The sequence below is a fragment of the Candidatus Competibacteraceae bacterium genome, from assembly GCA_016699715.1.
Classification (GTDB): domain Bacteria; phylum Pseudomonadota; class Gammaproteobacteria; order Competibacterales; family Competibacteraceae; genus Competibacter.
This window is the reverse complement of sequence record CP065007.1, coordinates 2,648,991-2,763,387: the sequence shown is the minus strand read 5'-3', so window position 1 is coordinate 2,763,387 and position 114,397 is coordinate 2,648,991. Positions and strand designations below refer to the sequence as shown.

At 62.4% G+C, this 114,397-nt stretch carries 108 protein-coding genes and 1 pseudogene (2 of these 109 only partly in view); 53 read left to right on the top strand and 56 right to left on the bottom strand.

The annotated features are described in order from the left end of the window. From eno to truD, 4 genes are all read left to right on the top strand, one after another. On the top strand, positions 1-507 hold the end of the coding sequence (eno, locus tag IPM89_12420) for a phosphopyruvate hydratase (GenBank protein QQS53663.1). It extends 783 nt beyond the left edge of the window; 507 of the gene's 1,290 nt are visible here — the last part of the coding sequence; the start codon falls outside the window, past its left edge; it ends in the stop codon at positions 505-507. 154 nt (positions 508-661) lie between these two features. Then, positions 662-1,000, top strand: a complete 339-nt coding sequence (ftsB, locus tag IPM89_12415) for a cell division protein FtsB (protein QQS53662.1) — start codon at positions 662-664, stop codon at positions 998-1,000. Positions 1,001-1,080: 80 nt separating this feature from the next. Further along, positions 1,081-2,280: a 2-C-methyl-D-erythritol 4-phosphate cytidylyltransferase gene (ispD, locus tag IPM89_12410; protein ID QQS55908.1), complete on the top strand. Its 1,200-nt coding sequence runs from the start codon at positions 1,081-1,083 to the stop codon at positions 2,278-2,280. Between the two features lie 135 nt (positions 2,281-2,415). Further along, complete coding sequence (truD, locus tag IPM89_12405; GenBank protein ID QQS53661.1) at positions 2,416-3,465, top strand: tRNA pseudouridine(13) synthase TruD; 1,050 nt, start codon at positions 2,416-2,418, stop codon at positions 3,463-3,465. A gap of 13 nt (positions 3,466-3,478) precedes the next feature. On the opposite strand, the gene IPM89_12400 is transcribed toward truD, so the two are convergent. The 3 genes from IPM89_12400 to prmB all read right to left on the bottom strand — a co-directional run bounded on the left by IPM89_12400 (position 3,479) and on the right by prmB (position 9,188). Then, entirely contained in the window at positions 3,479-6,610 is a 3,132-nt protein-coding gene (locus IPM89_12400; GenBank protein QQS53660.1) for an EAL domain-containing protein, read from the bottom strand. A gap of 280 nt (positions 6,611-6,890) precedes the next feature. Next, on the bottom strand, positions 6,891-8,273 hold the full coding sequence (gene hemN / locus IPM89_12395) for an oxygen-independent coproporphyrinogen III oxidase (protein QQS53659.1): 1,383 nt from the start codon (positions 8,271-8,273) through the stop codon (positions 6,891-6,893). Positions 8,274-8,282: 9 nt separating this feature from the next. Next, complete coding sequence (gene prmB / locus IPM89_12390) at positions 8,283-9,188, bottom strand: 50S ribosomal protein L3 N(5)-glutamine methyltransferase (protein QQS53658.1); 906 nt, start codon at positions 9,186-9,188, stop codon at positions 8,283-8,285. 265 nt (positions 9,189-9,453) lie between these two features. On the opposite strand from prmB, the gene IPM89_12385 reads away from it, so the two are divergent. Continuing rightward, positions 9,454-10,089: an SCO family protein gene (locus tag IPM89_12385; GenBank protein QQS53657.1), complete on the top strand. Its 636-nt coding sequence runs from the start codon at positions 9,454-9,456 to the stop codon at positions 10,087-10,089. A gap of 50 nt (positions 10,090-10,139) precedes the next feature. Continuing rightward, positions 10,140-11,045, top strand: coding sequence for a phosphatidylserine decarboxylase (gene psd, locus IPM89_12380; protein QQS53656.1), 906 nt, complete (start codon positions 10,140-10,142; stop codon positions 11,043-11,045). Between the two features lie 8 nt (positions 11,046-11,053). Here the strand turns inward: psd and genX are convergent, their stop codons facing one another. Together genX and efp are read right to left on the bottom strand one after the other, a co-directional pair. Then, positions 11,054-12,043 carry an EF-P lysine aminoacylase GenX gene (gene genX / locus IPM89_12375; GenBank protein QQS53655.1) on the bottom strand — a complete coding sequence of 330 codons (990 nt, stop codon included), beginning with the start codon at positions 12,041-12,043 and terminating at the stop codon, positions 11,054-11,056. A gap of 18 nt (positions 12,044-12,061) precedes the next feature. Next, positions 12,062-12,631 (bottom strand): elongation factor P, encoded by a 570-nt coding sequence (gene efp, locus IPM89_12370; protein QQS53654.1) that lies wholly within the window; start codon positions 12,629-12,631, stop codon positions 12,062-12,064. Between the two features lie 46 nt (positions 12,632-12,677). Between efp and epmB the strand changes: the two genes are divergently transcribed. Both epmB and IPM89_12360 read left to right on the top strand, forming a co-directional pair. Next, positions 12,678-13,682, top strand: a complete 1,005-nt coding sequence (gene epmB / locus IPM89_12365) for an EF-P beta-lysylation protein EpmB (protein ID QQS53653.1) — start codon at positions 12,678-12,680, stop codon at positions 13,680-13,682. A 63-nt stretch (positions 13,683-13,745) separates the two neighbouring features. Beyond that, positions 13,746-15,833 carry an EAL domain-containing protein gene (locus tag IPM89_12360; GenBank protein QQS53652.1) on the top strand — a complete coding sequence of 696 codons (2,088 nt, stop codon included), beginning with the start codon at positions 13,746-13,748 and terminating at the stop codon, positions 15,831-15,833. 54 nt (positions 15,834-15,887) lie between these two features. Here the strand turns inward: IPM89_12360 and htpX are convergent, their stop codons facing one another. Together htpX and queA are read right to left on the bottom strand one after the other, a co-directional pair. Then, positions 15,888-16,775 (bottom strand): protease HtpX, encoded by an 888-nt coding sequence (gene htpX, locus IPM89_12355; GenBank protein QQS53651.1) that lies wholly within the window; start codon positions 16,773-16,775, stop codon positions 15,888-15,890. A gap of 56 nt (positions 16,776-16,831) precedes the next feature. Then, a complete protein-coding gene (gene queA, locus IPM89_12350; GenBank protein QQS55907.1) occupies positions 16,832-17,869 on the bottom strand; it encodes a tRNA preQ1(34) S-adenosylmethionine ribosyltransferase-isomerase QueA in 1,038 nt (345 codons plus the stop codon). Between the two features lie 123 nt (positions 17,870-17,992). On the opposite strand from queA, the gene IPM89_12345 reads away from it, so the two are divergent. After that, a complete protein-coding gene (locus IPM89_12345) occupies positions 17,993-18,751 on the top strand; it encodes a DsbC family protein (GenBank protein QQS53650.1) in 759 nt (252 codons plus the stop codon). Between the two features lie 686 nt (positions 18,752-19,437). On the opposite strand, the pseudogene IPM89_12340 reads toward IPM89_12345, so the two are convergent. From IPM89_12340 to IPM89_12290, 11 genes and pseudogenes are all read right to left on the bottom strand, one after another. Further along, a pseudogene (locus IPM89_12340) lies at positions 19,438-19,682 on the bottom strand (transcriptional regulator, XRE family protein). Positions 19,683-19,714: 32 nt separating this feature from the next. Further along, positions 19,715-20,539, bottom strand: a complete 825-nt coding sequence (locus tag IPM89_12335) for a hypothetical protein (GenBank protein QQS53649.1) — start codon at positions 20,537-20,539, stop codon at positions 19,715-19,717. Next, positions 20,514-20,789: a type II toxin-antitoxin system RelE/ParE family toxin gene (locus tag IPM89_12330; GenBank protein QQS53648.1), complete on the bottom strand. Its 276-nt coding sequence runs from the start codon at positions 20,787-20,789 to the stop codon at positions 20,514-20,516. Before IPM89_12330 ends, IPM89_12335 begins: the two co-directional genes overlap by 26 nt. Beyond that, positions 20,776-21,009 carry a CopG family transcriptional regulator gene (locus tag IPM89_12325; GenBank protein QQS53647.1) on the bottom strand — a complete coding sequence of 78 codons (234 nt, stop codon included), beginning with the start codon at positions 21,007-21,009 and terminating at the stop codon, positions 20,776-20,778. The genes IPM89_12330 and IPM89_12325 overlap by 14 nt, the downstream gene beginning before the upstream one ends. Before the next feature lie 249 nt (positions 21,010-21,258). Beyond that, positions 21,259-21,510 carry a DUF2442 domain-containing protein gene (locus IPM89_12320; GenBank protein QQS53646.1) on the bottom strand — a complete coding sequence of 84 codons (252 nt, stop codon included), beginning with the start codon at positions 21,508-21,510 and terminating at the stop codon, positions 21,259-21,261. Positions 21,511-21,515: 5 nt separating this feature from the next. Further along, positions 21,516-21,746 (bottom strand): DUF4160 domain-containing protein, encoded by a 231-nt coding sequence (locus IPM89_12315; GenBank protein QQS53645.1) that lies wholly within the window; start codon positions 21,744-21,746, stop codon positions 21,516-21,518. 37 nt (positions 21,747-21,783) lie between these two features. Further along, positions 21,784-22,890 carry an IS4 family transposase gene (locus tag IPM89_12310; protein ID QQS53644.1) on the bottom strand — a complete coding sequence of 369 codons (1,107 nt, stop codon included), beginning with the start codon at positions 22,888-22,890 and terminating at the stop codon, positions 21,784-21,786. 325 nt (positions 22,891-23,215) lie between these two features. Further along, positions 23,216-23,545: a hypothetical protein gene (locus tag IPM89_12305; GenBank protein ID QQS53643.1), complete on the bottom strand. Its 330-nt coding sequence runs from the start codon at positions 23,543-23,545 to the stop codon at positions 23,216-23,218. Positions 23,546-23,640: 95 nt separating this feature from the next. Further along, positions 23,641-24,369, bottom strand: a complete 729-nt coding sequence (locus tag IPM89_12300) for a hypothetical protein (GenBank protein QQS53642.1) — start codon at positions 24,367-24,369, stop codon at positions 23,641-23,643. A 551-nt stretch (positions 24,370-24,920) separates the two neighbouring features. Further along, complete coding sequence (locus IPM89_12295) at positions 24,921-27,083, bottom strand: AMP-binding protein (protein ID QQS53641.1); 2,163 nt, start codon at positions 27,081-27,083, stop codon at positions 24,921-24,923. A 3-nt stretch (positions 27,084-27,086) separates the two neighbouring features. After that, on the bottom strand, positions 27,087-28,679 hold the full coding sequence (locus IPM89_12290; GenBank protein QQS53640.1) for a peptide chain release factor 3: 1,593 nt from the start codon (positions 28,677-28,679) through the stop codon (positions 27,087-27,089). Between IPM89_12290 and IPM89_12285 the strand changes: the two genes are divergently transcribed. Beyond that, positions 28,654-28,980, top strand: a complete 327-nt coding sequence (locus IPM89_12285) for a hypothetical protein (GenBank protein QQS53639.1) — start codon at positions 28,654-28,656, stop codon at positions 28,978-28,980. The two genes, IPM89_12290 and IPM89_12285, sit on opposite strands and share 26 nt — an antisense overlap. A gap of 10 nt (positions 28,981-28,990) precedes the next feature. On the opposite strand, the gene IPM89_12280 is transcribed toward IPM89_12285, so the two are convergent. The 3 genes from IPM89_12280 to mfd all read right to left on the bottom strand — a co-directional run bounded on the left by IPM89_12280 (position 28,991) and on the right by mfd (position 33,601). Continuing rightward, the gene (locus IPM89_12280) at positions 28,991-29,416 is read right to left on the bottom strand and encodes an SEC-C domain-containing protein (GenBank protein QQS53638.1); all 426 of its coding nucleotides are present in this window, start codon (positions 29,414-29,416) and stop codon (positions 28,991-28,993) included. After that, complete coding sequence (locus tag IPM89_12275; protein ID QQS53637.1) at positions 29,413-30,054, bottom strand: cyclase family protein; 642 nt, start codon at positions 30,052-30,054, stop codon at positions 29,413-29,415. Before IPM89_12275 ends, IPM89_12280 begins: the two co-directional genes overlap by 4 nt. An 85-nt stretch (positions 30,055-30,139) precedes the next feature. Continuing rightward, complete coding sequence (gene mfd / locus IPM89_12270; GenBank protein ID QQS55906.1) at positions 30,140-33,601, bottom strand: transcription-repair coupling factor; 3,462 nt, start codon at positions 33,599-33,601, stop codon at positions 30,140-30,142. 176 nt (positions 33,602-33,777) lie between these two features. Here mfd and IPM89_12265 point away from each other — a divergent pair, with 176 nt between their 5' ends. The 3 genes from IPM89_12265 (at position 33,778) to IPM89_12255 (ending at position 36,177) form a co-directional block, all read left to right on the top strand. Continuing rightward, entirely contained in the window at positions 33,778-33,969 is a 192-nt protein-coding gene (locus IPM89_12265; GenBank protein QQS53636.1) for a hypothetical protein, read from the top strand. Between the two features lie 81 nt (positions 33,970-34,050). After that, positions 34,051-35,331 carry a glucan biosynthesis protein gene (locus IPM89_12260; protein ID QQS53635.1) on the top strand — a complete coding sequence of 427 codons (1,281 nt, stop codon included), beginning with the start codon at positions 34,051-34,053 and terminating at the stop codon, positions 35,329-35,331. A gap of 99 nt (positions 35,332-35,430) precedes the next feature. Next, positions 35,431-36,177 carry a DUF3313 domain-containing protein gene (locus IPM89_12255; GenBank protein ID QQS53634.1) on the top strand — a complete coding sequence of 249 codons (747 nt, stop codon included), beginning with the start codon at positions 35,431-35,433 and terminating at the stop codon, positions 36,175-36,177. A gap of 530 nt (positions 36,178-36,707) precedes the next feature. Here the strand turns inward: IPM89_12255 and IPM89_12250 are convergent. From IPM89_12250 to IPM89_12225, 6 genes are all read right to left on the bottom strand, one after another. Beyond that, on the bottom strand, positions 36,708-37,088 hold the full coding sequence (locus IPM89_12250) for a hypothetical protein (protein ID QQS53633.1): 381 nt from the start codon (positions 37,086-37,088) through the stop codon (positions 36,708-36,710). 48 nt (positions 37,089-37,136) lie between these two features. Further along, on the bottom strand, positions 37,137-37,334 hold the full coding sequence (locus IPM89_12245) for a hypothetical protein (GenBank protein ID QQS53632.1): 198 nt from the start codon (positions 37,332-37,334) through the stop codon (positions 37,137-37,139). 288 nt (positions 37,335-37,622) lie between these two features. Then, positions 37,623-38,072, bottom strand: a complete 450-nt coding sequence (locus tag IPM89_12240; protein ID QQS53631.1) for a DUF1134 domain-containing protein — start codon at positions 38,070-38,072, stop codon at positions 37,623-37,625. A gap of 106 nt (positions 38,073-38,178) precedes the next feature. Further along, positions 38,179-38,685, bottom strand: coding sequence for a hypothetical protein (locus IPM89_12235; GenBank protein ID QQS53630.1), 507 nt, complete (start codon positions 38,683-38,685; stop codon positions 38,179-38,181). A 717-nt stretch (positions 38,686-39,402) separates the two neighbouring features. Next, a complete protein-coding gene (locus tag IPM89_12230; GenBank protein QQS53629.1) occupies positions 39,403-39,555 on the bottom strand; it encodes a hypothetical protein in 153 nt (50 codons plus the stop codon). Positions 39,556-39,857: 302 nt separating this feature from the next. Further along, positions 39,858-40,565: a DUF3047 domain-containing protein gene (locus tag IPM89_12225; GenBank protein QQS53628.1), complete on the bottom strand. Its 708-nt coding sequence runs from the start codon at positions 40,563-40,565 to the stop codon at positions 39,858-39,860. Between the two features lie 214 nt (positions 40,566-40,779). On the opposite strand from IPM89_12225, the gene IPM89_12220 reads away from it, so the two are divergent. From IPM89_12220 to IPM89_12210, 3 genes are read left to right on the top strand one after another with little or no spacing between them, the layout of a single operon-like run. Further along, positions 40,780-41,865: a glycosyltransferase gene (locus IPM89_12220; protein QQS53627.1), complete on the top strand. Its 1,086-nt coding sequence runs from the start codon at positions 40,780-40,782 to the stop codon at positions 41,863-41,865. Beyond that, on the top strand, positions 41,862-42,389 hold the full coding sequence (locus IPM89_12215; protein QQS53626.1) for a 6-carboxytetrahydropterin synthase: 528 nt from the start codon (positions 41,862-41,864) through the stop codon (positions 42,387-42,389). Before IPM89_12220 ends, IPM89_12215 begins: the two co-directional genes overlap by 4 nt. Before the next feature lie 14 nt (positions 42,390-42,403). After that, the gene (locus IPM89_12210; protein ID QQS53625.1) at positions 42,404-43,138 is read left to right on the top strand and encodes an SDR family oxidoreductase; all 735 of its coding nucleotides are present in this window, start codon (positions 42,404-42,406) and stop codon (positions 43,136-43,138) included. A gap of 141 nt (positions 43,139-43,279) precedes the next feature. Here the strand turns inward: IPM89_12210 and IPM89_12205 are convergent, their stop codons facing one another. Then, positions 43,280-43,498, bottom strand: coding sequence for an SDR family oxidoreductase (locus IPM89_12205; GenBank protein ID QQS53624.1), 219 nt, complete (start codon positions 43,496-43,498; stop codon positions 43,280-43,282). A gap of 107 nt (positions 43,499-43,605) precedes the next feature. On the opposite strand from IPM89_12205, the gene IPM89_12200 reads away from it, so the two are divergent. The 5 genes from IPM89_12200 (at position 43,606) to IPM89_12180 (ending at position 47,994) form a co-directional block, all read left to right on the top strand. After that, a complete protein-coding gene (locus IPM89_12200) occupies positions 43,606-44,028 on the top strand; it encodes a nuclear transport factor 2 family protein (GenBank protein QQS53623.1) in 423 nt (140 codons plus the stop codon). 14 nt (positions 44,029-44,042) lie between these two features. Further along, positions 44,043-45,293: an FAD-dependent oxidoreductase gene (locus tag IPM89_12195; protein QQS53622.1), complete on the top strand. Its 1,251-nt coding sequence runs from the start codon at positions 44,043-44,045 to the stop codon at positions 45,291-45,293. Then, on the top strand, positions 45,290-46,075 hold the full coding sequence (locus IPM89_12190) for a DUF1365 domain-containing protein (GenBank protein QQS53621.1): 786 nt from the start codon (positions 45,290-45,292) through the stop codon (positions 46,073-46,075). Before IPM89_12195 ends, IPM89_12190 begins: the two co-directional genes overlap by 4 nt. Next, on the top strand, positions 46,057-47,343 hold the full coding sequence (locus IPM89_12185) for a class I SAM-dependent methyltransferase (protein QQS53620.1): 1,287 nt from the start codon (positions 46,057-46,059) through the stop codon (positions 47,341-47,343). Before IPM89_12190 ends, IPM89_12185 begins: the two co-directional genes overlap by 19 nt. Before the next feature lie 87 nt (positions 47,344-47,430). Next, the gene (locus tag IPM89_12180) at positions 47,431-47,994 is read left to right on the top strand and encodes a DUF2878 domain-containing protein (GenBank protein ID QQS55905.1); all 564 of its coding nucleotides are present in this window, start codon (positions 47,431-47,433) and stop codon (positions 47,992-47,994) included. Here the strand turns inward: IPM89_12180 and IPM89_12175 are convergent. Continuing rightward, positions 47,906-48,244 (bottom strand): DUF1475 family protein, encoded by a 339-nt coding sequence (locus tag IPM89_12175; protein QQS53619.1) that lies wholly within the window; start codon positions 48,242-48,244, stop codon positions 47,906-47,908. The two genes, IPM89_12180 and IPM89_12175, sit on opposite strands and share 89 nt — an antisense overlap. Before the next feature lie 96 nt (positions 48,245-48,340). On the opposite strand from IPM89_12175, the gene IPM89_12170 reads away from it, so the two are divergent. Both IPM89_12170 and IPM89_12165 read left to right on the top strand, forming a co-directional pair. Next, on the top strand, positions 48,341-49,150 hold the full coding sequence (locus IPM89_12170; GenBank protein ID QQS53618.1) for a DUF1295 domain-containing protein: 810 nt from the start codon (positions 48,341-48,343) through the stop codon (positions 49,148-49,150). Then, positions 49,056-50,168, top strand: coding sequence for a class I SAM-dependent methyltransferase (locus IPM89_12165; GenBank protein QQS53617.1), 1,113 nt, complete (start codon positions 49,056-49,058; stop codon positions 50,166-50,168). Before IPM89_12170 ends, IPM89_12165 begins: the two co-directional genes overlap by 95 nt. A 23-nt stretch (positions 50,169-50,191) precedes the next feature. On the opposite strand, the gene IPM89_12160 is transcribed toward IPM89_12165, so the two are convergent. The 3 genes from IPM89_12160 to IPM89_12150 form a co-directional block, all read right to left on the bottom strand. Continuing rightward, positions 50,192-51,049 carry a hypothetical protein gene (locus IPM89_12160; GenBank protein ID QQS53616.1) on the bottom strand — a complete coding sequence of 286 codons (858 nt, stop codon included), beginning with the start codon at positions 51,047-51,049 and terminating at the stop codon, positions 50,192-50,194. Between the two features lie 98 nt (positions 51,050-51,147). Next, positions 51,148-51,399, bottom strand: a complete 252-nt coding sequence (locus tag IPM89_12155) for a tyrosine-type recombinase/integrase (protein ID QQS53615.1) — start codon at positions 51,397-51,399, stop codon at positions 51,148-51,150. A gap of 110 nt (positions 51,400-51,509) precedes the next feature. Continuing rightward, positions 51,510-51,950, bottom strand: coding sequence for an aminotransferase class I/II-fold pyridoxal phosphate-dependent enzyme (locus tag IPM89_12150; GenBank protein ID QQS53614.1), 441 nt, complete (start codon positions 51,948-51,950; stop codon positions 51,510-51,512). Between the two features lie 462 nt (positions 51,951-52,412). Here IPM89_12150 and IPM89_12145 point away from each other — a divergent pair, with 462 nt between their 5' ends. Further along, a complete protein-coding gene (locus IPM89_12145) occupies positions 52,413-52,901 on the top strand; it encodes a hypothetical protein (protein ID QQS55904.1) in 489 nt (162 codons plus the stop codon). A gap of 12 nt (positions 52,902-52,913) precedes the next feature. Here IPM89_12145 and IPM89_12140 read toward each other — a convergent pair whose 3' ends face one another. Then, the gene (locus tag IPM89_12140; protein ID QQS53613.1) at positions 52,914-53,459 is read right to left on the bottom strand and encodes a Smr/MutS family protein; all 546 of its coding nucleotides are present in this window, start codon (positions 53,457-53,459) and stop codon (positions 52,914-52,916) included. Positions 53,460-53,578: 119 nt separating this feature from the next. On the opposite strand from IPM89_12140, the gene surE reads away from it, so the two are divergent. From surE to IPM89_12125, 3 genes are all read left to right on the top strand, one after another. Next, on the top strand, positions 53,579-54,322 hold the full coding sequence (surE, locus tag IPM89_12135; protein ID QQS53612.1) for a 5'/3'-nucleotidase SurE: 744 nt from the start codon (positions 53,579-53,581) through the stop codon (positions 54,320-54,322). 194 nt (positions 54,323-54,516) lie between these two features. After that, complete coding sequence (locus IPM89_12130; GenBank protein QQS53611.1) at positions 54,517-55,392, top strand: transposase; 876 nt, start codon at positions 54,517-54,519, stop codon at positions 55,390-55,392. A gap of 15 nt (positions 55,393-55,407) precedes the next feature. After that, a complete protein-coding gene (locus tag IPM89_12125) occupies positions 55,408-55,998 on the top strand; it encodes a hypothetical protein (protein ID QQS53610.1) in 591 nt (196 codons plus the stop codon). A 344-nt stretch (positions 55,999-56,342) separates the two neighbouring features. Here IPM89_12125 and IPM89_12120 read toward each other — a convergent pair whose 3' ends face one another. Further along, positions 56,343-57,293: a complex I NDUFA9 subunit family protein gene (locus IPM89_12120; protein ID QQS53609.1), complete on the bottom strand. Its 951-nt coding sequence runs from the start codon at positions 57,291-57,293 to the stop codon at positions 56,343-56,345. 219 nt (positions 57,294-57,512) lie between these two features. Between IPM89_12120 and IPM89_12115 the strand changes: the two genes are divergently transcribed. From IPM89_12115 to IPM89_12100, 4 genes are all read left to right on the top strand, one after another. Further along, the gene (locus IPM89_12115; GenBank protein ID QQS55903.1) at positions 57,513-58,304 is read left to right on the top strand and encodes a sulfite exporter TauE/SafE family protein; all 792 of its coding nucleotides are present in this window, start codon (positions 57,513-57,515) and stop codon (positions 58,302-58,304) included. Between the two features lie 43 nt (positions 58,305-58,347). Beyond that, positions 58,348-59,025, top strand: coding sequence for a DUF554 domain-containing protein (locus tag IPM89_12110; GenBank protein ID QQS53608.1), 678 nt, complete (start codon positions 58,348-58,350; stop codon positions 59,023-59,025). Between the two features lie 103 nt (positions 59,026-59,128). Further along, a complete protein-coding gene (locus IPM89_12105) occupies positions 59,129-60,142 on the top strand; it encodes an efflux RND transporter periplasmic adaptor subunit (protein QQS55902.1) in 1,014 nt (337 codons plus the stop codon). A 6-nt stretch (positions 60,143-60,148) separates the two neighbouring features. Next, complete coding sequence (locus tag IPM89_12100) at positions 60,149-63,256, top strand: efflux RND transporter permease subunit (GenBank protein QQS53607.1); 3,108 nt, start codon at positions 60,149-60,151, stop codon at positions 63,254-63,256. A gap of 222 nt (positions 63,257-63,478) precedes the next feature. On the opposite strand, the gene IPM89_12095 is transcribed toward IPM89_12100, so the two are convergent. Further along, positions 63,479-64,231, bottom strand: coding sequence for an ROK family protein (locus IPM89_12095; protein QQS53606.1), 753 nt, complete (start codon positions 64,229-64,231; stop codon positions 63,479-63,481). A 176-nt stretch (positions 64,232-64,407) separates the two neighbouring features. Here IPM89_12095 and IPM89_12090 point away from each other — a divergent pair, with 176 nt between their 5' ends. The 3 genes from IPM89_12090 to IPM89_12080 all read left to right on the top strand — a co-directional run bounded on the left by IPM89_12090 (position 64,408) and on the right by IPM89_12080 (position 71,746). Next, on the top strand, positions 64,408-67,335 hold the full coding sequence (locus IPM89_12090; protein QQS53605.1) for a virulence factor SrfB: 2,928 nt from the start codon (positions 64,408-64,410) through the stop codon (positions 67,333-67,335). A gap of 36 nt (positions 67,336-67,371) precedes the next feature. Then, complete coding sequence (locus tag IPM89_12085; GenBank protein QQS53604.1) at positions 67,372-68,493, top strand: DUF3592 domain-containing protein; 1,122 nt, start codon at positions 67,372-67,374, stop codon at positions 68,491-68,493. A gap of 139 nt (positions 68,494-68,632) precedes the next feature. Further along, positions 68,633-71,746: a PAS domain S-box protein gene (locus tag IPM89_12080; GenBank protein QQS53603.1), complete on the top strand. Its 3,114-nt coding sequence runs from the start codon at positions 68,633-68,635 to the stop codon at positions 71,744-71,746. A gap of 230 nt (positions 71,747-71,976) precedes the next feature. On the opposite strand, the gene IPM89_12075 is transcribed toward IPM89_12080, so the two are convergent. After that, positions 71,977-75,480, bottom strand: coding sequence for a sulfite exporter TauE/SafE family protein (locus tag IPM89_12075; GenBank protein ID QQS53602.1), 3,504 nt, complete (start codon positions 75,478-75,480; stop codon positions 71,977-71,979). Between the two features lie 215 nt (positions 75,481-75,695). Between IPM89_12075 and IPM89_12070 the strand changes: the two genes are divergently transcribed. Continuing rightward, entirely contained in the window at positions 75,696-77,153 is a 1,458-nt protein-coding gene (locus tag IPM89_12070) for a catalase (protein QQS53601.1), read from the top strand. Positions 77,154-77,164: 11 nt separating this feature from the next. Here IPM89_12070 and IPM89_12065 read toward each other — a convergent pair whose 3' ends face one another. From IPM89_12065 to IPM89_12050, 4 genes are read right to left on the bottom strand one after another with little or no spacing between them, the layout of a single operon-like run. Then, positions 77,165-77,371 carry a hypothetical protein gene (locus IPM89_12065; GenBank protein QQS53600.1) on the bottom strand — a complete coding sequence of 69 codons (207 nt, stop codon included), beginning with the start codon at positions 77,369-77,371 and terminating at the stop codon, positions 77,165-77,167. 1 nt (position 77,372) lies between these two features. Then, positions 77,373-79,271: a ferrous iron transporter B gene (locus IPM89_12060; GenBank protein ID QQS53599.1), complete on the bottom strand. Its 1,899-nt coding sequence runs from the start codon at positions 79,269-79,271 to the stop codon at positions 77,373-77,375. Then, positions 79,268-79,630: a ferrous iron transport protein A gene (locus IPM89_12055; protein ID QQS53598.1), complete on the bottom strand. Its 363-nt coding sequence runs from the start codon at positions 79,628-79,630 to the stop codon at positions 79,268-79,270. Before IPM89_12055 ends, IPM89_12060 begins: the two co-directional genes overlap by 4 nt. Further along, complete coding sequence (locus tag IPM89_12050) at positions 79,631-80,095, bottom strand: bacterioferritin (protein QQS53597.1); 465 nt, start codon at positions 80,093-80,095, stop codon at positions 79,631-79,633. 256 nt (positions 80,096-80,351) lie between these two features. On the opposite strand from IPM89_12050, the gene IPM89_12045 reads away from it, so the two are divergent. Beyond that, positions 80,352-81,737 carry an MFS transporter gene (locus IPM89_12045; GenBank protein QQS53596.1) on the top strand — a complete coding sequence of 462 codons (1,386 nt, stop codon included), beginning with the start codon at positions 80,352-80,354 and terminating at the stop codon, positions 81,735-81,737. A 100-nt stretch (positions 81,738-81,837) separates the two neighbouring features. Continuing rightward, positions 81,838-82,317, top strand: a complete 480-nt coding sequence (ssb, locus tag IPM89_12040) for a single-stranded DNA-binding protein (protein QQS53595.1) — start codon at positions 81,838-81,840, stop codon at positions 82,315-82,317. A gap of 64 nt (positions 82,318-82,381) precedes the next feature. On the opposite strand, the gene sohB is transcribed toward ssb, so the two are convergent. The 4 genes from sohB to IPM89_12020 form a co-directional block, all read right to left on the bottom strand. Further along, positions 82,382-83,362: a protease SohB gene (gene sohB, locus IPM89_12035; protein ID QQS55901.1), complete on the bottom strand. Its 981-nt coding sequence runs from the start codon at positions 83,360-83,362 to the stop codon at positions 82,382-82,384. 308 nt (positions 83,363-83,670) lie between these two features. Continuing rightward, complete coding sequence (locus IPM89_12030; GenBank protein ID QQS53594.1) at positions 83,671-84,207, bottom strand: transposase; 537 nt, start codon at positions 84,205-84,207, stop codon at positions 83,671-83,673. A gap of 440 nt (positions 84,208-84,647) precedes the next feature. Further along, positions 84,648-86,000: an SUMF1/EgtB/PvdO family nonheme iron enzyme gene (locus tag IPM89_12025; protein QQS53593.1), complete on the bottom strand. Its 1,353-nt coding sequence runs from the start codon at positions 85,998-86,000 to the stop codon at positions 84,648-84,650. Then, entirely contained in the window at positions 85,889-86,527 is a 639-nt protein-coding gene (locus IPM89_12020) for a protein kinase (protein ID QQS53592.1), read from the bottom strand. Before IPM89_12020 ends, IPM89_12025 begins: the two co-directional genes overlap by 112 nt. A gap of 111 nt (positions 86,528-86,638) precedes the next feature. Between IPM89_12020 and miaB the strand changes: the two genes are divergently transcribed. From miaB to IPM89_11990, 6 genes are all read left to right on the top strand, one after another. Continuing rightward, entirely contained in the window at positions 86,639-88,003 is a 1,365-nt protein-coding gene (gene miaB / locus IPM89_12015) for a tRNA (N6-isopentenyl adenosine(37)-C2)-methylthiotransferase MiaB (GenBank protein ID QQS53591.1), read from the top strand. Positions 88,004-88,031: 28 nt separating this feature from the next. Continuing rightward, positions 88,032-89,015 (top strand): PhoH family protein, encoded by a 984-nt coding sequence (locus tag IPM89_12010; GenBank protein QQS53590.1) that lies wholly within the window; start codon positions 88,032-88,034, stop codon positions 89,013-89,015. Continuing rightward, positions 89,012-89,512, top strand: a complete 501-nt coding sequence (gene ybeY, locus IPM89_12005; GenBank protein QQS53589.1) for an rRNA maturation RNase YbeY — start codon at positions 89,012-89,014, stop codon at positions 89,510-89,512. Before IPM89_12010 ends, ybeY begins: the two co-directional genes overlap by 4 nt. Then, positions 89,509-90,378 carry a CBS domain-containing protein gene (locus IPM89_12000; protein ID QQS53588.1) on the top strand — a complete coding sequence of 290 codons (870 nt, stop codon included), beginning with the start codon at positions 89,509-89,511 and terminating at the stop codon, positions 90,376-90,378. The genes ybeY and IPM89_12000 overlap by 4 nt, the downstream gene beginning before the upstream one ends. Before the next feature lie 133 nt (positions 90,379-90,511). Beyond that, positions 90,512-92,029 (top strand): apolipoprotein N-acyltransferase, encoded by a 1,518-nt coding sequence (gene lnt, locus IPM89_11995; GenBank protein ID QQS53587.1) that lies wholly within the window; start codon positions 90,512-90,514, stop codon positions 92,027-92,029. An 89-nt stretch (positions 92,030-92,118) separates the two neighbouring features. Further along, positions 92,119-92,721, top strand: coding sequence for a hypothetical protein (locus tag IPM89_11990; protein ID QQS55900.1), 603 nt, complete (start codon positions 92,119-92,121; stop codon positions 92,719-92,721). 209 nt (positions 92,722-92,930) lie between these two features. Here the strand turns inward: IPM89_11990 and IPM89_11985 are convergent, their stop codons facing one another. Beyond that, positions 92,931-93,464, bottom strand: coding sequence for a zinc ribbon-containing protein (locus tag IPM89_11985; protein QQS53586.1), 534 nt, complete (start codon positions 93,462-93,464; stop codon positions 92,931-92,933). Positions 93,465-93,657: 193 nt separating this feature from the next. Between IPM89_11985 and IPM89_11980 the strand changes: the two genes are divergently transcribed. Both IPM89_11980 and IPM89_11975 read left to right on the top strand, forming a co-directional pair. Continuing rightward, complete coding sequence (locus IPM89_11980) at positions 93,658-94,236, top strand: CDP-alcohol phosphatidyltransferase family protein (GenBank protein ID QQS55899.1); 579 nt, start codon at positions 93,658-93,660, stop codon at positions 94,234-94,236. Further along, entirely contained in the window at positions 94,233-95,327 is a 1,095-nt protein-coding gene (locus IPM89_11975) for an AI-2E family transporter (GenBank protein ID QQS53585.1), read from the top strand. Before IPM89_11980 ends, IPM89_11975 begins: the two co-directional genes overlap by 4 nt. Before the next feature lie 29 nt (positions 95,328-95,356). Here the strand turns inward: IPM89_11975 and IPM89_11970 are convergent, their stop codons facing one another. Continuing rightward, entirely contained in the window at positions 95,357-96,667 is a 1,311-nt protein-coding gene (locus IPM89_11970) for a phenylacetate--CoA ligase (GenBank protein QQS55898.1), read from the bottom strand. 93 nt (positions 96,668-96,760) lie between these two features. Here IPM89_11970 and IPM89_11965 point away from each other — a divergent pair, with 93 nt between their 5' ends. The 4 genes from IPM89_11965 (at position 96,761) to phaR (ending at position 100,635) form a co-directional block, all read left to right on the top strand. Further along, complete coding sequence (locus IPM89_11965) at positions 96,761-97,771, top strand: esterase-like activity of phytase family protein (GenBank protein QQS53584.1); 1,011 nt, start codon at positions 96,761-96,763, stop codon at positions 97,769-97,771. A gap of 287 nt (positions 97,772-98,058) precedes the next feature. Continuing rightward, entirely contained in the window at positions 98,059-99,240 is a 1,182-nt protein-coding gene (locus tag IPM89_11960) for an acetyl-CoA C-acetyltransferase (protein ID QQS53583.1), read from the top strand. 31 nt (positions 99,241-99,271) lie between these two features. Further along, complete coding sequence (phbB, locus tag IPM89_11955) at positions 99,272-100,015, top strand: acetoacetyl-CoA reductase (GenBank protein ID QQS53582.1); 744 nt, start codon at positions 99,272-99,274, stop codon at positions 100,013-100,015. Positions 100,016-100,065: 50 nt separating this feature from the next. Continuing rightward, positions 100,066-100,635: a polyhydroxyalkanoate synthesis repressor PhaR gene (gene phaR, locus IPM89_11950; GenBank protein QQS53581.1), complete on the top strand. Its 570-nt coding sequence runs from the start codon at positions 100,066-100,068 to the stop codon at positions 100,633-100,635. A 49-nt stretch (positions 100,636-100,684) separates the two neighbouring features. Here the strand turns inward: phaR and IPM89_11945 are convergent, their stop codons facing one another. The 3 genes from IPM89_11945 to IPM89_11935 form a co-directional block, all read right to left on the bottom strand. Then, positions 100,685-101,740, bottom strand: a complete 1,056-nt coding sequence (locus IPM89_11945; GenBank protein ID QQS53580.1) for a class III poly(R)-hydroxyalkanoic acid synthase subunit PhaC — start codon at positions 101,738-101,740, stop codon at positions 100,685-100,687. Then, positions 101,737-102,336 (bottom strand): hypothetical protein, encoded by a 600-nt coding sequence (locus tag IPM89_11940; GenBank protein QQS53579.1) that lies wholly within the window; start codon positions 102,334-102,336, stop codon positions 101,737-101,739. The genes IPM89_11945 and IPM89_11940 overlap by 4 nt, the downstream gene beginning before the upstream one ends. Before the next feature lie 104 nt (positions 102,337-102,440). Continuing rightward, on the bottom strand, positions 102,441-103,916 hold the full coding sequence (locus IPM89_11935) for a M48 family metallopeptidase (protein QQS53578.1): 1,476 nt from the start codon (positions 103,914-103,916) through the stop codon (positions 102,441-102,443). Between IPM89_11935 and IPM89_11930 the strand changes: the two genes are divergently transcribed. Together IPM89_11930 and IPM89_11925 are read left to right on the top strand one after the other, a co-directional pair. After that, on the top strand, positions 103,908-104,525 hold the full coding sequence (locus tag IPM89_11930) for a tetratricopeptide repeat protein (GenBank protein QQS53577.1): 618 nt from the start codon (positions 103,908-103,910) through the stop codon (positions 104,523-104,525). The genes IPM89_11935 and IPM89_11930 overlap by 9 nt on opposite strands. Before the next feature lie 78 nt (positions 104,526-104,603). Next, positions 104,604-105,041: a universal stress protein gene (locus IPM89_11925; protein ID QQS53576.1), complete on the top strand. Its 438-nt coding sequence runs from the start codon at positions 104,604-104,606 to the stop codon at positions 105,039-105,041. Positions 105,042-105,051: 10 nt separating this feature from the next. On the opposite strand, the gene IPM89_11920 is transcribed toward IPM89_11925, so the two are convergent. From IPM89_11920 to IPM89_11910, 3 genes are all read right to left on the bottom strand, one after another. Beyond that, the gene (locus IPM89_11920; GenBank protein ID QQS53575.1) at positions 105,052-105,957 is read right to left on the bottom strand and encodes a transglutaminase family protein; all 906 of its coding nucleotides are present in this window, start codon (positions 105,955-105,957) and stop codon (positions 105,052-105,054) included. Further along, the gene (locus tag IPM89_11915; protein ID QQS53574.1) at positions 105,954-108,506 is read right to left on the bottom strand and encodes a circularly permuted type 2 ATP-grasp protein; all 2,553 of its coding nucleotides are present in this window, start codon (positions 108,504-108,506) and stop codon (positions 105,954-105,956) included. The genes IPM89_11920 and IPM89_11915 overlap by 4 nt, the downstream gene beginning before the upstream one ends. Positions 108,507-108,692: 186 nt before the next feature. Then, positions 108,693-109,058, bottom strand: a complete 366-nt coding sequence (locus IPM89_11910) for a cyclic nucleotide-binding domain-containing protein (protein QQS53573.1) — start codon at positions 109,056-109,058, stop codon at positions 108,693-108,695. 166 nt (positions 109,059-109,224) lie between these two features. Here IPM89_11910 and IPM89_11905 point away from each other — a divergent pair, with 166 nt between their 5' ends. Together IPM89_11905 and IPM89_11900 are read left to right on the top strand one after the other, a co-directional pair. After that, positions 109,225-109,539 carry a PilZ domain-containing protein gene (locus IPM89_11905; GenBank protein ID QQS53572.1) on the top strand — a complete coding sequence of 105 codons (315 nt, stop codon included), beginning with the start codon at positions 109,225-109,227 and terminating at the stop codon, positions 109,537-109,539. Positions 109,540-109,605: 66 nt separating this feature from the next. After that, positions 109,606-110,535: a DegV family protein gene (locus tag IPM89_11900; GenBank protein ID QQS53571.1), complete on the top strand. Its 930-nt coding sequence runs from the start codon at positions 109,606-109,608 to the stop codon at positions 110,533-110,535. 7 nt (positions 110,536-110,542) lie between these two features. On the opposite strand, the gene IPM89_11895 is transcribed toward IPM89_11900, so the two are convergent. The 4 genes in view from IPM89_11895 to urtB are tightly spaced (at most 4 nt apart) and all read right to left on the bottom strand, a layout consistent with a single transcriptional unit that may run on beyond the window. Then, on the bottom strand, positions 110,543-111,313 hold the full coding sequence (locus tag IPM89_11895) for an ABC transporter ATP-binding protein (protein ID QQS53570.1): 771 nt from the start codon (positions 111,311-111,313) through the stop codon (positions 110,543-110,545). Continuing rightward, a complete protein-coding gene (gene urtD / locus IPM89_11890) occupies positions 111,300-112,121 on the bottom strand; it encodes an urea ABC transporter ATP-binding protein UrtD (GenBank protein ID QQS53569.1) in 822 nt (273 codons plus the stop codon). The genes IPM89_11895 and urtD overlap by 14 nt, the downstream gene beginning before the upstream one ends. Further along, positions 112,118-113,206: an urea ABC transporter permease subunit UrtC gene (gene urtC, locus IPM89_11885; protein ID QQS53568.1), complete on the bottom strand. Its 1,089-nt coding sequence runs from the start codon at positions 113,204-113,206 to the stop codon at positions 112,118-112,120. The genes urtD and urtC overlap by 4 nt, the downstream gene beginning before the upstream one ends. 4 nt (positions 113,207-113,210) lie before the next feature. Further along, on the bottom strand, positions 113,211-114,397 hold the 3' portion of the coding sequence (urtB, locus tag IPM89_11880; protein QQS53567.1) for an urea ABC transporter permease subunit UrtB. The gene runs 430 nt beyond the window's last position; only the last 1,187 of its 1,617 coding nucleotides appear in the window; the start codon falls outside the window, past its right edge — the gene reads right to left on this strand; the stop codon is at positions 113,211-113,213.

The following is a 114,397-nucleotide window of genomic DNA, read 5'->3' as shown; positions in this document are numbered from 1 at the left end:
AAATCCTTCACCGCCAACGAGTTCTCCGACAAACTGGCGGATTGGGTCAATCGTTATCCCATCGTCTCCATCGAGGACGGTCTGGACGAGTCCGATTGGGCCGGCTGGGCCTATCTGACTCAGGTGCTGGGTAAGAAGGTGCAACTGGTTGGCGACGACCTGTTCGTGACCAACACCTCGATCCTCAAGCGTGGCATCGACGAGAACATCGCCAACTCGATCCTGATCAAGGTCAACCAGATCGGCACCCTGACCGAGACCCTGGCGGCGATCAACATGGCCGCCGCCGCCGGTTACACTTCGATCGCCTCGCACCGCTCCGGCGAAACCGAGGACAGCACCATCGCCGATCTGGCCGTGGCCACCGCCGCCAGCCAGATCAAGACCGGCTCGCTCAGCCGCTCCGATCGAGTCGCCAAGTACAACCGGCTGCTGGTGATCGAGGAAGAACTGGGTTCGGCCGCCACCTATCCGGGCAAGGCCGCGTTCAACGTGTTCCGCGACTGAGCGGAACCTGAACGGCTGCTCCGGCTCCTTATCCTTCGAGCCTGGAGCGGCTTCCGCGCTTCCTCGCCCCAACGGGGTCCGAGGGCGCGCGGAAGCACCGATCCGCCCCAGCGGCGCCGCAAGATCCCACTTCCCTTTTCACGATTCCCGAATCATGCAGATCCTGGTGGCGGCGCTCATCGCCGTGCTGGTCTTTCTACAATACCTGTTATGGATCGCCGAAGACGGCGTCCGACAAACCCACGCCCTGCAAATCGCCGTCCAGGTACAACAGGAGGACAACGCGGCGCTGGCCGAGCGCAACAGCGCGCTGGCGGCCGAGGTTGAAGACCTGAAGCGCGGTTTGATGGCCATCGAGGAGCGGGCGCGCTCCGACATGGGTATGATCCGCAAGGACGAGACCTTCTATCGCTTGCTTGAGCAGCCGCCGGACGCGACCCCGAATCCATCCAGCCCGCCCGCCGATAAACCCTCTTCCGGGCGACAGCATTGAGCCAACATCCCAAATCCCGACCCTCCTCGGCCGCTCCCCGGTATTGGGTGCTGATACCCGCCGCCGGCGCCGGCAAACGCATGGGTTCGGCCATCCCCAAACAATATCTGCCGCTGGCCGGCCGCTCGGTCATCGCCCACACCCTGAATATTTTCCTGCGGCACCCGCGCATTGCCGGCCTGGTGGTGGCGGTCGGGGCCGAGGATGAATGGTGGCCGGCGATGGCCGCGGATCTCGCGCCCGCCAAACCGTTGTGGGTGACCGAGGGCGGCGCGGAACGCTGCCATTCGGTGTTGAACGGATTGGAGGCACTGCGCGGGCACGCGCATCCCAGCGACTGGGTCCTGGTACACGACGCCGCCCGCCCCTGCCTGAGCGACCAGGATCTGGACCGGCTGTTGGACGAGCTGGCGAATGATCCGGTCGGCGGCTTGCTGGCCGCGCCGGTGCGCGACACCCTGAAACAGGCGGACGAGGCCGGGCGAGTGGCGACCACCGTGGATCGGTCACGGCTTTGGCATGCGCTGACCCCGCAAATGTTCCGGCTGGAGCTGCTGCACACATCCCTGCGCGCGGCATTGGCTCGCGACCTGCTGGTAACGGACGAGGCAGCGGCGCTGGAGGCGGCCGGTTTCTCCCCCCGGCTGATCGAGGGTCGGGCGGACAACCTGAAAATCACCCGACCGGAGGATCTGGCTTTGGCCGAGTTTTATCTCGCTAAAAAACAGAGCGCGGAGGACAGAGGACAGGACGCGGAACAATCCCCTGCTCCCTATACCCCTCCCGCCTCCCAGCCCTCAAACCCTGGACACCCGCGCATCGGTCACGGTTTCGACGTACACGCCTTCGGGCCAGGCGAGTTCATTACCCTGGGCGGGGTCCGCATCCCACACGCTCGTGGACTGGTCGCTCATTCCGATGGCGACGTGCTGCTGCATGCCCTGTGCGATGCATTGCTGGGCGCGGCCGGCTTGGGCGACATCGGCCGCCACTTTCCCGATAGCAACGCGGAGTTCAAGAACATCGATAGCCGGATTCTGCTGCGGCGGGTGGCGGCGCTGCTGCGCGAACAACATCTGACGGCCGGTAATGTGGACGCCACCCTCGTTGCCCAAGCCCCCCAAATGGCTCCGCACATTCCCGCCATGCGAGAGCACATCGCCGCCGACCTGCGCATCGAACCGGGCCGGGTCAACCTCAAGGCCACCACCACCGAGCGGTTGGGCTATGTCGGCCGCGGCGAGGGCATCGCCGTTCACGCGGTGGTGATGGTGTTTTAAGCGACGCTCAGCCCGCTCCAATCCGCTCCAATCCGCGCCCGCAACGGAAGGACGCCATGCGCGCCAGCAGATTGCCCGAATGGGCTCAAGCCTCTATTCGTTCCTTCCCACGACCACCACCTCGCCGCAACCGCCATGTTTGATGATTCCGGTCCCGCCACTCTTCCCCACGCTTATGGCCAACCCCACGCGCGAGGGCGGCTGCGCGCCACGCCCGAGGATTTTCAGGTGCGCGAGGAACTGGATTTCGCCCCGGACGGCGCCGGCGAGCATATCTGGCTGTGGGTGCGCAAGCGTGGCGCCAACACCGACTGGGTGGCCCGGCAACTGGCGCGACGAGCCGGCGTGCCGCCGGGCGCGGTAAGCTACGCCGGATTGAAGGACCGCCACGCCGTCACCGAGCAATGGTTCTCGGTGCATCTGCCCGGCAAGGCCGACCCGGACTGGAGCACCGACCCCGACCCCGACTTTACGGTACTCGAAGCGGCACGCCATTCCCGCAAGCTGCGGCACGGCGCTCTACGCGGCAACGCCTTTCGCATCGTGGTGCGCGAGTTGGACGGCGATCCGGCCGAACTGGCGGCGCGTTTCGAACGCATCGCCGCGACCGGCGTCCCCAACTATTTCGGCGAGCAACGCTTCGGCAGGGAGGGCGGCAATCTGGAACGGGCCGCAGCGATGTTCGAGAAACGAGAGAAGGTGCGTGACCGCCAACAACGGGGGCTGTATCTGTCCGCCGCCCGCTCGGCGCTGTTCAACGCCGTGCTGGCCCGGCGAGTGATCGAGGGCACCTGGAATCAGGCGATGCCCGGTGAAGTGTTGATGCTGGCCGGCAGCCACAGCATCTTCGCGATTGAGGAGGCGGACGACGCGATCCGCCAGCGGGTCGCCGCTTTCGACCTGCATCCGACCGGCCCGCTGTGGGGCATCGGGGAATTATTCAGCACCGGCGCGGAGCGGGATCTGGAAACGGCGGTGGCCGCCCTGCTGCCCCTTTTTCGCGACGGATTGGCGGCGGCGGGGCTGAAGCAGGAGCGACGGGCCTTGCGGCTGATGGTGCGGGACGCGACGCTGGAATGGTCCGCCCCCGGCGTCGCCGTACTCGGCTTCCGTCTGCCGGCCGGCGCCTACGCGACCACCGTGCTGCGGGAATGGATCGAACCGGACGTCGACCAGGCGCGTTGACACCTCATCGTATTCAATCCACCCACGCCTCGGGCGGGCGCCAGCCGGCCACCCAGTCCGGGATCTGCTCCGGCGGCATCGGCCGGGCGATGCCGTAGCCCTGGGCGAGGTTGCAGCCCAGATCGAGCAACTGGCGGCCGTGTGCGATGGTTTCCACGCCTTCGGCGATCACTTCGCGCCGGAAAGCGGCGGAGAGACCGATCACGCCCTCGACAATAGCCTGCGCCTCAGTGTCCGCCAGCAGGTCGCGCACGAAGGATTGATCGATCTTGAGCAACTGCACCGGCAAATGCCGCAGGTAAGTCAGAGAGGAGTAGCCGGTGCCGAAATCGTCCAGCGCGAAACGCACACCCAGCGCCTGGCAGTCCCTGATACGCGTGGAAACAACGCTCAGGTCTTCCAGGGCGGCCGTCTCCAGGATTTCCAGTTCGAGCCAGTCCGGGGGCACCTCCGGGTATTCCGCCAGCAGTTTTTGCAGCCGGGCGGTAAAATCCGGTTGCTGCAAGTCGCGACCGGACAGGTTGATGCTCACCGGCAGCGTCAGGCCCCGCGCCGCCCAGGCAGCCATCTGCCGCAGCGCCTCCCGCATCACCCACTGGCCGACGGCAATCGCCAGAGGGCTGGTTTCGACGGCGGGCATAAACCGCACGGGCGGCAGCAGACCCTCGTCCGGGTGCTGCCAGCGGATCAGCGCTTCGGCGCCGATCACCGCGCCCCGGCGCATGTCCACTTTGGGTTGGTAATACAGGCGGAATTCCCCGGCCGTCAGCCCGGCCTCGACCCAGTGCAGGATCGTGCGGTAATCGCGGGCGCGGCGATCGTGCTCGGCGTCGAACCACTGATAGCGGTTGCCGCCGACCTGCTTGGCGGCATACATGACCTGATCGACGTGGCGGAGCAGCGTGTCGGGGTCGGAACTGTCGTCCGGATACAGGGTGACCCCCACACTAGCGGTGAGCAAGGTCGGCTGGCCGGCTACGCTAAAGGGAACCTGCAACGCCATCATCACCCGGTCGATGGCGTGCTCGCATTCCTCCACGTCGCGCAGATCGCTCAGCAACAGCACGAACTCGTCGCCACCCAAACGCGCCACCGTGTCGCCGCCGCGCACGCACTGCTTCAGGCGCTGGGCCACCTCGATCAGCACCCGATCCCCCACGGCGTGCCCCCACCGGTCGTTGATGGGCTTGAAGTCGTCCAGGTCCAGGTAGCACACCGCCAGCCGTTGCCGGTCGCGCCGGGCCTGGGCCATGGCCTGCTGCAAGCGGTCGGCCAGCAGCACCCGATTGGGCAATTGGGTGAGGGCGTCGTGATAGGCCAGATGCGTGATCCGCTCTTCGGCCCGCTTGCGCTCGACTACATCCATCATCAGATCGGTCAACTGCCGCATCACCTCCACGTCGGCATCGGTGTAGTCCTCCGGTTTGTTGCCGACACCGACCAGGGCCACCACCTGCCCGCCGCTGATGACCGGTACGGTCAGTTCCCGGATCAGCGGGACATGCCCCTCGGGCAGACCGTGCCGATTGGGCAAATCGGCATAGTGATTGTGAATGACCGGCTGACGCTGGCGCAGGCAGTCAGCCCAGACTCCGGCCTGGCTAACCGGATAGTGCAGCCCCTGGCCAGTGGCGGTGCATATTTTCAGGGTGTGACTGGACCAGGTTTGCAGGGTCAGGGTGTCCTGATCGGGATCGACGAAATGGAAGAAGCTGATCTGGCTGCCAGTGAAGTGTTCCGCCTTGTCCAGCGCCGTGCGCAGCAGATCGTCCAGGCTGGCCGTCGCGACCATTTCGGACAGTTCCAGGCGGGCTTTGAGCAGCATTTCGGACTGCTGCCGGCGGTAGAGGTCGCGGATGAAGACGAAAAATCGCTCTCCTTCGGCAAACCAGGCGACATTGATCTCGGCCCGCCAGATTCGGCCACTTTTGGCCCGGTGCAGGGTCTGAAACAGGCCGCTGCCTTCCCGCATGGCCTTTTTGACATGGGCGGCGACCTCCTCGGGGTTCTCGCTCACATCCAGATCGGCAATGTGCATCGCGCGAAGTTCGTCGCGACTGTAGCCCGACTGGCGCGCGTACGCCTCGTTCACTTCCAGCAGGCGGCCCTGGCGATCGGCGATCCAGAAACCATCCCGAGAAGTTTCGATGATCTCCCGGTATTGCGCCTCGCTGCGCCGCAATTCTTCCGCCACCCGCTTGCGCTCGGTGATATCGGAGTGCGTCACCACCACCCGCGCCGGCTCGACCCCGGCGAACGGGGTGACGCGCAGCAAAAACCAGTGCTGGTGGTCGGGGGTGTGGCAGGGGTATTCCAGGGTAAACAGGGCTGACGTCCCGGCCAGCACGGCGCGAATGCCGACCGCCACCGTGCCGGCTTCCACGTCCGAGGATGCCGCGGCGTCGCAAACGGCCAGATAGTTCCGCCCCAGGCCGTAATCGGAATTGTTCAGATCGTTGGCATCGGCAAACCGCTTCCAGGCGGCGTTGACGTCCAGGATGACGCCCTGCTCGTCCAGGATGGCGATATGGAACGGCAGCGAATCCAGGGTCGCCTGCCAGAAGCGGCGCGAGGCACTCGTTTCCTCTTCGCTCCGGTGGCGTTCGGTGATGTCCAGCGCCGAGACGCGGCACAGCCCATCCGTGCAGGGTTTGCTACAGACACAGCGCAGATGCAGGTAGCGCGGTGGTGCTCCAGTGGCGGCGAGAGCAACTTCGCAGGATTCTCCCCCCGTTCCCGCCATGATCTGCCCGAGAAAGGCCTTAAAGCACGGCCGGCTGCCTTCGGCCACGAACACCCCCAGCCGTCGGCCGATCAGGCGAGCGCGTTCCTGGCCCAGCAGGGTGGCGGCGGTCAGGTTGAGCTCGCGAATAGTCCCGTCGTCGGTCAGGGTGAAGTAGCCGACCGGCGCGAAGTCGTAGAGATCGACGTAGCGTTCCAGACTGCGTTCGAGCTGGTCGCGCGTCCGCGCCAGTTCCTCGTTCTGTATTTCCAATTCGATCTGGTGGACTTGCAGTTCGTGCAGCAGCCGCAGGGCCGCTTGCCGGGTCAGGGGGCCAGCGTCAGGCAAGGTCTGCCGCAGCCGCGCTTCCGCGCGACGGCGCAGTTCGGCAGCTTCGGGCAATGAATCTTTGTGCTGCTTCATGGTCAGTGCTCCCGGCGCGACCAGGTGGATCTACCGTTGGGTGAACCTCCGATGGGTTCGGTGGGCCACATGAAGTCCAGGCATCTGGCTTACTTTACTTCGATCTTTCTTTAAGCCAGAACCGCCCATGGCTCTTTTAGACTCGAAATCCACATGAAAATACCACGGGTTCCGCTAGATTCCAGACAAACCCAATGGTTTTGTGGTGGCACCGCGGAGCCCCACTTTTTGAATGGCGAGGGTAATGGGAAGGCATCGAGTAGTCGAGCCGGACTCCGGCTCAAATCACCCTGGAAAACCGTTGTTGCCGTTGCGCGCGCAAATACCGGTCGAACACCATGCAGATATTGCGGATCAGCAACCGGCCCGGCGGCAGTACCCGGATGCCGGTTTCCGACAGCTCCAGTAGCCCGTCCGCTTGCAGCTCGCTCAGATCCGCCAACTCCACCGCGAAATACTCCCGGAACGCGACGCCGAACCGTTGCTCGACGGCGGCAAAATCCAGGCTGAAGTGGCAGATCAAGCCGCTGATCACCGCTCGCCGCAAGCGGTCGTCGGCCTCCAGTCCCACCCCCCGGAACACCGCCAGCCGCCCCTCGTCGATCCGGGCGTAATACGCCTCCAGTGTCTTGTGGTTCTGGCTGTAGCTGTCGCCGACCATGCCGATGGAGGTCACGCCCAGGCCGATCAGATCGCAATCGGCATGGGTGCTGTAACCCTGGAAATTGCGGTACAGCGTACCCGCCTGCTGCGCCCGCGCCAGCTCGTCGTCCGGCTTGGCGAAATGGTCCATCCCGATGTAAACGTAGCCCGCCGCGGTGAGTCGCTCGATGGTGGTCTTGAGGATCTCCAGTTTCTCCGCCGGCGGCGGCAAGGCATTGACGTCGATCTGGCGCTGAGTTTTGAACAGCTCCGGCAGATGCGCGTAATTGAACACCGAAATCCGGTCGGGGTCCCGAGCGATCAGGATGTCCACGGTGTGACCGAAACGGGCGGCGCTTTGGTGCGGCAGGCCGTAGATCAGATCCACGCTGATCGACTTGAAGCCCTCGCGCCGAGCGGCGTCCATCGTCGCGAAGGTGATCTCTTGGGGTTGAAGCCGGTTGACCGCCCGTTGCACTTGCGGATCGAAATCCTGCACCCCCAGGCTCAGCCGGTTGAATCCCAGCTCACGCAACAGGGCAATGGTGCGGTCATCGGTCTCGCGCGGGTCCACTTCGATGGAATATTCACCGCGGTCGTTGTCCAGCAGGTGGAAGTGCTCGCCCGTCACCCGCATCAATTCCCGCATCTCGGCGGCGCTGACGAAGGTGGGCGTACCGCCGCCCCAATGCAGTTGCGTCACCGGCCGGGACTGGTCGAACAGCGCGCCCTGCAGGGCGATTTCCCGGTGCAGATGATCCAGATAGGGCGCGGTGTGGCGGCGGTTCTTGGTGACGATCTTGTTGCAGGCGCAGTAAAAGCAGACGGTATCGCAGAACGGAATGTGAAGGTACAGCGACAGCGGCCGGCCACTAGCGTTGCTGGCAATGGCCTGCTCGCGATACTCCGCTTCGCCGAAGCCCTCGTGAAACTGCACGGCGGTCGGGTAGGACGTGTAGCGCGGTCCGGCCTTGTCGTATTTGCGGATCAAGGCGAGGTCGAAAACGAGGTTGGTGTTCATGGACGCCCCTTACAGCCGGCGCAGTTGCGCGGCGTTCAACAGAAACACCCCTTGCCCGCCATGTTCGAATTCCAACCAGGTAAACGGTACATCGGGGAGCGCCGCGCACAGCGCGTACTGGGCGTTACCGACCTCGACGATCAGCAGGCCGTCGCGGCTCAGGTAGTCAGCGGCCTGGCGCAGGATTTCCACCACCACGTCCAAGCCTTCCGCGCCGGCCACCAGGCCCAGTCGCGGTTCGTGCTGGTATTCGGCCGGCAGGCTGTCCAGTTCTTCCAGGCCGACATAGGGCGGGTTGCTGATGATCAGGTCGTAATGGCGGCCCTTCAGCGCCGAAAACAGATCGGACTGAATCACCTCGACCTGATCTTCCAGCCCGTGTTCGTCCACGTTGCGCCGTGCTACTTCCAGCGCCTCGGCCGAGATATCGGCCAAATCCACCCGCGCGTCTGGAAAAGCATAGGCGCAGGCGAGGCCGATGCAGCCACTGCCCGTGCCCAGATCCAGGATGCCGCCGACCGCGCGGCTGTCCGGCAGCCACGGCGCGAAATGCCGCTCGATCAGCTCCGCCAGCGGCGAGCGCGGCACCAGCACCCGCTCATCCACGTAGAACGGCAGACCCATGAACCAGGCGCGCTGGGTCAGATAAGCGGCGGGCTTGCGCTCGGTGATACGCCGTTGCAGCAGATGAAGCACCGCCTGTTTTTCGGTCGGTGTCAGGCGCGACTGAAAATACTCGGCGTGTAAATCCGGCGGCAGATGCAGGGCATGCAGCACCAGCGCCGCCGCTTCGTCGATGGCATTGTCGGTGCCGTGGCCGAAGTGCAGGTCAGCCTCGTTCATGCGGCTGGCGCCCCAGCGGATCAGGTCGCGGATCGTGTACAAGTGGGTTGGAACGTCGTCGTGGTCGCTCATCGGCAATCGAGTTTGGAGTTGAAGGTCCTCTCTCCCGGCGGGAGAGCGGGGCGAACGTATTCAGCCACCCATGATGTTGTAGCCGCCGTCCGGGCAGGGAACCCCCCACGCCTTCCCACCCGTCGGGGGTCGAGCCAGGTTGTCGATGGCTTGCGGAACAGGATCTTCCGGATCGATTGGAGCCGTCATCGGAAGTTTCCTCAATGTAGGCAGGGCGGGATTGATAGAATTCTACCGTTACAACCGACCATCGAGGTGAAAAATCATGACCCGTCGCGGAAAATTGCTCGGAGTGGCGCTGGTGGGCAGTCTGGCGCTGACGCTGGGCTGGGTGTTGGGCGAGCGGTTGTTACGCTCTCCCAGTCCGCCGCCGGACATCGCCGGGATTTATCTGCCGGACGCTCAAGCGCTCCCCGCATTTCACTTGATCCATCACAGCGGCCGGCCGTTCACCGGCGACGATCTGCTCGGTCACTGGACGTTTCTTTATTTCGGCTACAGCTATTGCCCGGATGTCTGTCCACTCGCGTTGACCGATCTGAACCGTTTGCAGCGACGACTGGCGGCGGCGGGCGCCGATGGCGATGTGGCCTATCTGTTCGTGTCGGTGGACTCTCAGCGGGATACGCCGGAGCGGCTGCGGGAATACGTCAGCTATTTCAACCCGAAATTTCAGGGAGCGACCGGTTCGGCCGAAGCGCTAAGCCCGTTGCTCAAGGCGCTGCACGCTTTTTACCAGCGGGTGGAAAATCCGGAGGACCCCGAGCACTACACCATGGACCATACCTCGACCATCAGCCTGATCGACCCACAAGGCCGACTGCGCGCCATTTTCACGCCGCCGCAGGACCCCGAACGGATGGCAACGGATTTCCTCGCGATCCGCGCCGCCGCGTCCTGAAATTCCGCGTCGGTTCCGTTGGACCCACCTTCTCCTCCGAAATCATTGCCATGTCCGATCCAGACACCGCCGCGCCCGCGACCTTGGGCGACCATCTTCGCAACTTGCCACAGTACCTGTTGCCGCAGCGCTGGCTGACCCGCCTAACCTATCGGGTCACGCGGGTCCGCGTGCCCTGGTTCAAGAATGCGCTGATCCGCGGCTTCGCCCGCCGCTTCGGCGTCAATCTGGACGAGGCGCTGGACCCGGACCCGCAGGCCTATCCCGATTTCAACGCTTTTTTCACCCGGGCGCTCAAGCCGGAGGTCCGGCCGCTGACGCCGGGCGATCGGGCGGTGTGCTGTCCGGTGGACGGGGCGGTCAGCCAGATCGGTATCGCGCAAACCGACCACCTGCTTCAGGCCAAGGGACGAAGCTTTTCGCTGGCGGCGCTGTTGGGCGGCGACGCGGAGCGGGCACGGCCATTTCAGGAGGGTGCCTTCGCCACCTTGTATCTGTCGCCGCGCGACTATCACCGCATCCACATGCCGCTGGCCGGCCGGTTGCGGGAAATGGTGCATGTACCGGGCGCGCTGTTCAGCGTGTCGCCGCTGACCGCGCGGATGGTGCCCAATCTGTTCGCCCGCAACGAACGGGTGGTGGCGCTGTTCGACACCTCGGCGGGGCCGATGGCGATGGTGCTGGTGGGGGCGATCAACGTAGCCTCGATCGAAACGGTCTGGGCCGGAGCGATCACGCCGCCGCTGGGTGCGAGCATCCGCCGCTGGAGCTATCCGCCGCACGGCGCGGGCGCGGTGCGGCTCGACCAGGGCGCGGAGATGGGGCGCTTCAACATGGGCTCGACCGTGATCCTGCTGTTCGGCGCGGGCGCGGTGCGCTGGGAATCCGCCATCCAGCCCGGTACGCCGGTGCGGATGGGGCAATCGCTGGGCATGGGGTCCGCGTCGGACGCTTGAGGCTATCTTCAAGCCCGCTCGAACGGAAACGCCAGCACCTCCGCCAGCGATTGCTTGCCCGCCGCCAGCATTGCCAGCCGGTCGAAACCGAGCGCCACGCCGGCGCAATCCGGCAAACCGGCGGCGAGTGCCGCCAGCAGATGTTCATCGACCGGCATTTCCGGTTGTCCCCCGGCCCGCCGCGCCGCGTTTTCGGCCTCGAAGCGGCGGCGCTGCTCGCCGGCATCGCCCAGTTCGTGAAAACCGTTGGCCAGCTCGATACCGTTCAAATACAACTCGAAGCGTTCGCCGACCGGTGAATCGCCCGGCCGCAGCCGCGCCAGCGCCGCCTGTGAGGCGGGATAGTCGTAGAGAAAAGTGAGTCGTCCCGCACCCAGACGCGGTTCGATGCGGTGGGTCAACAGCAAGTCCAGCCAGGGATCGGTTTCATCCGTCGGCATCCCCGGCGGGATGGGTACTCCGAACCGCTCCGCGCCCGCCGCCAGTTCCGTCACCGTGGCCCGGTGCGGGTCCAGATCCAAAGACTGCTGGAAGGCCGCGCGATAGCTCAGGCGCTCCGGTTCCGCCAGCGGCACGCGCCCGGCCAGCAATTCGGTCGCCAGCTCGGCGACTTCATCCATCAGCCGGTGGTGATCGAAAGCAACCCGATACCATTCCAGCAGGGTGAACTCCGGGTTGTGCAGGCGGCCCACCTCGCCGTCGCGGAACACCCGGGCGATCTGGTAGATGCAGCCGCTACCCGCCGCCAGCAGCCGCTTCATCGGGAATTCCGGCGAGGTGTGCAGGTACAGGGTCCGGCCGTGGCGCGGCCCCGGTCCGGTGTAGCGAGCGGCGAAGCTGTGTAAATGCGGATCGCTGATCGCCGCCGCCGACAGCGCCGGCGTTTCCACCTCCAGCACCCCGCGCGCCGCGAAGAAGGCCCGGATGCGCGCCAGCAATTCGGCCCGCAGACGCAGTGTGGCCAGATCGGCGCCAGGCCGCCAACGGGACGGTGCCACGTCAGACCGCGCCGCCGTTTATTCCTTAATCCGTGACACGTACTCGCCGGTACGGGTATCCACCTTGATCACTTCGTCGCTTTGCACGAACAGCGGCACCCGGACCACCGCGCCGGTTTCCAGGGTCGCCGGCTTGCCGCCACCGCCCGAGGTGTCGCCGCGCACGCCGGGGTCGGTTTCGACGATGGTCATAATCACGAAATTGGGCGCCGCCACGCTCAGCGGCACACCGTTCCACAGCGTCACCTGACAGATCGCTTCCTCTTTCAGCCACTTGGCGGCGTCGCCCACGGCGGTGGCATCGGCGGTCAACTGTTCGTAGCTTTGCGGGTCCATGAAGTGCCAGTATTCACCGTCGTTGTACAGATATTGCAGATCCACATCGACCACGTCGGCGCCTTCAACGCTGTCGCCCGATTTGAAGGTGCGTTCGATCACCCGATTGGTCTTCAGGTTGCGAATCTTGACCCGGTTGAACGCCTGGCCCTTGCCGGGTTTGACGAACTCGTTCTCGACGATGGCGCAGGGATCGCCGTCCATCATGATCTTCAGCCCGCTCTTGAATTCATTGGTACTATAGGTCGCCATGCAAAACCTGCCTTCAGCTAGAGTGATTGAGCTACAAAAACGAAATATGATAACGGCAAAGCCGGTCCCGCGTCAGGCATCGCGCTGGCAGCGCGAGTTGGCCCAGGCGATCGGTGATCCGGCCGAGCTGCTGCGAGAGCTGGATCTCGATCCCGCCCTGCTACCCGCGGCGCGGGCGGCGTCGGCATGTTTCCCGCTGCGGGTGCCACGCGGTTTCGTGGCGCGGATGCGCAAGGGCGACCCCGCCGATCCGCTGCTGCGGCAGGTGTTGCCACTGGGCGCGGAACTGGCCGAGGCGCCGGGCTTTGGCGCCGACCCGATCGGCGACCAGGCGGCGCAGGCGGCGCCGGGCGTGCTGCACAAATACCATGGTCGGGCGCTGCTGCTGGTCACCGGTGCTTGCGCGGTGCATTGCCGTTACTGCTTTCGCCGCGAATTTCCCTACACCGAATCCGGGGCCGGCGCGACCCGGTGGCAACCGGCGCTGGCCTATCTGCGCAGCGATCCCAGCCTGCGCGAGGCGATTCTCAGCGGCGGCGATCCGCTGTCGCTGTCCGACCGGCGGCTGGGCGCGCTGCTGGCGGAACTGGACCGCATCCCTCATCTGGAACGCTTGCGCATCCACAGCCGGCAACCCATCGTATTGCCCGAACGGGTCGATGACGGGTTACTGGCGGTGTTGGCCCAAACCCGCCTGCAACGGGTATTGGTCGTTCACGCCAATCACCCGCGCGAAATCGACGGAACGGTGCGTGCGGCGCTGCGCCGGCTGGCGGCGGCCGGCGTGACCCTGCTGAATCAGGCGGTGCTGCTGCGCGGGATCAACGATTCGGCGGCGGTGTTGGCCGGTTTGAGCGAGGCGCTGTTCGCCGCCGGCGTACTGCCTTACTACCTGCACCTGCTCGACCGCGTGCGCGGCGCGGCCCATTTCGAGGTGAAGGAACTCGAGGCATCGGCTATCATGGAATCACTACGCCAGCGATTGCCGGGCTATCTGGTGCCCCGGTTGGTACGGGAACTGCCGGGGCAACCGGCCAAGACCCCGATATGACGGCATCGCTGGCGCCATCCTGTTTCCAGTGTGCATCCTGGCCACCAGCAGAGGTTGGAACGCGTGTCTGAGCCTTCCGTCATCAACCTGCTCGTCGCGGATTCGGTTCAAGACGATATCGAGCATATCGTCAAGACCTTGCGCGGCGAAGGCTACCAACTCGAATTGATCCACGCCGACCAGACCGAAGAGATCCGCGGCGCGATCGATTACCAGCCGCTGGACCTGATTCTGCTGCGCTTGGCCGAAAACCTGCCCAGCATCGCCGAACTGCGCCTGATGGTGGCCGAAGCCAAGCAGGATATTCCGATCATCGTGGTGATGGACGACGAAAGCCGCCAACAGCACAAGCCCGCCAGCTTGCTGGAGGAAGGCGCCGACGATTTCTTCAACCTGGACGATGCCGATCATCTGGTGGCGGTGGTGCGCAAGGAATTGCGCCATCTACAGGACCGCAAACGCGAGCAATCCTTCGAAACCCGCTTCAAAGAGAGCGAAAACCGCAGCCAGGCGCTGCTGGAGAACATCCAGGAGGCCATCGCCTACATTCATGAAGGCGTCCACAGCTACGCCAATCCGGCCTATCTGAACCTGTTCGGCTACTCCAGCAAGGAAGACCTGCTCCAGATCCAGCTGGTCCATATGGTGCCACCGACCTACCGGGACGCGCTGAAGAGCGTTTTGCGGCGCAGCATCCGCTCGGGTAAGGCGATCGAGGCGGTGGAGCTGGTTGGGGTGCGCAGCAACGGCCAGACCTTCCCCATGCTGCTGGAATGCGCGCCGACCCGGATGAACGACGAGCCCTGCACCCAGATCATCGTGCGGGACGCGACTCCGGAGAAGAGCGTCTACAACCAGCAATTGGAGAATCTGCTCAAGTACGACGACACCACGGGTCTATACAGCCGGCGGTTTTTCCTCGAAACACTGGAGATCGACCATAGCGGTACCGTGCTATACATCTTGTTCACCGATTATGCCGCCATCCGCTATGCCATGGGGTTCGAGGCCATCGAACAGTTCGTGCTGGAAACCGCCGGCTTGTTCAAGGAAATGCTCGCGCTTGAGGACATCGCCGCCAATTTCGCTAGCGGCGTGTTCACGATTTACGTGCCGGCGCGGTCGTCCACCGACCCCTCGGTGCTGGCCGAGAAGATCTGCGTGGTGATCGCCGAACACAGCTTTCAAATCCATAGCAAGCTGTTCACGACCACCTGCTGTATCGGCATCTGCCAGGCGCAGGACAGCTCCGAGAGCGCCGTCCAGATCTTGGCGCATGCCGACCGTGCCTGTGAAACGGCCCGCCAGAAAGGCGGCAATCGGATCGAAGTCTACAAACCGCCCAAGGAAGAGCGGCAGGGCGGCGGCATCAGCGAGCAGGACGAAGCCGACATCCGCCTGATTCGGAATGCTCTGACCAAAGGGCGTCTGAGCCTGCTCTACCAGCCGATCGTCAGCTTCGAAAACACGCATGAGGCGCGCTACAAGGTTTATCTGCAAATCCTGGACGAAGCCGAAAAACCGCAGTCCCTGGACAAGTTGGGCGTGGTGGCGGTGCGTTACGGCCTGATGGGTGCCTTGGACAAATGGACACTCATCCGCGCGCTGTCGGCGCTCATCGAGATGAACAAGAAGGGAGTCAAGCCGCCGATGCTGTTCATCCGTTTGTCCCGCAACTCGCTGACCGACCCGGAATTTTTCGATTGGCTCAGCAAGCGCTGCAAGGACAGCCGGCTGCCGGGCAATCATCTGGTTCTGGAAATCAAGGAAAGCAACGCCGACGACTGCTTCGACGAAGCCCGGCAACTGCGCGCCCGCCTGCGGGAGTTGGGCTGCGGCTTGGCGCTATCCCATTTCGGCGGTAAGCCGCATTCCGACCGTCTGCTGCGGGAGCTGGTGCCCGATTACATCAAGCTGGATGGCAGTCTGATCGAGCGCTTGGCCAAGTCCAAGGACGAAACCAGCCGCCAGTCGATGGCGGGACTCGCCGAGCAGGCCCATGGACTGAAAGTCCGGGTGGTGGCCGCCGGCGTGTCCACCGCGCCGCAGATGGCCAGCATCTGGCAGTTCGGCGTCACGCTGGTGCAGGGCAACATGGTCGCGGAAACCAGCCCGCAGCTGGATTTCGATTTCCGCCAATACTCCGGCTGAAAAGCAATCCGCGCGATGGCCCCACCCCCACCGTCGCGCGAATTGTGGCTCGGCTCAGGCTTGCCGGCGCAACGCCTCGATGCGTTCTTCCAGCGGCGGATGGGTCATGAACAGCTTGCGCAGACCGTCGCCCAGGCCGCCGTTGATGCCGAACGCCGCCATCTGCGAAGGTAGCCGCGACGGCTCGGACAGTTGCCGCAGCCGCTCCAGTGCCGCGATCATCTTGCCGCGACCGGCCAGACGGGCGCCGCCGGCGTCGGCGTGAAATTCGCGTTGGCGGCTGAACCACATCACCACCAGCGAAGCCAGCAGGCCGAACACCATCTCCATGACCATGCTGGTGATCCAGTAGCCGATACCGGGACCGCGATACGCTTGGTCGCGAGAAGACAGCGCCTGATCCACCAGGTAGCCGACCACCCGCGACAGCGCGATCACGAAGGTGTTGAGCACACCCTGAATCAGGGCCAACGTCACCATGTCGCCGTTGGCGACATGGCTGACCTCGTGGCCCAGCACCGCTTCCGCCTCCTCGGCGCTCATCTGTTCCAGCAGGCCCGTGCTGATGGCGACCAGCGCCGCGTTGCGGTTGGCGCCGGTGGCGAAGGCGTTGGGTTCCGGCGAATCGTAAATGGCCACTTCCGGCATGCCGATGCCGGCCTGTTGCGCCTGACGGCGCACGGTTTCCACCAGCCACTGCTCGGTCTGGGTGCGGGGTTGCTCGATGACCTGGGCGCCGACCGACCTCTTGGCGATCCATTTCGACATCAACAGCGAGATCAGGGAGCCGCCCATGCCGAAGATGGCGGCGAAGATCAGCAGGCTGGTGAGGTTGAGCCCGGACTGATAGAAAAACCGATCCACGCCCAGCAGCCGGGCGATCGCGCCCAGCAGCAGCACGACGCCCAGGTTGGTGGCGACGAACAGCAGGATACGCTTCATGGGTTGTTGTCTCCTGAGAAAAGGGCCAGAAATCTATAGGTTTCGCGGAGGAAATTTCAAGTACCGCGCCGGCGCGTCAGGAACATGGCGTCGCCGTAGCTGAAGAAGCGGTAGCCCCGTTCGACCGCGTGGCGGTAGGCACGCAAAATTTCGGCGTGGCCGGCAAAGGCCGCCACCAGCATCAGCAGGGTGGACTCCGGCAGATGAAAATTGGTGATCAACGCATCCACGCAGCGAAAGCGATAGCCCGGATAGATGAAAATCCGGGTGTCGCCGTGCCAGGGCCGAGGTAGATCGTGATCGCCGGCGGCGGTTTCCAGCGCCCGCACCACCGTGGTGCCGACCGCGATCACCCGCCCGCCGCGCGCGCGCGTTGCCTGAATCCGCTCGCAGGTTGCCATGCCGACTTCGATCCGTTCGGCGTGCATCGCGTGTTCGGCAAGTCGCTCGACCCGCGGCGGCTGAAAGGTGCCGGCACCGACGTGCAGGGTCACAAAAGCCTGTTCCACGCCCTGTTCGGCCAGTCGATCGAGCAGGTTCTGTTCGAAGTGCAGACCGGCGGTGGGCGCGGCCACCGCGCCGGATCGACGGGCGTAGATGGTCTGATAGCGCTCGCGATCTTCCGAGGTCGGCTCATGAGTGATATAAGGCGGCAGTGGCACCCGGCCGTGCCGTTCCAGCAACTCCGGTAGTGCTTCATCGGCCTCAATGCCGATTTCGAACAGCTCGCCGCGACGGTCGAGCACGGTAGCGGCAAAGCCGGCGTCGAACAGCAAGCGGCTACCGGGTTTGGGTGGCCGGCTGGCGCGCAGGTGGACCAGCGCCCGTCGCGCATCCAGCACTCGCTCCACCAACAGTTCACAGCGGCCGCCGCTGGCCTTGTGCCCGAACAAGCGCGCCGGGATGACGCGGGTGTCGTTGAGTACCAGCAGATCGCCGGGATGCAGCAAATCCGGCAGCTCGCGAAACATTCGGTCGGCGAGCACGCCGGTCGCGCCGTCCAGCGCCAGCAACCGGCTGTCGCCGCGCCGCGCCGGTGGATGCTGGGCGATCAGTTCCGGCGGTAGATCGAAACGAAAATCCCGCCGCCGCAGCGTGTCGGGTGGCGCCGACGCTGGCCGGGCTTGCGCTGCCGGGTCGGGTCGGTCATCGTGGAACCCTTGCCGGCCGGAAAACTCTGAATCATTCATTCCGTTACCATTACCGTGGATATTGACATGCGTAAAACCCTGCTGATCGTCGCCGCCCTGTATGCCACTGGCGCGCTGGCCGCCGACCCCGCGCCACCCAATGCCTCCGAGCCCGCCAAACGGCCGGACCTTAGCCATCTCCAGACGGCTCTCGGCGGGGCAGCGCCCGATAGCGTCAACCCGACCGTCGTTCCGGGACTGTACGAGGTGCTGATCGGTGGCCAAGTGCTGTATCTGAGCGAAGACGGTCGATTCGCGCTGCAAGGCGACCTGCTCGATTTGAGCACCCACGACAACTTGACCGAGAACCGCCGCGGCGAACTGCGTGGCAAGGCCGTGGAGGCGGTCGGCGAGAATAACATGGTGGTGTTTGCCCCGGAGGGGCCGGTCAAGCACACGGTCACCGTGTTCACCGATATCGATTGTGGCTACTGCCGCAAGATGCACAGTCAGATCGCCGCCTATAACAAGGAAGGCATCAAGGTGCGCTATCTCTGGTTCCCGCGCGAGGGCATCGGTTCCGACTCGTTCGATAAGGCGGTTTCGGTCTGGTGCGCCGACGACCGGCGGGAGGCCATGACCCAGGCCAAGCGCGGCGAGAACATCGAACGCAAGACCTGCGACAACCCCGTTCAGGCGCAATACGAACTGGGTCAAAAGCTGGGCGTGCGCGGTACACCCAGCCTGATCCTGGAGGATGGCACGATGATTCCCGGCTATGTGCCGCCCACCCAACTGGCCGAGCTACTGGCGCGCGACAAGGACGCCAAACCGGCCCTGAACTGAACTATGCCGCATAGCAGAGTGTTTTAGTAAGCTGTGCCAGTAAAACCGTGGGGATTTTTACGACATGGGTTGTTTGGAGTGACCTGGAAAAACTTCGGTGCCGCCACAGCCGCGAGCGGACCAGGGCCAGCGCATCGTTGAACGTCGGCCGGTGTTTGGCGTACCAGGCGTGGGTTCGCGTCGGTGCCCCCTGGAGCGTCCGAAGCCGATGAGCGATGAGCGTCACAATGGAGAACAATCCCATCAGCATCGGCGTGGTTCGAGCGATGGCGGAGTCGGACCCCTGTCGTTGGGTCTCGACGCCGAGATGAGCGCGGACTTCCTCAAAGGTGATTTCCACCAAGGCGTTGAAGGTGGTTTAGCACTTTCAAGGAGTTGGGGCTTCCTTGGCCGGCTGGCGTTGCGCCAGCCGGTGGAGGCGCTGGATAGTCGGGCTTGCCGGAACCTATGGCAACCCTCTTTGGGTTGTGGAAGCGTGGACTGCCGAGCTAAATCTCCCCTGCCGCTGACGCGGTGCTCCCCTTTGAAAAAGGGGGATTGGGGGGATTTCCGCTTTTGAGTCGGCCACCACTCATTGAGGAAAGCTATAACAACGGGATCGAACGATTTCGAAGTTCAGCGGCTGTGCGTTGGCGGAGTCCGCTGGAACGCCCAATCAGGCATGGATTCAGCAAACTTTGTCGACCCTATACTGGGTCCAGGTCAATTTCATACGCTTCGATCAGATCGCCAACTACGGAAACAAGCGAATATAGGGGGGGTTGGCATCGTCCAAGACGATATCGAGCAGATTATTCAGCAAAACCGTAGCCTGTTCATAATCGCTTTCGGATTCAATATGCGACACGGGCGCCATTGATCTAAGTGCTTGCCAAGCAGGAATAAATCTCTCAACATCAAGTGTTGCGTTCGTTAAACGCACCGTGGCCATAGTTGCCCTCACCTGCAACGTATTGTTCGGCGTCAATCGTACCGCGCACGAAGATACTCCAGATATTGTTTTGGAATTCCCGAACGATTTTGCAGTTTCCCAATGAGTTCTTGGTAGGAAAATGCTTGGAACCCCAGTTCGGCATTCATGCGGCCGGTGAATTCCTTGATCTCCTTCCGATGAGTATCACCTTTTCGACCAGCCCCATCGAAATAGACGTAAATTAACCGAAACTTTGAACCACAATGAGTCGCAAGGCCCAATGCGTGCTTCATCAGTTGGGGGGCATCCAGATGACGGAAAACGAGAGCCTTGGACTGTACTTCTTCAGCGAGGCGCTGTGTTTCCGGCAACCCCACATGGCTCCAAACACCGGCGCCCGCGGGAAAGTATTTCTCCTTAAACGCGGGTTTACTCGTGGGCTTTGGTGTAAGCCATTCTGTGAATTTACTTTCGATGCCGACGATCAAGCCGCTTTGAAGTTCGAAGACCACATCCAGGTTGGGAGGATTTCCAGGCAAGCCCGTTGGATACTGCCCTTCAAACCGGATATCTACCGGTTCGGTCTCCAAACCAAAGATTTCCATGAGTGGCTTGCTATCGGAACCGACCCACGCATCGAAAAAATTCACAGCCAGGGCCGATGACGAATGAAGTGCTCGCATCTTGGCCGGACCAGTGGGCTTATCTCGAAGTTCTGACCCGCCACCCTGATCAAAGGCGAGTTTGGACTGTGGATTCAACGGCTGGAATAGATTGCGCTCGTAACTACTCAAATAACCGCGTCGATCCGGGTTCAAGCCAGCCGCCGTAGCCCACTCCAATTGCTTGCTAAGGATTTGGGACTTCACCGACATACTTGATCTTTCTATTGGCAGCTTTGACGACCATGACGATGAGTTCGTTTTCGCGGATTTCATAGACAATTCGGTAGACTCCCTGTCGAACCCGGTACCGTTCTTGAGCGGAAAGCTTTACGCACCCCTCTCCGCGAGGATCATCGCGCAAAGCCTCGATCCGCTTTAGGATGCGCAAAACATCCTTTTTGGGGATGCTCCGGAAATCTTTCGCGACGGATTTCTTGAATACGAGATCATAACTTGCCATGCGATTTCAAATTTTTCAGCAGGGCCTCGTAGCTCAGCGTTGGCTCTTTGGCACGCTCTTCGAACACGCTCAAATCTTCGGCATCTTCACGCAGGGCCATCCGAACCGCCTCGTTCACCACCTCAGAGACGGATTGGTGCGTATTTGCGGCCTTAACCCGCAAGGCGTGATGGATTTCTGGTTCGAAGTAAACCGTGGATCTTTTGGACATTTCGCTCATAGCAATGCACCTCCGACCCTCAGAGTAGCGTTAAGACGCTAAAACGTCAATCAGGGTTTTCTGCAGCTAACGGGGCGGCGGATAAGCCGCGAGGACGGAAAAGCCGAAGGTGTTGACGGCCGATGTCGGCTTGATCCGCGTGCTGGTGCGGCGCGAAGCGCCAAGCAACCAGCGGATTGGAATCCGCCGCCCCGTTGTTGCGGGCGCTAACCGGCCGCTTGAGGAGCGCAGCGACAAAAGCGGTCCGAGTTAAGCGCCTTGTTCGGCATTTTTCATTGAATCCAGGTACAGCGTATCAGGGCAGATATCTTGCTCATGAGGCCACATGACCGTTCCGTCCCATGCCTTTGCCTGCTTGAAATAATTTACGTCTCTCAGTTCCTTGAAGACACCGAAATCTAGCAGATGACCACAATCGTAGATACCCTCTTCACCATTATTGAACTTGATTCGTAATTTGTAACCGGGGATGGCAGCAACGCTCTTGACCCTTGGGTTCATATTCATTACCTCAACGGATCAATTTTGTATGGTTGTTCGCCAGAAACGGCAAGCTCCCAGTTTGCGACAAGTTCTTCCTTATGCAGCTCTATCCACGCTTGGAGCAATTTCATTTTTGAATTTGGGATGCTCCCTTCGAGCACATTCCCTTCAGGGATTTGCACGATGACTTCATCATCTTGGTACTTGACATGGATGTGGGGCAGTTTGTGCTGCTTGTTGTCCATGAAGTACATGTCATTGTACAGGACAAAATCATCTAACCAAATGAATTTACGTTAAAATTCTGCCGGGTGGCGTATTGGTTAGAGGTAGAAAACAGCGATTTTGAGGGCTCGATCCCAACCGTTTAAAGAGCGACTCCAGTGCCTGATGAAAAGCGTATTGCCGGGCGGATTCTTGGTGATGAAATAAACAACTTCTCAAATAATCTAATCCATAGCGAAAAAGACTTTGGGTGGGACGGCCATGTTTTTTGATCTTGATCGGTTTAATTTCATGGCGCCATTCACCAATAATATGCGCCCAACTAAATGCAATAGCGAGAAAAGCCATCCATTTTTCAAGTCGCTGGGGGTCAGTTATATGGGTGGATTCCAGATCGAATCCCCGAGTTTTTAAGCAAATGAAAAGCGTTTCGATCGGCCAGCGTTCCTTATAATTTTCCAACGCGGTTTCCGGTTGTTCTTGCGTTGCGAGAATAACGAATTCACCGTTGGCCATTTTCAGACCAATCACATAAAGAGAGTGCCCCCACACGGTTCGTTGGCCCGATAAAACCAGAGCGCTGCCACGGGGTAGGCCTCGAAAAAGATTTTCGGCGGAGACGGGGACCCCTCGGGAGTTAGAGATTTGCGTATTCTTTTTGATGCGTATTACGAATTTAATTTGATTTTCAATAAGATAACCAAACCATTGAATCCCAATAAACTCGCGATCCGCAAACAAGCAGGCGATCATTTGCGGGCCGAAAATCGTAAGGAATCGATTCATTAATGCTATTCTTTCTTGGGTATTTGAGTTGCCTTTTTTATCTAAAGCAACCCATAGTATAGGAAAAGCAGATCCGCGATAGACGACTCCTAAAACAAGGTAATTGATATTGACATCACCATATTTCCAATTGGTTCTATCGAGTGTCAATTTGAACTGAAGCACAGGAATGAGACTGGCAATGAACCGGGCGACTTGATTCAGGTCTAGAGAAAATTGACAAAAAAGTCGTTGAAGGCGTTTGTAATGAGAGGCCGGTTGCGCACGCCCAGGAAAGGTGACAGCAATCTTTGCGAGATTGACCGTTCCCATCTGGATGATTCCGATAATTAAATAGACAATGCAAGAGATACGCGCTCGGTTCCAGTGAAAATGATGATGAAGCATTTCTGCAAAGTGCCGGGTATTAAAAAAGGGAATTCACGGAATTAACCTCGCCTGTTTTAGAATTAATGTTATCAATCAATTAGTTATGATAACAGCAACCTCGCGATCCTACTACCCTCAAAATAGCTGTTATTTTTTATCTTAATTTTCAGCAAGTTATTTTTGTCCTGTACAATAACCTTTAATAAAACGCCATAGCTCGACGGCGCAGTATGCGCTCGGGTTTAGCCTTTTGTTAGCCGGTTTTTTCGCTTCGATTGCCGCCGTTACTGGCAAATAACGAGACCTAATCTTAAAGACCGCTTGAGTCGCTTCGTGAGTTGAACTATTTTTCCTTGTCTTCTTCAGCATTGTTGCTTCCGAAAACTAACCAGTTTGCGAATTTATAACCAAGCCATATGGATAGGCCGCCCATAACGAGACCGCCAAAAAAGCCTGATACGGTACTAACGTCAATGGTGCCAAAGACGGATAATAAAAGCGATGCTGTGCCAAAAATTCCTACTAAAAGCCCAATCAACCAAGCACCTCCTCGCGCAAGTTCATCCGCCCCATCTCCGCTAGCGCCCCGCAATGGCTTCACAGCTCCCGTCAAGCGCAGAACTATCCAGACAACACCAGGACCCCATATAATAACTGCTACAAAATATTCCACTCTTCCTCTCCGGGTTCTCGTTACGGTGGCAGGCTAGATGTATTTGTTTTCCAGCAATTTCGCTATTATTTCCAAAAAGCTAGTTTTACACGCGCTTATTCTCCGTAGTAATGGGATATCAAAGAAGAGTCAAGCTTCTTGATTGTGCTCCGACAAACCGAAAATGATTCTTTCGCAAACTCTGAGCCTAGAGCTATAATTTTCCCATCACGGTGCAAATTAGAATGCGAATCAACAAATGAAAGAAGGTCAGTTCGATCTTGCTCTTTGTTTAACTCACAAATACTTCCATTTCCGTGAACAATCGCATTCCGCAGAAGATATACGCCCCGCAGGTATTCCCAATTCGCCTGTAAAATTCCGATGCCGATATCTGCGTAAAGAAATTGTAGCTGTTCAGTTAAATTTCCTTTATTCCGGTACTTATGTTTGTTAAATTCTTTGCCGGGATTATTCTTGTCGTGCGCCCAGCACAAAAACTCCAAGTATTGCTTTTCAAAAACAGACCACACTATCGGCAAAAAAGAACACCATGCTTTGTCGGAAATATGGCGTTCTTCAATTTTCTTTTGCGAGTCATATTCATAGCGCAATACGGCTAAATCCTCCCGAGGGTCTAAGCCTTGCTCGCGACTTATTCGAATAATATCATCGCATTCTTTTTTATACTCTTGTTCTGCTTTATCTCGGAATAATCGTTCCGCTTCGTGTAGCTGTTTTGTTAAGAAATCAAGATATGCTTCAAGAGAAAGCCATTCAAGGCCGTTTCCCCATCCGGGATAACTTGTTTCTATCCGCAGAAACATCTCTATGGATTTTGGCATGATTGGTTCTCAGCGGTGCGTTCAGAATCTCAACGCCCAAAAAACCTTCTGTTAAAGTTTCTTGCGGTACTTGGCTAACGGGGCGGCGGATAAGCCGCGAGGACGGAAAAGCCGAAGGCTTTGACGGCCGATGTCGGCTTGATCCGCGTGGTTGTGCGGCGCGAAGCGCCAAGCAAGCAGCGGATTGCAATCCGCCGCCCCGTTTCGCGGGCGCGAAGCGTCCGCGAAACAAGTGATTATATAGTTTCTTTATATCTACCCGAATTCATGATGGCTAACAGCAACTATTTGATATAGCTGGTCTTTGTTAGCAGTATAACATTCATTGCGGCCTCGCCACCCTGGAAATCCCACCAATCTCGCCGTTCCCCCGGAACTCACCTGTCGCTACGAGGCACGGCGCGGTTAGCACGCGGTTTACTGGCTGGACAGCATCCACCTCATCACCTATGGCCGCACTATTAGCTAGACTTCTGTCACAAGTATAACTTTACTCCGACGGTTCGCTAGAGGTAGCGCGGCTGTTCACCCCATCATCACACCCAAGTTGCCTATGCCATTAAATCTTCCGCCAGCCGGCGGATGCCTGGATAGTCGAACTTGCCAGAACCTAGTAAGGGGATTTCCGGTACCGCCAACACTTGGCGGGGGATATACAACTCGCCCAGGCCCATGCGCCGCGCGGCCTCGATCAATTCCTGGCGATCGGCATCCTGGCGAGTGCTGAGCAGCACGATGCGTTCACCCTTGACCGGGTCCGGTTGGCTGAGGGCGGCGTGCTGATGCTCGGGCCAGCAGCCGGCGGCCAGTTGCTCGACCGTGGCCAGCGAGATCATCTCGCCGCCCAATTTGGCAAAGCGCTTGACCCGGCCGAGGAGGGTCACGAAACCATCGGCGTCGATCCGTGCAATATCGCCGGTGTCGTACCAACCCGGCCCGCGTCCGGTGCGCGGCGGGAGCAACCGGCCCGGCTGTTCGGGCGATATATAGCCCAGCATGACGTTTGCCCCCCGCACGCACAGCAGTCCCCCGTCGTCGATGCCCTCCACCGTTTCCACATAATGCTCAACACCCGGCAACAGTTTGCCGACCGTGCCGCTTCGATGGTGGCGGCGGCTGTTGACGGCCAGCACCGGGCTGGTCTCGGTCAAACCGTAACCTTCACTGATGCGGAGGCCGAATTTCTCGGCCCACAGCCGCTGGGTTTCCTCACGCAAGGCTTCCGCACCCATCACCACCAGCCGCACGTTGAAGAAATCGTAAGGGTCGGCGTGGCGGCCGTAGCCCATCAGGAAGGTGTTGGTGCCGAACAGCACCGTCACATGGCACTCGTAGGCCAGTTCCGGAATGACGTGGTAGTGCAGCGGAGAGGGGTAGAGGATCACTCGGGCGCCCAGCAGCAGTGGGGTCAGGGTGGCGGCGGTCAGGCCGAAGGCGTGGAACAGCGGCAAGGTGTTCAGAACCACGTCGCGCGGGGTGATGTCGAACACGGCGCGGACCTGGGCGACGTTGGCCAGCAGGTTGCGATGGCTCAGTGTCACCCCCTTGGGTTCCCGCTCGGAACCGGAGGTGAACAGAATCACCGCCGGATCGTCGGCCCGCACCGTCCCCGCCAGGCGCCGGAAACTCCAGGCCGGCAGCCGCGCCCGCAGCAGACCGCGCAGCCGCGTCGGCAGAGTCGCTCGTGGCTGTAAATCCTCCAGAAACAGCACGGTAAGCTGTGCCGCCAGCGCGGCGATTTGCGCGTCCAGATTGGCGGCGGCGACAAAGGCCCGCGAGGTGCAGACCGTCCGCACCTGGGCGGTACGGCAGGCGGCGAGCAGATCATGACTCCCGGCGGTGAAATTGAGGATCGCCGGCACCTGACCCCGCAGGTGCAGGGCCAGGAGGGCGACAACCGCGGTGGCGGCGTTCGGCAACAGCAGACCGACGTTGCGCTGCCCCGCGCAATCCGACTCCAGCAGTTCGGCCAGGATGAAGGCACGGGTCAGCAAGGCACGAAAATCGAGACATTGCCGCTGGGCGTCTTCCAGCACGATGCGACCGTCGCCGTGCCGCTCGCGGGCTTCCAACAGCGCCAGGAACAGCGGCTGATCGATGTTCATCCCGGCATAGGCCAGTTCGACCATCAACTCGTCCAGTTGCCGGCCGAGCTGCCGGCGGCGGACGCGGCTGCTACCGGGAGGGGCGCTCAGTCGGCGCGGCGGCAGCATGGTCAGGCGGATGCGCGGCAACAGACGGCGACGGGCGATCTCACCCAATCGCGACAGCAGGCTGTATTGCGCGCCGTCGATATACACCGGCAACAGAGCAGCGTCGGCCTTGTCGGCGGCCAGCGCCGGTCCTTCGTAAATTTTCATCAGCGCGCCGGTGAGGCTGAGTCGCCCCTCGGGGAACACCGCCACCCGCTCACCGGCCCGGATGTGCTGGATCAGCGTTTTCAAGTAGTGCGGGTTGGTGGTATCGACGCTAATGTGGCGAGTGATGGCGATGAACGGCTTGACCCACCAGTGCCGGGCAACGTGAGTGTTGATCACGAAAACCGGCAGATCCGGCAGGAACGCCGCCAGCAGCATGCCGTCCAGATAGGACACATGGTTGGCGACGATCAGCAGGCGGGGTTCGTGGTGGGGATAGTGCTCCCAGCCACGCAGTTCGACCCGGAACAGCCATTGGCAGAGACGCCGGGCCAGGCGTTGCAGGACATGACGCATCGTTCAATGTCGCCCATGTTCGCGGGTGGCGGCGAAACGCACCTCTGGCCAGCGCTCCTGCGTCAGTTGCAGGTTGACCCGGCTGGGGGCGATGTAGACCAGCTCGCCGTGATGGTCCAGCGCCAGATTGTCGTGGAGCTTGGTTTTGAATTCCTCGAAGCGCTTGTCGTCGGCGCAGCTCACCCAGCGGGCGGTGATGACGTTGACGTTCTCGAAGCCGCACTCGACCCCGTATTCGCTGCGCAAGCGGAAGGCGGCCACGTCGAATTGCAGGATGCCGACCGCGCCCAGAATCAGATCGTTGCTGTTGAGCGGCCGAAAAAGCTGGGTCGCGCCCTCCTCGCAGAGTTGTTCGAGGCCCTTTTGCAGCGCCTTCATCTTCAAGGGATCGCGCAACCGGGCGCGGCGGAACAGTTCCGGCGCAAAGTCGGGAATGCCGGTGAAGGTGAGGTCCTCGCCCTGAGTGAAGGTGTCGCCGATGCGGATGGTGCCGTGGTTGTGCAGGCCGAGAATATCGCCTGGATAGGCGGCCTCGGCGTGCTCACGTTCGGCGGCCATGAAGGTGAGGGCATCGGCGATCTTGACCTCGCGGCCCAGCCGGACATGGCGAAGCTTCATACCGGGCTGGTAGGCGCCGGAGCAGACCCGCAGGAAGGCGATGCGGTCGCGATGTTGCGGGTCCATGTTCGCCTGAATCTTGAACACGAAACCGGTGAATGCCTCTTCTTCGGGCGCGATTTCGCGGGTGGCGGCAACAGAAGGGCGTGGCGATGGGGCGTTTTCAACGAAGCCGTCCAGCATTTCCTGGACGCCGAAATTGGTCAGCGCCGAGCCGAAGAACACCGGAGTCAATCGACCGGCGCGGTAGTCGTCAAACTCGAAGGCGTGACTGGCGCCGCGCACCAGTTCGATTTCCTCGCGCAGGGCATTGGCCCGGTCCGCGCCCAATTCCTGATCCACCGCCGGGGTGTCGAGACCCTGGATGATGTGGCCGGTGTTGATGCGGCCGTCGCGCGAGGGGTCGTAGAAGTGGATGAAATCCTGCTCAAGGTGATAGACGCCCTTGAGTTCCCGGCCCATGCCGATGGGCCAGGTGATCGGCGCACAGCGGATCTTGAGGATATCCTCGACTTCGTCCAGCAGTTCGATGGGTTCGCGGCCGTCCCGATCCAGCTTGTTGATGAAGGTGAAGATTGGGGTATCGCGCAGGCGGCAGACTTCCATCAGCTTGATGGTGCGCTCCTCGACGCCCCGGGCGCAGTCGATCACCATCAGCGCCGAGTCCACGGCGGTCAGGGTGCGGTAGGTGTCTTCGGAGAAATCTTCGTGGCCGGGGGTGTCGAGCAGGTTGACGATGCGGTCGCGGTAGGGGAACTGCATCACCGAGGAAGTCACCGAGATGCCGCGTTGTTGCTCCAGCGCCATCCAGTCGCTGGTGGCGTGACGGGTGGCTTTGCGGCCCTTGATCGTACCGGCCATCTGGATGGCGCCACCGAACAGCAGCAATTTTTCGGTGAGTGTGGTCTTGCCGGCGTCGGGGTGGGAGATGATGGCGAAGGTACGCCGGCGCTTGAGTTGGTCGAGAAAGGTGGTCATCGGGGGCGAATGGCTGATCCAGGTTGAGGTGTGGCGCGATTTTACCCTAAGGCAGGTGCGTTGCCGTCTTCTCGGCGCGCTTGATCGCCGCATCGATCTGAACAGCATCGCAATACGGCGCTTTGACCGCGTGAGCTCGTCCGTGCCGTGGCGGCTGTGGTTTTTTTTGATGAAACGGCCGGATTGTCTTATTTTTGCGGCGAAAATCGCATTATTTTGTCATTTTTCAAGAGTGCTGGCTGAAATCGCATTCTTTTTTTGCTTCTCAGGATACCCGAGCGGCCGATTTGGTGCCGAGTAGCGATCCTGGGTTAACCGCGACGAAGGTTGGAGCATTCTCTAGCGTGTGGTGTCCCATCCAGGTAAAACCACTGCCCCTCTTCCCGCACGAACCGGCTGGTCTCGTGCAGCCGATGCGCCTTGCCGCCGACCTTGTAACGCGCCACGAACTCGACCACGCCCCGCGTGTCGTCGGAACCGCCGGCTTCCACGCGGACGATCTTCAAACCCAGCCAATTGACGGTCCCCGCCTTGCCGCTCAGGTCGAGCGTTTCGGGTCGGGTGGATTCGTGCCAGCTACGACGCAGATAACCTTCCCGCGCGAGGACGTAGCCCGAATAACGGGAGCGCATCAGCGTCTCGGCCGTGGCCGGTCGTTGTCCGTGATCGAGGTACGGGCCGCAGCAGGCAACGTAGGTTTTGCCCGAACCGCAGGGACAGGCGCTATCGGCGTTCATCCCGGCAATTTCCTGAGCACCGCCCGCGCGGGTGCGCCTTCGGCGCCGGCCAGCTTGAGCGGCAGGCAAATCAACTCATGGTTTCCCGGCGCGACCTGCGCCAGGTTCAAACCTTCGACGATCACGACCCCGGCTTGCAGCAGGGCGATGTGGGTTTTCGGATCGCCGCCGAAAATCTGTACCGACAGGTAATCGACCCCGATCAAGCGGATACCTCGCGCCACCACCCACTGGGCGGCATCGACGGTCAGGGCTACGAAGTCGGTGCGAAACTCACGGTCTCCCCGTTGCCAGATCGCGGAATTGCGGGTGCGCAGCAGCAGGCGTCGAGTATCGGCGGGCAGCTTCAGGGCTTCCAGGTCGCGAGCGGCGATAACCTCCACGTCGGGCAGTTCGGCCACGACCGCCGGACCGATCAGCGCCTCCAGCGACAGATGGGTGACATCCGCGCCGTCGGCCAGAAAATGCAGGGGCGCATCGACATGGGTGCCGGTATGAACGCCACAGACCAGGGTACTGTCGTTGACCGGATCGCCCCGATCCATGTCGCGGCGGCGGCTCAATTCAATCGCCGGGCTGCCGGGCCAATGCGGCAAGTCCGGGGAAATCGTTAGCGAAATATCGAGGTAGTCGGTCACGGTGACTCCCTTGGGGATTCGACAATAATCGTTCGGGGGCGAGCGAGGTGGAAGCAGCCGCTTGGAATCGCTGGCTTGGCGAGGCTTATCCCGTGCCGATCTCTTCCAACAACCGCTCCACCGTCGTTGCTCGCGCCTCCGCGTCGGGCAAGTCCTTAATGAAGCGTAGCCTGTCCTTGCCATCCAGCTTGTAAACCTGGGACTGCGATTGAATCAGCCGCACCAGTTTGGCCGAGTCCACCTTCGGCTCCGGCCCAAACACGATCCGCCCGCCTTTCGGTCCCGCCTCGATTTTCTTCACCCCCACCGGGGTGGCCCGCAGCTTCAGCCCGGTCACCCGAAACAGGGTTTTGACCGGTGCCGGCAGCAGCCCGAAGCGGTCGATCATCTCGACCTGCAACTCGCGCAATTCCTCCCCGTCGCGGGCGCTGGCGATGCGCTTGTACAGAATCAGGCGGCTGTGGACATCGGGCAGATAGTCGTCCGGGATCAGCGCCGGGCTTTGCAGATCGATCTCGGGACCGTGATCCAGCGGCCGATCCAGATCCGGCGCCCGTCCGGCCTTGAGCGCCTGTATCGCCCGCTCCAGCAGGTCCATGTACAGGGTGAAACCGACCTCGTGAATCTGGCCGCTTTGCGCCTCGCCCAGCAGTTCGCCGGCGCCGCGAATTTCCAGGTCGTGACTGGCCAGCAGAAAGCCCGCGCCCAGATCCTCCAGCGACTCGATCGCTTCGATCCGTTTGACCGCGTCCGTGGTCATCGCCTTCCGGGGCGGAACGATGAGGTAAGCGTAGGCGCGATGGTGCGAACGCCCCACCCGCCCGCGCAACTGGTGCAACTGCGCCAAACCCAGCTTGTCGGCGCGATTGATGACGATGGTGTTGGCGCTGGGCACGTCGATGCCCGATTCGATGATGGTGGTGCAGATCAGCAGGTTGCAGCGGCGATGATAGAAATCCAGCATCACCTGTTCCAGTTCCCGTTCGCGCATCTGACCGTGGGCGACCGCGATGCGGGCGGTCGGCGCCAGTTCCGCCACCTGCGCGGCCATGCGCTGGATGGTCTCCACCTCGTTGTGCAGGAAATAAATCTGCCCGCCGCGCTTCAGTTCGCGCTGGCAGGCTTCCTGGATGGTCGCCTTGTTCCACTCGCCGACGAAGGTCTTGACCGCCAGCCGCCCGGCCGGCGGGGTGGCGATGATCGACAATTCGCGCAAGCCGGCCATCGCCATGTTCAGAGTGCGGGGAATCGGCGTGGCGGTCAGGGTCAGCACGTCCACCTCGGCCCGCAGCGCCTTCAGCCGCTCCTTCTGCCGCACTCCGAAGCGGTGCTCCTCGTCGATGACGACCAGCCCCAACTGTTTGAATTTTACGCTGCCCTGCAACAGCTTGTGAGTGCCGATCAGAATGTCCGCTCCGCCGTCGGCCAGCGCCTTCAGCGTCTCGGTCTGTTGCTGGGTCGAGCGGAAGCGGGACAGCAGTTCGACCCGCACCGGCCAGTCGGCGAAGCGGTCGAGAAAATTCTGATAGTGCTGTTGGGCCAGCAGGGTGGTCGGGGCCAGCACCGCCACCTGTCGGCCGTCCTGCACCGCCACGAAGGCGGCGCGCATCGCCACCTCGGTCTTGCCGAAACCGACATCGCCGCACACCACTCGATCCATGGGCCGGCCCGAGCGCAGATCGGCGATCACCGCCTCGATGGCGAGCTGCTGGTCGGGGGTTTCCTCGAACGGGAAGGTAGCGGCGAAGACGGCGTAATCGGCCTCGGGCAGGGCGAAGGCATGGCCGGGCCGGGCCTCGCGGCGGGCGTACAGGTCCAGCAGTTCCGCCGCCGCGTCGTTGACCTGTTCGGTGGCCTTGCGCCGGACTTTTTCCCACTGGCCGCTGCCCAGCCGGTGCAGTGGCGCGCTTTCCGGGGCGGCCCCGGTGTAGCGGCTGAGCAGGTGCAGGGACGCCACCGGCACGTACAGGCGGTCATCACCGGCGTACTCCACCACCACGAACTCGCCGTCGATACCGGCCACCTCCAGCCGCTCCAGTCCGGCGTAGCGGCCGATGCCGTGCTCCTCGTGGACGACGGGCGCGCCGAGATTGAGGTCGGTGAGATTGCGAATGATGGTGTCGGGGTCGCGGCTTGGACCGCGCCGACGCTGCTGGCGCACCCGCTCGCCGTACAACTGCGGTTCGGCGATGACCGCCAGCGGCGGCTCGGTCAGCAGCAGCCCCTGCTCCAGCGGCGCCACCGCCAGCGCCAGCCGCAGATCCTCCCGCGCCAGGAATTCCGTCCATCCCTCGCACAGCGCCGGTTGCAGGCCATGGCCACGCAGCGTATCCAGCAGCGCCTCGCGCCGGCCAGCGGATTCGGCGGCCACCAGCACCCGCCCCGGAAATGCCGTCAGGAAGGCGTGCAGCGCGGCGCCGGGTTGCGGGGCGCGTGGCTCGAACGGCAGGGCCGGCGGCGGTTCGGTGGGGTAGTTGATCTCGGCGTCTTCCGCCTCCCGCAACTCGATCCGCAAGCGGCGCGCCAGCGCGCTTTCCACCTGGGCCGCGTCCAGGAACAGCAACGGTGGCGGCAACAGCGGTCGTTCCGCATCGTGGCGACGCTGTTCGTAGCGCTCCATGAGCTGCTCCTGGAACGCCGCCAGCGCCTGGTCCGCTCCCTCCAGCCGGATCGCCAGGGTATTTTCCGGCAGATAATCGAACAGCGTGGCGGTCTGCTCGAAAAACAGCGGCAGGTAATACTCGATCCCGCCGGGCGCGTGGCCGTCGCTCACCTCGCGATAGATCACGCCGCGTTGCGGGTCGCCTTCGAACTGACGGCGATAGGCCTGACGGAAGCGGGTCATGCTCTCCTTGTCCAAGGGAAACTCCCGCGCCGGCAGCAGCTCGATGTACTCGGCCTTGGCCACCGACAGTTGGGTGTCCGGGTCGAAATCGCGAATGCTTTCCACCTCGTCGTCGAACAGTTCGATTCGGTAGGGCCGCTCGCCGCCCATCGGAAACAGATCGAGAATCGAACCACGCACCGCGAACTCGCCGTGCTCGACCACCTGCGACACGCAGAGGTAGCCGGCCGCCTCCAGCCGCTGGCGGAACGGCTCCAGATCCAGGCGCTCGCCGACCTTGAGCAACAGGGCATAGCCGTCCAGATAGCCACGCGGGGCCAAGCGCTGCATCAGCGTCGCCACCGGCACCACCAGCACGCCACGCCGCCGTTGCGGCAGCCGGTACAGCGTTGCCAGTCGCTGCGACACGATGTCCTGATGCGGCGAAAACAGGTCGTAGGGCAGCGTTTCCCAATCGGGAAACGCCAGGATGTCCAGATCCGCGCCGCCGAATACCCGCAGCTCCGTTTCCAGCCGCAGCGCGCTTTGGCTGTCCGGAGCGATGGCTAGCACCAGCCCGCGATAGCGGGCAGCGGTGGCGGCGATCAGCAGGGCGGGGCTGGCGCCGTGCAACCGCCCCCAACCCAGAGGCCGGCGGTTGTCGGGCGGCAACACGGGCTGCAACGGTGAAGAGGTTTTGGGCGCTTGCACGGTGGCCGACATGGATTCAGGCAACGGGGATGATGGGTGGGGAACGGATTTTAGCACCCACGCCCGCGCCAGGCGGATGGCGGCGAAATGAAAATTCGGCACAATGTATCGACATACCAGCGACCAGGCCGGCGCCGTGAGGCGCGGCACGGGCAGCGATCATCGCTGTCGTCAACGAATATGCCGCGATGCAACACCAGCACATCCATGAAGAAACCCACATTCTGTTTCCCAGCGCCAGGCAGATCCCGCCGCCGGAAATCCAGGATACACTGGTCACGGCGTTCGAGCGCATCGAACGGCAAGACATCGATCCCGATCTCAAACCGAAATGCCTGGCGTTGGTGGAAACGCTGGAGCACGAAGTCGGGTTGCGGTAATTTTTTGGATATTCAGTCAGGATTCAGGGCACTGCTGTCTTGATAGTGACAGGGATTCACCTTCAGGAGCGCCGGACCGCCATGATCATCGCATTGGAATACCTTCGATTCGCCAACATGTCCCGGCGGGCCGCTGCCTACCCGCGTTCCTTCATCCCAGGCCTGCTGTTGCTGCTGGCGCTTTGCATGGACGCCGCCGCCGCTGGCACCTTCGCGGCGCTGGCGCGGGAGGCCTTCGAGCGTTCCCAACTGCCCTGGGACCCGCAAATCCCGGTGCCCCTGGTGGAATTCGATCCCCCCGAGGGCGGCGATCCGCTCGGGCTCGATTTCGTCGAATACGGCGAGCTGACGGGGAAGCCCTTTTACGATGACGGCGTCTGGTGGCTGCGGGCCAGCCCGCGCGGCAACTTCGAGAAAGACCTGCTGGACTTGTGGCTGCGCCAGTCCGAAGCGATGGGCTGGGCGCCGGTCGCCTACCGCCTGGCGGACTTCAACTATCGCCATCCCGATATTCAACCGGCGCTACCGGAACTTGTCCCCGCCGCCGCCCGCTATCTGAGCGCCGTCGATATCGGTGTTCGCCAGCATGGTGCGCAGCGCTGGCCGCAGGTGTTCCATTTGGGCGGCAACGGTTACGGCCGGCTGACCGGCTTCTCGCCGCTGGAGTTCGGCACCTCGTTTCGGCTCGGGGTGCGCAACGTGGGCGAGCCGGTCGAGGATTTCGTCAAACTCCGCAAGCTGTATTTGATGAAAATCAACGACCATGCATTCCGGCTGCTGGGCTTGGCGGAATGCGAAGCCTTCACGACGGCGTTCGTGGCCACGCTGCAACCGGGCGCTGCCAGCAGCCTGCGGGTCACCATGAGGATTTTTCCGCGCCTGCCGCTGCGGGTGGCCAGCGAGCCGAGCCTGGGGCCACTGGGCTTGAGTTCGATGTTCTGGAAGGACGAGAACGCCACGCCGGAAGACCCGGCCGATGAAGCCCACGACGCCGATCTGTTCGTCGCCTGGTATGCGGACGGAACGCAACGGCGGCGGGCGCTCGCCATTCCAGTCAGCCCGGCCGAGCCGCCGCTGGCGGCCGATTTCGGCGCGGCGACCGATTTCGCCCTGCTCCAGTCGGACCGGAACGCCGGCCACTATCGCCGCTACGAGTCGGTCGATTACGCCAATCGGACATCGCTGCTGGTCTCGGATATCCAAAGCAGCCTACCCTACACCGTGGGACTGTGGCAGTCGTACACCGCTTACGAAGGCGCCGACAACATCGCGGCGTTCGTGCGCTTCAACCAGGACGTGGACCCGCCGGCCTCGGTTGAGGAAGGGATCGCGTTTTCCTACACTCTCACCGCTCATCGCTGAGCATGGGCCCCGTCCGGGGTCCGCGTCGGCTACGTTCCATGCCTGCCGCAAGCCAAACTGCTTGCGGTGGCCCCTTCAATAACAACCCGAGCGAAATCCATGCGCCATTTTCCCCTGTTTTCCGTCGTCGTGCTGTGTGGCGCCCTGAGCGCCGGTTGCGCCAGTACCCCCGCCAGCGACAACGAGTCCACACCCACCGGCTTTCTCAGCGATTATTCCAAACTGGAGCCCGACACCGAGGATCCAGGCGCCCGGATTTACCTCAAGGCTGATGTGGATTGGAAGAAATACGACAAGATCATGCTGGATCGCATCCAGATTTGGCTCAAGGACGATGCCGACTACAAGGGCATCGACCCCACCCAGTTGAAAGCGCTGACCGATTACTTCCAGCAGGCCATCGTCAAGGCGCTGGAGCCGACTTATCCGGTCGTGACTCAACCCGGCCCCGACGTGCTGCGGGTGCGAATAGCCATCACCGACCTGATTCCCACCAAGCCGGAAATGAGCGTGGTGGCTCTGGTGGTACCCTACGCCACGGTGGCGGATCTGGCGTCGGGCGGTGGTACGGGCAGCACGCCCTATCTTGGTCAAACCGCTATTGAGGCTGAATTCCTCGACAGCCGGAGCAATCAGGCGCTGGCGGCCTATGTGGACCGGGAAATCGGCAAGAAATACGATGTTGACCTGAGTCAGGGCGTGGGTTCGGCGGTGGAAAAAGGCGTCTCGTCCTACACCAAGGCCTACAGCACCTGGGCTTACGCCGAGGCCGCGTTCGATGCCTGGGCCGGCCGGTTGCGCCAGCGGCTCGACCAGGCACACGGGCGGACGGCGCCGGCCCACTGAAAGCAGACAAGCTCGCCGCCGATACCGCCGTGGCCCTCAGCCGGCGGTTGCGTGGCGAGAGGCCACTCGCGCCGGCTCGGGACCGGCAATCGAGGCGTTGGGCAGTGCGAAAATGCTTGTGGTTCTCCTCAATGAGTGGTGGTCGACTCAAGAGCGGAAATCCTCCCAACCTCCCTTTTTTAAAGGGGGCGCCGCGCCAGCGGCAGGGGGGTTGATCTCGGCGGTCCATGCTTCCAGCACTCAAAGAGGGTTGCCATGGCGTTCCTGTCTGACTTGTGGAGTCACCGCTTCGAAGCACCCCGGCGCTGCGCGCCACCCCTCCTTAGCCAAGGGGAAACGCACTACCACGTTCTGGAAAACTCTACCCCACTTCAAACATACAGGGGGAGATTCCACGACCGGTCTGGGAGCGCTATATACATGATACATGGGCTCCGCGTGGCCTAACCCTCATCAAGAGCCCATCACCCGCGTTCAGTTGTCGCCACTGGTGATGATGAACACACATCCACCTCGGTGATGCGGAAGACTTACGGCTTGCGGGCGGCCGGCAGCTCACCTTCGCTCAGATGAGCGCCCTGCGGCAGGTACGCGCGCACGGTCGGATCGTTCAGCGCGACCTTGTCATCCTCCAACCATTCCCGGATCTTGGGATCTTGCGGCTGGAAGATGTGCACCTCCCGATGGCCGCGCGCCAGCATCGCGCAGACCGGCGGATGATCGACCTGCATGTACTGAGTGTAACCCCTCCCTTCATACTGCCGTACTGTCTCGGTGACGCTGGAAGGGGTTTTGCCTGGGCCCTCGTAGGCGGGACCGCGCTCGAAGCGGTTGCCCTTTTCCAATAGATAGGCGCGCAGCGATTTGATCGCGGCCGAGAGATCGGTGGTTTGCTTGGCTTGATCACTCATGGAAAATCCGCCTGAAAAACGGCGCCATTTGACTGGGTTGGAAAAAATTCAACAAATACCGCTACCGGACGGCGCGTCGGCGGGGACTTTGGTGTTGCTGTGGTCCAGGGTGAACGAGACCGGCTCCAGCTTCAGGTATGTTTCCGGCTCGCTCAGGGTAGCGGCGACTAGTTCCGCCGGCAGGGGGACGGGCGCGTGTTTGAGAGAGTTGCGGGTGGCGTCGCTGAAACTCAGGATCTCCCGCAAACTTTCGGGCGATCGGTGCCGTCCACTACCCGTTCGATGCCTCTCGGCATCAAGTCCTTGTCGAATTTTCCGGGCTGGCCGCCGCCGGAAAAAATGGACTACAGAAGACGAAACGCCACGGTCGTTTTCCTTCGAGAGCGGCTCGACGCGCGGTCAGCGCAATACTTTCATCGTACCGTGGTCGCTCGTGGCGAACATCATGCCGCCTTCGGTCATCAGCGGCGGTGCCAAACAGGGGTCGCCGCTCCATGCTGGCGGCGAGGCAACCTCTGTCCGGCGGTGGACTGCCTATTCCATCGTGACCTTGATGCCGCTGGCCGATCCCACGTTCAACTGCAAACCCTGGGTTCGCGACTCCAGCCGCATGATCACCCCGTTCTCGTTCTTGAGTCGCAAGCCGCCCACGCCACCGCCCAGCGCGATGCTGGCGTCCAGCTTGGTGTAAGTCCCCGGGAATTTGGAGATATCCGTCAAATCGTAAACTTCGCCGGCGGCGCTCATCTTCGACACACCCACATTGGCGCCCACCGTCAGGCCACCGACCTTAAACGGATATTTCTGGTCTTCGAACATCAACTGACCGCCACCGACACTGCCGCCCAGAATGAAGGCGAACTGGGTCTCGTCGATCGCGACCGTTCCGGACGGCTTCTTGGCATCCGCCGCCAATGCCAGACTACCCATCAACAGCGTGGTGGCCAGCAGGACGGGGCCGGTTATTTTGCGAATATTCATCATCAGATTTTTCCTTTCTGGATTTCCAGAGTAATCCCAGTCGGATCGAAGCACTACGTGCTCGCCCGACTGGGCGGTTGCGACATCAAAACTCGCGGTTGGCAAATGATTACTTGTTCCAACCACCCAATCCGCCCATGGTGTCCCACGATTCAGCGGGGGTGCTATCGGGCATGGCTTCCATTTCCGCCTTTTTGGCGATCAGCGTCACCGACGAGGGACCTTCGATGGTCTTGCCAAAACCCTCGATGGTGACGCCTTCGCGCACTTTCACCGAGACGATCGCGTAATCCTGTACCTTTTCCTCGGGCATGCCGACAAACTGTTTCTCGTTGACAAAACTGGATTGAAATGCAGGGTCCTGCATGTGCTCCTTGACGTAAGCCGACTCCAGGATTGTAACGTTGGCGCCGGGCACCATGATGATTTGACCTGCCTTGAACACCTCGCCTTGCTTGTTGGTGATGGTGATGCCTTCCGGCACGAGTATGTGGTACTGCAATTCCGGTTTGCCGGCGCCCGGCGTAAAACTTTCATTCTGAAATCCTTGGGCGTAAGCGATGACGGTGCCCAGCAACAACACCAACGCCGTACTGCAAATACGAAAGAGCTTCATTTTCATTCTCTCCTCGGTTGTAAGTCTAGAGTCATCTTTCGAATCGGTGGCAGAGTTCCGTTGCCGCCGTCAAGAGCAAGAGGATTCCATTGACCGTGGCGACTGCTCCCACTCCTCCGGCGAGTGTCGTTCCGGTACACCCAGTAGACAATCATAGGTGCCGTGGTCCCACAGCGGGGATTTCACAGCCAAAATTTTGGCTCACAAACGATTTTCCGATCCCAATCCGCGGCGGGTTAGCGCGGCGAATCCGCCGCGACCCGCGTCCGGGCATGCCGGGCGATCATCAGTTCTTCTTATGAAATTTATTTCATTAAATTCAATAAGTAAAATTTTATATGCTTTGCGCACAAGAAGTACCCGCGTACCCAGACCAAGGTCGATCACTACGAGCGGTTGACGGTGCAGATCGGCTAAGGCCAGCATCCTCGCCACAACCAGCGGAGGTCCGATGGCCTCCGCTGTTCGTCCCGCAAGCGCTCGATGACTGCCTTGAGCGACCAGTACTGATCGACCGTCCAGCACAGCTCCTGACGCCGTGCGAACCGTCGGATAAAGAAAGCGTCTTCTGGATTCGCCATTCGCCGCCGAGGTCCCGATCGCGGTTCTGGGGCCGGCGCTTTCGCCGGCGGTGGTGACACGGTCAATGCCAAAGGGTGAAAACCACGATCGGCTGACGCATGGGTCCAAGGGATCGTCGAATGCGGTGGCTCGGAGTCAGGTCCGCGCCTGCCAAGCCAAATGGTTCAGATATGCCAGGCGGTCAGCCTCGTCCGGCAACACCTCACGCAGCGCGTCCATGAATGGTGGGTCGGCTTCCTGATCATGCAGGAGCAATCGGGCTTGTGCCGCTCGCGGGACTCGGGTCATGCCATTCCTCAAATCGCGAGGCTCTTTGGGACGATGTTCAATAGAAGTGGGAGTACTCATGGCGCGGAACTCCGGTTTTCGAGTGGGCGGGTCTGGAAAGCATAATAAGTGACCTTGGTTCGCTTCACTACAGGAACAGTTTTGCGACTCTCGGCATGGTCGATCATCCCACTGGCATATCATCGCACCGTAGGGAGCGGAGCATTGCCAGAATGGTCTGGACCAAATGAACGACGAACTTCCGAGAGTCTTGCGTAACCCTCGGCGTCAGATTTCTCCTCAATCGCTTGATCTGACCCGACCTACCGCGCCGTGAAGACAATATCCCCGTACCAGGCCGTGGCGCTTTGACCGCTGTTATCGGTGTCGGTCATCAGCGCCACGGCATCGATGGCGTCGATCTCCTCGCCGAACAGTTGCTGGAAATCGGCGCGGATATCGCGCTTCTCGCTAACCCAGCGGCCGGCGTCCCGCATGCCCGAACGCAAGGCCATCACCCGGGCGTTGCTGGTATAGGCATTGTTCCAGGTCGCGCCCATTGGCTGGCCGCTGGCCCAGACATACACCAGCGAGCGAGTCTTCCAGAACGCCAAGCCGCCGGATACCACCACATACACTCGCGCCGGATAATCGTCGCCGGCCTTGCCACGCTCGTCCACCCCTTCCAGTACCCGATCCACTCGCCACGACCAATTTAAAAAGGGCGTGCGTTTCAAGTCCACCCGGATTTCCCGGTACAACCCCGAAGCCCCGCCCCGGCTGTCGGCGAACAGCGCGCGCTGGCCGCTCTTCCCGTCAAAGGTGTAGCGGGTTTCGCCCTGGAAGGATTTGGTTTGCCAACCGCTTAGGTCATCGGTGGAAAAACGGCCGACCACCCGCGCCTCATCCGCCGCGCCCGCCCCGATGACCACCGCCAGCAGCGCCGCGCCCAGCACGATCTTAAATCTCACTCTTCCTCCTCCGCCGGCTCGAACAACCGGTCCAGTCCATCCGCAGCGCCGAAAGGGCATCAGCCGGCGCCAGCACCAGCCATCCGGCCAGACCGGATTTGCTTGTCCACACTTCAATCCACTCTCGCTGATACCTGTTATCCACACAGACTGCCCGCTCGATCGCTCGTTCACCGGCCTCTCCGGCCTTCGCCCCAACCCATCGGAAGCGCGAGCCGCCGGACATCGCCACCGGCTACACTGGTAAAACAGACTGCAACGAACGGGAGAAAGCGTGCGCGTCCATTTGCTCTCGACGGCGGTCGCGCCGCTGGGTTCCGGCTTGGGTGGCGGCGTGGAACACATGATCGTCACCGCCGCCCGCCAACTGAATGACCTTGGTCACGATGCGTGGGTGATCGCGCCGGCCGGTTCCGTGGCCGACGTGCCGAAGCTGCGTACCCTGCCCGGCCGGTTGGCGCCGACCGCCGTGGGGCGAGACTACGACGACCCACCAATCATCGACGCCGATGGATTTCTGGCCGCCGCGCTGCGCGAACTGGGGGCACGACTTCGCCCGGACGATGTCATCCTGAACTTTTCCTACGACTGGTTGCCCCTGTTCGTGAGCGGCCTGTTGCCCTGCCCGCTAGGCACATTGGTCAGCATGGGCTCCTTGAACCGCTCGCTGAACCGGGAAATCCACCGCATCGTCCGCCGGTGGCCGGAACGGCTCGCCTGGCTGAGCGCGGCGCAAGTCGCCAGTTTCGGCCTGGGGGATTCGGGCCGGCTGATCCCACCAGGCCTGGATCTGGCCCGCTACCGCTACAACGCCCGCCCCAGCCGCGCACTGTGCTGGCTGGGACGCATCGCGCCGGAAAAGGGGCTGGACGATGTATTCGCCTTCGCCGTTCGCGCCGGCCAAGCGGTCACGGTGTTCGGCGTCATGCAAGAACCGGCATACTGGGAAGACTTGAATCGCCGTTACCCCGGCGCTCCCGTCCACTACGGCGGATTCCTGAACATGCCGGCCCTGGCCGAGACGGTGTGCGATTTCCGGGCGCTGCTGATGACGCCGAAATGGCTGGAAGCGTTCGGCATCGTCGGCATCGAAGCGCTGGCCTGCGGCACGCCGGTCATCGCGTACCGGCGCGGCGGCATTCAGGAATACGTCCGCGATGGGGAAACCGGCTGGCTGGCGCCACCGGACGATCTGGATGGGCTGTGCGCGGCGGTGGAGCGGGTCGAGCGCCTGGACCGGGCCGCGTGCCGGGCGCTGGTGGAAAGCCATTATACCCTGGCGCATTACGGCGCGGCACTGGCGGACTGGTTGCGCGCCCTGACGGCGGCCCCGATCGACCCAACCGGAGCAACAGCATGATCGGACAGGATGGACAGCGGAGCTGGACGATCCATATCCGCAAGGACAACCTCAAATTTTCCGCGGCGCACATGACCGTGTTCCCGGACGGCCGCAAGGAAGGTCTGCACGGTCACAATTATCAGGTGGAACTGACGGTTGAACTGAAAGATCCCCCGGTGCTGGCGCGGATGCTCAGCTACGAAGTCTTCAAAAAAGCACTGCGAACCGTTTGCGACCAGTGGGACGAAAAGGTGCTGATCGCCGGCGACAATCCCTGGCTGGAGCCCTTGCCCGCCGCCGAAGGCGAGTATGCCTGCCGGCTGTGCGGCAAGCGCTACGTGCTGCCCGCCGACGAGGTGGCGGTGCTGGATATGGACAACGTGACCGCCGAGAACCTGGCCCGGGCGCTGTTCGAGTGCTTCTGGGTCGAGCTGACCCGCGACCGTTCGGTGCCCTGGCGGGAACGGGTCGTCGCCGCTGGCCTGCGGATCGACGAATCGCGCGGCCAGGGGGCCACTTACGCGATCCGGTTCGGTTGCTGAAGCGGGAGACTGTCATGAGCATTGCAACTACTTCATTGTCCCTGCGCAACCAGGTGGCCTTCATCACCGGCGGCGGGCGCGGGATCGGCGCGGCGACGGCGCAAGCGCTGGCGAGCCGGGGGGCTCACGTCATCGTCGCCAGCCGCACCGAGCCGGAACTGAACGCCACGGTGGCCGAGATTCAAACCACCGGTCTGAGCGCTTCCGCCATCAAGCTGGATGTCGCCGACGAGGCCGAGGTGGATGCCGCGTTCGCCGGCATCGCCGCCGCGTTCGGCCGGCTGGACATTCTGGTCAATAACGCCGCCGTCCTGCTGAGTGGTCCCTTCGCCGAGATGGCGATGGCGGACTGGGATCAGGTGATGGCGGTCAACCTGCGCGGCGCGGCACTGTGCGCGCGGCAGGCGTTTCGGCTGATGAGCGAGCAGGGCGGCGCCATCGTCAATGTGTCTTCGCTGGGTGGAGTATCGGGTACCGAGAAGTTTCCCGGCTACGCCGCCTACACCGTCAGCAAGTTCGCCCTGACCGGTCTGACCGAAGCGCTGGCGGCGGAAGGCCGGGCGCGCAATATCCGGGTCAACGGCGTGGCGCCGGGCGCGGTGGATACCACCATGCTGCGCCGGGCCGCGCCGCATCTGCGTACCCACACCGGTCCCGCCGATGTGGCCAAGGTGATCGCTTTCCTGTGCGATCCGAGTGAATCCGGTTGTATGACCGGCGCGATGCTGGTGATCAACAGCAACCTGTAATGCCTACTTTAGCAGCGGCCGGATGCTGGAAAATCCCTCATCCATCGCCCACGCCTGACCGGTGATCCAGCCGGCCCGGTCGGACAACAGCCCATCCATCAGCCGCGCCAGATCGGCCGGGTTGCCGATGCCGGGCAATGGCTACCGCCGGGCCGCCTCGGCGCGGCTGGCGTCGCCGCCGATGATCCACGCCACCGCCGGCGTATCCATGATGCCCGGCGCCACGGCGTTGACCCGGATGCGCGCGGACGCATAAGTCGCCGCCGCCGAACGCAGCAGCCCTTCCACCCCCGCCTTGGCGGCGGCGATGGCCTCATGATTGGCCACTCCGATCCGCGTCACCACCGACGACACCGGCACCGCTGCCCCCGAAGAGTTTGAATAGGGCTTGTACAAATATTAGCAATAATGTACAAATATTGTCTAAATAATTTAGACAAGCTTTTCGTGCCTCGGAGGCCCGTCCCGTGTCGAGACCGCTGGATCACTTCAAGACCTTATTCAAGCAGTTGAATAAGGACCGTCTGCACCTGCTGGAGCAGATCTACACCCCGGACGTGCAATTCCGCGACCCGGTGCACGTACTGGAGGGATTGCCGGCGCTGCGGGATTACTACGGCCGGTTGTACGAGGGGGTGCTGTCCTGTCAGTTCGAATTCGATGCCGAAGTGATCGAGGGCCAACAGGGCATGCTGGTATGGCTGATGCGATTCCAGCACGCCCGCTTCCGCTCCGGCGAGATGCTGGAACTGCGCGGGGTGAGCCATCTGCGGTTTCTCGACGACGGCCGGGTCAGTTACCACCGCGACTACTTCGATATGGGCGAATTCATCTACGAACGGGTGCCGGTGTTGGGCGGTATCGTCCGCGCCATCAAAAACCGTCTGTAAGAGGGAGAAGCATCATGAAAACCGCCATCATCGGCACCGGCATCAGCGGTCTGACCGCCGCCTGGCAACTGCACCGCGAACACCCGCTCACGATCTTCGAAGCCAACGACTATATCGGCGGTCACACCCACACCGTGGAGGTTCAGGCCCGAGACCGGCATTACGCGGTCGATACCGGCTTCATCGTCTTCAACGACTGGACCTATCCCCACTTCATCGACCTGCTGAATCAATTGGACGTGGCCTCGCGGCCGGCGCCGATGAGCTTCAGCATGCGCTGCGAGCGCACCGGGCTGGAGTACAACGGCGAGAACCTGAACACCCTGTTCGCCCAGCGCCGCAACCTGTTTCGGCCCTCGTTTCACCGGATGATCCGCGACATCCTGCGCTTCAACCGGGAAGCCCCGGCCCTGCTGGAGGCTGGCCATGACCTCAGCCTGGACGCCTGCCTGCGGCAGGGCAACTACAGCCGGGAATTTCGCGAGCACTACATCCTGCCGATGGCGGCGGCGATCTGGTCGGCGGAAGCGGGCGTCATGGGCGCGATGCCGGCGCGGTTCTTCGTGCAATTCTTCAAGAATCACGGGCTGTTGAGCGTCAGCGACCGGCCCCAGTGGCGGGTGATCCAGGGCGGCTCGCGCCGCTACGTCGAGCGCCTGACCGCGCCGTTCCGGGACCGCATCCGGCTGAAGTGCCCGGTGGAGTGGGTGCGCCGCCACCCGACGCACGTACAGGTCAAGCCGCGAGGCGGCCCGGTGGAGCGCTTCGATCAGGTGATCATCGCCGCGCACAGCGATCAGGCGCTGCGGCTGCTGGCCGATCCGACGCGCCTGGAACGGGAGATCCTGAGCGCGATTCCCTATCAGGAAAACGAGGCGGTGCTGCACACCGACCCCCGCCTGTTGCCGCGCCGACGGCGGGCCTGGGCGGCCTGGAACTATCACTTGCCGGCGCAACCCCAAGATCGGGTGGCGGTTACCTACAACATGAATCTTCTACAAAGCCTGGACGCTCCAGAGACTTTCTGCGTCACGCTCAACCACGGCGAGGCCATCGACCCGGCGCGCGTGCTCTACCGCGCCACCTACCACCACCCGGTGTTCACCGAGGCCGGGGTCAAGGCCCAGGCCCGTCGCGACGAGATCAGCGGTGTCAACCGCACCTGGTATTGCGGCGCCTACTGGAGCCACGGCTTCCACGAGGACGGAGTGAACAGCGGGCTGGCGGTGGCGCGTGGCCTGCTGGAACGGCGGCTGGCGGCATGAACAGTTGCCTCTACGTCGGTCATGTCCGCCACCGGCGCTTTTTCCCGCGCCCGCACCAGTTCCGCTACAAGCTGTATATGGTTTATCTCGATCTGGCGGAAATGAATGCGGCGTTTCGGGGCCGCTGGCTGTGGTCAACCCGCCGGCCGGCGCTGGCCTGGTTCCGCCGCCGGGATCATTTCGGCGACCCCGCCGTCCCGCTGGAGACCTGCGTGCGCGATCTGGCGGAACGGCAAACCGGCCGCCGGCCGCAAGGTCCGATCCGGCTGCTGACCCACCTGCGCTATTTCGGCTACTGCATCAACCCGATCAGCATCTACTACTGCTTCGCGCCCGATGGCGAGGCATTGGACATGCTGGTCGCCGAGGTGACCAATACACCCTGGGGCGAGCGCACCGCTTACGTGCTCGACGTGGCCGGGCAGAGCGGCGGCAACCAGCGGGCCGAATTCCATAAGGCGATGCACGTCTCGCCGTTCCTGCCCATGGATCTGCGCTACGGCTGGCACTCCACCCCGCCGGGGCCGCACCTGGCGGTCCATCTCGATGTGCTCAAGGGCCAGTCCCGCCAGCTCGACGCTACCCTCAGCCTGCGCCGCCGCCCGCTCGACGGCCGCCACATGGCCGGCGTGCTGGCCCGTTTCCCGCTGATGACCCTGAAAGTGGCCGCCGCCATCCACTGGGAAGCGCTGCGGCTGCTGTGGAAACGCATTCCGATCTTTCCCCACCCACCGACATCCGGCAAACCCATGGAGAGCGAGTCATGCACCACGAATCGGTGATGTCGTCCCCTCTGGAACTGTCTCCGCCACAGGTCCGGCCGCGTTCGAGCGAGCGCTGGCTGCGCGGCGCGGTGTTCCAGCGACTGGAAAAACTGACGCACGGCTGCGTCACGATCGTGGACGCCGACGGCGCCCGCGAATTCGGCCGCGCCAGCGACGATGGCCCGCTGCGGGCCATCGTCGCCATCCACGATCCCAACGCCTACCGGCGGCTGGCCCTGCGCGGCAGCGTCGGCGTCGGCGAGGGCTACATGCACGGCGAATGGTCCTGCGACGACCTGCCGGCGCTGGTGCGGATTTTCGTCCTGAACCAGGACGCCCTGTTGGGGCTGGAACAGGGCCTGACCCGACTGATGATGCCGCTGTTCCGGCTGCTCCAGGCCCGCCGCGACAACACCCGCCACGGCAGCCGCGCCAACATCGCCGCCCACTACGACCTCGGCAACGAGTTTTACCGGCTGTTTCTCGACGATACGCTGATGTACTCGGCCGCGATCTTCCCGACGCCCGAAACCGGCTTGCGGGAAGCATCCATCGCCAAGAACGACCGCATCTGCCGCAAGCTGGAACTCGCGCCGGACGACCACCTGCTGGAGATCGGCGCCGGTTGGGGCGGCTTCGCCCTGCACGCCGCCCGGCATTACGGTTGCCGGGTCACGACCACCACCATCTCCCGGGAACAGTATCAATTGACCCGCGAGCGGGTGCGGGAAGCGGGGCTGGAGGAGCGGGTGACGGTGCTGTGCCAGGATTACCGCGACCTGCGCGGCGAGTACGACAAGCTGGTCTCGATCGAAATGATCGAGGCGGTCGGCGAGCGTCACCTGGATACCTATTTCCAGGCGTGCGCCCGACTGCTCAAGCCGCGCGGCATGATGCTGTTGCAGGCCATCACCATCGCCGATCAGAAATATCGGCAGTACCGCAACGAGGTGGATTTCATCCGCCACTACATCTTTCCCGGCGGTTTTTTACCGTCGCTGACCGCCATCGCCGAGATTCTGACCCGGGCCACCGACCTGCGCGTCTTCCATCTGGAAGATATCGGCCTCCACTACGCCACCACCCTGCGTCACTGGCGGGAACGGTTCCTGGCCAACCGCGACCGGGCGCTGGCGCTGGGTTTTCCGGAGACGTTTGTCCGCATGTGGGAGTACTACCTGTGCTACTGCGAGGGCGGTTTCCGCGAACGCGCCATCGGCACCCTGCAACTGCTGCTGACCAAGCCGCTGTGTCGGCGCGAACCGCTGACGCCGGCGCTGGTTTGATCCGCCACTCTCACCCCCGATCGCTCTCCCAAAAGGAGAAGGGAGAACGCCGCTCTCATGAAAAATAAGCAACAGGAAACCGGCGCCATGCTGCTGAACGTCATCGCCTTTCAAAGCGGCTGGTTCGCCTGCGTGCTGGGCGGGGCTTACGGCTGGCCCTGGCTGGGCGTGCTGGCGACCGCCGCCATCGTCGCCCTGCATTTGGGGCGGGCGGCGCGGCCGGCGGTGGAAGCGGTGCCGATCGTGTTGAGCGGCGTGCTGGGCTTCGTTGCCGACTCGCTGCTGACCGGGCTCGGTTTGCTGACTTTCCCCTCCGGGCAGATCCATTCGCATCTGGCGCCCTACTGGATCGTGGCGATGTGGATGCTGTTCGCCACCACTCTCAACGTCTCGTTGCGCTGGCTGAAACCGCGGCTGGGACTGGCTTCGCTGCTGGGCGCGGTCGCCGGGCCGCTGGCCTACCAAGGGGGGGCAAAACTGGGCGGCGTTTCCTTCGCCAATCCGCTGGCCAGCCTGGTCGCGGTCGCGGGGGTGTGGACTCTGGCCATGCCGCTATTGCTGGTTATCGCCAATCGCTGGAACGGGATGGTAGAAACAGATCGCGCAACTGCCGCGCCCGGCAGGTCCGCGAGAGCAGATAAACCAGCGTGACCACGTTGCCGAGCAGCAACAGCGCGACGATCCAGGCCGCCGCCCGCCACGGACTGGGTTCCATCAGCGCCAGCCAGACCGCGACGAACAGCAACCCGACCCCCAGATCCAGCAGCGTCACTACCCCCCACGGATCGGCGATGACGTGGCGCAGGCCCGCCAGTACGTTGCCGTGGCCGCTGGCGATCAGAATGGCGGCCACCAACAGGCCAAGCAGAATTCCGCAGACGACGACGGTGATACGCAGCATGATGGCTCCAGGGACATTGCGACGGGCGATTGTTCAACAAGACCACACCGGCGGCGGGAAGTGCGTTTGTTCGCCGCCCGACGGGAGCCGCGCGCCATGAACGGTCTTGCCTTTTTCCTGGCCGGCTGGGCGCTGGCGGCGCTGCTGATGCTGCTGGCTTGGGCGGTGCAGTGGTGGACTCGGGACGCCGGGGTGGTGGATGTCGCCTGGGCCGCCGGTCTCGGCGTGCTGGCGGTCGGTTACGCCCTGCTGGCCGACGGCGACCCGTTATGTCGGCTGCTGGCGGCAGTCATGGCCGGTGGCTGGTCGTTCCGGCTGGCCGGCCATATCCTGCTCAACCGGGTAATCGGCAAGCCGGAAGACGGCCGCTACCAGCGTCTGCGGGCCCATTGGCGCGAGCGCACCCAACTCAAATTCTTCGCCTTCTTCCAGGCTCAGGCGCTGCTGACCGCCGTATTCGCCGTGCCGTTTCTGGTGGTGGCGCTGGCGCCCGAACCGCCGCCCGTGCCCGCGATCGTCGCCGCCGTGGCGATTTGGCTGCTGGCGGTGGGCGGCGAAACCTTGGCCGACCGGCAACTGGCGGCTTGGCGCGCCGACCCCACCCATCGGGGTCGAACCTGCCGGGCCGGGCTGTGGCGCTACTCCCGCCACCCCAACTACTTCTTCGAGTGGCTGCACTGGTGGAGCTATCCGCTGCTGGTCTGGGGCGCGCCGGAGTGGTGGCTGACCCTGTTGGGGCCGGCACTGATGCTGTACACCCTGCTCAAGGTCACCGGCATCCCCTACACCGAACAACAGGCGCTGGCCAGTCGTGGCGACGATTACCGCGCCTACCAGCGCGACACCAGCGCCTTCATTCCCTGGTTTCCCAAGCAGGAGAAGCTTGATGCTCGACATCGCGATTGATCTGATGGAACGGGGCTATGTCCCCGACTGGCTGACCCGGACCGGCATCCGCCGACTGCTGGCCGAACGGCTGCGCACCGGAGACGGCCCCGACCCGCGAGCCCGCGCCGTAAAACTGGCGCGGCTGATCCTGGAACTGCGCGACAGTCCCATCGCCCTGCACGCGGCGGCGGCCAACCAGCAGCATTACGAACTGCCGGCCGGCTTTTTCCAACGGGTGCTGGGGCCACGGCTGAAATACAGTGCCTGCTGGTGGCCGGAGGAGGTGCGGGATCTGGAAACCGCCGAGGCGGCGATGCTGGCTTTAAGCGGCGAGCGCGCCGAATTGGGTTTCGACCAGGACATTCTGGAGCTGGGCTGTGGCTGGGGTTCGCTGACGCTGTGGATGGCGGAGTTCTATCCCGACTCGCGGATCGTGGCGGTGTCCAACTCCCACTCGCAGCGGGAGTTCATCGAGGCCCGCTGCCGGGAACGCGGTTTCGACAACGTTCAGGTCGTGACCACCGACATGAACGACTTCTACACCGACCGTCGTTTCGACCGGGTGGTGTCGGTGGAGATGTTCGAGCACATGCGCAATTACCAGGAGCTGATGGCGCGGATTCACGCTTGGCTGAAACCGGGCGGCAAGCTGTTCGTGCATGTTTTCAGCCACCGGCACCTGGCCTATCCGTTCGAATCCGAGGGCGCCGACCATTGGATGGGGCGCTATTTCTTCACCGGCGGCCTGATGCCCTCGCGCGATCTGTTACCGTCCTTTCAGGACGATCTGAAACTGGAAGAACAATGGCATTTCAACGGCCGCCATTACCAGCGCACCCTGGAAGCCTGGCTGCTTAATCAGGACCGGCGGCGGGACGAGATCATGCGCCTGTTCCGGGAGACCTACGGCGCCGACCAGGCGGAGCGCTGGTTCCAGCGCTGGCGGGTGTTTTTCATGGCCTGCGCCGAGTTGTTCGGCTATCGCCGCGGCGAGGAATGGGGCGTATCGCACTACCGCTTCGGCAAACCGGCCTGAGGCGCGTCCTGATAGTGCAACCCCTACTTCAGCTTGTAAGCCTGAATCTGTGCGCCGCCGCGATTGCCGAGCATATAGTCAACCCTTGGCAGATGCCGCAGCGTATCGGGGATCGTGCCGCCCGACCAGACGATCGTTGCTCCCTCGGAATCGGCGTCGAGAGTGATTTCCCCCTTCTTGCCTTCGCGCACCGGCGGTTGCTTGGTATTCGGCGGTGGCGAGTCGAAGGACTGCGCGCTGCCCCGTTCGGGCAGCCAGACCAACTGCTGGGTCGCATTGATCTCGAAACACCACCAGCCGATCATCCATTGGGGGATCTTCGTCGCGAGCTTCATCAGGATTTCGATGTCAACCCAACCCTGAAGAGACGCAGGGTCCCACGGCTGCTGTTTTCTTCTGACGATATCGAAGCCTTTCGTAAAGTCCTGTCCCGGTCCGCCCTGCCCGGATTCCACCGTGTTCCACAGGTCACCGCTGAAATCGAGCGAAACGCCCATGTGGAACCGGACGGGTCTGAACACATCGCCATAGCCGGGCCGCTTGCCACTCTTGGCCGGAATCCACGCCTCCCCAAGGCCGGCTTTTTTTAGCTTCTGCTCGATGTCGAACTGCCCGAGGAAGATCGGCGAGCCGATCGCGACACCGAGTTGACCGACAAATGCGTTGCACGTCGTGGTGGTGGGCAGTCCGGCCATATTATTGTTGCCCGCGTCGCGGCGTTTTTTCTTCGCGACATCCTCAATTTTCCAAGTAGCCTGAAGCGTTTCATGCGACGAGCCCGTAAGCTTGGTGAACAGTGCCGCCGTGCTGCCGTTTGAGGTCACATCGCTCTTTGGAACCTGCTTGAGAAAGTTTTCGGCTTTCTTGCGAACATCAGCCATGGTTTCATCCCCCATCGTCTTCAAAATGAGGCGTTGAGATTAAAGTGCCTCATACCGATGCCGGCCTTTTTCAAGATCGGTCGCGGATAGAGGCGAGTTCACTGCGGCGATGCCCCTTTGGCCATGCACTCTGACGACCCTCGCAACCGCGCCACCACCTGCTCCATCCGCTCCTGCCCGACGTGGGTGTCAATCGGGATGGTATTGATCGTTGAGTACCCCGGCAGCGTTTGGATATCCAGCAATTTCGCGTCGGCGTTGAGGAGATGGGTGGCGTAAGTATGGCGCAATTTGTTCGGTGAAATCTTCTTATCGATGCCGGCTTTCCCCCGGTATTCTGGCGAACACAAACGCGCCCATGGGCTGCTCCTTCAGCCGGAAGCCGAACGAACATCTTGCCGAAATTTGCCGGGTTTGTGGCGGCGGCGGGTCGCGGTCATCCACCCGGACAAGGACTCACTCAGCCAGCGCCCGTTCCAGGAAACGCAACAGATCCGGATGGCTGGAGGACGCCAAGTTGAAACGTAGCCACGACGACGGTAGTTGACCGGGCGAGAACAGGCTGCCCGGTGCCAGCAACCACCGTTGCTCGTAGGCGCGGGCGGCCAGGGCGTGACTGTCGCGGCCCGTATCCAGCCAGACGAACATAGCCACCCCGCGAATCGGTGAAGACCTGCAAACCCAACTGCTCCAACTGGCTCAGCACCGGCTCGCGCCGCGTCGCCAACCGTCTGCGCAAGCGTTCGACATGCTTGCGGTAATGTCCCTCCGCCAACACCTGATGCATGACCCGCTCGCCCAGTTCCGGGGTGGTCAGCGCCGCCAGCAGCTTGCGGTCGGTCAGCGCCCGCGCCAGTTCCCGTTCGCCGGCGATGAACCCGACCCGCGGATTGGCGGCCATGTCCGGCGACCAGACGACGGCGACACTGGCGGTAGCCCTTGTGCTTCATGCTGATCGGAGGTCGATGCATTGCCTGCTGGGCGATCCTCGGCGCGGCGTTGCAATGCTGGCTGCGGCAGGGTTCGCGGTTGCGCCGGTTTAATATCGCCATGGGCCTCCTGCTTGTGGCCACCGCGCTGGGCATGGCGTGGGTCCAGTGCTTTCAACCGACCTCGAATGATGTCGAGATGGGTAGGGGGGGATGAGGCGCCATTCGCCGCATCCCCCCAACAGCAGAACGACAAACTGGATGCGTTACGCTTATCCACCCTACAATTCGTCAATCCCAGCCCGATTGAAGCCCTCGCTCAACCGGATCGATCCAGAACAACCACGGCAAGGCGGCATCCCGTGGAGGAGGCTGTGATGAAAGAAAGCGAGTCCGCGCAACTCAAGCAGCGCATCGAAACGCTCGAACGGGAAATGGCCGCGTTGAAAAATCGCGGTTTTCCCTACCGGGGCATCCGCAAGCGATCCAGCCGGATGGTCTGGGGCCTGCCCTTGTACGATATTGCCATGGGACCCGATCCAGTCAGAGGCGAACTGCGCGGCCACGCCCGCGGGATCGTCGCCATCGGCGATTTCGCCACCGGGGTGCTGGCGCTGGGCGGTATTGCTCGCGGCATCGTCGCCGTCGGTGGCCTGGCGTTTGGCCTGCTGTTTGGTGTCGGTGGACTTTGCATCGGCACGCTGGCCTTGGGCGGTTTGGCGATCGGTGGAATCGCCATCGGCGGCGGCGCCATCGGTGGGATCGCCATCGGTGGCGGTGCTTTCGGCTACTACGCCATCGGCGGCGGCGCGCTGGGGGAGCATGTCATCAGCAACATGCGGCAGGACCCCGAGGCCGTTCGCTTCTTTAGCGACTGGCTGCCGTTTTCTCGAGAGTATCTGTGCCGGAACCAGTGCGGTTGAGCTTGAATCCCGCTAGATCCGTCGCCGCAGCAGCACGTAAACCGCCCCGGTCCCGCCGTCCACCGGCCGCGCCGAGCAGAACGCCAACACCTCGTCGCGCTGGCGCAGCCAGTAATTGAGCTTCTGTTTCAGCACCGGCCCGCGATGGCGGGAGCCCTTGCCCTTGCCGTGGACGATCCGCACGCCGCTCAGGCTTTCCCGCCGGGCGGCGTGCAGAAATTCGACCAGCGCCACCCTGGCCACGGCGACCGTCATTCCGTGCAGGTCCAGCGCCGCCCCGACCCGGAATTGCCCGCGTCGCAATTTACGTAGCACCGCCTGCTGTACGCCTTCGGCGCGGTAGTACAATTCCTCGCCAGTATCCAATTCCGCCGGCTCGAAATAATCCGAGATCATGTCGTCCAGCACCTGCCGTTCGTCGGCCTGGGTGAAACGGGGAATCGGGGCGGGACGAGACGGCATGGGGTCGATCCGGTCGCAGCGCAGCGACTTGACCGGACCGACACTCTGTCGGAACAATTCCCGATCCCGCGGATCGAGCGCGAACGGTTTGGTCATGGGCGCCTCGCTGGATGTCGTTAGGGCGTCCGGCCGGGATGGCGGGCGGCTTGTTATTTTAACGTCAGCATCGCCGGGTACGATACGCATCCACCCGGCCCACGAGAATAGATCCCGACATGCATATATTGGTCAGTAACGACGATGGCTATCAGGCGCCGGGCCTGCTCTGCCTGGCCGCCGCCCTCAGTGAACTGGCGGAGATCACCGTGGTCGCGCCCGACCGCGACCGCAGCGGAGCCAGCAACTCGCTCAGCCTCAAGAACCCGCTGTACGTCACCCGCCACGACAACGGCTTCCACAGCGTCGAGGGCACGCCGACCGACTGTGTCCATCTCGCCATCACCGGCCTGTTGGAGCGCGAGCCGGACATGGTGGTTTCGGGCATCAACAGCGGACCGAACATGGGCGACGACGTGATCTACTCCGGCACGGTGGCGGCGGCGATGGAAGGTCGCTTTCTCGGCCTGCCGGCGGTTGCGGTCTCGCAGGCATCGCCCTGCCCCCAGCACTTCGATACCGCCGCGCGGGTGGCGGTCTGGCTGGTGCGCCGCTTGCGGGAGCGGCCATTGCCCCCCGATTCCATTCTCAACGTCAACGTCCCCGACCTGCCTTGGGAGCAACTGGCCGGATTTCGGGTCGTCCGGCTTGGCCATCGCCATAAATCGGAACCGGTCGTCAAAAGCACTGATCCGCGCGGCCGACCGATCTATTGGGTGGGGCCGGCCGGCCTCGAACAGGACGCGGGTCCGGGCACCGATTTCCACGCCGTGCGTGCTGGGTATGTCGCCATCACTCCCTTGCAGGTCGATCTAACTCGTCATGGCGCGCTGGCCACCCTGACGCAGTGGTTGCTGGATTGACGGTTTATGGATCAATGGTTCGGACAGTTTTTGAGGAGGGTAATACCGTTTCTCGATAGGTTTTACCTTCCCACGCGCCTGCTGGAATTGCGCTACGCTTCATCCTGGCCCACCAGTTAAAAAGTCAAAATCTACCGGGAATTGGTATAAGGTCGGAGGGTAGCCGCACCGGGTCGATGGTGGGTAGGGTGGAGTTGCGAACAACCACCGACCCGATGGAGGACCCGATGCGGCTACTGGACAGTGTACTGGCGACTTTGAAGGTGAGCCAACCCCTTCAGCGGGTTCTGCGTGAAGTGCTGATGCTCCTGCTGATCGTGCCGGGGCGGGCGACGTTCCGCAACCTGAGCCGCTACAGTGGCTATGACGAAAAGACCTTCAGCCGGTGGTTTCGACGGGAGCTGGACTGGGCCGGGTTGAACGTGGCGGCGATCCGGGCGGTGGTGCCGGGCGATCACGCCTCGGTGTGGGCGTTCGATCCCAGTTTCATCCCTAAAAGTGGGAAAGGGACTGCGGGTCTGGGGCGGTTCTGGAATGGCGCCGCCGGGCGGGCCAAGCCGGGCTTGGAAATAAAGACCTTGGCGTGGGTGGATGTGACCGCCAACACCGCCTATGCCTTCAGCACGGAGCTGACCCCACCCGAACCGGCGGCCACGCACGCCACGACCGCTGACGCCGGGGCCACGGCCGAGTCACCCGCCCAGCCCAAGGGCAAGGGCAAGGGCAAGGGCAAGGGCAAGGGCAAGGGCAAGGGCAAGGGCAAGGGCAAGGGCAAGGGCAAGGGCAAGGGCAAGGGCAAGGGCAAGGGGCAAGGGCAAGGGCAAGGGCAAGGGCAAGGGCAAGGGCAAGGGCAAGGGCAAGGGCAAGGGCAAGGGCAAGGGCAAGGGCGTGTCCTCCTCGGCCGAGGGGGTGAGGCGAGCCGGGTCGATGCCTACTTGGCGCATTGGCAACGGGTGATTCCCCACCACGACCTGGTGACACGGCGGTATCTGACCGCCGACGGCTATTTCGGCAAGGTCAAATTTGTCGACGGGGTCAAGGCCCTGAACCTGGAGTTGATCAGCAAATGACGGCGGGATGCCGATTTGCGCTATCTCTATACCGGCCCCTATGCCGGTCGGGGTCGACCCCGGCTCTACGACGGCAAGGTCGACCTCAACCGGCGCGAGCGCTTGACCCCGGTGGCTTTCCCCGACCCGGAGCTGATCCTGGAAACGGTGGTGGTCCACGCGCCGCGCCGGCGCCGCCGTCTCCGGATCGTGGTCGTGACCCACCGCCACCACAGGGGTTTAGCCGTTCTGTTCAGCACCGACCTTGACTTGGATCCGGTCACGCTGTACCGCTATGACGTCGCCCGCTTCCAGATCGAATTGCTGTTCCGCGACAGCACGCAGTTCGCCGGCCTGACTCACGGCCAAGCGCGTGATGTCGCCGCTCTGACCTTCCCTGTCAACGCCAGTCTGAGCGCGGTCTCCCTGAGCAAACGGCAAGCGGTGCATACCCTCGGTCACCTGCCAGTGCCCTTTTCCATGGCCAGCGTGGTACGTCGCTGTTTTAACGAATATTTCCTCAAGAAAATTTTAGCGTGTTTAGCCGACGGTCGGCGCTTGGTCGAAAATAGCCCCGCCTATGAAATCCTTTGTAATCACGGCATCATTCATCCCGTTGCCGCCTGAAAACTGTCCGAACTATTGACTTATATAGTTCAATCATATTGATAAACAAGGCCGAGCGCCCCAATCGAATGGATTGGTCACTGGATAATAACGTAGAAGTATTGAGAACCAACCAATTTATTTTTATTTTTTTAGCCAGCGGAAATGAACCTAACTCAAGATTCTTGCACTCGGCCGATTCACCATCAATACACATTGCCGGAAACCAATTCTCATCGGATTTTCGTGTCCAGCTTTATGCTGAAATCGATTCAATTCATTGCGGCGGGCATCCGATCTCGTCGAGATTCAGGACACCCCGTCCCAACAGGACGGGGATAAATCATTACCGCCGCCGCCCGCCTCTATCCGCGCCGAGCGGTTTTGCGGAAAGCATCGTATCGGCGGCGCTGGGTTTGTTGAGCAAAATACATCGGCATAATGCTCTCGACCGAACGAGGAACGATGCCGATCGCTTCCATCCCGTTACAGGAGCAGACGCTGTCCACCTGTAGGGAAAGGAAATTGTCGGTGGTGAAGATTTTCACCGGCAGCAGGCCGAGAATCTTGCCCTGCAACCGGGCCAGCGAGTCCGGCAGACCGACGACCAACCGTTTCAGCTCCAGCATCCGGGCGATATCCTCGACCAGTTCCTTGAAGGTGTAGACGCGCGGCCCACACAGTTCGTAGCTCTGGCCGATGGTCGCGTCGTTTTCCAATGCCGTTTCGAAAGCCTGCGCCACGTCGCCGACATAAACCGGGGCGAAACGGGAATTCGGGCAGGCCAGCGGCAGTACGCGGGCAAGCTTGAGCATATTGGCGAACTGGTTGAAGAAATTGTCGTCCGGCCCGAAGATGATCGAGGGCTTGAACACGGTCACGGCCAGGTCCTTGGCTTGCATGACTTGTTGTTCGCCCTCGCCCTTGCTGGACAGATACTGGCTCGGCCCCTTGGCGGCGTCGGCGTGCAGGGCACTCATGTGCAGCAGACGTTTGACCCCGGCCGCGTGGCAGGCTTCCGCCACTTTGCCGGGCAGCTCGACGTGAACGGCGCGGAAAGTTTGCTTGGAGAATTCGTGCAAGACGCCGACCAGATTGATGACGACGTTACAGTCGGAGAAGTGTTGCTGGAGCACCGTGGGATCGTGCACGTCCGCCTCGACCAGTTCCGCGCCGGGCAAAACCTCGATTTCCCGATGCCGGTGCGGATAGCGCGTCAAGACTTTGACCGGATACCCTCGATTGGCCAGCCGCGCGACCAGATGCCGGCCGACGAAGCCCGTGCCACCCAATACGCAGATTTTTTGAACTTTCATGTCTGTGCCTGCTCCTCGCTGTTCTTATGCCGCCCGCGGCGAACGGGCGCCACGGAATGATCGTTGTCGGGCGGGGACATGCCCGATGATTCGCCCTTACAATAGCGCCGCGTGTTAAGTGGGTTCGGCGGCCGATTCGAGGCAAAATTTACCATAGATCGGCGGGACGCTCCTCTTCAGCAATGTTGATGCAACAAGGATAACCCGATCTTGGAAGCAATTTTATCGACCCTGTTGTTCTACCTGACGCTGGGCCTGTTCGCCGGCGTCATGGCCGGCCTGCTCGGCGTGGGCGGCGGGCTGATCATCGTGCCGGCCCTGGCCTGGATTTTCCATCACCAGCAAGTCAGTGACGCCATCACCATGCATCTGGCCATTGGCACCTCGCTGGCGACCATCGTCGTCACCTCGATCTCCTCGGTGCGTGCCCACCACCGGCGGGGCGCGGTGCTGTGGCCGATCTTCTGGCGGCTGACGCCGGGCATCGTCGTGGGGGCTTGGCTGGGGGCGGCCATCGCCGACGCCCTGCCCAGCGCGGTGTTGAGCAAGGTCTTCGCCGTGTTCGTCCTGACGGTGGCGGCGCAGATGGGGTTCGGCGCCAAACCGGCACCGCACCGCGATCTGCCCGGCACGGCCGGCATGCTGAGCGCCGGCGGCGTGATCGGCGCGGTTTCGGCCATCGTCGGCATTGGCGGCGGTTCGCTGACCGTGCCATTCCTGACCTGGTGCAACACGGCGATTCGCCAGGCGGTGGCCACTTCTTCCGCCTGTGGTCTGCCCATCGCATTGGCCGGTACCCTGGGCTTCATCGTCACCGGGCTGAATGCCGCCGGCCGGCCTGATTGGAGCCTGGGCTATATCTACGGCCCGGCGCTGGTCGGAATCACGCTGACCAGCATGCTGTCGGCGCCGCTGGGCGCGAAGTTGGCCCATACCCTGCCCACCGATGTGCTGAAGAAGGTATTTGCCGTGTTTTTGACGCTGGTGGGCGTCAAGATGCTGCTGGGCTGAATGCGATGACCGAAAAATCGCCAACAGGCCGGGAGAAAAGAGGGTGATTGGCACCCTGGTGAACACCGGCGCGGTGGTGGCGGGCAGCGCCATCGGCCTGGCGGCCGGAACGCGGCTGCCGGAGCGCATCAAGCTCGTGCTGATGCAGGCGCTGGGGCTGGCCGTGGTCGCCATCGGCCTGCGCATGGCACTGGAGGCTCAACATGCCCTGCTGGCGATCGGCTGTCTGCTGCTGGGCGGCATCACCGGCGAATTGCTGCGCATCGAACAGCGGCTGGACAATCTGGCCGAAACTCTGAGCCGGACCTTGCGCTCCACCTCCAGCCGCTTCGTCGAAGGCTTCGTCACCGCCACCCTACTGTATTTGACCGGCGCCATGACCATCGTCGGTTCGATTCAGGACGGCACCCTCGGCGACCCCAGCGTGCTGCTGGTCAAGGCGTTGCTGGATGGCGTCGCCTCGGTGGCCCTGGCCTCGTCGCTGGGGGTCGGGGTGATGGTTTCCGCCGTACCGGTGCTGCTGGTGCAGGGCGGCATTACTCTATTGGCGGCGCAATTGACGTTCCTGTCGCAACCGGCGGTGCTGGACGCCATCAATGCCACTGGCGGACTGCTGATTCTCGGTATTGGAATCAATCTGCTGGAAATCGGCCGGATTCATGTGGGCAATCTGCTGCCGGCCTTGCTGTACGCCATCATTGGCGCGTTGCTGTTTCCCTAGATTTCGCGCTGCGTCAATGCCCGCAAGCGCCCGAGGCGAACAAACCATCATGCACAATAGGCTGAAACAGGCGGTGCTAGGCGTCGCTTTCATTGTTTTTCCAATGACTCCTCTTGCGGTCTTGGCCCAGGCGAAGACCATGCCGCCGCTGCCGGTCAAGGCCGCGCCGGTGACCCGTGCGACGCTTGATGTCGAAGTCACGGCGGTCGGCACCTTGCGAGCCGATGAAACCGTGGTAGTCCGCCCGGAAATCGCGGGCCGGGTGGCGACCATCCATTTCAAGGAAGGCCAGACGGTGCGCCAGGGCGAACCGTTGGTGACGCTGGATCAGGATGAATACAAGGCGCAACTGACCGGTAGCACCGCGCAAGTGGTGTTGGAGGAGCTCAGTTACCAACGGCTTTTGGACCTGCAACGTCAGAAGCTGGCCAGTCAGCAGAATCTGGACGAGGCCAGAGCCAAGCTGGATGCGGCCCACGCCCAGCAAGCGCTCGATCGGATCCGGCTGGAGAAAACCGCGATCCGCGCGCCGTTCGCCGGAACCGTGGGCTTGCGCCAGGTCAGCCCCGGTGCCTATGTCAAGCCAGGCGATGACATCGTCGCGCTGGAAAGCCTCGGCGCGATGAAGCTGGATTTTCGGGTGCCCGAAACCTATCTGGCGCGGCTGGCGGTGGGTCAGCGGCTGGCGGCACGGGTGGACGCCTATCCCGAGCAAAGCTTTGAAGGCGCCATTTACGCTATCGAACCGGCCCTGGACGCGGAAACCCGTACCGTGCTGTTGCGGGCGCGGCTGCCCAATCCGGGTAACAAGTTGCGACCGGGCCTGTTCGCCCGGGTCGGTCTGGTGCTGGAGCAGCGGAAAAACGCCCTGGTCGTGCCGGAACAAGCCATCGTGCCGGTGGGCCAGGCCACTTTCGTCTACCGGGTGGTGGACGGCAAAGCGGCGATGACGCCGGTCAAGCTGGGGCTGCGCCGACCCGGCCTGGTGGAAATCCTGGAAGGCGTGAACGCCGACGATCTGGTGGTGACCGACGGGCAGTTGAAGATCCGCGACGGCGCCCCGGTGGCGGTGTTGCCGCCGGCGGGCGATCAGCCACCGGCCGCGCCCAAGGGATAGGTCGCCATGTTCCTCCCCGAACTCTGCATCAAGCGCCCCGTACTGGCGACGGTGATGAGCCTCGCCATCATCCTGATCGGCGTGATTAGCTTCCTGCGGCTGCCGGTGCGCGAGTATCCCAACATCGACGCGCCGGTGGTGTCGGTGCGCACCGTTTATCCGGGCGCCAGCGCCGAGATCATGGAAAGCCAGGTCACCCAGCCGCTGGAGGATTCGCTGGCCGGCATCGAGGGCGTCCGCACCATCAAGTCGGTCAGCCGCGAGGAAGTCAGTCAAGTCACGGTCGAATTCCTGCTGGAGCGGGATGTGGACGCCGCCGCCAACGACGTGCGCGACCGGGTGGCCAGGGTGCGTGGCCAGTTGCCGGACGAAACCAAGGACCCGGTGGTGGCCAAGATCGAGGCCGATGCTCAGGCCGTCATGTGGCTGGCCTTTTCCAGCGACCGGCACGGTGCCCTGGAGATTACCGACTACGCCGACCGCATCGTCGTGGATCGCTTGCAGGCGCTGCCGGGCGTGGCCAGCGTCATTATCGCCGGCGAGCGGCGCTATGCCATGCGGCTGTGGCTGGACCGCGACCGGATGGCGGCCTACGGTCTCACCCCGAAGGATGTGGAAGACGCCCTGAAGCAGCAGAACGTCGAACTGCCCTCCGGGCGCATCGAATCGCGTCAGCGCGAATTTTCGGTGCTGACCGAATCGGATCTGCGCACCCCGGCGCAATTCAACGACCTGATCCTCAAGGAAGCCAAGGGTTATCCCATTCGCTTGCGCGACATCGGTTATGCCGAAATCGGCGCCGCCGACGAACGCAACGCGGTGCGGGTCAACGGCAATCCCTCGGTTGGGATGGGCGTGGTCAAACAGTCCACCGCCAACACGCTCAGCGTGGCGCAGGGGGTGCGAGCGCTGCTGCCCGGCATCACCGCCAGTCTGCCGGAAGGGATGAAGATTCAGATCGCTTACGATGGTTCGGTCTTCATCGAAAAGTCCATCGAAGCGGTTTACCACACGATGGTCGAGGCCCTGGCGCTGGTGGTGGCGGTCATCTTCCTGTTCCTGCGCAACTGGCGGGCAACGCTGATCCCGTTCATGACCATCCCGGTGTCGCTGATCGGCGCGTTCATCTTTCTCTACGCCCTCGGCTTTACCATCAATACCTTGACCCTGCTGGGCCTGGTGCTCGCCATCGGACTGGTGGTGGACGATGCCATCGTGGTGTTGGAAAACATTCATCGCCACATCGAGGGCGGCATGAGGCCGTTCAAAGCGGCGCTGCAAGGCTCCCGGGAAATCGCCTTCGCGGTGGTGGCGATGACCCTGACGCTGGCGGCGGTCTTCACTCCCCTGGCGTTCATGACCGGCAACACCGGCCGGCTATTCACCGAATTTGCCTTCACCGTGGCGGCGGCGGTGCTTGTTTCCGGCTTCACGGCGCTGACCCTGACGCCGATGATGTGCTCCAAATTGCTGCGTCACGAAAAGCGGCACCATTGGCTGTTCAACGCCAGCGAACGCTTTTTTCTGGCGATGAACGCCGGTTATCGTCGCGCGCTGATCCAGGCGCTCAAGTTGCGCTGGTTGATCGTGCTGATCTTTTTCGCCACCGGGGCCGGGGCCGGTTGGTTGTTCCTGCATCTCAAGTCGGAGCTGTCCCCGCTGGAGGATCGCGGGGTATTCATCGGCGTGATCGTCGCGCCGGAGGGAGCGACCCTGGCCTACACCGATGGTTACGCCCGGCAATTGGAACAGTTTTATAAAAACATTCCCGAGGTGATTTCCTACTTCTCCTTCGTGGCTCCGGGTCTGGAAAAGCCCAACCCGGTGAACAGCGCGCTGTCCTTCGTGCGGCTGAAGCCCTGGGAGCAACGCCAGCGCAAGCAGCAGGACATTACCAGGGCACTGGCGCCGAAGATGTTCGGCGGGTTGCCCGGCGTGCTGGCGTTCCCGATCAATCCCCCGTCGCTGGGCCAGAGCTTTCGCAATCCGGCGGTGCAGTTCGTGATCCAGGCGACCAGTTACGCCGAATTGCAAACGCTGGTGGATCGGATGCTGGCCAAGGGCCGGCAATATCCCGGCATGGTCAATCTGGACACCGATCTGCGGTTGAACAAACCGCAACTGTCCGTCGTCCTCAAGCGCGACAAGATCGCCGCCGTGGGCGCGGATGTCGAGGAAATCGGCCGGACCTTGGAAACCTTGCTGGGCGGGCGACAAGTCACCCGCTTCAAGCGGGAGGGCCAGCAGTACGACGTGATGGTGCAACTCAAGGATCGGGACCGCGAACAGCCCACCGATCTGACCGCAATCTTCGTGCGTGGCCGCGACGGGCAACTGGCGCAGCTGGCCAATCTGGTCGAGGTACGGGAAACCGTCGCCCCCAAGGAATTGAATCACTTCAACCGGCAGCGCTCGGCCGTGCTGTCCGCCAACATCGCGCCCGGTTACACCCTGGGCGAGGCACTGGATTTCATGGATCAAACAGCCAAAGAGGTGTTGGGGGAGGACGCGCGAACCGAACTGGACGGCCAATCTCGCGAGTTCCGCGAATCCGGCGCGACGCTATACGTGACCTTCGTGCTGGCGCTGGTCTTCATCTATCTGGTGCTGGCGGCGCAGTTCGAAAGTTTCGTCTCGCCGTTCGTGATCATGCTGACCGTGCCGCTGGCGGTGACCGGGGCGTTGCTGGCGCTGTTCCTGACCGGCGGCACCCTGAACGTCTACAGCCAGATCGGCCTGGTGATGCTGGTTGGCCTGATTACCAAGAACGGCATCCTGATCGTCGAATTCGCCAATCAGTTGCGGTTGACCGGACTGGATCGGCGCGAGGCGGTGCTGGAAGCGGCGACCCTGCGGCTGCGGCCGATCCTGATGACCACGCTGGCCACCGTTCTCGGCGCGATCCCGCTGGCGCTGGCGGTGGGCGCGGGCGCGGAAAGCCGCCAGCAGATCGGTTGGGTGATCGTCGGTGGGCTGCTGCTGGGCACGCTGCTGACCCTGTCGGTGGTGCCGGTGGCCTATACCCTGCTAGCGCGCAAGGTCCACCACAGCGCCGAGGAAGCGGCGGAACTGGCGGAGCGGAAGGCGATGACGACTGAACCGGTGGAGATATAGCGCTCCCAGCCCGGCCGTGGAATCTCCCCCCTTGGATAAGGAGGGGTGGCGCACAGCGCCGGGGTGGTTCGAACCGGTGATTCCACCTGTCAGACAGGAGCGCTATATCCAGGGCCAACGCCTGAGTAGCGGTCGAATGGCTTCATCTTGAAGGCTGAGCCGACCGTTATACCTTCAGCGTGCGGGGCCCACGGTGCAAGTGCCCCCTCATCATGCAGGAGCTTATCTCGTGGCTCCCAGGTTTTCCCCGGCGAACAGCGCCGCACCGATCATGCCGGCCAGATTGAGAAACTGGGCGGGCACGACAGAAGCCTGCACGGTAATCCTCGGGGCAAACTTATGCAGCTTTTTGCTGGCGCCGCCACCGAGCACGATCAGGTCCGGCCAGAACAGTTTTTCCATGGTCATCAAGTAACGATTGAGTCGATCGCCCCAGTCTTTCCATTTGAGCTGCTGGGCGTCACGCACGGCTTCCGAAGCGTAGCGTTCGGCCACCAAACCGTTATCGAGCATGATATGGCCCAGCTCGGTATTCGGCAGTAGTTGGCCGTCGCTGAACAGGGCCGTTCCAAGACCGGTGCCAATCGTGACAATCAGCACCACCCCGGCCACATCCTTGGCGGCGCCGAACCGCATCTCGGCCAACCCGGCAACGTCGGCATCGTTCGCGACTTGGACCGGGCAGCCGGTTTGCTTCGAAAAGTAATCAGCCACCGGCAATCCGATAAAAGCAGGGTCAATGTTCGCCGCGGTACGGGCAACACCATGCTGGATGGCGGCTGGAAATCCAATGCCGATGGGGCCGGACCAATGATGTTGATCGATAAGATCTTGGATTGTGATGCCGACAGCCTCGGGGGTCGCCGGACGAGGCGATTCGATACGAATACGCTCGCTCAGCAACTCACCGGTCGTGGTCTCGATCACGGCGCCCTTGATCCCCGTCCCGCCCACGTCGATACCTAGGATCTTCATGATATTTTGCCATCCCCTTTCAATCTTTATGCAACGATGCCGCCTGTTGGGTCCACTTGATCCACCGATTGGCGGCGCGACCGCCCCTCCACCCACTTTTCCGAGGAGAACGCGAAAATACGGGTAAAATAGAGGAAACCGATCCCGATGGAAAACGCAGCGCGAAGGTGGGAACCATGCTGGCGAAGCTCAAGAATTACAGCCCGCTGATCAATCTGATACCCAACACCGCCATCCAATTTCTGGATTTCGGTTGCAATCTCCACGAAACACGGGTGTCGCGGGCGTTTCTGACGGAATCCGGCGCGGACGGACGGCCGCTGTTGACCGCGCTGTATGCCGACGATGCCAGTGGCCAGTTCATCACCCAGGACGGCCGGACCGCCCAGCCGGAACAGGTGTTTTCCTTCAACGCCGCCAAGGCCGCCGCGTTGTTCGACGGCGTCTGGCTGCCGCTGCCGTTCCCACGCATCCGCGAGCCGCACCCGGACGGTCACCACCTGTTCGACAAGGGACCGGTCAACTGGGCGCGGGCGCGGTTGGTGGAATTGCCGGCGCCCGACGCCGACGGCCACACCCATCGCGTCACTTTGGCGTTCGACACGCAACTGCTACCGACCCGCGAGGGCCGGCCCTATCTCGCTCCCAGTCCGCTGGACATGCAGTCCGGCGAGGAATTCGCCCTGAGTGACGCCGAAGCCGACACCGGCTGGTTTCTGGAGCAGGAATGGGTGCGCGAGTGGCTGCACCAGCGGTTTTACGCCTACGAACGGCGTCGCCGCGCCCCGCGCCGGGTGGACGAAACCGAACTGCGCGCCAGCCCGGACGCGCCAGCCGCCTGGCTCACCGTGCTGACGCTGTTGCAACGAGCGGTACGACCCCCGCGGCTGCGCTTCACCTTCGTGGACAGCGGGCCAGCCGCCCGGCTCAACCGGCCGGTGGACGTGGATCTGGTGCTGGACATCGGCAATTCCCGCACCTGCGGCATGCTGATGGAAAGCAGCGGCGACGATCCGGTGGACATGAACGACAGCTACCGCCTGGAATTGCGTGATCTGAGCCAGCCGGAACGGGTCTATGACGAACCGTTCCCCAGTCGGGTCGAGTTCGTGCGCGGTGGGTTCGGCGACGAAAAACTGTCGCGGCGCAGCGGTCGCAGCGCCTTCTTGTGGCCGACGGTGACCCGGATCGGTTTCGAAGCGCAGGCCCTGTCCTATTTCAGCCACGGCACCGAGGGCAACACCGGCCTGTCCAGCCCCAAGCGCTATCTGTGGGACACCGACCCCCGCCATCACGCCTGGCGTTTCAACCCCGGACCGGACGGCGCCGGCGGCGACAGCGGCCCGGTCACCACCGGCCCATTCGTCGGCCAACTGCGCGAGGACGGCGAGGAATTGACGCCCGGTGAGCCGCCGGCGGTGACGGCCCTGTTCTCGCGCGGCGCCCTGATGAGCTTTTTCGTGGCCGAGGTGCTGCTGCAAGCCTTCGTGCAGATCAACTCGCCCGGCCGCCGTTACGAACGAGCCTATTCCGATGCGCCGCGCCGTCTGCGACGGGCGATTCTGACCCTGCCCACCGCCATGCCGCTGGCCGAGCGCAAGCTGTTCACCCGCCGGGTCAACACCGCGATCCGGCTGACTTGGCGGGCGCTGGGGCTGGAAGAGGATCAGGCGCCGGAATCGTTCCTGCAATGGGACGAGGCGACCGGCACCCAGATCGTGTTCCTCTACAACGAGATCAAGCACAATTTCCAGGGCGACGCCGCGCTGTTCTTCGAGGTGTTCGGGCGGGTACGGGAAAGCCATGGCGAGGCGCCCTGCCTGCGGCTGGCCAGCATCGACATCGGCGGCGGCACCACCGACCTCATCATCACCACCTACCAGTTGGAAGGCGGCACGGCGGTCAAACCCACCCAGGAGTTTCGCGAGGGCTTCAACATCGCCGGCGACGATGTGTTGTGCGGGCTGATCGAACGCAACGTGCTACCGGCCCTGCTGGAGGCGATCCGCCACAGCGGCGCGGCCAACCCCGAGGAACTGCTGGCGCGGCTGTTGGGCGCCAATCGCGGCGATCAGGCCGAGCGCGACCGCACCCTGCGCCGGCAATTCGCCAATCAGGTGGCGCTGCCGCTGGCGCTGGCGCTGCTGCATCGCTACGAAAATACCGATCTCAGCACGACCAACGAAGCGGTGACCCTGAAACTGGCCGATGTCTACCCGCCGGGCGCCGGACCGCATGAACAGGTGGTGGCGTTTCTGGAGGACGCGGTGCGCGCCGCCGGCGGTCAGGGCTTCCAATTGGCCGAGGTGGCGATCGCCACCACCATGCTGGCGCTGGACACCACGGTGCGCCGCATTCTCGGTCAGGTGCTCAGCGATCTATGCGAGGTGGTCCACCTGTACGATTGCGACTACCTGCTGATTTCCGGACGACCCTGCCGACTGCCGGCGGTGCGGGCGGCGATTCTGGCCAAGCTGCCGGCGCCGCCGGATCGCATCGTCAGCCTGCACGCCTACCGGGTCGGCGACTGGTATCCGTTCCGTTCGGTCGGCGGCCGGCTGAGCGACCCCAAGACCACGGCGGCGGTTGGGGCCATGGTGTGCGCGCTGTCGGAAGGACAGTTGTATAAGTTCAATCTGCGTAGCCGCGATCTGGGCATGAAATCCACCGCTCGCTTTATCGGCGTGCTGGAGCAGACCGGCCGGCTCAAGCAGGAGAGCGTACTGTTCGCCAATCTGGAGTTGGAGGATCGCAAGACCCGACTGCCGGAAGCGACCTTCGATTTCTACGCGCCGGTATTCCTGGGGTTTCGGCAACTGAACGTCGAGCGCTGGCCGGCTTCGCCCCTGTATCGGATCACCTTCGCTCACCCGCAGGATGCCCGCTCCAAGGCGCTGCCGCTCAAGGTGACGCTGGAACGCTCCACCGACGAGAACGTCGATCTGGATTTCAAGGTGCTCGACGTGAGCGACGCCGCCGGCAACCAGCAACCGAGCGGCGTGGTGCTGTTGAAGCTGCAAACCCTCAAGGACGAATACGGCTACTGGCTGGACACCGGCATCTTCTCGATTTCCGCGCGGACCGGCGATGCGCCGCGCCATTGATCGCCCGTACCATTACCTCCCGGAGTCACGACCCTTGTGAGTGCAATCCCTCTGCATCCCAGCTTGCAAAAACTGGCCGCCGTGCATCGCCGTCGCCTGCGCCTGCTGGGGCTGCTGTTCTTCATGGGCATGGCCGGCGTTCTGGTATTCATGATGAGCTTCGCCCTGACCTACCGCGACATGGTCAACCTGTTGGTTTTTGCGGTTGCGGGTTTGGTGATGTTGCCGGGAATGGCGCTGGCGGGCGCTTTGCTGTGGCGCCTGGAACGCCGGCAGACACGGCGTTTGGGCACGGCCAATCAAATACTGCGGGAAAGCGCGCCGATGCGTGCCCGACTGGCGCCGACCGGCTTGAGCAATCGCGTCGGGACCCTGGTGGCGGTGCAGCCTGAAACGCGAGCCCGGCCGTCGTTGAGCGGACCGTTTTTTGCGCTGCTCGACCCAGCGCGGCGCTGGGACCGCGCGCCACGACACGAGCTGACGGTCCAGTTGTATTGCGCCAAGTTGGAGCCTGGTCAGGAACTGGTCGCGCTTCAGGACAACGGCGGCGCCTTGCTGGGCAAGCTGGTTGCTCTGGACAGCCACCGTCGCCAGACGATATGGATGACGGTGGCCGCGCTGGGCCTGATTGTACTGGGAACAGGGGTACTGGCGGTGCTGGCAACCGGCGACTATCGGGAATACCAGCGGCTCGGCCAGGCCCAGCGACTCGCTGTCGCCAGCGAAAACTGGCCTCCAACGGCGGGTACGGTGCGCGACGCTTCGGTGATCACCCTGCGAATTCCCCGGGGGAAAACTTCGCTGACCGGCTATCGGGCGCGGATCGAATTCGAGTACGTGGTGGCGGGAACCGCTTATCGCGGCGACCGCCTGAGCTTCTGTCAGCCACCCAGCCTGGAAAAGCAAGCGGTGGAAACACGGCTGACCCAATACCCAAGCGGGGCGCCGGTCGAGGTCCGTTACGATCCGGCCGATCCGGCCCGCGGCGTGCTGGAATCCGGCCGCGCCGAGGCGTGCGAGCCGCTGTTGGCAACGGCATGGCGGGACCTGCTGCTGTCACTCGGGTTGCTGGCGTTGCTGGCGTTGCTCGGCGTGGCGGTGGTTTGGGAGTTTCTCAAGCAGCAACGAGCGTTTCGTATCTGGGCAAAGCCCCGCTGAATAACCGACCGTCAAACCTGGAAATGAGATCGAAGTGAGCTAAAATACACTACATCTATTCCTAGGTTGAGAGCGAATTTGTATGCTCCACAGGACACAACCAAGCCTTCTCGACCGGGGTCGCGCGCACGATGGTTTATTGCGCGAACACCATGTTCGCCTGCAAACGGCACTGGACGCCGCCCGGATGCGGTTCTTCGCGTGGTCGGTCACGGTGGAGGAACCGGTTGCCGCCGATCTGCTGGCGCTGACCTGCCGAGAGGATAGTGAGCGGGTGGCGGGGATTATCAGGCAGGCGTGCGCGGCGCGCGGGCGGTTCCTGGCCGAGTTTCGCGGCCCCGACTCGGACGATGGCACGGCGTGGTTCATGGCGCGCGGGCAAGCGTTTCAGCAAGATGCCGGGACCGACGTCATCGCCATCGTCTGGGATATCACCGAATTCAAGTCGGCGGAACTGGCGCTCTACGAGAACGAGGAACGATTCGAAGCCATCGTCGATTCGCTCAACGACGCCGTATTGCTTCAGGACGGCCAAACCGGAGAGATTCTGTATACCAACGGTCGGGCGAGCGAAATGTTCGGCTATGGCCGGAGCGCTTTCCGGTGTCTGAGCTTTGGCGCCCTTTGCACGGAGGACGAACCCACTCAGCGTGAGGCGCTCGACCGGCTGGCGCGGGTCTTCGAACACAACGAGCCGCAGTGCTTCGAATGCCGCGCCCAGGACGCCGGCGGTTGCCAGTTCTGGATCGAGGCCAGCGTCCGTGCCGCCCAGATTGGCAATGCGCGGCGCTTGGTGGTGGTGGCACGCGATATCGACGACCGCAAGACAGCCGAACAGTCCCTACTGGAAAGTGAACAGCGCTATCGCATGCTGCTGGATTTATCGCCGGACGCCATTTTCGTGCATCGCGACGGTGTCATGACGATGGCCAACCGCTCCGCGCTGCGCCTGCTAGGCGCCGAACGCGAAGAACAGTTGCTGGGCTTGCCATGGACGGAGCGGATTCACCCCGATGATCACGAGGCGGTGGCGCAACGCCTGCGGGCGTTGCGGGACTCCGAACAGACGATCATGTTGCCCACCATGGAACAGCGCCATCTCCGGGTGGATGATTCTCCGATCGAGGTCGAGGTGATGTCGAGCAGCATCATGCTGGCCGAAGGGCGGGCGGTGCTGTCGGTCGTCCGCGATATTACCCAGCGCAAGCAGGATGAAGCGCGCCTCAAGTCCCTGCTGGCACAACAGGAAGCCATTCTCGACAACGCCTTGGTCGGCATCGTGCTGCTCAGGCAGCGCGTGATCACCCTGTGCAATCGCCGTTTCGAGGAACTCTTCGGCTACGCGGAAAGCGAAATGCTCGGCCACAAAACTCTCATCCTGTATCCGACCGAGGAGGATTTTCGGGCGACCGGCGAACGTGCCTACAGTGCCCTGGGGCGCGGCGAGACCTATGTGGAGGAACGGTGGCTGAAGCGCAAGGACGGCAACCTGTTCTGGGGTGGCCTGAGCGGCCGGGCGCTGGATGCGAGCCGACCCCAGGAAGGGAGTGTCTGGATCTACAGCGATCTGACCGCGCAACAGCAGGGGCGCGAGCGGCTACAACTGGTGACGAGCGTGTTCGAAAGCGCCGCCGAGGGGATCGTGATCACCGATCCCGATCAGGTCATTCTGGCGATCAACCCGGCGTTTAGCGAGATCACCGGTTATTCCGCCGAGGAAGCGATCGGCCGGAAACCCAATCTCATCCAATCCGGCCGACACGATGCGGCGTTTTTCCAACAGATATGGCGGGTGCTCGAACAGGACGGCAAATGGCGCGGCGAGATCTGGAACCGCCGCAAGAACGGCGAGGTTTATCCTGAATTACTCTCCATCAGCACGGTGAAGGACCAGGCCGGTTGCATCACCCACTATGTCGGCGTTTTCACCGACATCGCGGCGATCAAGGACTTCGAGCGGCAACTCATCTTCCTCGCCCATCACGATCCGTTGACCGAGCTACCGAACCGGGTTCTGTTCAATGACCGCCTGACCCAGGGCATTCTGCACGCGGCTCGCGACAACACCCGCCTGGCCGTGCTGTTTATCGATCTGGACCACTTCAAGAATGTCAACGACACCCTGGGCCATCAGCTTGGCGATCAGCTGCTGCAAATGGTGACCGAGGAACTGCGTAAGACGATTCGCGCCTGCGACACGCTGGCGCGGCTGGGCGGCGATGAGTTCATCTTGCTGATCGAGGATATCGGCGGCTATCGGGATGCCACGATGGTGGCTTGCAAGCTGCTGGCCGTCTTCGAAAAAACGTTTTTACTCGTGGAACACGAAATCCATATCTCCGCCAGCATCGGCATCAGCTATTACCCGGACGACGGCCGGGATTGCGACGAGCTGGTGAAAAACGCCGATGCCGCCATGTATCAGGCCAAGGCCAAGGGTCGCAATAACTACCACCGGTACGCTAAGGAAATGACCGCTCATGCCCTCGACCGCTTGCATCTGGAAGCGATGCTGCGGCATTCGGTGAAGAACGACGAGTTGCTCGTCCATTTTCAACCGCAGGTGGACATGGCCAGCGGCATGCTGATCGGCGCCGAGGCGCTGGCCCGCTGGAACCATCCCGAACTGGGTCTGATCCCGCCTGGAAAGTTCATTCCCCTCGCCGAGGAGACCGGCTTCATCGTTACGCTGGGAGAGTGGGTGCTGCGGGAATCCTGCGCGAAACTGCAAGCGTGGCGCGCGGCGGGCTATCGCATCGACAGAATTTCCGTCAACTTCTCGATCCGGCAATTCGAATGCGGCAATATGACCGGCTTGATCGAGGCTGTCCTCGCCGACAACAGATTGCCGCCCGAATGTCTGGAAATGGAAATCACCGAGTCGTTCATTATCAAGGCCGAGGATGCGTTCCGTTTTCTCGAGGATCTCCGCGCGCTCGGCGTCCATCTGGCGGTGGACGACTTCGGTACCGGCTATTCCTCGCTGATGTACCTGAAGCGATTGCCTATTCAACGGCTTAAGATCGACCGATCCTTCGTGGCGGACATCGGCTGCGACGCCAATAACGAAGCTATCATCCGCGCCATCATCATACTGGCCAAAAACCTGGGGCTGTCGGTGATCGCCGAGGGCGTCGAGACCAAAATGCAGGCGGATTTCCTGCTGCGCGAGGGCTGCGCCCACGGTCAGGGCTATTATTTCGGCCGACCGTTGCCGGAAGACGAGTTCGTCGCGCGCTGGTTGTCCACTTGAACTCCCATCCTTGGCGGCATTCTGGCCGATTTCGGGGACAGGGGTACGGTGGTGGCACTGGGCTTGGACATTCTTGATCGGCTTAACAGGGCATTTGAAGGCTAATCAGCGGATTACAGTCGCGCAACATAACCGTGCAACGTCGGCACCATCACAAACGACCGCATTACCACCTGGACTTCTGTCACAAGCATAACTTCTCGCCGACGGCTCACCCGAATTTGCCCACCTCACACACCGCAACCCTGGCAGGCCGCCCGCCCCAGAAAGTAGGCCGCTTCCGCCTTCAACCATACTTCCCCCTCAGCGCCCAGGCATTCGAGAGATCCCTCCAAGGCGATTTCGCCTTGCAGTGTGTCCCCTTGGAGATCGCAGCCGAGCTTGAGCACGACCGGTTCGTTCGCGCTGCCCTCCCGGCCCAAAGGATACAGCGCCACTCGAACATCCAGCGCCGCCGTGGCCACTTCCAAGCGTTCCACCACCCCATCGGCCCGTTCGTAACCCGCCGCCCGGCATCGCTCCAACAGAGCGAACAGCAGTTCGCGCGCCACAAATGCTCGGAGAGACTCCAAAATCTCGCTCAGGCCCGCCTCGGCTTGGCGCAAGCGTTGGGAACAAGGGCGCTCCTGTTCGTTTTCCTGCCCGATCACCTGTCTAAGCTCGGCAAACGCCCGAGGCAGCGCGCCCGAGTGAAAGCCCGGTCGCAGCAAGGTATACAACGTCTCCCGATGCGGCCCGAAATGCGCCACTTGCACGCGGTCAGGATGATTGGCGCGATACAGCTTCCAGTTCTCCTTCAACTCCCAACCCAGAAATCCGAACAGGCCGGGCGACAACAACACGGTCACGGTGGCCAGCGGCAAGCTGAGAAACCGCGGCAGGATCGGGTCCAGCAGTGCCAGCAGCGTAGCCGTCAACACGGGAAAAAATGGCAGCATCAGCTTGTCGGCCACCATGACCACCGGAAAGTGCTTGATCGGATTGATCTGGGGTTCGATCAACACCGCCGCGTAGAAATGGATGAGATAGCTGAGCGCGCGCCACGGCGGGCCGACGATGGCCTTGACCATCATCATGTTGCGTCCCTCGTCGCGGTGATGACTAACCACTTCGTCCACCCGATGCAAACCCTGTTCAATGCCCTGCATCAACCAGCCGAACAGGTCGAGCACCCAATGAACCAGACTGATCAGCAGGTGACGATGCACTCGGCGCCAGAAGGCGACGAAGCGGGTAATGACGGCATCCAATAGCCGTCGCCCCGCCTGGCTGTTGCGCAGGATGCTGCCCAAGGTGAAACCGAGCAGCAAGAAAGCGGGAAACCCTTCCACGCCGAGACCGAACCCGCCCGCGACACCGATCATCGGCAACGCCAAGACCAGGCCGATCAGCAGCGGTTCCAGCAAATAACGCGAACCTTTCCGAACCAGGGGATAGCGAAACCAGCGGGCCGTTCGACCCCAGCGCAGCCATCGCGTCAAACCCTGATACAAGACCTTGGCGAACAGCCCGCGAAACCCCTTGCCGAGACTGCTCACCACCGCCCGTCCCCGCTCGGTATAAAGGACGACGATCAAGCCCACGCCGACCCCCAGGACCCACTCCGGACCATCCAAGTGGACCGGACCTCGCGCCATCGGCAGCAAACTCAGTAGATACCCCAGCGCTTCCAGTCCGATGAAGGCAACGCCGAATGGCAACAGCAGAAATCGGGTGATCCAGCGCCCGGCGGATGTGCCAAACAGCGGCGCGCTCAACTGCTGCAAACCCTTCAGGTAAAACTCGCCGGGCTGGTAAACCCCCGGCAGCGCGGCGCCGGCCTGGCGGTTGAAACGCGCCAGGCGATCCCCCAGCAACAGCTCGCGCCAATTCGGGTCCGGCAACCGCAATTCGTTGCGGGCCACGCTGTCCCGCAGATCGGTGAAGCGTAGATGCCAGCGCCGCAGCACGATGTCGAACAGCTCTTCCTGAAGCACGTTCCGCGCAACCTGCTGGCGAAGATCGCCAGGGAGAAAGTCGGCGGTATCGAGCAGACCGTGAAGACGCGGCAGCACCTGCTGGCGGAGCCGTTGGCCGATCCGATCGCCCAGAGTCCGCAAGGGCGCGCTGAAATAGCTCACCTCGGCCCCGGACCACGGCGACTGGTCGAGATAGGTTTTCGCGGCGTTCAGGACCCGCAGGGCCTTGAGCGGACCCTGAAACGGCAGTCCCAGCCGCCACGGTTGCCGGCCGCCGCTCCACAACCAGACGACCGGTTGCAAGCGGTAATAGCCGGTCCGTCCCTCCAGAAAAATCCGCTCCAGACCGTGCAACAGGCGAGAACATGGGCTGGAGAGCCGCGTGGTGGCGGGTTCGTCCAGCAAGCGTTGCATCAAGTGCTCCAGCACTCGGGTGGACTGCGCATCCAGCCTCCAGGTCGCGGCGAGGCCGTGGGCCAGCGCCTCGATGATCTCCTCCTGTCGTTCCTCCAGAATTCGCGCGACCGAAGCGGATTCCCCCTTTCCTTGCGGGACGGAGCTGTGAGGAAGCGGAAAAATACCGACGAGTTCCCGATACTGGTGAACCGCCACGCACAGATACCGCAGCGCCGTGCCATAACGACCGGCCATCTCGGCCCTGAAGGCCACCTGGACACCGCGATGAAACAGGCGCAAGCGCGCGTCGAGAACCCATTCCAGTGGCGCGCCATCGCCCCGCGCGACCGACCGGCGATTCAAGCGCATCGCCAACCATTCCATGGCCGGCGTCATGCGGCCGGTCAGATCGCGCCAGCTCGAAACGATCCAGCTCGGTTTCCGCGTCAGGGTGGACGCCTGCCGCAACGCTTCCCGGCAACGCGCCTCGACCTGCAAGGCGATCCGGTCGCATGACGCCGCCGCCCGGTTTGGACCAGTCCCGCCGCGGGCATTTCCGGGCAAGCTTGGCGCGGGTTTCGCCAACAGGGGCAGAATGGTATTGGCGCCATCGGCCAAATCGGGATCGTTCCGGCCGAATGGTAGCCACAGCGGCAATTCCGGCTCGTAATCCGGGGCGCCGTGAAAACCGGATGGACGACTTCGGGTCAAAAGGTGCGGCCAGCGGCTGCCGTGCCGGGGCGGTGGCAGGTCCAAACCGCTATTTTTCAGCCAGCGATCCAACCCGCCCCAGTCCTGGATGGCCGGAAAAAAGTAAGCCCGCGCGCCGGGAATGAAATAGCGCAAATAGGTCAAAAACCCAACCAGATGACGGCACAGCGTTTCGTTGTCCAAACCCAGCACAACTCGTTGGTCCTGTTCGAGCAGGCTCCGCGCCTCGCGAAACGCCTTCTCGCCGATCTGCTGGACCCAACCGCGCGCGCCAAACGAATCCTGGTCCTGATTGTCGTGGCGAGCCATCTGCCAGGCGCGCGCCACCTCGGCCGCGAAGCGACGGCCCCAGTAAGCACGCAACCAGTGCTCGGGAGTCTCGGCGGTCAACTCCTGGGCCGATGGCATCGGCAAAAGAATCACCCAATCCGGTAGGTTGAGCCCCTCGATGACCGACAGCGCATCGGGATTCTCGTCCTCCAGACCGATCAGCAGGATCTCTCGCGGTATCAGGTAATAGCGGAGCAGCGGGATGGCCGGGCTCGATGAGTCGTCGCCCAGATGGCGGCGGATCAAGCGCCGTAACATGCGGGGATGAAAGAGAAATACACCCTCCGCCGGCCGGAGCACGCGCCGTCGAAAGGCTCGTGCCGTCAACTGGGCAGACATGACGATGACCGACTCCTCATAGTCTTAAGCTATCTTTTGCTTCGTTATATTTGATTTTTCATAAACCCTGTTTTTTGCGACAGTGGATTCCACAAGCAATGTCGCCCGCATCACTCACAAGAATGCCATGATGCGCGAGACACGGATTCTCGCCGCCACCGCCGGCCCTGCCACTACCTGTAACATACCGATCCACCATCGAAAAGGAGAGCACCATGAGTGACCCAAAGAAACTGACCACCAATGCCGGATGTCCAGTCGCCCACAATCAGAACGTGATGACGGCGGGGCCGCGTGGCCCGCAACTCTTGCAGGACGTCTGGTTTCTGGAAAAACTTGCGCACTTCGACCGCGAAGTCATCCCCGAACGGCGCATGCACGCCAAAGGTTCGGGTGCCTATGGCACTTTTACCGTCACCCATGACATCACCCAGTACACCCGAGCCAAGATCTTCTCCGAAGTCGGCAAGAAAACCGAGTTGTTCGCCCGTTTCACCACCGTGGCCGGCGAGCGCGGCGCGGCCGACGCCGAGCGCGACATTCGCGGTTTCGCGCTGAAGTTCTACACCGAGGAAGGCAACTGGGATCTGGTCGGTAACAACACGCCGGTCTTCTTTCTGCGCGATCCGCTGAAATTCCCCGACCTGAACCATGCCGTGAAACGCGACCCGCGCACCAATCTGCGCAGCGCCAGGAATAACTGGGATTTCTGGACCTCGCTGCCCGAAGCGCTGCACCAGGTCACCATCGTCATGAGCGACCGTGGCATTCCCGCCACCTATCGCCACATGCATGGCTTCGGCAGCCACACCTTCAGCTTCATCAATGCCAGGAACGAGCGCTACTGGGTCAAGTTCCACTTCAAGTCGCAACAGGGCATTCGCAACCTGAGCGATGCGGAAGCCGAAGCGCTCATCGGCAAGGACCGCGAGAGTCATCAGCGTGACCTCTACGACAGCATCGAAGCGGGCGACTTCCCGAAGTGGACGCTCAAGGTGCAGATCATGCCCGAAGCCGACGCCGCGAAGGTACCCTATCATCCCTTCGATCTCACCAAGATCTGGCCGCACCAGGATTATCCGCTGATCGATGTAGGTGTGATGGAACTGAACCACAACCCGGAAAACTTTTTCGCGGAAGTGGAACAGTCAGCCTTCAATCCCGCGAACGTGGTGCCGGGCATCGGTTTCTCGCCCGACAAGATGTTGCAGGGACGGCTGTTCTCCTACGGCGACGCCCAGCGCTACCGGCTGGGCGTAAATCACCATCTCATTCCGGTCAACGCGGCGCGCTGCCCGGTCCACAGCTACCATCGCGATGGCACCATGCGCGTCGATGGCAACCACGGCGGCACCCTGGGCTACGAGCCGAACAGCTACGGTGAGTGGGCGGAGCAACCGGATTTTACCGAGCCGCCGCTGAGTCTGGAGGGCGCGGCCGATCACTGGAACCACCGCGAAGACACTGATTATTACTCGCAACCCGGCGCGCTGTTTCGCTTGATGTCGCCGGCGCAACAACAAGTCTTGTTCGAGAATACCGCGTGTTCCATTGCTGAAGCACCGCGCGAGATTCAGATCCGCCATATCGGCAACTGCCTGAAGGCCGATCCTGCTTACGGCGCGGGCGTCGCCAAGGCCTTGGGCATTGCGTTAAGCGATGTTCCCGTATAGGAAAACACAGCTCACAATGGGGGATTGATGCGGACCTTGGCGCAGGACGACCCCACGCTACAGCCACTACATCCGCCGGCGGCGGGTGTAGTGTTCGTGGCGGGACCACCACCCCGGCGCGCGCCGAACCGGAGTATCCCGGCCGGCACGAAAATCCGTAGCACGACCAGCGCGGCGATGACCACAATCAACAACGCCAAACCATCCTGCCACATCATCTCAGCCTCCTCCCAACGCCAGCGCCACCCGGTAGGTGACGAACGCGGCGAGATAGGCCAGCACCATCAGATAGACGAACATGAAGGTCGGCCAGCGCCAGGAATTGGTCTCGCGCCGGGCGGCGGCCAGCGTCGCCAGACACTGCGGGGCGAACACGTACCAGGCCAGCAACGCCAGCGCCGTGGCCAGCGTCCAATCCTGAGCCAGCGTCGTGCTTAGCGCCTCCGTGACCGCGCCCTCATCGCCGCTCAGGGCGTACACGGTGCCGAGCGCCGCCACCGCCACCTCGCGCGCCGCCAGGCCCGGCACCAGGGCAATGGCGATCTGCCAGTTGAAGCCGATGGGGGCCAACAGCGGCTCCAGCGTGCGCCCGATCAGGCCAGCGAAGCTGTAATAAATCGCCGGCTCCGTCGCACCCGCCGGCGGGCCAGGAAAGCTGGACAGAAACCACAGCACCACCATCACGCTCAGAATAATCGTGCCGATCCGTCGCATAAAAATCCGGGCGCGTTCCAGCAAGCCCAGTAACACGTTGGCGGGATTTGGCCATTTATAGCTGGGCAACTCCATCAGCAAGGGCTGCCGGCCACCGCGCAACAGAGTCAACCGCAATACGCCCGCCGCCACCAGTGCGCCGACGATGCCCGTCGCGTACAAACCGAACATGACCAGCCCCTGCAAACCGATGCCGCCCCAGACCGTGGTGTTCGGTATAAAGGCGGCGATCAGCAGGACATATACCGGTAACCGCGCCGAACAGGTCATCAGCGGCGCGATCAGGATGGTGGTCAACCGGTCCAGGGGATGCGCGATGGTGCGCGCCGCCATGATGCCGGGAATGGCGCAGGCGAAGCTGGACAGCAGGGGGATGAAAGCGCGTCCGTTCAGACCGACCGCGCTCATGAGGCGATCCATCAGAAACGCGGCACGAGTCATGTAGCCGGAATCCTCCAGCAACAGGATGAACAGGAACAAAATCAGGATTTGTGGCAGGAAGATCACCACACCACCCACCCCGGCGATGATCCCGTCGACCAGCAGGCTTTTGAGCAGGCTTTCCTCCATGTGCGCGGAAAGCCACTGTTGCAGGCCGGCCATGCCGCCGTCGATCCAGTCCATCGGCGCCACCGCCCAACTGAAGACGGCCTGGAACATCAGGAACAGGAGGCTGAGCAGAATCAGCGGCCCGACCACCGGGTGCAGCAGAACCCGGTCCAATTGCCGGGTGAGACGCTCCGGCGCGCCCTCCTGGACGACGGCTTCCCGCAGCAGCTGCTCCACCTCCCGGTGGTAAGCCCGAATCGCTTCCGGCGTGGGTTCCACCCAATCCATGGTCGTTTCGCTCGCGACCAGCGGCTGGTTCAACAGGGTATCGATTTGGCTCAGCAGGTCTTGCACCCCGTTCTTGCGCATCGCCACGGTGGTCACCACCGGAATGCCCAATTGCCGGGACAGCGACTCAAGGCTGATCTGGCAACCACGCTTCTGCGCGACGTCCATCATATTGAGCGCCAGAATCAGCGGCCGACCCAATTGTCGCAATTCCAATAGCAACCGCAGATGCTGGCTCAGATTGGTGGCGTCGGTCACGCAGACCACGGCGTCCGGCAACGCCTCTCGCGCTTGCCGACCCAACACGACATCGCGGGTGATGGCTTCGTCGGGACTGCGCGCGCGCAGACTATAGCTGCCGGGCAGATCGAGGAGCTCGACCGTACGACCGACCGGCGTCCGCAACCGGCCGCTTTTCCGCTCGACGGTCACGCCGGGATAATTACCGGTCTTTTGTCGGCCGCCGGTCAGGGTGTTGAACAAGGTGGTCTTGCCACTGTTGGGCGGACCCACCAACGCGATTCGGGCCAGCCGGACCTCCTCGTTGGCCAGGGTGACGACGGTCATGACGACGCATACTCCAGAGTCAGCCCCGGTTTGGCCTCCACCGTCGTATCGTGCAACGGCCCGACCAGCACGGCATTGGCTTCGCAACGGCGCAAGGCAATCGTCATGCTCTGGTTGATGCGCACCGCCAACGGATCTTGCCCCAGGAAACCGTGGTGCAGCACCTCGACCCGCGCGCCTTCCACAAATCCCATTTCCAGCAGACCGCGTTCGATATCGGGGCCGCCCATCTCACTGCTCACCGCCAGGACGCGACCAACACTCCCTCGCCGCATCTGTCCGAGTGGCTGAGTGAAGCCCAAACCCAGGGCTTGGCCCAACGCAAAGGCCTGGCGTTCCCGTTCGCTGTAGCTATTCATTCAGGTACCCTCCGTAGCCGTCTGGGTCTGACCCGGTGCCCGCAGCATCTTGTCCACTTCATCCAGGTGGGTTTGCTCCTCGGCGATCTGGGTGCGGGCGTACTCTTCCAGGCGCACGTCCCGATCCCGCGCGCAATCCAGCAATTCGTAATACGCCTTGAGCGCCTCGCCTTCATGAGCCAGCGATTCCCGCAGGATAGTGCCGATATCGTGCTGGTAGGTTTCCAGCAAGGGGCCGATGCCCAGCGAGGGGTGACCACCCAGACTGGTAATCAATTCCCCCGCTTGGCGAGCGTGCAGCAGACTTTCATCGGCTTGCGCGTTGAGCCAGCCGACGATGGGGATGCGGTTGTAGCCGTACACCATCAGCGCGTAGTGCGTGTAGCGCACCACCCCGGCCAACTCCAATTCGAGAATCCGATTCAACACGCTGATGGCGGCGTTTCTGTCAAGTGTCTGGGTCATGTTCATGCTGCCTTTTCGTCGTGGGAAGATGGTTGATCGCATCTCGTCCGGCGCGAGAATAGCCCTGCCGGCGTGGCTCATCGCGGTCGGACCCGTCGTGCCTTGAAAGAATCATAATATAAATGAGAATCATTCTCAAACAAAACGTAAGCGATGATTATCCATGTGAGTAAATGACAGCTATCCATGCGGGCGAAGGTCGAGGGTAGTATCATTGGCCATCTTGACTCGAAGACAGACGGAGACCTGAAGCAGGATGAAGGCAGCCGGTTTAGTGCATGACGGGATGACCACCGACGAACGCCAGACGGCATTCTGGCTGGCCAGCGTGTTTTCGCTGCGCATGCTGGGCTTATTCATGATCCTGCCGGTGTTCGCGCTATACGCCGAACACCTGCGCGGCAATACGCCGGCGCTGGCGGGTTTGGCCATCGGCGTCTACGGGTTCAGCCAGGCGCTGTTCCAGATTCCCTTCGGCTTCCTGTCCGACCGCTACGGCCGCAAGCGAATGATCTATCTGGGTCTGCTGATTTTCGCCTTGGGCAGCGTGGTGGCGGCGCTGGCCGATTCCATCTGGGGGGTGATCCTCGGCCGGGCCTTGCAGGGCGGCGGCGCGGTATCGGCGGCGGTGATGGCGCTGGCGGCCGATCTGACCCGCGAGGAACACCGCATCAAGGTGATGGCCTTCATCGGCGTCACCATCGGCCTGTCCTTCGCCGTCTCGATGATTCTGGGCCCGGTGCTGAACGGCTGGATCGGGGTACCCGGCATCTTCTGGCTGACCGGGCTGTTCGCCCTGCTCGGCATGGCCGTGGTGCGCTTCCGGGTGCCCGATCCCGCGGTGAGCCGGGTCCACCGCGACGCCGAACCGGTCGCCTCCCAGTTCGGCCGGGTACTGCTCGATCCTCAGTTGCTGCGGCTCAACTTCGGCATCTTCACCCTGCACCTGCTGCTGACCGCCACCTTCGTCGCCGTGCCGCTGGCGCTGCGCGACGCCGGTCTGGCGAGCGGGAAGCACTGGGAAGTCTATCTGCCGGCACTGCTGTTCTCGATGGCGGCGATGGTGCCGTTCATCATCGTCGCCGAGAAGCAGCGTCAGCTTAAGCCGGTGTTTCTGGGGGCGATCCTGTTGCTGGTGCTGACCGAGTTCGGCCTGTTGGCCCTGCACGATAGCGTGCTGGAGATCAGCCTGCTGATGCTGGCGTTCTTCACCGGCTTCAACCTGCTGGAAGCCACCCTGCCTTCGCTGATCGCCAAGATGGCGCCGCCCGACGCCAAGGGCACGGCGATGGGCGTCTATTCCAGCAGCCAGTTCCTGGGCGCGTTTGCCGGCGGGGCGCTGGGCGGTCTGTTGCATGGGCGGTACGGCCTCCAGAGCGTATTCGCCTTCGCGACGCTCGGCGCGCTGGCCTGGCTGCTGGTGGCCTGGACCATGCGCAACCCGAGCCCTCTGAGCAGCTACCTGCTGAACGTGGGCGCGCTGGACGAGGTGGAAGCCTGGGATCTGGCGGCGCGGCTGACGCAGGTGCCGGGCGTGGCGGAGGCGGTGGTCATCGCCGCCGACGGGGTAGCCTATCTCAAGGTGGACCGGCGCGCGCTGGACGAAGCGGCGTTGCGGGCCTATGCGGCGGTGGAACGCTAAGCGGCAAACCTCAACCCGTCTACGTATCCCGCAATCTATGGCATGATGCCGGCATTAACCACCCATCAAAATTTAAGCGGAATTTAAGGAGGCAAGCGCCATGGCCAGCGTCAACAAAGCGATTCTGATCGGCAATCTGGGCAAGGATCCGGAAGTGCGCTACATGCCCAGCGGTGACGCGATCACCCACATCAACATCGCCACCACCGAAACCTTCAAGGACCGCGAGGGCGTGAAGCAGGAGCGCACCGAATGGCATCGTATAGTCTTCTTCGGTGCTCTGGCGAAAATCGCCGGCGAGTACCTGAAAAAAGGCCGCTCGGTGTACATCGAAGGCCGCATTCAGACCCGCAAGTGGCAGGGGCAGGACGGCCAGGATCGCTACACCACCGAAATCGTCGCCAACGAAATGAAAATGCTGGGCGGGCGCGGCGACTCCGGCGGCGATACCTCGTTCGACCAGCGGGCGTCGGAGGAAGGCGCCGCGCCGGCATCGAGAGCACCACAGAGCCCAGCGCGGGCGTCGTCGCCGTCGAAACCGGACGTGGATAACAGCTTCGACGACGATATTCCGTTCTGAGCCGGTCGGAGAGTCGCAACGCTCCGCGCCGGCTGTATTTTCCACGCAACCCGGCGCGGAACGCTCAGAACCGCCCCAGCGCCTCGCCGGTCTGCGCCAGCAGCCGCGCCAGCCAGGGCTTCTTGCCGGTGTAGATCACTTCGTACAGATCGGCCCCGGCGCTGGCATCCAGCAGATAATCGTCGCTGGTGCGCAACTCGTCCACCAATTGGCCCTCCAGCGCCCGGGTGCCGTACCAGTGTTCGCCGGTCGCCACCCGCGCCAGATCCACCTGTGGACGGTGGGCCTTGACGAAATCCTTGAACAGGGTGTGCGCGTCCTCGATTTCCTCCTGAAACTTATGCCGACCCTGATCGGTGTTCTCGCCGAAAATCGTCACCGTGCGCTTGAATTCGCCAGCCGTGAACTGTTCATAATCGACATCGTGTTTCTTGAGCAGACGGTTGAAATTCGGTAACTGGGCAACGACCCCGATCGAGCCGAGCACGGCGAACGGCGCGGCGATGACGCGGTCGGCCACGCAGGCCATCATGTAGCCGCCGCTGGCCGCCACCTTATCCACCGCCACGGTCAGTTTCACCCGCCGGTCGCGGATGCGCAGCAGTTGGGCCGCCGCCAATCCGTAGGCATGCACCAGCCCGCCGGCGCTCTCCAGCCGCAGCATGATTTCATCCTCCGCCTGGGCGACGGTCAGCACCGCCGTCACCTCTTCGCGCAGGGACGCCACCGCCGTGCCGCGAATGTCGCCGTGGAAGTTCAGCACGAACACCCGCCGACGCTCGGTTTTCTCGCGCTGCTTGTCGTGCGCCTTGCGTTCCTTTTGGGCCTGCTTGAACTGCTTTTTCGACAGAATGGCGGACTTGAGCGCCAGCGCCATGCTGTCATAATTTTCGTTGAGATGGCGGATGTCCAACCGCCCGTGACTCTCTCCCCGCTGACCACCGCGCGCCACCAGCGCCACGATGCCGCCCACCACGACCAGCATCGCCGCCACGATGGTGACGGCCTTGGCCAGAAACATCCCGTATTCGTTCAAAAATTCCATCACGCTCCGATCTCCAAAAGACTGTTGATTTTTTTGCCGTTGCCGGGATCAACCCGCTTCGGGTGTCTCCGCCAGTTCCCGAAGGACTTCGGGATAACGTTCGGCGATTTTGAGCAGGGTTAACTGGCTCCCACGCTCCAGTATGGAAGCAGGTCCAAGTCACGTTAACTGGCTCCCACGCTCCAGTATGGAAGCAGGTCCAAGTCACGTTAACTGGCTCCCACGCTCCAGTATGGAAGCAGGTCCAAGTCACGATAACTGGCTCCCACGCTCCAGCGTGGGAGCAGATCCAGACGCTCCAGCGTCTCTCATCCCAACCATCGCGTCTCAACCGCAATCAACCCCGCTTGGCCGGCGTAGTTGCGGGCGCTCGAATACCGCCAATGCACTGGATCATCCACATAGCCCCTGGCAACCGGATTATTGTGCATATACGCCAGTTTCTGCCGCATCATCGCCTCCCCCTGGATGTGCTCCGGGTGCGAACCTTCCTGCCAGACCTGATGATCTCGATCGACTTTGTGTCGGGCCTTGTGGAAGGCGAGGAGTTCCAAAACGGGCGATTGGCGCTCGGTCAGGCGCCGGATGATCTGGCCGGCGGTAAAGGACTTAAAGCTGGCGATGGTGTGACCCAGGTCCGGGGCGGCGGCGAGCAGGTGACAGTGATTTTCCAGGATCACGTAGCCATATAGCGTCAAACGCCCTTGATTTTGCAAGTAGGTCAACGAGTCGAGCAATATCTTCGCGTTGGCGGGTTGGGCGAACAGCGGCAGCCATTTCAGTACGGTGCAGGTGAGGAAATACGGGGCGGTTTGCTCATGAATACGGTAGCGGTCTCGGCCCATGGCTCAGGTTCTTGCGGGTGGTCTTCGGATTCGCGACGCTGGAGCGTCTGGCCCTGCTCCCACGCTGGAGCGTGGGAGCCAGATGACGCGCATGGTGATCGCCTCGCGGAACATGGAGGGTTTTCTCGTTCCCACGCTCCGGCGTGGGAATGCCGTCGAGCCGCTCCAGCGGCCCGAGTCAGCTGAGCGAAACCGCGACGCTGGAGCGTCTGGACCTGCTCCCACGCCGGAGCGTGGGAGCCAGATGACACGCATTTCATCGGCCATTGTGGATCACTTTTTCAAAAAATCGCCCCGCGCTTCGCGCGGGGATAAAGGGTAAAATAATAAAGATCAAAGGGTTATAATGATCTGGCGAGACGGAAGCCCGTGTCACCGTAGCGGTTCGCCGGCGCGAACCTGTTGCGGTAGGCGGAACGCACCCACGCGGGAGCGCTGTATCAGGAGCCGCCGCGCAACGACCGGAGGCCGCCTGTACCATTATCAGTGCATTTGGTCTCCGCGCCGCCATAGCTCTCATCGTATAACGAGCAGGTCCATTCCCAGATGTTCCCACTCAGGTCATAAAGCCCGTAGCCGTTGGCGGCTTTCCGACCCACCGGATGGGTCTGGCGGCCGCTGTTGGCGTCATACCAGGCCAGCCGGTCGGGGTCGTCACCACCGCAGTAGCGTTGTCCGGTAGCGCCACCCCGACAGGCGTATTCCCATTCCGCTTCGGTGGGAAGACGGTACTTCCGGCCCGTTCGGGCGTTGAGCTTTTCCAGGTACGCCTGAATGTCGTTCCAGGAGACGCTTTCCACGGGGTAGTCGTCGCCGCGTTTGAAATAGGGCGGGTTGTCGCCCATCACCGCTTGCCATTGCCCTTGGGTGACTTCGTATTTACCGATCTCAAAGGCATCGACACAGACCCGGTGTTGCCGTTCGGCGCCATCCCGATCCGCTTCCGATGCCGGACTGCCCATCTGGAAACAGCCACCGGGGATGCGTGCCATGTCTGGTTCAAGAAGAGGTGCGGCGGGTTTCGACGAACCTCTCAACCCAATCGACCACCCGCCCCACGCTATCAACCCGATCATGGCGATGACCACCGCCGCGACCCGCCAGTTCGGCTGGCCGGACCGTTCCGGGGCCGCTTTGGGCGGGGGCGGTGCTGCCGGGCGCGGCTTTGCCGGTGGTGCCGGGGCCGCTTTGGGCGGGATCGGCGGTTTTGGCGCGACTTGGGGCTGGGTCGGCGGCTCGGGCGGTGGCGGCGGCGGCGGACGCGGCGGCGGACGCGGTTCGTCCTCTTCCGCCAGCACGGTTTCCAGGTGCTGCCTGAATGCTGTAATCGATTGCAGCCGCTGTTCCGGTTCCACCGCCAGCGCCCGAAGCAAGGCGGCGTCCAGCGCCAGCGGGAGGTCGGGGATCACCTGGCGGGCCGGTTTGAGTAAATCCGATTGTTGCAGCAGTTCGGCCTGCTTGCGATCCAGCGCCGACGGCACCCGGCGCGCGGTCAGCATGAAGTACAGGGTGGCCGCGACGGCGTAGACGTCGGTCCACGGTCCCTGCCGGTTCAAATGACCTTGCAGGTATTGTTCGTAGGGGGCAAAGCCTTCGGAAAAGATCAGCAGGCTGCGGGTGTGGGTGCCGCTCACCTGCCGGGCCGAGCCGAAGTCCAGCAGAATCAGTTCGTCGTCCCGAGTCAGATACAGGTTGCCCGGTTTGATGTCCCGGTGCATGAAGCCGGCTTGATGCACTTTCTGCAAGCCGTCCAGCACCGGTAGCAGCAACTTGATCGCCCGTCGCCACGGCAAGCGGACTCCCGGTTGTCCTCTCCCGGTTTCAGATGCCGCGCCAAGTCTTCGCCTTCGTAGTAGTCCATGACCAGGTAGGCGGTGTCGTTCAGTTCGAAGAAGTTTATGACCCGCACCAGATGCGGATGGCGTAACTGCGCGATCGTTTGCGCTTCCTGTAGGAAGGTTTTTAGTCCGTAGTGGAACAGGTCTTCATGCTCGTGGGCGTTGAGCACCACCATCTTGCGATTGGTCGAGCGCCCGACAAATTCGCTGGGGTAGTATTCCTTGACCGCGACCTTCATCTTCAGGGTCACGTCGAAACCGCGATAGGTGATCCCGAATCCGCCCTGACCCAGCTTTTCCCCGACCACGTAGCCCTTGAGTTGCGTCCCGACCGGCAGCAGCGCGGCGGATCGCCCCTCCAGACCGGCGCGGTAATGGCAGATCGGGCATACCCCGGCCGCGTCCCACTCGCGCGGGTGGAAACACCCCGGACAGGTCACCTCGACCGGGCGACCCTGGGTTTCATCCGGTGGTACGGTCATGTGGCAAACTCCCATATAGAGTCCCATCGGACGCCGACAAACTCCTTGCCTAGCGCCCCCCCAACGGCGATGCTATAGTTCCTCGCCGATGTTATTGTTCAAAAATTACTGATGACGCGCAAACTTTACATCAAGACCCACGGCTGCCAGATGAACGAATACGACTCCGCCAAAATGGCGGATGTCCTGCGCGTGGCCCACGGTCTGGAGCGTACCGACGACCCCGACCAGGCGGACGTCCTGCTGCTCAATACCTGCTCCATCCGCGAAAAGGCCCAGGAAAAGGTGTTTTCGCAACTGGGCCAGTGGAAAGCCCATAAATCCCGCCGCCCCGGCGCGGTGATCGGCGTCGGCGGCTGCGTCGCCAGCCAAGAGGGCGAGGCGCTGCGCGAGCGGGCGCCGCAGGTCGATCTGGTGTTCGGCCCGCAAACCCTGCACCGGTTGCCGGACATGCTCTCGGCCGTGTGGGCCGACCGCCATCCCGTCGTCGATGTTTCCTTCCCGGAGATCGAAAAATTCGACCGGCTGCCGGAACCGCGCGCCGAAGGGCCGACCGCCTTTGTCTCAATCATGGAAGGATGCAGCAAATACTGCACCTTCTGCGTGGTGCCCTACACCCGCGGCGAGGAAGTCAGCCGGCCGTTCGCCGCCGTTTTGGCCGAAGTGGCGGCGCTGGCCGCGCAGGGTGTGCGCGAAATCACCCTGCTCGGCCAAAATGTCAACGCCTACGCCGGGCCGACCGACGACGGCGAGAGCGCCGATCTAGCCCTGCTGATCGAATATGTCGCCGCCATTGACGGCATCGACCGCGTCCGCTACACCACCTCCCACCCGGTGGAATTTTCCGACCGGCTGATCGAGGCTTACGCCCGCGTCCCGCAACTGGTCAGCCACCTGCACCTGCCGGTGCAAAGCGGTTCCGACCGCATCCTGGCGTTGATGAAACGCGGCCACACCGCGCTGGAATACAAGGCCAAAATTCGCAAGCTGCGCGCCACGCGCCCGGACATCAGCCTGTCCTCGGATTTCATCGTCGGCTTCCCCGGCGAAACCGAGCGGGATTTCGAGGCAACCATGGCGTTGATCGACGAGATCGGCTTCGATCACAGCTTCAGCTTCATCTACAGCCCCCGGCCCGGTACCCCCGCCGCCAGCCTGGCCGACCCCACGCCGCTGACCGTCAAGAAAGAACGACTCGCGCATCTGCAAGCACGGATCGAGGACGGCGCGCGCGCCATGAGCCAAAGGATGGTCGGCACCGTCCAGCGGGTGCTGGTGGACCGGCTCTCGCGCAAGGACGACCGGCAACTGTCGGGGCGCACCGAGAACAATCGCGTGGTCAACTTCGACGGCCCACCCGGACTGATCGGCCGCTTCGCCGATCTCGCCATCACCGAGGCGCTGCCCAATTCCCTGCGCGGTCGCCTGCTGGCCTGTCCGGAGTTGCCGGTGGCCGCGCTCAAGCCAGCCAGCTAGCAGATCTCCCATCCGAACCGCCCACGCCTTGAACCTAAACACGTCTCCCCAGTTTCAAGATCTATTGCTGGAACCCGCCGACAACGCACGGCTGGCCAATCTGTGTGGGCATCTGGACGAACATCTGCGCCAGATCGAACGCCGGTTGGGCGTGGAAATCAACAATCGCGGCCATCAGTGTCGGGTGATCGGCGAGCCGGCGGCGATCGCGATTGCGGTCGCGGTGCTGGAAGCGCTGTACCGAAGCACCCGCGACGAGGCGCTAACCCCGGCCAGCGTGCATCTCACCCTGCAGGAAGCCGGCGCCGACGCCCTGGTCGAGGAACTGGAGCCGGACGCCGACGAAGTGCTGATCCGCACCCGGCGCGGCCTGATCCGTGGCCGTGGTCCCAACCAACAGCGCTACCTGTGGAGCATCAAGCATCACGATCTGAATTTCGGGGTCGGTCCGGCCGGCACCGGCAAAACCTATCTGGCGGTGGCCTGCGCCGTGGATGCCCTGGAATCCAGCACGGTGCGGCGGCTGGTCCTGGTGCGGCCGGCGGTGGAAGCCGGCGAGCGGCTGGGCTTCCTGCCCGGCGACATGGCGCAGAAAATCGATCCCTACCTGCGGCCGCTCTACGATGCCCTGTACGAAATGCTGGGTTTCGAGCGGGTCACCAAACTGATCGAGCGCAGCATCATCGAAGTCGCGCCGCTGGCCTTCATGCGCGGCAGAACACTGAATGACTCCTTCATCATCCTCGACGAGGCGCAGAACACTACCGTGGAGCAGATGAAAATGTTCCTGACCCGGATCGGCTTTGGTTCCACGGCGGTGGTCACCGGTGACGTGACTCAGGTCGATCTGCCGCGCAACGTCCAGTCCGGCCTGCGGCAGGTACTGCAAGTGCTCAAGGATGTCGAGGGGATCAGCATGACCTTCTTCAATGCCCGCGATGTGGTGCGGCACCCACTGGTGCAACGGATCGTCGGGGCCTATGCCCGTTACGAACAGGACAACCCCTCATGACGCTGGAACAGGACAACTCCTCATGGACGCTGGAACTGGATTTGCAGATCGCCTTGGACATGCCGGGATTGCCGGATGAGCGCGAGTTCCGCCACTGGGCCGAAGCGGCGCTCGCCGGCGCGGGCTATCGCTGCGATGCCGAACTGACCGTCCGCGTGGTCAACGAAGCCGAAAGCACGGCGCTCAATGAAACCTACCGCCACAAGCAGGGACCGACCAACGTGTTGTCCTTTCCGTTCGAGGCGCCGCCTGGGGTCGAAAGCACCCTGCTGGGCGACATCGTGATCTGCGCCCCGGTGGTGCTGCGCGAGGCATTCAGTCAGGAAAAACCGGCCTGGGCACACTGGGCACACCTGGTCGCGCATGGCGTTTTACACCTGCTGGGCTATGATCATCAGCATGAGCCACATGCCGAAGCCATGGAAACCTTGGAAATCCGTATCCTGGCGGGTCTCGGCTACCCTGATCCTTATGGAGACCCACAAGACCGATCATGAACGACGAGCGAGCCGAATCAAGCCATAAATCGTGGCTGGAACGTTTAAGCTCCGCCCTGATGGGCGAACCCAAGGACCGGGACGAACTCATAAAGTTGTTGCGCGACGCCCAGCAACGGGAACTGCTGGACGCCGACTCCTTCAAGATGATGGAAGGCGTCATGAAGGTGTCGGAAACCCAGGTGCGCGACGTCATGATTCCCCGCGCGCAGATGGTGGTGCTCGAACACGACTGGAGCCTGGAGCGCCTGATCGCCGAAATCGTCGAGTCCGGCCATTCCCGCCTTCCGGTCATCGACGAGACCAAGGACAACGTCATCGGTATCCTGATCGTCAAGGATTTGCTGAGCCACGCCTTCGACCGCCGTGAAGCCTTCGATCTCCGCGCTCTGCTGCGCCCAGCCAAGTACATCCCCGAAAGCAAGCGTCTCAATATTCTGCTCAAGGAATTCCGTGGCAATCGCCTGCACATGGCCATCGTGGTCGATGAATACGGCGGCGTGGCTGGATTGATCACCATTGAGGACGTGCTGGAAGAGATCGTCGGTGAAATCGACGACGAACACGATACCGACGACGACAGCGCCTTCATCCGCTCCCAGGGCGACTCCTTCATCGTCAAGGCACTGACTCCGGTCGAGGATTTCAACGAGTACTTCCAGGCCACCCTCAACGACGAACGAGCCGATACCGTCGGCGGGCTGGTCATGATGGAGCTGGGGCGACTGCCCAAGGGCGGCGAGACCGTGGACCTGGATCGGTTCCACTTCCGGGTGCTGCGCGCCGACAACCGGCGGATTCATCTGCTGGAAACGACCTTGCACGACGGTCAGCAAGCCGTGCTGTCCACCACCGAGAACAGCTGATTCCGGCGCCACGCGAACCCTCTTCCGCCCGGAGAGGGTTTTTTCTTATGCCGCCGCGCCCTTGCAAGCCACGCTAACCCTCTCTCTTTCGCCAACCGGGTGGGCCGAACCCATCGACACCTGTCCGCCGATCATGATGCCCGATCTTTCGCAACGCCGCCCTCTCGCCATCGACCTGTTGGCCTTTAGCGCCGGGGCGCTGCTGCCGCTTGCCTTCGCGCCGTTCGGGATCTGGCCGCTGGCGATTCTACTGCCCGCCATCCTGCTGTGGAGCTGGGACAATGCCGCGCCGCGGCGGGCGGCGGCGCGCGGCGGGTTGTTCGGCCTGGGCGCGTTTGGTTTTGGCATTTACTGGATCTTCATCAGCCTGCATGACTTCGGCAATGCCCCGGCAGCGTTCGCGGCGCTCGCCACCTTCGTAGTGGTGGCGGTAATGGCGCTGTACCCCGCCGTCGCTGGCTGGCTCCTCGTCCGCTGGGGGCCACCGCCCGGCCCGGTTCGCTGGCTATTGGTCTTCCCGACGTTGTGGACGCTGCTGGACTGGGTTAGAAGTTGGCTGTTCACCGGATTTCCCTGGCTAGCGGTGGGTTACAGTCAGACCGATTCGCCGCTGGGCGATCTCGCGCCCTATCTCGGCGTGTTCGGCGTCGGCTGGGCGGTGTTGGCCAGCGCCGGCTTGTTGCGGGCGCTGCTGAACAGCGGTCGCGGGCAAGAACGCTTGCTCTGGCTGGGCATGCTGGCGGCTTTGTGGCTCGGCGCCTGGGGCCTGGGTCGCATTGCCTGGGTCGAGCCGGCGGGACCGCCGCTGCGCATCGCCCTGGTGCAGGGCAACATCACTCAGGATCGGAAATGGCAGCCCGCCGTGCTGGAAGAAACCCTGCGGCGCTACGTCCAGCTCAGCCTGAACGAGCATGGCCATGCTGATGTCATCGTCTGGCCGGAGACGGCGATCCCGGTTTTCCAGGATGAAGCCCGCCCCTTCCTGGTCGCGCTGACCGAAAGCGCCCAACACGCGAACATCGACTACGTGACCGGGATTCCGACTGGTTCCTGGGAAACCAACGTCTTCCACAATAGCGTGATCAGCATCGGCCGCTCGCCCGGTTCCTACCAGAAACGCCGCTTGCTGCCGTTTGGCGAATATCTACCGCTGCGCTCGTTCTTCCTGTTCTTTCGGGACTGGGTGAACATCCCGATGGCCGACTTCACCCCCGGCGAGCGCGATCAGCCGCTACTGCACGCCGGTGGACAGCCGGTCGGAGTCTCCATCTGCTTCGAGGCCGTGTTCGGCGACGAAATCCGTCAGGCACTGCCCGAGGCGACCTGGTTGATCAACGTCAGTAACGACGCCTGGTTCAAGGATTCCACCGCCCCGCACCAGCACCTGCAAATCGTGCGGATGCGCGCCCTGGAAATGGCTCGCTACCTGGCCCGCGCCACCAATACCGGCCTCTCCGCCATTCTCGACGACCGTGGCCGAATCGTCAGCCAAGGTCCACAGTTCAAGGCCAAAGTCATCCGTGGCGAGGTGCGCCCACTGCGCGGACTGACGCCTTACGCCCGTTTTGGGGATTTGCCGGTGGTACTGACGATGCTCTGTTTACTGGGTACCGGCTTGTTTCTGGGCCGGCACGGCGCGATCAGGCCATGAGCGGATGGCGCGCTGCATTCCCACCCACCTGGCGTGCCCGGATTACTGGAGTGGCGCGCCGGTGGGCCGCGTTACCGTTGCGGGAACGGATGGTCTGGGGCGGGAGCTTCACCGTGCTCGGCAGCCTGCTGCTGTTGGCTTCTTGCGCCACCGCGCCCCCGCGCGATATCGACGATGCCTGCGCCATCTTCGACCAACACGGAGCTTGGTTCGCCGACGCCACCGCCGCCAGCCAGCGTTGGGACGTGCCTCTGCCAATACTGCTGGCAATCATCCACCAGGAATCCGCCTTCCAGGCCGACGCCCGACCGCCCCGCACCTGGTATCTCGGCTTCATTCCCGGCCCTCGTCCTTCCTCCGCCCACGGCTACAGCCAGGCACTCGATGGGACCTGGGGCGACTACATCGCCGCGACCGGCAACCACGGCGCCGACCGTGACCAGTTCGATGACGCCGTGGACTTCATCGGCTGGTATGTCAGTGAAACCGCGCGCCGCAACGGTGTCGCCAAACACGATGTCTACCATCAGTACCTGGCTTATCACGAAGGTCAGGGCGGTTTTGCCAGAGGCAGCTATTGGAACAAACCGTGGTTGATGAAGCGAGCCCGCCAAGTCAGCCGGCAAGCTGCCCGCTATCGTGCCCAACTGGGCCGTTGCGAACCGCCACTAGCGGCACCGAGACCAATCTGATTGCTCTTCGAGCCGGCAATTTTCATCAGCGGCGGCCATAAAAAAACCGCCAGCAGATCCGGCCGGCGGTCAAAGTACAGGATATTGAGCTTAAAACACGCTTCGCTGTAGAAACCGGCTTAAGCGGTGCTTAGTTAAAAACAATCCGGCCAAGCGGTAAATCGGGACGATTGACAGATCAATCAGGGTTTATACCTACTTCGCGATAGTCACGATTCTTCGGTCACGCGCACGAAGTCCGTGCCCCCACAAGCCGGACAAGGCGCGATCGTCGCGCTGGCGAGAAAGATCATCGATTTCCCACATTTTTCGCAGTACAGAGTACCGGGTCCGGTAATCTCGCCGCTGTGATACCGCTCGGTCTCCACCTCCTCCGCCGACGCTTCGAACGCCAATAGATCCAGCCGCGATTGATCCACGCCGCGCTGAAAAAAATCCAGCAGGCGGTCTTCAAGCAACTCCAGATCGAACCGTAGCCAAGCACGTAAATCTTGACCGGTGGTCGTCAGATACTGGCCGGCATCTTCCAGATCGCGTTTCAGATAGCCGCCGATCAAGCGGGCTTCCTCGCGGGTCAATTCGCCCAGCTCCACGGCCTTTTCCGCTGCGTGCTCGATACTGGCGCGCAGTTGCGGAAGTGCCTCCTGCTCGGCTTGTTCCAGTTCTTCCAGACGGACTTTCACCCGCTCCATCATGCGGTCATACGCCTGAACCAGGCGACTGGTTTGCGTAGGTTCGGTCATAATCGTATCTCCTCCATCCGGTTCTCCCGGAACGGGGCTGTCGCTCGCTTGACTTCCTCATTCTAGTCGTATTTCCAGCTTGCTGTTTGATGGGATTCAGTTAAGTTATGCTTATTAAATACAGTGCTCGAACCCCAACGAGCACGCGCAGCCTCCAAGAGGAACGGGCGGCGCTGACATGGCACCGTTACCTGTGAAACCCCACGACATTCCCAATCTCATCACCGGCCTGCGGATCCTGCTCGTGGCGCCTTTTCTGTGGCTGCTGCTGGAGGAACGCCACAGCGCGGCGCTAGTGCTGTTCGTGATCGCCGGCGTCTCCGACGCGCTGGACGGATTCCTGGCCAAATACTATGGCTGGACCAGCGAGCTGGGCGGTGTCCTCGACCCCATCGCCGACAAACTGTTGCTGTTGGGCGCGATCCTGGCGCTGGGCTGGCTGCATGAACTGCCGGGCTGGCTGGTCATGCTGGTACTGGTACGGGATGCCCTCATCGTCAGCGGCGCGATCGGCTATCATTTTCTGATTGCGCGCTTTCGGGCCGCGCCGCTGATGGTCAGCAAACTGAACACCTTGCTGCAATTGACGCTGGTGCTTGCGGTCGTCGCCAACCACGGGATCATGCCGCTGCCAGCATGGCTGCTGGAAACCCTGATCGGCCTGACCGCGCTGACCACCGTCTGGAGCGGCATGGCCTATGTCGGATACTGGGGCCGCAGTGCTTGGCGTCAGCGCCATCATCCCCCCAACCGACCGCCGCCATCACCATGACTCTCGAAAAGCAGCCCGCCCCCCAACAGCCCAAACTTCCCGATCCGTCTCGGGCACGCTTCTGGCTGATCGTCATCGCGGTTTCCACCGTTCTGCTGTACCTGCTGGCACCGGTGTTGGCGCCATTTCTGCTCGCCGCTCTGCTGGCCTACCTGGGCGACCCGCTGATCGACCGGCTGGAAGCGCGCAAGCTGTCGCGATCCTGGGCGGTCAGCCTGGTATTCGGCGCGCTCGTGCTCGGCCTGTTGCTACTACTGCTGTTGGTAATCCCGGTGCTCACCCATCAGTTCAAGGGACTGTTGCACCGGCTGCCGGACTATATCGACGGGTTCAACGCCAGCATTCTGCCGTGGTTGCGCGATACGCTGGGTGTCGACCCAGACTTGTTAAACTTCAGCCAGTTGCGCGTGGAACTGCTCAAATACGCCGATGATATCGGCGATCTGGCCGCTGGGCTGTTGCATTCATTTCGAGAATCGTCCGATGCGATTTTCACCTGGCTGGCCAACCTGGTGCTGGTGCCGGTGGTCACCTTTTACCTGCTGCGCGACTGGGACTTGCTGGTCGCCCGGGTTCACGACCTGCTGCCGCGGCGCATCGAACCGATCATCAGCACACTGGCGCGAGAATCCGATCAGGTGATCGGTGCGTTCCTGCGCGGTCAGTTCGTGGTCATGGGAGCGCTGACGGCGATCTATTCGACGGGGCTGGCGGTCATCGGGCTGCAATTCTCACTGCTGATCGGCATGTTGGCCGGGCTGGTGAGCTTCGTGCCCTATCTGGGCCTGATCACCGGCGCCAGCGTCGCCAGCATCGCCGCGATTCTCCAATACCACAGCCTGCTGAGCGTGGTTCCGGTGCTGATCGTTTTCGGCGTCGGCCAGTTGATCAGCGATCTCGTGCTGACCCCGAAGCTGGTCGGCGATCGCATCGGCCTGCACCCCGTGGCGGTACTGTTCGCGGTGCTGGCCGGTGGTCATCTGTTCGGCTTCTTCGGCGTCCTGTTGGGACTACCGGTGGCGGCGGTGATCGCGGTGGTGCTGCGCCACGCCCATGAGGAGTATCTCAGGAGCATCTTCTACAGTGACTGAGCCGCCCCATCTTCCCGTCCTCTCCCCGTTCAGAACGCCGGTCGCAGGTCCAGCACCCGTCGGGCCTTGCCCTCGGATACTGGCAGACTACCCGGTGCGTGCAGTTCGACCGACGGCTTGACCAGGATGGCGGCACGGATCCGTTCGGCGATGCGCTCGCGCAAGTCGCCCAGCACGCGCGCATCGCCAGCGAACAATGTGGCGTGGATTTCGGTCTTGACCGCCAGCCGGTCCAGCGCCCCGCGCTTCTCGACCTGAATCAAATAATTGGTGCCGACTTCCGGCACCTTCATCAGCGCTTCCTCGATCTGCGACGGGAAGACGTTGACCCCGTTGACGATCAGCATGTCGTCGCTGCGACCCTTGATCCGCGCCAACCGGCGGTGACCACGCCCGCAGGGGCAGTGACCACCGACCAGATGGGAAAGATCGCGGGTACGGTAGCGCAGCAACGGCGTGGCCTGCCGCTGTAGCGTGGTCAGCACGATCTCGCCAGTTTCCCCCTCGGCGCAGGGCCACAAGCCGCAAGGATCGATCACTTCCAGCAGGTAGGCGTCTTCCCACAGATGCAGGCCGGTCTTGTACAGGCATTCGAACGCCACGCCGGGACCGTTCATCTCGCTCAAACCGTAAGAGTTGTAGGCATCGATTGCAAATAGCGTTTCGATCTTTCGGCGGGTTTCTTCCGAATGTGGTTCGGCGCCGATGAAGGCCTTGCGCAAGCTCGGCGGATTGGTATCGATGTCCTCACCCGCCAGCGCCGAGTGCAGATGCAGCAGATAGCTGGGCGTGGCATGCACCACGCTGGTCTGGAAATTCCGCATCAACTGAACCTGGCGGCTGGTGTTACCGGAACTGGCCGGGATCACCAGCATCCCCACCCGCTCGGCGCCGTAATGCAGGCCCAATCCGCCGGTAAATAACCCGTAATGGGTCATATTCTGGAACACGTCACGGCGGCTGGCGCCGGTGGCGACGATGCAGCGGGCCACCAGTTCGGTCCAAGCATCGAGATCGGCCTGAGTGTGGTAGATCACGGTCGGCATACCGGTGGTGCCGCTGGAGGTATGCAACCGCACCACCTGCTCCAGTTCGACCGCCAGCAGGCCACGCGGGTAGGATTCGCGCAGATCTTCCTTCGTGGTATAGGGGATGCCGCGCAGGTCGCGCAGGCTGGCGATGTCCTCGGGACGGTGCAAGCCAACCTCGGCCAGCCGCCGTCGGTAAAAGGGGGTTTTCAGCGCCCAAGCCACGGTTTTGCGTAGATTGGCGAGTTGCAAACGCTCAAGCGCCTCCCGATCCAGAAACTCAACCGCCGGATTCCAGACCGGTACCTTCATGCTGTTGGCCCTTGCCTCGCCTTTATTGAATACGGTACTGAAATGGTAGCATGAGCGCCCTGACCGTCGCCCCACCGCCGCGCTGGAGTTCACATGTTCCGCTCGTTCCCGGTTCTCGTACTGATTTTCATCTTGCAAAGCGCTTGCGCCCAGGAATTCCAGGCAACGCCCATCACGCTCGCCGATCGGTCCGGTCCCGGCGACACCCATGCAGGCATTCGCTGGCTCGGTGCGCTGCGATTAACCCGCGCCGAGTTCAATGGCCTGAAATTGTGCGGCCTGTCCGACCTGGCCTGGGACGAGGATGCGGGGCTGTTGTACGCCATCTCCGACATCGGCGGACTGTTCCATTTGCGGCCGGAATTCGACCCGCGCGGGATACTGACCGGAGTGCAAGTGGTGGCCGCCTATCCGCTGCTGGACGTATCCGACCAACCAGTCCGGCCGCCTTTCGACGATGCCGAGGGCCTGGCGATCCGCAACGGTGATAACCGAACGCCAGGCGATACTGAACTGCTGGTGTCGTTCGAAATCAGACCGCGCGTGGTGCGTTACAGCCCCACCGGCCAATGGCGGGGCGAGGAACCCTTACCCGCTCTCCTGCGCGACCTGCGCAACTACCGCGATATCAACCAAGCGCTGGAAGCGGTGACCATCGATCCGCGCTGGGGCGTGCTGACCGGAACCGAGGCACCATTGCGCGACGACCCGGCTGGCCGGATACGCCTCTTCGCCGGCGATGGCCGATTCTGGAGTTATCCGCTCGGGTCCGCGCCCGGCAGCGCGCTGGTTGCCATGGAAGCACTGCCTGACGGCGGTCTGCTGACGCTGGAACGCGCTTTCGTCGCCCCCCTGCGGCCTCTGATCATCAGTCTGCGCCGCACCGAATTGCCGCCGGTGGGAGGAGAAACACCGTTAACGGTGACCGATGTGGTGGTCCTCGACAGCAGCCAAGGTTGGCTGCTGGACAATTTCGAAGGCTTGACCCGCTATCGGGACCGACGGTTCTTCATGATTAGCGACGACAACTGTAGTTCGTGGCAGACAACCCTACTGGTGCATTTCGAACTGCCGCCCGCCACCCCACGATCCAGCTCGCCTTGAACCGCTTGAGGCCGATGCCAATGCCGCACAACCACGCGATGCTGCAATGCCAGAATCGGTTGACAAGAATTATGGCAAGCGCCAATATGTTGCGCTCAAATCAGTCGAGAGTAAGGTTCCCGCCATTGTCGCCAGTCGCAAATTGCATCGTTACCGCGTTGAACGTTCCTCTCACTAACTTCTTTATTTTTTGCATCCGTATGATGCTGCTGGTGCGCGGCGCAAGTCGCCTCTCGCCAACGCATGGCGATTTTCAACACAAATAGGGCTATCCGGAGGTCAACTCGATGGAAGATGTGGTCATCGTTGCCGCCGCCAGGACCGCAATCGGCAACTTCATGGGTTCACTATCGACGATCCCAGCCAACATTCTGGGCGCCAAAATCATCCAGGATCTGCTCGGGAAAGCCGGGATCAAGCCAGAACAAATCGACGAAGTGATCCTTGGCCAAGTGCTGACCGCCGGCACCGGCCAAAACCCGGCCCGCACCGCGGCGCTGAACGCCGGACTACCCATCGAAGTGCCCTGCCTGAATATCAACAAGGTCTGCGGCAGTGGTCTGAAAGCCGTGCATCTGGCCTATCAGTCCATCCGTGACGGCGACAATCGGATCGTGATCGCCGGCGGTCAGGAAAGCATGAGTCTGTCCCCGCACCTCCTGCTCGGCTCGCGCCGCGGCACCACCATGGGCGACGCCAAGCTGATGGATTCGATGCTGAACGAGGGACTGCACTGCGCCATCAACCACTACCACATGGGGATCACGGCCGAGAACGTCGCCGCCCAGTGGGGTATCTCCCGCGAGGAGCAGGACGCTTTTTCCGCCGCTTCCCAAGACAAAGCCGCCGCCGCGATTCGCGACGGCAAATTCAAGGACGAAATCGTGCCGATCGAGATCCCGCAGCGCAAGGGTGCGCCGATCGTGTTCGATACCGATGAGTTCCCACGAGCGGGAACCACCGCCGCCAGCTTGGCCAAGCTGCGGCCAGCCTTCAAACAGGACGGAAGCGTCACCGCCGGCAACGCTTCCGGTATCAACGATGGCGCGGCCGCCGTCGTGGTCATGACCGCCAGCGCCGCCCACGACCTCGGTCTTAAGCCACTGGCGCGCATCGCTGCTTACGCCAAGGCCGGCGTCGATCCAAAAATCATGGGCACAGGTCCGATCCCGGCCTCTCGCGCCTGCCTGCGCAAGGCTGGCTGGACGGTGGACCAACTTGACCTGGTCGAATCCAACGAAGCATTCGCCGCTCAGGCGATCTCCGTTAACCGCGAAATGGGCTGGGACACCAGCAAAGTGAATGTCAACGGCGGCGCCATCGCGCTGGGCCATCCAATCGGCGCTTCCGGCTGCCGCATTCTGGTGAGCCTGCTGCACGAAATGGTCCGTCGTGACGCCAAGAAGGGTCTTGCGACCCTGTGCATCGGCGGCGGTCAGGGCGTTGCTCTGGCCGTCGAACGCGATTGATTCCAACCAAAAATCCGAGGAGAAGTCTCTAATGTCTCGAGTCGCAGTCGTTACTGGTGGTATCGGTGGTCTGGGCACGGCCATGTGTAAGGCGCTGGTTGAACAGGGCCGCCGCGCCGTCGCGGTCGACTACAACGGCCTCAGCCAGGAAGCCGTGGACAAATGGAAGGCCGACCGCAAGGCCGAGGGCCTCGACATTCCGGTCTATCTGGCCGATGTCACCGATTTCGAGTCCTGCGCCGAAGCGTGCAAGAAGATCGAGGCGGAAGTCGGTCCGATCGAAATTCTGGTCAATAACGCTGGCATCACCCGCGACTCCATGTTCCACAAGATGACACCGGAGCAGTGGAACGCCGTCATCAACACCAACCTGAACAGCATGTTCAACATGACCAAGCAGGTCTACGGAAAGATGGTGGAACGGGGTTGGGGCCGCATCGTCAACATCTCGTCGGTGAATGGCATTAAGGGCCAGGCCGGCCAGACCAACTATTCAGCGACCAAGGCGGCGGTCTATGGCTTCACCAAATCGCTGGCTCAGGAATGCGCCAAGAAGGGCGTCACCGTCAACTCGATCTCGCCCGGCTACATCGGCACTGAAATGGTGCGGGCTATCCGGGAAGACGTGCTGGCGTCCATCGTCAAGACCATTCCAGTCGGCCGTCTGGGCGAGCCTTCCGAAATCGGCCGCACCGTCGCCTTCATGACTGCCGAGGACGGTGGTTTCCTGACCGGCGAAGATGTCACCGTTAACGGCGGTCTCTACTTCCGCTAGCCCTGAACCGCGCGGCGCTCGCTTTCCGGCCAGCGCCGCGCCGCTTTTATATGCCCGCCATGAGCGAACTGCGCACCATCAAAAAGTACCCGAATCGTCGGCTCTACGATACGGCCATCAGCAGCTACATCACCCTTGAGGATGTCAAGCAACTGGTGCTGGAACGCGCCGAGTTCCATGTCATCGACGCTCGCACCAATACCGATATCACCCGCGGGATTCTGTTGCAGATCATCAGCGAACAGGAAGAGCAGGGCAATCCGATTTTTACCGCGGAAGTACTGGCGCACATCATCCGCTTCTACGGCGACACCCTGCAAGGCATGATGGGCAACTATCTGGAGAAAAGCTTGCAGGCGTTCGTGGACCAACAGCACCTATTTCGGGAGCAGATGCGCACACTGATCGGCAAGAATCCGCTGGCGATGATCACCGAACTGGTGGAGCACAACCTCTCGTTGTGGAAAAGCGTCAACGAACGATTCCAGACACCCTACACCCCACCGGAGACGGTCAGCGAATTAGCCACCCTCTCCCAGCAAGTCGCCCGAGCCGACGGTTCAATGGCAAGCAGCGAACCGGAAAAGCCCAGGAAGGCGCGGAAAGACAGCAAAAATTGATGGATACCCTTTCTGGATTCCATGCCGTGCGTGGCCGACAGCGCTTTTTCTAACGCGCCAGCAACCAAGTCGCGACGGCCGGCGGCACTTCGCGTTGGGCGCGGCTGCTAACGTAAATGCCAATGTGCCCCCCCTGGAAGGAAAACTCCGAGTAATCCCGACTGCCACAGCATCCCGCCAAAGCCTTGGAAGCGGCGGGCGGCACCAGATGGTCCTGAGCGGCATATACATTCAGCACCGGCATGACGATGTTCCCCAGATTCACCCGCCGGTCACCGATGCTCACTTCGCCCTTGATCAGCTTGTTCTGCTGAAAAAAATCCTTGGCAAACTGGCGGAACGCCTCGCCGGCTTGGTCCGGGCTATCGAAAATCCATTTTTCCATCCGCAGAAAATTCCGCAGCGCCTGGGCATCATCGAGGATATCGGTCAAGTCCACATACTTCTGCCCGGCCAGCCGAAACGGGCTGAGCGACAAAAAGGTGAAATTCAGCAACTGGCCCGGCAGGTTGCCGAGGGTATCCACCAATAAATCCACGTTCACATGCCGGATCAGGTGGGTCAACAGGTTGTCCGGCGTGTGGAAATCCACCGGGGTCACCATGGTGACGAGGTTGCGAATCTTCTCCGGATAGAGCGACGAAAAGCACAGACTAAGGGTGCCGCCCTGACAGACTCCCAGCAGGTTGATCGCATCCTGCCCGCAATGCTCGCGCAGGGCGTCCACGCAATGATCGATATAGCGATGGATATAGTCCGTCAGGCTCAATTCGTGGTCGGCGGCATCCGGGTAGCCCCAATCGATCAGGTAGACATCCAGACCGGCATCCAACAAACCGCGGATCATGGAACGGTCTTCCTGCAAATCCATCATATAGGGGCGGTTGACCAGGGCGTAGACGATGAGCAGCGGCACCGAGTGCGGCTTTTCCACCCGGGGCCGATAGCGATACAGCGTCAGCTTATCTTCCTGATAGACCGCCTCCCGAGGGGATACGCCGGTCTCGATCTCGCCTAAATCGTGCAAGGCCCGACCACCCTGGGCCAGCTTGGCGCTGAAGGATTGGAGTTCCTCGGCAATCCGTTCGGATGTCAGACCGATCATGAAGTAGCTTCTCCGCGCGTGCAACAGCCTAGCAATGCGTTCAGCAAACGGCCGCTGAGTTCACTGTACTCGGCGCTACGCAGCATTCGGCCGTAGGTTTCTTCGTTACAATCCACCCATAAATTGAACAATTCGCGCAGGCTGTCGGCAACCTCGCCGGAGGCCGCGCGTTCGCGCAGCCGTTGTTCCATAAGATCCAGCGCGACCATGGCCGACTGCCGCAGCACTTCGAAATACTCGCCCTGGACCTGCTGGTAGGTCTGCCAAGTATCGGCGCTCTGGCCAGCGCGAGGGGCGATGGCGGAAACGCCCAAGGACGCAGCGGACTGCTGCCAGCTTTCCAGGGTCAACGTCCACAGACGGGTCAGATCGGGATCGATGTTCGAATCCTCGGTCGATTGGGCAACCGCCGCCTTGAATCGGTCGAAATGCTGGCGCAGCGTAGTGTCCCAGTCGGTCGGCTGAGAGCTGGCGTTCGGGGACTGTTCGGCGAACTGGCGGATTTGCTCGCCGAACGCCAGATAGGCGCGCGCCTGTTTGAGCAACAATTCGACATCGAACATGCCCGGCTCGGCAGTGGAATTTCGATCAGTCATGGGCAGGAAGAAATTCTTTGGATGGTAGTGTTGATATGACCTAAGTATAGTGGGTCAATCAGATCGGTGCAGGGCGTCACATGGGCCCGGCTGACTTCCACGATTCAGGGCGAAGCCCGCTTGGGAACCGGTAGATCCAGGGCAATGGCTTCCGCCCTGAACTGCTTGAGCCGGGCGCGCAACTGGGCTTCCCGATTCGGTGACAGGCCAGGATTCCGGAGACCGAGTTCCAATTGCTCGATGGCGGGCAGCAGTTCGCCGTTCAGATAGTGGTATTCAGCCATGGTGGCATGGGTTGCCGCCATGTCGCCCGTCCGCTGCGCCGCCTGGGCATAGCTTGCATACAGCAGGGGATCGTTGGGATGGCGGCGCAGATGAGGTTGCAGCAAGCGCATCGCCAACTTCGGATCGCCCTGAGTGGCCAGAGCGCGGCCGTAGTGCATGGCCAAGGTAAAATCATCCGGATAGAGCTTGCGGGCCTCCTCGAACAACCGCCAGGACTGTTGCCGGTCGCCTTGGGCCAGCGCGATTTCCGCCGCCTCGACTCGAAAGGCCAACCGGTCGGGGTCGCCGCCGACCAGGCGCGCCACCTGTTGTCGGGCCTCATCATAACGGCCAGCCTGACGCAGTGCCAGCGCGTAAGCATAGCGCGTGGCGGTTTGGTCGGATGTACCGCCCTTGGCCAACAGGGTTTCCAATTCCCTGATCAGGGTATGGGTATCCTCGGTCGCCAGCACCTGTGCCCGGGCCTTGGCGAGATCGTAGGCTTTGCGGTCGCGGGGGGTGGTGCGCCGCAGCGGCGGGATCTCGATTCGATCCTGAGTATCGGCGACGCGACTCTCCGGGCGTGGGTGAGTCAGCAGCATTTCGGGAACTTGGTTACGAGCCTCGCCACTGGACATACGCTCCAGTTTGCTAAAGAAATCGCTCATGCCCCGAGGATCGAAACCGGTCTTGGCCAGCAGTTGCATGCCGATGCGGTCCGCCTCCTGTTCGTTGGCGCGGGTAAAACTGATTTGATGCTGGGCGCTGGCGGCCATGGCACCCACCATGGCCGCTTGACCGGCCTGGCTGCTGGCCGCCGCCAGCGCCGCCGAGGCCACCATCGCCGCCGCCAGTGGCAGTGTTAGCCGCTTCATGTCGGCAATGGCGCGAACGATGTGCTTCTGCGAGACATGGGCGATTTCGTGGGCGATGACCCCCGCCAGTTCGTCCTCCCGTTGCGTGGACAACAACAGGCCGGTATTGATGCCGATGAAGTTATGCGGCAGGGCAAACGCATTGATGCTGGGGTTACGGACCAGGAAAAAAGTGAATGGCACGCCGTTCTGATCGGCGTAGGTCACGATGCTCTGACCCACGGAATCGAGGTACTCGTTCAACTGTACATCGTCCAGTACCACCCCGCGCGCACGGAGCTGCCGCATGATTTGCAGACCCATTTGCTGCTCGTCGTCGGCGCCGAAATACACCCGCGATGGATCACCCATATCCGGCAACAGGATGGATTGCGCGCCCACCGGTGCGAATGAAGCGCCCAGCGACAGACTCAAGATCAGGGGAAGTAAACGATGGGACATGGAGTTTTTGACTGGCGGCGAATTTACAATAAGACTTGGGAATGCGCGGCTCGTTCCACAAAATCGTGCCTAATACACCGTTCGCCGGAGAGGCCCACCCAAATGCCACGCCGGATTTCGTTGGTCGCGGTCTACTGCATGGTTTTGGCCGGTTGCGCCACCATGCAAGGCGCATCGACCAGCCCGGAAGCCGCCACGTTGCGTTCGTCAGACGATCGGGCGGTGCCGGCCACGCCGGTGCCCGCGTCGTCGCCAAATGCGGATTTCATCGAGGAACGCGCGCTGCAAGCCTACGCGACCGGGCGCTGGGACGTGGCGGAAGGGTGTTATCTGCAACTGACCCGTTTGCAGCCACGAGAAGCCGGTCCCTGGTTCCAGTTGGGCAATCTCTACGCCGAACAGGGACGGCTGGATGTGGCGGAGCGCGCCTATCGGGAGGCGCTGCGTCGCCGCGACGATGCGCGAACCCTGCACAATCTCGGCCTGGTGCAGGTACGGCTTGGGGTGGGCGCCCTGCGCGAGGCGCGCGAGCGGTTGCCGCCGGACGACCCGTCCCGCCAGCAAACTCGCGAGTTTCTGCGGGCGCTGTTGGAGGCGATGGCGCAATGAATCCGGATTCCGCCACCATCGAACCGGCATGGTAGCCGGTTCAAGTCCATTGGGTGAAATAACTCGGGAGGAAGTGAGATGGCTTACCAACACATTTTATTCGCCGCCGACTTTGCCGACGAAGCCTTGCGGGTCGGCGCGCGCGCCAAGGACATCGCCCACCAATATGGTGCTCGATTGAGCCTGATCCATGTAATCGAGGATGTAAATATCAGCTTGGGCGGCGGTTATGAGTTGCTGCCGGTATTGCCGGATTTACCCGACGAGGCGCTGTTGGGAGAAGCACGGAAGGCGCTTGGCGAAATGGCACGCCGCCTGAAAACGGAAGGCGCCGCACAATGGGTGGTCAGCGCCCCTTCCACCAAGGAGGGCATTCTCGACGCCGCTCGGGAGCACGACGTTGACCTGATCGTGGTGGGTAGCCACGGACGCCACGGTTTGGCGCTGCTGTTGGGATCGACCGCCAACGCCGTGCTGCATGGTGCTCCATGCGACGTGCTGGCGGTGCGGATTTGATGGAATTCACCTATCCCTGCTCGCCTTTCAAGGCCGATTCCGTGTGTGGTTCCACATCCACCGATACTTCCAGCGAGTGCGAGCCGCCGCCGGTCATCACCCCGGTGAGCGGCGCGACATCGCCGTAATCCCGGCCCCAGGCCAAGGTGACGTGCCGCTCTCCCGGTATGCAGTCGTTGGTCGGGTCGAACTCCGCCCAGCCGGTGCCGGGAACATAAACCGCCAACCAGGCGTGCGATGCATCGGCGCCGACCAGCCGCGGCTGACCTGGTGGCGGTATGGTTTCCAAATAGCCGCTGACGTAGCGCGCCGCCAGACCCAACGCCCGCAGGCAGGCAATCCCCAGATGAGCGAAATCCTGGCAGACTCCGCGTCGCTCGCTCAGGACTTCGCCCAACGGAGTCGCCGTTGTCGTGAAGTGCGGATCGTAAGTAAATTCCTGATTGATGCGCCGGTTCAGATCCGCCATGGCCTCCAGCAGCGGCCGCCCCGGCGGGAAGCTGGGTTCAGCGTACTCGCGGAAGGTCGAATGCAGGCTCACGAACGGCGAATCCAGCACGAACAGCCGGGCCTCGATGATTTCGGGGTCCGGATCTTCCCTTAGCATCTTGCACGCCTGTTCCCAGGCCATGGATGGGCTGGACGGACCGAACGGCCGGGCATCCAGTACCTGGACCTCGGTGACAAGGGTGACTTCAAGACGCTGATGAATGTCCTGGATCGCAAAATACAGCACTCGATTGCCAAAAAAATCCTGCCGCTCGGCGGATAACGCCGGCCGTGGTTGAATGGTGATGCGGCTGGGCCGGCAACACTGCCAGCTCGCTTCCCGCGGCAGCAACCACGCCTGGTTGTGGCACAGAGCGACACCGCTGCTGTAATGGTAGAGCGTACGATGGGTGATGGTGTACTTCACGGCTGCATGGTGATCAGTTGCCGGGGCACTTCGGCGTGGCTGAAATGGCTGTGGGTCAGGGCGTCGGACAGGCTCGACAATGGGGTGTGCAGCGCGTCCAGCAAGCGGCTCAGTTCGGTGCTGGAGCGGGTGCTGTCGTGGGAGAGCGTCGCCAAGGCTTCGATATCGGCCAGGCGCAGGGTGGTGAAGGCTTCCAGAATCAAGCGTTCCTCGGCGTTGCGATACGTGGAACTCACCGACCGGCGCAGCCGACCGATGTTGTGTTGCAGCCGCTGCAACTGATAGCCGACCGACCGGGGGTTGCCTTCATCGAACAGCAACAGATCGATGATCGCGGTCGGATGCAGCGCGGAGCGATAGCGGCGACGGTAGGCAGTCAGATTGTCGGTGAGGGTGAGCACCACCTCCCACAGTGGCAACCCTGGATTGCGGGCGGTAATGAAAGCCAGCTTAAACAGATCCAAGGTGTGCAGCACTCGTTCCAGATGGCGGCCGATGTCGAAGAACAGCCAACCATGATGATGAGGCATGGTTTCATTGCTGAGCCCGGAAAACGCCGCCATCAGCATCAGATCTTCTTCCAGCAGCTCCCGTGCCTGGCGGGCACCCAATCCTTTGGGTGGCTCCTGGATGCTTTGCTGCAAACGATTCAGCAAGCGCCAGCTATCGTCGCCCAGATGATTGCGCACCGCGCGGCCGGTTCGCAGCAAGCCATCGAACAGCGCCTGCATGCTGCTGGGGTGCTCCGAATCGGCAATCAGGTCGAGCAGTTCCTGGCGCAGCGTGAAGAACCGAGCGCGCGGCGATTCCGCCACCGGCGGCACTGGGATTTCCAGGGCATCGAGCAGGTCGTCCAAACAGCGCTCGTCGGTGTTGTCCTGCTCCCATTCCAGCAACCGCCCGAACGCTTCGCGCAACAACCGCGCGGTGCTGTCGAGCCGTTCAAGGTAGCGACCCATCCAATACAGGTCATCGGCAACCCGGCTGGGCAGATCACTGCCATCGCGAGTCACCACGATCGGGCCGTAGGATTGTCGCAACAAGCTGACATGGCGTTGAGGGGTTGGTGCCAGCACCCACCAGTCCTTGCTGATGCCGCCGTTTTGCAGCGAAGCTTGCAGCGTGTCCAGGCCAGACGAGACCCGGGCCAATCCGCCGGGCATGACTCGATAACCGTCGCCGTCGGCGACCACGAAGCCGCGCAGGATCACCGGTCGCGGCATCAGCCGGCCTTCTTCCAGCACCGGCGCGGTGGACAGCGGCAGCGGCTCCTGACCGACAAAGCGATATGGATTGGCGTGAATCCGCTCGACCAGCCGCGCGCGGGCCGCCGCGTCGAGCTGGCTGCCGTCCCAGCACGGCCCGTCCGCCAGGATCGAGCGCACCACCAGTCGATCCAGATTCGCCAACACGTAACTGCGTTCGGCCGGGTCGCCGCACCACCAAGTGGCCAGCGACGGCAGTTTGAGATCCTCGCCCAGCAGATGCCGGCACAGCAGCGGCAGGAAAGCGGCCAGTCCAGGATTTTCGATGAGGCCGCTACCCAGGGCATTGGCCAGCGCGACATGACCGCCGCGCACTGCTTGCAGCAGTCCGGGAATGCCCAACAGGGAATCGCCGCGTAGTTCCAGCGGGTCGCAGAACGCGTCCGATACCCGCCGCAGGATCACGTCCACCGGTCGCAACCCGCCGAGGGTTTTCAGCCAGACTCGGCCGTCGCGCACCACCAGATCCTCGCCCTCGACCAAGCTGAGCGACAGATAGTTGGCCAAGTAGGCATGTTCGAAATAGACCGGGCTATTGGGACCGGGCGTCAGCAGTACGACATGCGGGCTGTCTGGGTTATGGCGCGCCATGCCAGCCAGCGTGGCCCGTTCGGTTTCCAGAAAACTGGCCAGCCGACGCAAGGGCGCGTCGCGGTACAGCATCGGCAAGGCTCGTGCCAGAATGACCCGGTTTTCCAGTGTGTAACCGGCGCCGGACGGCGATTGGGCACGGTCTCCGTGGATCCGGAATGCGCCGTCCGGCCCGCGGGCCAGGTCCACGCCGTGAAAGGTCAGCCAGCGGCAGCCAGCCGGCAGCGACTGATGGCAGGACGGTAGAAAACCGGGGTGGGCATAGATCAGCTCCGGCGGCAACCAGCCCTGACGAATCGCCAACCGTCGGTCGTAAAGATCGGCCAGCAGGGCGTTCAGCAGCCGCGAGCGCTGCTCCAGCCCGGCTGCCAGCACGTTCCATTCCTCGCCGGTCATCAGTAACGGAATGGGGTCGACCAGCCAGTGCCGCAGCGAGCCACGCGGATCGTTGTAGGTATTGTAGGTCACTCCATCCGATTGCAGCAGACGTTGGATTTCGGAATGCTGGCGCTCCAGTTCCACGCCACCGATTCCCTCCAACGCCCGCGCCATATCGCCCCAATGGGGGCGCAACAGACCGGGCGCCGCGAACATTTCGTCGTAGCCGGACTCGGCGACCGGGTAGTCGCCCAGCAGCGGGCTGTTGCCGGCCAGATTCGAATCATCTTGATAGGCGACAGAGGCTTCAGGCATGCAAGTTTCCATGGAGGAGGCTACTGCGATACCGCTTACCGGTCGTACGGCCATGACCGAAGCGGCTTCGGCGCGCGGCTGGCCGGAAAGCTGGGGGTATCGTGCGGCGTCATGCGAAAAAGCGGTTTCAAGCGCGAGGACAACCCGGTCCGAACCGAGCGGCCGGGCCAGCGGCTGGCCGCGCGATCAGTCGCGGAGTTGGTTGGTGGTATGGCGCAACCGTTCGGCCATGACCCGCATGACCTGGATGGCAAAGGAAGGCGTCAGCCGGACCAGAGCCAGAAAGTGCGTCCGGCTGACGGGCGCCAACACGCAGCCGGTGCGGGCGATGGCCGTGGCGCTGCGGGGTTTGTCATCGACCAGCGCGAGTTCTCCGAGAATGCCGCCAGGACCCACGGTTTCCAGAACATGGCCGCCATTCATCAGGATGTCGACCTCGCCTTCCACCACGATATAGAGGTTATCGCCCGGCTCGCCTTCCCGGAAAATGGTCTGGCCGGCCGTGAAAGAACGGTTTTCTTCAAGCTGGTTAAAAAGATCCTGGTTGCGCATGGATCGGTGTCTCATCGTGCGGAGGGTCGATGGGGATATCCGCGCCTTGGCTTGCCAAACGGTTGGTGCGATAATTTCGCGGCAGTTTAACCGACTTTGCGGAGGTGTGATAGGGCACGCTCCAGACATCGCCCCGGCTTTCCCAAAATCCATTCGGAGTGCGCTCATGCCCGGTTGTGTCGAAAAACGGCAATTTGCCCGCACCGAAATCAACGCCGCGATCCAGTACAGGATTGCCGGCACCGAGATATTGAACGAGGGCGTGATGGGCAATATCGGCGGGGGGGGAGTCTTGTTGTGGACCGAGCAGGAACTACCGGTCGGGACGACGCTGTACCTCTTCATCCACTCGGACGAATTGGCGGAGATCGAACTGGAGGCAATGGCCACGATCGTGCGCGTCGACCCCACCAAGAAGGACGGGTGGTTCGGTTACGGTTGTCGGTTCGAAGCACTCTACAACAACCCCCATGTTGGCTGAGCCTCCCGTCCGGTCGCCGGATGCCCGCCAAACAGACCGCCATCGCGGCGCTGGAGTGGCGTCGGCATGAAAACCGTGGTGGTGATCGACGCGACCTGCGATTTGCCGGATGCTTACGTGCGGCAACATCGCTTAAGGGTGTTGCCCAACAAACTGATCCTGGGCGATCAAGTATTTTCCGATACGCGGGATATCAATCTGAGTCTGGCTTTTTTTCACCGTTACGCCGCGTCGCCGAATCTGAAGGCGACCAACGAACCTTGTCCGGCCGACGCTATCGCCGCACTGTTTCTGGACCGATGGGTGGTCGAGCACGACCGGGCGATCCTGATCACTCTCTCGCAAACCCTCAGCACCTTGTTTCAGAACGCGACCGAGGCCTATTTCGCCATCCTGCGCGGCTACCGTGAAAAGCGCCGGCTGGCCGGACTGCTGACGCCGTTCCATCTGAACGTGCTCGACAGTAGAACCGTTTTCGCCGGTGAGGCGGTGCTGGCCGATGCGGTGATTCGGCTGCTTCGGGATCAGGATTTGGCCTTCAACGAATTGCGCCGACGGATCGAGGAGTTCCGGCGGTACGTGCGCTGCTACATTCTGCCCGGAGACTTGGCCTATGCGCGCAACTGGGCAAAGGATAATGAGGAAATGCGCATGACGTTTCCAGAGTCTCACCTGGATGGGTTGCTCGGCAACAAACCGGTGGCCCGCTGTTTCGATGGCGAAATCGAACCGGCGTTCAAGGGGCGCGGTTTCGACAAGGCCTTGTCGAAGCTGCTCGATCATGCTCGGAAAACGGTCGAACTGGGCCTGAAAACCCCATTGGTGGCGATCAGTTACGCCGGTGACCCGCAAGCGCTCAGACAGAAGCCCTGCTTTGTCGAATTCGAACGGTACACTCGCCAGTGGGGCATTGAAGTCATGGTATCCATCATGAGCGCGACCGGTGGCGCCAGCATCGGCCCTGGCGCGCTATCGCTGGCTTACGCCGCCGACTGAATCCCGTTCACACCGTCAAATATTGCCGCACCAGATCGTCATTCAAATCGGCAATCGCTCCGGTGGCCACCGCCCGGCCCTTGTCGACAATACAGAACTGCTGGGCGACCCAACGGGCGAACGGCAGCTTCTGCTCGACCAACAGCACGGTCATACCCAACTCCCGATTCAAGCGCTGCACCGCCACACCGATCTCCTGAACGATGGTGGCCTGCTCGCGGCTTCGGTCGATCTGCTCCTGATTCAGCCGACGGATCACCCGACCGATTTCCCGGACCACGTTGGGCTGGATACCCTCGGTGGGCTCGTCCAGGATCAACAGGCGCGGTTCCAGCACCAGGGCGCGGCCGATGGCCAGTTGCTGCTGCTGGCCGCCGGATAGATCGCCACCGCGCCGCTTGAGCATGGTCTGGAGCACCGGGAACATTTCGAAAATCAATTCCGGGATGCGCCGCAAGCGGCGGGGATTGGCCGCCAGGCCGATTTTCAGGTTTTCCTCCACGGTCAGTAGCGGAAAGATCTGGCGGCCCTGCGGCACGTAGCCGATGCCGAGCGGCGCCCGCCGTTCCGCCGGCAAACGACTCAGATCTTCGCCGGCGAAAGTGATTTGGCCTGAGCGGATCGGCAGCAAGCCCATCAGGCACTTCAGCAGCGTGGTCTTGCCCACGCCGTTGCGGCCCATCAGGCTGATCACCGCGCCTTCCGGCACCTCCAGCCCCAGATCCCACAGGGTATGGGATTCGCCGTAATACTGGTTCAGACCGTTAATGGTAAGCATCGCCGGCTCCCAAATAGACTTCGATGACCATGGGATCGACCTGCAACTCCTCCAGCCGTCCCTCCGCCAGCACCCGTCCCTGATGCAACACGGTCACCTGATCGGCGATGGAGCGGACGAAGCCCATGTCGTGTTCGACCACCACCACCGAGTGCGCGCCGGCCAGCGAGCGCAGCAGCTCGGCGGTACGCTCCATCTCCGCCGGGGTCATGCCGGCCACCGGCTCGTCCACCAGCAACAGACGCGGCTCCTGCATCAACAGCATGCCTATTTCCAGCCATTGCTTCTGGCCGTGCGCCAGAATGCCAGCCCGGCGCCCGCCGTGTTCGGACAGACCGACCTGTTCCAACACCGCACCGATGCGGTCGCGTTCTTCGCCGCTCAATCGGGTGGACAGCAACCCGCGCAACCGCTTGGCGCCCGACATCGCCAGTTCCAGATTCTCCAGCACGGTCAGCGGTTCGATCACGGTCGGTTTCTGGAACTTGCGGCCGATGCCGATCCGGGCAATCGCCGGTTCGTCCAGCTTGAGCAGATCGATGGTCTGGCCGAAAAACACCCGCCCGCTGTCCGGCTTGGTTTTACCGGTGATGATATCCATCATGGTGGTCTTGCCGGCGCCGTTGGGACCGATGATGCAGCGCAGTTCGCCATCGCCGATATACAGCGACAGCTTATCGATGGCCTTGAAGCCGTCGAAACTGACGCTGACCTCTTCCAGATACAGCAGGATGCCGTGGGTCGCATCGACCGGGCCAACCGGCGTATGCAGACCCGCCGCATCCAGGTCCGAGACGAATTCGCTCATGCCGTCTTCTCCTTGCGCCGCAGCAAGCCGATTAAACCGTAGGGCAATAACACCGTGACCGCCACGAACAATCCGCCCAGGGCGAACAGCCAGACTTCCGGCAAGGCCCCGGTCAACCAGGTTTTGGCGTAGTTGACCAGCACCGCGCCGATCACCGCGCCAACCAGCGTGCCGCGCCCGCCGACCGCGACCCAGATCACCGCCTCGATGGAGTTCAGCGGCGCGAATTCGCCGGGATTGATGATGCCAACCTGCGGCACGTACAGCGCCCCGGCCACCGCGGCCAGCATCGCCGACAGGGTGAACACCAGCGCCTTGACCCGTTCCACCCGGTAGCCGAGAAAGCGGGCGCGGTCCTCGCTGTCGCGGATCGCCACCAGCACCCGGCCCATGCGGGTCGAGACCAGCCAGCGGCACAAAAGATAACCGCCGGCCAAGGCCAGGGCGGACAGCACGAACAACACGATGCGGGTTCCGTCGTCATGCAGTGGGACGCCCAGCACATCCTTGAAATCGGTCAAGCCGTTGTTGCCGCCAAAGCCCATCTCGTTGCGGAAGAAGGCCAGCATCAGTGCGTAGGTCAGCGCCTGGGTGATGATCGACAGGTAGACGCCCGACACCCGCGAGCGGAAGGCGAACCAGCCGAACACGAAAGCCAGCAGGCCGGGCACGACCAGTACCATCAGCGCCGCGAACCCGAAGCTGTCGAAGCCATGCCAGTACCAGGGCAGCTCCGACCAGTTCAGAAACACCATGAAATCGGGCAACAGCGGATCGCCATAGACTCCGCGCGTCCCGATCTGGCGCATCAGGTACATACCGAAACAGTAGCCACCCAGGGCGAAGAAAGCGGCGTGGCCCAAACTCAGGATACCCATGTAGCCCCACACCAGATCGATGGACACCGCCAGCAGGGCGTAGCAGAGATATTTGCCGAGCAGGGTGACGGTATAAGCGGTCAGATGCAGTGGGTGATCGGGTGGCACCAACAGATTGAGAACCGGAACAGCGATGCCAAGGATGAGCAGCACGGTCAGCAACACCAGTCCGGCGCGATCGGAGACGAGCCAAGAGGGGAGATGCATGGGTTCAGATCTCCGCCGCCCGCCCACGCTGCGGGAACAATCCGCGCGGGCGTTTCTGGATGAACAGAATCAGGAACACCAGCACCAGGATCTTGGCCAGCACCGCGCCGGACCAGGGCTCCAGCAGTTTGTTGGCGACGCCCAGCGACAGCCCGGCGACCATCGTGCCCCACAGGTTGCCGACCCCGCCGAATACCACCACCATGAACGAATCCACAATGTAGTTCTGCCCCAGATTGGGGCCGACATTGGTCAGTTGCGACAGCGCGACCCCGGCCACGCCGGCGATACCGCTGCCCAAGCCGAAGGTCAGCGCATCCACCCGCGCCGAACGAACGCCCATCGCCCGCGCCATCGCCCGGTTCTGCGCCACCGCCCGTACCTCCAAGCCCAGCCGGGTACGTTGCAGGGCCAGCCACAGCAGGGCAAACACCGCGATGCAAAAACCGATGATCACCAAGCGATTGAGCGTGACCTCCAGGGGGCCGAGCAGGATCGTGCCACTCATCCAGTCCGGGGTCGCCACCGAGCGGTTGAGGGGGGAAAAAATCGAACGTACCGCCTGTTGCAGGATCAGGCTGATCCCGAAGGTGGCCAGCAACGTTTCCAGCGGCCGACCGTAAAGAAAACGGATTACGCTGCGCTCGATGGCGATACCCACCAGCGCGGCCACCAGAAAGGCCAGCGGTACCGCCACCGGCAGCGACCAATTGACCGGCAGATATTGCTGGGTCAGCCATGTGGTATAAGCGCCCAGCATCATCAACTCGCCGTGGGCCATATTGATGACGCCCATCACCCCGAAAGTGACGGCCAGTCCGATGGCCGCCAGAATCAACACCGAACCCAGCGACAAGCCGAAGAACAGGGTTTCCGCCCAGCCGAGCAATTGCAACCGGAATTCGGTCTTGGCCAGCGCGGCCTTGGCGGCCTCGCGCACCGTGGCGTCGCTGTCTTCGGCGGCCACCCGCAGCAACGGGCCGCGCATCTCTGCTTGCGTCCATCCGCCCAGCGCCTTGGCGGCTTGCGCGCGCGCGGCGGCGTCGGAACTCGCCAGATCGACCAACGCCAAGGCCGCCGTCAATAATTCCTGGATTTTCTTGTCGGACTCCACCGCCAACCGCGCCTTCAGCCGCGCCGCGCCTTCCGGTTTGGGATTGCGCAGGAAGGCTTCGACCGCCGCCCGCCGCT

Bases quoted from the DNA above. Each gene is read 5' to 3' on its own strand.
- ftsB (QQS53662.1), top strand. From the start codon at position 662: ATGCAGATCCTGGTGGCGGCGCTCATCGCCGTGCTGGTCTTTCTACAA.
- ispD (QQS55908.1), top strand. From the start codon at position 1,081: ATGGGTTCGGCCATCCCCAAACAATATCTGCCGCTGGCCGGCCGCTCG.
- truD (QQS53661.1), top strand. From the start codon at position 2,416: ATGTTTGATGATTCCGGTCCCGCCACTCTTCCCCACGCTTATGGCCAA.
- IPM89_12400 (QQS53660.1), bottom strand. From the start codon at position 6,610: ATGAAGCAGCACAAAGATTCATTGCCCGAAGCTGCCGAACTGCGCCGT.
- hemN (QQS53659.1), bottom strand. From the start codon at position 8,273: ATGAACACCAACCTCGTTTTCGACCTCGCCTTGATCCGCAAATACGAC.
- prmB (QQS53658.1), bottom strand. From the start codon at position 9,188: ATGAGCGACCACGACGACGTTCCAACCCACTTGTACACGATCCGCGAC.
- IPM89_12385 (QQS53657.1), top strand. From the start codon at position 9,454: ATGACCCGTCGCGGAAAATTGCTCGGAGTGGCGCTGGTGGGCAGTCTG.
- psd (QQS53656.1), top strand. From the start codon at position 10,140: ATGTCCGATCCAGACACCGCCGCGCCCGCGACCTTGGGCGACCATCTT.
- efp (QQS53654.1), bottom strand. From the start codon at position 12,631: ATGGCGACCTATAGTACCAATGAATTCAAGAGCGGGCTGAAGATCATG.
- epmB (QQS53653.1), top strand. From the start codon at position 12,678: ATGATAACGGCAAAGCCGGTCCCGCGTCAGGCATCGCGCTGGCAGCGC.
- htpX (QQS53651.1), bottom strand. From the start codon at position 16,775: ATGAAGCGTATCCTGCTGTTCGTCGCCACCAACCTGGGCGTCGTGCTG.
- IPM89_12345 (QQS53650.1), top strand. From the start codon at position 17,993: ATGCGTAAAACCCTGCTGATCGTCGCCGCCCTGTATGCCACTGGCGCG.
- IPM89_12335 (QQS53649.1), bottom strand. From the start codon at position 20,539: ATGTCGGTGAAGTCCCAAATCCTTAGCAAGCAATTGGAGTGGGCTACG.
- IPM89_12330 (QQS53648.1), bottom strand. From the start codon at position 20,789: ATGGCAAGTTATGATCTCGTATTCAAGAAATCCGTCGCGAAAGATTTC.
- IPM89_12325 (QQS53647.1), bottom strand. From the start codon at position 21,009: ATGAGCGAAATGTCCAAAAGATCCACGGTTTACTTCGAACCAGAAATC.
- IPM89_12320 (QQS53646.1), bottom strand. From the start codon at position 21,510: ATGAACCCAAGGGTCAAGAGCGTTGCTGCCATCCCCGGTTACAAATTA.
- IPM89_12315 (QQS53645.1), bottom strand. From the start codon at position 21,746: ATGTACTTCATGGACAACAAGCAGCACAAACTGCCCCACATCCATGTC.
- IPM89_12310 (QQS53644.1), bottom strand. From the start codon at position 22,890: ATGCTTCATCATCATTTTCACTGGAACCGAGCGCGTATCTCTTGCATT.
- IPM89_12300 (QQS53642.1), bottom strand. From the start codon at position 24,369: ATGCCAAAATCCATAGAGATGTTTCTGCGGATAGAAACAAGTTATCCC.
- IPM89_12295 (QQS53641.1), bottom strand. From the start codon at position 27,083: ATGCGTCATGTCCTGCAACGCCTGGCCCGGCGTCTCTGCCAATGGCTG.
- IPM89_12290 (QQS53640.1), bottom strand. From the start codon at position 28,679: ATGACCACCTTTCTCGACCAACTCAAGCGCCGGCGTACCTTCGCCATC.
- IPM89_12280 (QQS53638.1), bottom strand. From the start codon at position 29,416: ATGAACGCCGATAGCGCCTGTCCCTGCGGTTCGGGCAAAACCTACGTT.
- mfd (QQS55906.1), bottom strand. From the start codon at position 33,601: ATGTCGGCCACCGTGCAAGCGCCCAAAACCTCTTCACCGTTGCAGCCC.
- IPM89_12265 (QQS53636.1), top strand. From the start codon at position 33,778: ATGCAACACCAGCACATCCATGAAGAAACCCACATTCTGTTTCCCAGC.
- IPM89_12260 (QQS53635.1), top strand. From the start codon at position 34,051: ATGATCATCGCATTGGAATACCTTCGATTCGCCAACATGTCCCGGCGG.
- IPM89_12255 (QQS53634.1), top strand. From the start codon at position 35,431: ATGCGCCATTTTCCCCTGTTTTCCGTCGTCGTGCTGTGTGGCGCCCTG.
- IPM89_12250 (QQS53633.1), bottom strand. From the start codon at position 37,088: ATGAGTGATCAAGCCAAGCAAACCACCGATCTCTCGGCCGCGATCAAA.
- IPM89_12240 (QQS53631.1), bottom strand. From the start codon at position 38,072: ATGATGAATATTCGCAAAATAACCGGCCCCGTCCTGCTGGCCACCACG.
- IPM89_12235 (QQS53630.1), bottom strand. From the start codon at position 38,685: ATGAAGCTCTTTCGTATTTGCAGTACGGCGTTGGTGTTGTTGCTGGGC.
- IPM89_12230 (QQS53629.1), bottom strand. From the start codon at position 39,555: ATGACCCGAGTCCCGCGAGCGGCACAAGCCCGATTGCTCCTGCATGAT.
- IPM89_12225 (QQS53628.1), bottom strand. From the start codon at position 40,565: ATGCCCTTTCGGCGCTGCGGATGGACTGGACCGGTTGTTCGAGCCGGC.
- IPM89_12215 (QQS53626.1), top strand. From the start codon at position 41,862: ATGATCGGACAGGATGGACAGCGGAGCTGGACGATCCATATCCGCAAG.
- IPM89_12210 (QQS53625.1), top strand. From the start codon at position 42,404: ATGAGCATTGCAACTACTTCATTGTCCCTGCGCAACCAGGTGGCCTTC.
- IPM89_12195 (QQS53622.1), top strand. From the start codon at position 44,043: ATGAAAACCGCCATCATCGGCACCGGCATCAGCGGTCTGACCGCCGCC.
- IPM89_12190 (QQS53621.1), top strand. From the start codon at position 45,290: ATGAACAGTTGCCTCTACGTCGGTCATGTCCGCCACCGGCGCTTTTTC.
- IPM89_12185 (QQS53620.1), top strand. From the start codon at position 46,057: ATGCACCACGAATCGGTGATGTCGTCCCCTCTGGAACTGTCTCCGCCA.
- IPM89_12180 (QQS55905.1), top strand. From the start codon at position 47,431: ATGCTGCTGAACGTCATCGCCTTTCAAAGCGGCTGGTTCGCCTGCGTG.
- IPM89_12175 (QQS53619.1), bottom strand. From the start codon at position 48,244: ATGCTGCGTATCACCGTCGTCGTCTGCGGAATTCTGCTTGGCCTGTTG.
- IPM89_12170 (QQS53618.1), top strand. From the start codon at position 48,341: ATGAACGGTCTTGCCTTTTTCCTGGCCGGCTGGGCGCTGGCGGCGCTG.
- IPM89_12160 (QQS53616.1), bottom strand. From the start codon at position 51,049: ATGGCTGATGTTCGCAAGAAAGCCGAAAACTTTCTCAAGCAGGTTCCA.
- IPM89_12150 (QQS53614.1), bottom strand. From the start codon at position 51,950: ATGGCCGCCAATCCGCGGGTCGGGTTCATCGCCGGCGAACGGGAACTG.
- IPM89_12145 (QQS55904.1), top strand. From the start codon at position 52,413: ATGGCCGCGTTGAAAAATCGCGGTTTTCCCTACCGGGGCATCCGCAAG.
- IPM89_12140 (QQS53613.1), bottom strand. From the start codon at position 53,459: ATGACCAAACCGTTCGCGCTCGATCCGCGGGATCGGGAATTGTTCCGA.
- surE (QQS53612.1), top strand. From the start codon at position 53,579: ATGCATATATTGGTCAGTAACGACGATGGCTATCAGGCGCCGGGCCTG.
- IPM89_12120 (QQS53609.1), bottom strand. From the start codon at position 57,293: ATGAAAGTTCAAAAAATCTGCGTATTGGGTGGCACGGGCTTCGTCGGC.
- IPM89_12105 (QQS55902.1), top strand. From the start codon at position 59,129: ATGACTCCTCTTGCGGTCTTGGCCCAGGCGAAGACCATGCCGCCGCTG.
- IPM89_12100 (QQS53607.1), top strand. From the start codon at position 60,149: ATGTTCCTCCCCGAACTCTGCATCAAGCGCCCCGTACTGGCGACGGTG.
- IPM89_12095 (QQS53606.1), bottom strand. From the start codon at position 64,231: ATGAAGATCCTAGGTATCGACGTGGGCGGGACGGGGATCAAGGGCGCC.
- IPM89_12090 (QQS53605.1), top strand. From the start codon at position 64,408: ATGCTGGCGAAGCTCAAGAATTACAGCCCGCTGATCAATCTGATACCC.
- IPM89_12075 (QQS53602.1), bottom strand. From the start codon at position 75,480: ATGTCTGCCCAGTTGACGGCACGAGCCTTTCGACGGCGCGTGCTCCGG.
- IPM89_12070 (QQS53601.1), top strand. From the start codon at position 75,696: ATGAGTGACCCAAAGAAACTGACCACCAATGCCGGATGTCCAGTCGCC.
- IPM89_12065 (QQS53600.1), bottom strand. From the start codon at position 77,371: ATGATGTGGCAGGATGGTTTGGCGTTGTTGATTGTGGTCATCGCCGCG.
- IPM89_12060 (QQS53599.1), bottom strand. From the start codon at position 79,271: ATGACCGTCGTCACCCTGGCCAACGAGGAGGTCCGGCTGGCCCGAATC.
- IPM89_12055 (QQS53598.1), bottom strand. From the start codon at position 79,630: ATGAATAGCTACAGCGAACGGGAACGCCAGGCCTTTGCGTTGGGCCAA.
- IPM89_12050 (QQS53597.1), bottom strand. From the start codon at position 80,095: ATGACCCAGACACTTGACAGAAACGCCGCCATCAGCGTGTTGAATCGG.
- IPM89_12045 (QQS53596.1), top strand. From the start codon at position 80,352: ATGAAGGCAGCCGGTTTAGTGCATGACGGGATGACCACCGACGAACGC.
- ssb (QQS53595.1), top strand. From the start codon at position 81,838: ATGGCCAGCGTCAACAAAGCGATTCTGATCGGCAATCTGGGCAAGGAT.
- sohB (QQS55901.1), bottom strand. From the start codon at position 83,362: ATGGAATTTTTGAACGAATACGGGATGTTTCTGGCCAAGGCCGTCACC.
- IPM89_12030 (QQS53594.1), bottom strand. From the start codon at position 84,207: ATGGGCCGAGACCGCTACCGTATTCATGAGCAAACCGCCCCGTATTTC.
- IPM89_12020 (QQS53592.1), bottom strand. From the start codon at position 86,527: ATGACCGTACCACCGGATGAAACCCAGGGTCGCCCGGTCGAGGTGACC.
- miaB (QQS53591.1), top strand. From the start codon at position 86,639: ATGACGCGCAAACTTTACATCAAGACCCACGGCTGCCAGATGAACGAA.
- ybeY (QQS53589.1), top strand. From the start codon at position 89,012: ATGACGCTGGAACAGGACAACTCCTCATGGACGCTGGAACTGGATTTG.
- IPM89_12000 (QQS53588.1), top strand. From the start codon at position 89,509: ATGAACGACGAGCGAGCCGAATCAAGCCATAAATCGTGGCTGGAACGT.
- lnt (QQS53587.1), top strand. From the start codon at position 90,512: ATGATGCCCGATCTTTCGCAACGCCGCCCTCTCGCCATCGACCTGTTG.
- IPM89_11990 (QQS55900.1), top strand. From the start codon at position 92,119: ATGGTCTGGGGCGGGAGCTTCACCGTGCTCGGCAGCCTGCTGCTGTTG.
- IPM89_11985 (QQS53586.1), bottom strand. From the start codon at position 93,464: ATGACCGAACCTACGCAAACCAGTCGCCTGGTTCAGGCGTATGACCGC.
- IPM89_11975 (QQS53585.1), top strand. From the start codon at position 94,233: ATGACTCTCGAAAAGCAGCCCGCCCCCCAACAGCCCAAACTTCCCGAT.
- IPM89_11970 (QQS55898.1), bottom strand. From the start codon at position 96,667: ATGAAGGTACCGGTCTGGAATCCGGCGGTTGAGTTTCTGGATCGGGAG.
- IPM89_11965 (QQS53584.1), top strand. From the start codon at position 96,761: ATGTTCCGCTCGTTCCCGGTTCTCGTACTGATTTTCATCTTGCAAAGC.
- IPM89_11960 (QQS53583.1), top strand. From the start codon at position 98,059: ATGGAAGATGTGGTCATCGTTGCCGCCGCCAGGACCGCAATCGGCAAC.
- phbB (QQS53582.1), top strand. From the start codon at position 99,272: ATGTCTCGAGTCGCAGTCGTTACTGGTGGTATCGGTGGTCTGGGCACG.
- phaR (QQS53581.1), top strand. From the start codon at position 100,066: ATGCCCGCCATGAGCGAACTGCGCACCATCAAAAAGTACCCGAATCGT.
- IPM89_11945 (QQS53580.1), bottom strand. From the start codon at position 101,740: ATGATCGGTCTGACATCCGAACGGATTGCCGAGGAACTCCAATCCTTC.
- IPM89_11940 (QQS53579.1), bottom strand. From the start codon at position 102,336: ATGACTGATCGAAATTCCACTGCCGAGCCGGGCATGTTCGATGTCGAA.
- IPM89_11930 (QQS53577.1), top strand. From the start codon at position 103,908: ATGGGACATGGAGTTTTTGACTGGCGGCGAATTTACAATAAGACTTGG.
- IPM89_11935 (QQS53578.1), bottom strand. From the start codon at position 103,916: ATGTCCCATCGTTTACTTCCCCTGATCTTGAGTCTGTCGCTGGGCGCT.
- IPM89_11925 (QQS53576.1), top strand. From the start codon at position 104,604: ATGGCTTACCAACACATTTTATTCGCCGCCGACTTTGCCGACGAAGCC.
- IPM89_11915 (QQS53574.1), bottom strand. From the start codon at position 108,506: ATGCCTGAAGCCTCTGTCGCCTATCAAGATGATTCGAATCTGGCCGGC.
- IPM89_11910 (QQS53573.1), bottom strand. From the start codon at position 109,058: ATGCGCAACCAGGATCTTTTTAACCAGCTTGAAGAAAACCGTTCTTTC.
- IPM89_11905 (QQS53572.1), top strand. From the start codon at position 109,225: ATGCCCGGTTGTGTCGAAAAACGGCAATTTGCCCGCACCGAAATCAAC.
- IPM89_11900 (QQS53571.1), top strand. From the start codon at position 109,606: ATGAAAACCGTGGTGGTGATCGACGCGACCTGCGATTTGCCGGATGCT.
- IPM89_11895 (QQS53570.1), bottom strand. From the start codon at position 111,313: ATGCTTACCATTAACGGTCTGAACCAGTATTACGGCGAATCCCATACC.
- urtD (QQS53569.1), bottom strand. From the start codon at position 112,121: ATGAGCGAATTCGTCTCGGACCTGGATGCGGCGGGTCTGCATACGCCG.
- urtC (QQS53568.1), bottom strand. From the start codon at position 113,206: ATGCATCTCCCCTCTTGGCTCGTCTCCGATCGCGCCGGACTGGTGTTG.